We start from the raw sequence: 87,435 nt of genomic DNA on the forward strand, positions 1-87,435 counted from the left end.
TAATGATATGGAACTGCTGATAGCCGGCAAGCCGGATGACCCCGACTATGTGGAATACATAAATTACTCTGCCCTAAAAATGGGAATTGAAGAAAACGTCAGGGTTTTGGGCGCCATTTCAGAACCCGAAAAATCATGGTACTATCAAAACTGTTATGCTTTTACCTTTCCTTCGTTGGCCGAAGGCTTTGGACTACCTGTAGCAGAGGCTATGTCTGTAGGCAAACCTGTATTTCTTTCCAACCGGACGGCCTTACCTGAAATTGGAAGAGACGTTGCTTTTTATTTCCCGGATTTTGATGGCGAAGGCATGCAAAAAATTTTCCATGATGGCATGCAGCAATATACACGCCTGCACATGTCAGAAGTAATTAAAAAGCGTAGTTGTGATTTTTGCTGGAACAAGGCCGCCAGGGAGTACATTAATATTTACCATTCTGTATAAATTCCTTATCCCATGAAGATATACCGCCGCCTGCTAGCCTATGCCAAACCTTACAGGAAGTTCATTCTTCCATTTTTTATATTCACGCTTATAGCGGTATTCTTTAGCATCTTCCAGTTTGCACTGATCATTCCCTTGCTTAATTTTCTTTTTGATAATGAAACTTCAGCTAATGCACAGAAGTATGCTCATGCACCTGCATTTTCTTTGTCCGGTGATTTTTTTAAAACCTTTTTCTATTACCAGGTGTACCGGCTCAAAACAATCAACCCACGCTATGCACTTTATCTTATTGCATCACTGATAGTGGTAGCGGTAATTTTGACCAATGTCTTCCGTTACCTGGCCCAACGATGCCTGGTCAATACAAGGACCTTATTGGTAAAAAGAATTCGAGAGGCCATTTTTAGTAAGGTTAACCACCTGCACATGGGTTATTTCACCAAAGAACATAAAGGAGACCTTTTATCCCGAATGAATTCTGATGTGTTTGAAATTGAAGCAGTAGCATGCAATTCTATTGAAGTAATGTTCAAGGAACCCTATGTGATGATCGGTTATTTTATTGCATTGTTTACGATCTCATTCAAACTCACGCTATTTACATTAGTGATCATTCCCATTTCAGCTATCGCCATTGCTTCTGTAACACGAAAGCTACGAAAGGAGGCAACAGACGCACAGGCATCTATTGGAAGATTACTTACCATCATTGATGAGACTTTAATGGGCATGCGTATTATACGAGCTTTCAATGCCACAAAATTTGTAGTTGACAGGTTTAGCAAGGAGAATGATTTTTATAGAAGAGCCAGCCTGCAGGGATTTAATAAAAGAGAACTGGCACCAGCTTTCTCAGAAGCTTCAGGCGTTTTTGTGGTAGCCTGCATCCTGGTCTTTGGAGGAAGTCTTGTACTCAAGAACCAGGCTACTGGCACGGGCTTACAGGCCAGTGCCTTCATTGCATTCATTGCGATCTTCTCCCAGGTCATCAGGCCGGCCAAATCAATGGTAGTGGCCTTAGCCAATATCCAGCGCGGAGAGGCTGCGGGAAGGCGGATCATTGAAGTGCTGGATACACCGGTCGAAGTTGATGACCTGCCCGGTGCTACACCACTGGAATCATTTAAAGAATCCATTGAATTTGATGACGTATGCTTTTCCTATAATGATCAACCAGTGCTTGAAAATATCAGCTTTACCATTGAAAAAGGAAAGACAGTTGCATTGGTGGGACCATCGGGTGTAGGCAAATCCACTATTGCAGACCTTATACCCAGGTTTTATGATGTAAAGGCAGGACAGGTACTTGTAGATGGAAAAGATGTGCGCCAATACACCATGGAATCCTTGCGCAGCCATATGAGCTTTGTTACCCAGGAGATTATTCTTTTCAATGACACTGTTTTCAATAATATAGCCCTCGGCAAGCCGGATGCGAGCATGGAAGAAGTAATAAGAGCTGCCTCTATTGCCAATGCCCATGATTTTATTATGCATACAGAAGATGGATACCAGACAATTATCGGGGACAGGGGCATCCGCTTATCGGGTGGGCAGCGCCAGCGGTTGAGCATAGCAAGGGCTGTGTTTAAAGATCCGTCTATACTTATACTGGATGAAGCCACATCGGCATTGGATACAGAATCAGAAAAACTGGTGCAGGATGCCTTAAATAAGTTAATGGCCGGAAGAACAACCCTTGTTATTGCGCATAGGCTGAGCACCATTAAAGAAGCTGATGAGATCATAGTGTTGCACGATGGAAAGATTGTAGAAAGAGGAAACCATTACGATCTGATAGCAATAGAAGAAAGCACTTACAGGCGGCTGACCTCATTACAAAAAATCGCCTGACCGGAGTATTTTTTGTAAATTATATGAGCATATAATCTTAGAAAATGGTTGCAGCAGGAACAAGGCATTTCTATCCCCGTAAATGGCCGGCCTTTACGCCGTTGTTGATGGCTGTTATACTATTTTTGTTTTACAGCCCTCAAAATAAAGATGCCACGCTTGCCATTATTTGTATTGTACTGATTATTTCTTCCATTTATATTCTCTTGCTGCGTTCCAGGAAAGAACTGATCATAAACGAGGATGGCATAACCTGCAAAACCTGGTTCAATAAAGATCATATTAACTGGAAAGACCTTTCAAAGACCTATATCCGCTACTGGCATCATGGTAAGGCAGCGAGATCATTTTGGTATTTTGAAGCTTATAACGGGGACAAACTGCGGTTTCCTTTGCATCAATATCCACGCAAAGAATTACAGTCTATAGCCAATACGGTCCTGGGCAAACGCAAGAATGCCATTGCAGATGATTGGGTCATAGCTATAGCAAGGGGTAACTTTCCCTGGTATACATTTTAATATTTAGCAAACAGGGACATTCCAATATTCCTAACACTTACTTCACAATTGCCTCATGTGAATTCACTATTTTCATTGAACTGTGTATAGAATAAAGAACATACTTGTTATTGTAAGTTTTACTTTCCTTTTTTCCTGTAAGAAGGAAACTGAAAACATTGTCAAGGTCCTGCCTGCTCAAACATTGACTGACCAGTCTTATGGTACTGATGCAGCACAAAAAATGGATATCTATCTGCCGGCAGGCAGAAGCAGCGACACCACAAAATTGATCATAATGATACATGGTGGCGCCTGGGTGACAGGTGATAAAAGAGATTTCGCCATCTTTATTCCGATAATACAGCAACGGCTACCTTCCTATGCCATTGCAAACATTAATTACAGGCTGGCAACAAATACATCCAATCATTTCCCTTCACAGGAAAATGATATGAAGGCAGCCATTAATTTTTTGCTTCAACAATCAGGCAATTATGCGATTTCACAAAAAATAGTGTTGCTGGGCGCAAGCTCAGGCGCCCACCTTGCCACCTTGCAGGCATATAAATATGCAGAACCAAAGATCAGTGCTGTAGTTGATTTCTTCGGACCTGTGGATATGGCCGCACTATACAATTCCACCACAATTCCCTTTAATCGTTCTATAATTGAAGGATTAATGAATGGTACTCCAACCAGTAATCCTTTATTATTTCAACAGTCAAGTCCTTTGAATTTTGTTACTAACCAATCATCGCCCACTATTATTTTTCATGGAGATAAAGATGAAGTGGTTCCTGTTGCACAATCGATAGCACTGAAAGATAAGTTGCAAAGCCTTGGGGTCACCAATCAATTGTTCATCTATCCCAACCAGGGACATGATATCTGGCCAGATCCCATAATGACCGATGCTTTTAATAAAACTGAAGCGTTTATTAAGAGTAATGTGAAGTGAAGTTGATAAAGAAAGGTTGAAAAGTTGACAAGTTGACAAGTTGACAAGGAGGATTCCATAACCCTGAATGCGTTTTGTCGAATTTAATGAGAGTAACTAAAAACTCTCTGCAACCATGTCAATTGTTTGACCTAAAGTATGACTACAAATAATAGTTCTGCCCAGACCTAACGAACCAGAAACGAAAAACTAAAAACCAGAAACTGCTCAAGCAGCATGTTTAAGCAAAAACAGTGGTACCTGGTAATCCGGTGGAAAATCTCCCTCAAACCTCACCTTCCAGTCATAATCATTCATGTATAGCTCCATGAACTCCTTGTCATCATCACTTAAGGGTGCCTGAACTTTAATATCCAGCTTGTTCTTCAGCTTCTTTGGCTTTTCTTGCTTTGGTTCTTTGAGCCTTTGATCCAGTTCCTGTTCAAAAGAAGAGAGCAAAAGGATAAACTGCTCCCGGGTAAGAGAGATACGCTGTTGCTCTTCCAGGAAATGGTACAGGGCAGTAAGTACTTCTCCTTTAGCCATTCCCTGCTTCAAACAAACAATGGCTATGGTCCTTACCTGTTTAAACAACTGCCTGTACCTTCTTTTAACCGGTACAAAGCGGTAGATGATGGAAGACATGATATTGCCTGTACCAAACCTCTCTGCGCTTCTGCGGCTTCCTTCAAAGGCAGGATCACTCCAGAAGCGCTTTGAGTCCACTCCAGGAAGCAGTCTTACCAGGTAGCCCCATTCAGGGTCATAATAAAAGTTCACGTTATCATCCACTGTACCTATTGCCTTGATGTAGCCAACTTGCTTAGCCATATGATATTGGTTTTATAACTGCAAGTTTTTGAAAATCCCTCTCAGTTCAAAACCACCCTGTCCGTTTTGGCCGTTTTTGGCCGATTTGACCGATTTTGTCCGCTTTTGGCCGCTAAGGAAGGTTGAAATGTTGACAGGTTAACAAGTTGAAAAGGAACAGCCATCCTGGTAAACAACGTTATAAATAATGGATCTCCAACCTAAATACTTCAACATTCGACATTCCTTGTTCTATTGTTCTGCGGTTCTTCTTGCTCTTTATCATATAGCAAAAGCCTATCATCTCCCTACCTACGCTATACTTAGTGCGTGATGATCACGCAGTATCTATACCTCAGATATAGCGTAAGTAGGGAGTTGATAGGTAGAAGCCTGGAAGGAAATGGTTATAAAATTGAAATCAATCAGAATCAGATGATGGATTGCCATCATACAAGCATTTCTTCGGTAATTTGACGTATGAATGCAACACCTCTGGCTGAGCGTATGCGGCCCAGGCAGCTTGACGATCTTGTGGGCCAGGAACACCTGACAGGAAAGGGCAGTATTTTACGGACGGCCATAGAACATGGTAAGATCCCCTCGATGATCTTATGGGGTCCGCCTGGCACTGGCAAGACCACTATAGCCCATATCATAGCTAATACACTCAATGTACCCTACATTCAACTAAGTGCTATTAGTTCGGGGGTAAAGGATGTGCGGGATGCAATAGCACAGGCTAAACTTAGCACGGGTACCATTTTGTTCATAGACGAGATCCACCGGTTTAATAAGGGGCAGCAGGATGCCTTATTAGGGGCCGTGGAGAAAGGAACGATCACGTTGATAGGCGCTACTACGGAAAATCCTTCATTTGAAGTGAACAGTGCCTTGTTGAGCCGTTGCCAGGTATATGTGTTGAAGCCTTTGGGTGAAGAGGATCTGAATGGTCTTTTGAAAGAAGCTATTCAAAAAGACGAATGGCTGAAGACGAAAAATATTGAACTGAAAGAAACAGAGGCGTTACTTACCATTTCAGGTGGAGATGCACGCAAACTTTTAAACCTTCTGGAACTTGTAGTGGATGCGCTATCAGGTAAAAAACAAATTGTGATCACTGATGAACAGGTGATGAACATTGCCCAACAACGCATTGCCCTGTACGATAAAAGCGGGGAACAGCATTATGATATTATTTCCGCCTTTATCAAATCGATGAGGGGTTCTGATCCCAATGGAGCTATATACTGGCTGGCACGCATGATAGAAGGTGGGGAAGATGTAAAATTCATTGCACGGCGCATGGTGATCTTTGCCAGTGAGGATATTGGCAACGCCAATCCAACGGCCATTGTATTGGCCCACTCCTGCTTTGAGGCTGTAAATAAGATCGGCTATCCTGAATCAAGGATCATACTGGCGCAATGTGCTACCTATCTTGCTGCTTCCCATAAAAGCAATGCATCCTATATGGCCATTGAGGAGGCACTGGATAAGGTTCGCAATGAAGGTGACCTGCCTGTTCCACTTCACATCAGGAATGCACCCACGGGATTAATGAAGAAAATGGGTTATGGCAAGAACTATAAATATGCACACAGCTATGAAGGGAATTTTGCTGACCAGGAATTTCTTCCGGATGCATTAAAGGGGACAGTTTTTTATGATCCGGGTAAGAATCCAAGGGAAGAAGAGCTACGCAAATTCCTGCGCAGTCTCTGGAAAGACAAATACAATTATTGACCCGGGTTGAACATTTATATAATAGTTTAGCAGCTTTCAAATCATTCAGCACCTCATGAAAAAATCATTCTTCATACTCCTTTTTGCAATTGTGGGATCAGCACAGATCTCATTTTCTCAAACCATTATTCGCCGCGACCCCGAAATAGAACAAATGGTGAAAGAAATATCTGCCGATAGCCTGAAGTCTTACATTCTTAAGATGGTAACCTTTGAAACCCGTAGCACACTGAGTGCTACAAAGGATAAAAGGAAAGGAATCGGTGCTGCGCGTGAATGGGTGGTCAAGCGCTTTAATGAATTTGCAATGAATAGTGGCGGAAGAATGAATGCATTCCTTGATACGACCATTATACCCTCGGATGGCAAACGTGTGGATGTGGCCACCCATCTTGGAAATGCCATGGCTATATTAAAAGGAACAGATACAACCGATAACAGGATCTATTTGATCAGCGGGCACCTTGATAGCAGGGTTACTGATGTAATGAACCGCACGGACCAGGCGCCGGGGGCCAATGATGATGGCAGTGGAGTAGCGGCAGTAATGGAATGCGCCCGCATCATGAGCAAGCATAGTTTTCCGGCTACCATCATTTTTTTAGCGGTAAGTGGAGAAGAACAAGGTTTATTGGGGTCTGGCTATTTAGCAGATAAAGCAAAAAAAGAAAACTGGAATATTGATGCAATGCTGAACAATGATATTGTAGGCAGCAACAACAGTAATGAAACAAACATTATTGAAAATACGAAGCTGCGTGTTTTCAGTGAAGCATTTGCCACTACGGATACAGGAAGAATCGCTCAGAACATTAGGAATCTTGGATTGGAAAATGATGGCAGGTCTCGCCAACTGGCTCGGTATGTAAAAGAGACAGGCGAACGATATGTGGACAACCTGCAGGTGGTGATGATCTACCGCAATGACCGCTTTCTGCGGGGAGGAGATCATACTCCGTTTGTACAAAAAGGTTTTGCCGCTGTGCGCCTGACGGAAATGAATGAAAATTATAATCACCAGCACCAGGACCTTCGCACTGAAAAGGGAATCATTTATGGTGATCTTCCGCAGTTCATGGATTTTGAATACCTCAGGAAAAATACAGGAGTAAACTTATCTACCCTGGCTAACCTGGCAAAAGCGCCATCTATGCCACAGGAAGTGAAGGTGGATGTTCGTAACCTCACCAATTCAACTACACTGAGTTGGAAGGCACCAAAAGCCGGGCATGCAAAAGGGTACTATATATTGATGCGTGAAACCACATCACCTGTATGGCAAAAAAAGATCTATACAGAAGACACAACAGCCACAATACCCTATTCCAAAGACAATTATTTTTTTGCAGTGCAATCGGTAAGCGAAAGTGGAAATGAAAGCCTTCCTGTAGTTCCTACTGTTGGTCGTTAAATTTGCTGTATGTCAACAGAATGGTTGCTAAAAAAATTTGAAGCATTAACTCCATTTGAACTTTATTCCATACTGCAACTACGTAATGAAGTATTCGTAGTAGAACAAAATTGCGTGTTCCAGGATGCAGATGATAAAGACCAGGCATCCTGGCATTTTATGGGCATCCAGGATCATAAGTTAGTTGCCTATACACGCCTGGTGCCGCCAGGCATTAGTTATGAAGAGCCTTCCATAGGAAGAGTGGTGACCTCACCTATTGTTCGGGGCACTGGCATAGGCAAAGAACTGATGCAGCATTCTATTGATGAATGTTATCGTCTTTTTGGCAACCAAGCTATTAAGATCGGGGCACAGTATTACCTCAAACAATTTTATGGGTCCCTTGGTTTTGAGCAGGTGAGCGATATCTATCTTGAAGATGGGATTGAACATATCTATATGGTGAAACCATAAAAAAGCTTTCTTAGTCCTAAATAGATAAACTACTACTGTTTAATTAGTAGTTCTACTATCACCCTTTAGGGTTTCCTCTTGATTATTGATATTTCTTTACTATACACTTGCTCATTATAAATCATGTACATACTTTAGCCATGTTATCCAAATCCTTGTTAAAACCAAAAACCCAATTCTATGAGAACAAATGTACCAGGCGTACGTACACTAGTACTCATTCTCGCGTTAACCCTTTCTACTTTACGAAGTTTCTCCCAATCCATATCTACCGGTAACGGTAAGGTCGAAATAGGCTTAGGAATAGGCCCATTGATATTCCTTGGAGATCTTGGCGGTAACTATGGAAAAGGAACCCGGTTTGTGAAAGATCTGAACTTCTCCACTATTAACCTTGCAAAAGGAATTTTTGTAAATGTTTACCCTACCGAGTGGCTGGGTTTTCGTGTAGCCATTAACCAGGGTCGCCTGGAAGGTTATGATAGCATCATCCACAATAAAGGGGGCGATGAATATTTCCGTGAAAAGCGTAACCTGCAGTTCCAGTCACCTCTTTGGGAAGCTTATGGAGCATTAGAAATATATCCAACCGTATTCATGGAGCGTTATGATGGATTGCAGGGAAAGTTGCGGCCTTATGGTGTGATAGGCTTTGGAGCATTTAAATTCAATCCCAAAGGAAAATATTATGATCCATTTGGAAGAGCGACATGGGTAGATCTTAAACCCTTAAGACTAGAAGGCCAGGGAATGGCTGAATATCCTGACAGAAAAGAATACAAACTGATGTCCTGGGAAATTCCTATCGGGGCAGGTTTCAAATATTATGTAAGGGATAATTTTTATGTAGGTATGGAAATCATGCACCGCAAATCATTTACTGATTACGTGGATGACGTAAGCACCACCTACATTGACAATGCTTTGTTTGCCAATTACCTTACACCAGAGCAGGCAGCAATGGCCAACCAGTTATATTTCCGTGAAGGATTTAAACCCGGAGGTTCATCTAACCGCGTTCCACCCGATGGCGAACAACGTGGTAATCCAAAACAAAATGACAGTTTCTTTTCAACGATATTAAAGTTGGGCTGGAGATTGAATGATTACAATTCTCCTAACGGAAGAGCAGCAAGACAAATGCGTTGTCCTTCATTCTATTAATACTGTGAACATGAAAAATAAAATCATACTAACTGCTTTACTTTTTGTTTGTTTTTCGGCAGCCAATGCCCAGGCAAGCAATTACTCTTACAACCTGAGCTCCACCAATGAGAGCAAGGCGAAGGATACTGACAAGAAGAATAATACTGTCAGCATAAGCCCCAATCCAAGTTATACAGGTGATATCAGCGTGACATCAAAGTCAGAACAGGTTTTGCACTTTTACATTTTTGACCTGGAAGGCACTTTGATCTACCAGACAGTATTGAAAAGTAAAGAGAAGAAGGCAATTAGCAGTCTGACAAAAGGCACATACATGTACAATGTGTTTGCCAATGATGAAAGCATTGAAGAAGGTAAATTACTTATCAAATAAAAACATTTCCAATAAGCGGCAGAGAGCTTAATAAAATGCAATATCGGTTGATGAAACCTAATCCGTTCCCTATATTCGTACGCTAAATTTTATTAACTACTTTCTGCCCTCCTTATTGGAACTTTTTCCACTTAGTTCTTTTTCTTGCCATAACTAAAACCCGTACATGCAGGGGGCTTGGTATAATCTTGTATCCGAATGAAAAAGCCACCAGCTCTTTTCAAGAGATTTGCTTAAATACCCTCTGCTGCTTTGGGTTCTTCATTTAAATTCACGAACAGCATTCGCTTCTTCTTGTCAACCAGTCAACTTTTTTCAACCAGTCAACTTCCGGAATGTTTATTTCAGTTCTTCTTTCAGAAACCTGGCCGTGTGGCTTTGCTTAATTTTCACCAGGTCTTCAGGCTTGCCCTCAAATAAAACCAAACCACCACCCTCTCCACCTTCAGGACCAATATCGATAATATGATCAGCTACCTTGATCACATCCATGTTATGCTCAATGACAAGGACAGTATTCCCACGGTCCACCAGTTTATTCAACACTTCAAGAAGATGATGAATATCCTCGAAGTGTAAACCTGTTGTTGGTTCATCCAAAATATAAAAGGTTTTACCCGTATCTCTTTTGGCCAATTCTGTAGCCAGCTTCACCCGCTGAGCCTCCCCCCCGCTGAGGGTAACTGCTGACTGACCCAGTGTGATATATCCCAGGCCGACATCTTCCAGTACTTTAATCTTCCGGTATATGAACGGAACGGCAGCAAAAAATTCAACAGCTTCTTCAACCGTCATATCCAGCACATCCGCTATTGATTTGCCTTTATACCGTATCTCCAGTGTTTCCCTGTTGTATCTTTTGCCATTACACTTTTCACAATGCACATATACATCGGGCAGGAAATTCATTTCAATTGTCCGCAATCCACTGCCTTCGCAAACTTCACATCGGCCGCTTTTTACATTGAAAGAAAAACGACCTGCAGTATATCCACGGATCTTGGCTTCGGGGATCGAAGCAAACAAGGTTCGTATCTCGGTAAAAAACCCACAATACGTAGCGGGGTTACTTCTTGGTGTGCGTCCAATAGGCGACTGATCAATTTCTATCACCTTGTCAATATTTTCCAGCCCTGTGATTTTTTTATATCCCAGCGCATTGAATTTGGAATTGTAACAATATTGCGATAGAAGCGGATAAAGCGTTTCATTGATCAGGCTTGATTTACCACTTCCACTCACACCCGAAACCACGATCATTTTACCCAATGGAAACTTTACGGAAACATTCTTCAGGTTATTTCCAATAGCTCCTTTTATTTCTATATTCTTTCCATTTCCCTTTCTTCTCTCAGTGGGTACAGCGATTTCTCTTTCGCCATTCAGGAAATGCGCTGTAAGCGTATCCTGTTTCAATACCGCCTGTGGAGTGCCCTGGGCCATAATACGGCCTCCATGGAAGCCGGCCTTAGGTCCAACATCAATCAAATGATCGGCAGCCAGCATAATGTCCTTATCGTGTTCTACGACTATCACACTGTTTCCAATATCCCGAAGGTTTTGAAGTGCCGTGATCAATCGGTGATTGTCTCTCTGGTGTAAACCAATAGAGGGTTCATCAAGCACATAGGTAATTCCCTGCAGTTGTGAACCGATCTGTGTTGCCAAACGAATACGTTGGGATTCACCACCACTTAGAGTTCTTGTTGGACGATTAAGGGAAAGATAAGTAAGACCAACATCCAGGAGGAATTGTAAACGCTCCCTGATTTCCTTAATGATCTCCCTGGCAATTATATTTTGCTTATTACTCAACCTTGATTCAATGCCTTCAAACCATTGTTGTAATTGAACCAGGTCCTTATTACTTAGTTCTGCAATATTCTTTTCATCAACCTTGAACCAAAGACTTTCTTTTTTCAGTCTTGTACCCCCGCAGGTGCTGCAGGTGGTCAATTCCATAAAGGCCTCAGCCCATCGTTGTATAGCCTCACTGGTACTGGTAGCAAACCAACGCTTTACCTGGTTGACCACTCCTTCAAAGTCTCCGCTGTACACATTCCCATCAATCTGTTCATCATCAAACTGAAGCTCCTCCCCTGTTATACCATCTTCCTTACCATAAAGAACCAGGTTGAGGGCTTTTTCAGGAAGATCCTTAATAGGTTTATCCAAACTGAATTTACTCTTCCTGGAAAGCGTTTGCACCTGCCTGAAAATATATGCTTCCCTCTCTCCCCCCAATGGCGCTATACCACCTTCATTGATGCTAAGGCTATCATCAGGAATGATCGCTTTCATGTCAACAGTATATACCTGTCCCAAACCTTTGCATGTTGGACATGCTCCGTAAGGAGAATTAAATGAAAATGAATTTGGTGAAGGTTCCTCGTAACTGATTCCTGTATCCTCGCACATCAACTGGCGGCTGTAGGCCGCTTCACCATATTTGGATAATGATGATCTCTGACCTTCTACCTCGTACATCACAAACATCAGGTCCTTGCCCAGGCGAAGAGAATCCTGCACACTCTGGCTAATACGTGTACGCATATCCTTTGTCACCTTCATCCGGTCTACCACCAATTCTATATCATGGATCTTATAACGGTCGACCTGCATCTTTGGAGTAAGGTCTTTCACCTCACCGTCCACCCTAACTTTCAGGAAGCCTTTCTTTCGAACCTCTTCAAACAATTCACGGTAATGACCTTTACGTCCACGTACTAATGGCGCCAGCAGCGTGATCTTATAACCATCAAATCTTTTATAGATATTATTCACTATTTCATCTTCGCTCCATCGCACCATTTTCTTTCCCGTGTTGTAGGAATAGGCATCACTGGCCCTGGCAAAAAGCAACCGGAGAAAATCATACACTTCTGTAACAGTGCCGACTGTAGAACGAGGATTCTTGTTAGTGGTTTTTTGTTCAATGGATATGACCGGAGATAGCCCGGTGATCTTATCAACATCGGGTCGTTCCATTTCACCAATGAACTGTCGTGCATAAGCGCCAAAGGTTTCCATGTACCGCCGCTGACCTTCCGCATATATAGTATCAAAAGCAAGTGATGATTTTCCACTTCCACTGATACCAGTAATTACCACCAGTTTATTTTTGGGAATAGAGATATCTACATTCTTCAGGTTGTGCTCCTTGGCACCAAATACTTCAATAAACTCTTCAGGCGTTTCACCATTTCCAGGCAACAAATTTTTTTTCATAATTAAAGCTCCACAGCTAAAAAGCGAAGATACGCTGCCCTTTTATTTTGCTAAAGAATTTAACAATCGGGCCTGAAATGGCAATTTATTTTCTGAATTTTTAAAATTTGGCACAGTATTACGTAAGTAGGGCGAAAACCTTTCCCAAATAAAAAGTTTTACGTATGAAAAACACCATTTTTCTATTTATTGCAGCACTGTTCATAACAGCTTCTGTTAATGCACAATCAACTGTAGATTCTATCAGAGCAAAGTATACGCTTCAGCCTATGCCTGAGGCATTAACACTTGAAAAAGCATTCCCTGTTCTTGGTACTTATCACCTTACAACCGATTCAACAACTACACTAACAGTTAGTATGGATTCAGCCAGCAAGGGTATGGTGTGGGTTGAAGGATTGCCACAGGGTAAGATCAAAGCTTTCCTGAAACAATCTCCTGCAACTTACAGGATCGTTGCACAAAAAACAGAAAGCGGTACAAGCGTGCCTGAAGGAACTTTAATATTTGATCCTTCTACCAATACATTAAATGTTGCCATTGGTAAGGCTTATAATGAAGCAAATCCAGGTGAGATATTTGGTGTTGCGGCTGATGCAGCAGCAACTGCAAATGCAGACATTGCCAATACCGGAACGCAAGTAAAAGTGAAAACAAAAACAAAGGATTCTAAATCTAAAGCCAAGGTTGTTTTTTATTCTGCAACGAAAGTTGACCAGAACACTACTACTACAGGTACATTGCAGCCTCAAGGCCAGCAATAATAACGAGATTCAAGATAGTCTTCTCGGTAAATAGGACAAGAGGTTGCTTCGGCAGCCTCTTTTCTTTTTATACCCCTTTCATCATTTATATGCGTTTTGAAATTGTTAACACAACTCTTAAAATTTTGCAAACGAACCAATTGGGTATGGAGTTTGGAAACTGCAAAGCAAATAAAACGCTATGAAGACAATTAAACTTTTGACAGTAACTATTGCATTGATGGGGCTTATTGCATCTGGTTGTAAATCCATGAACAAAACACAAAAAGGTGCGGTGATCGGAGCTGCGGGTGGAGGAGCAATTGGTGCAGTGATAGGAAAAGCAGCTGGCAATACAGCCATGGGTGCCATAATTGGGGCAGCAGTTGGTGGTGCAACCGGAGCAGTGATCGGGCATAAGATGGATAAGCAGGCAGAAGAAATGAAGAAGGTATTGGGAGATGCGGAAGTGAGACGTGTAGGGGAAGGTATTGTGATCGATTTTAAGGAGAAGGTATTATTTGGCTTCGACCGGTCAGACCTCGGAACCAATGCTGCCACTAATCTTGATAAACTGATCAATGTACTGAACAAATATCCTGACACTGATATCAAGGTGCTTGGTCATACAGATAATAAGGGTACTGATGCATACAACCTGGCACTTTCAGAACGTCGCGCCAATTCGGTATCCGGCTATTTAAGAAATCATGGTATTAACAGCGGTCGTATAAGTACAAAAGGAATGGGTGAAAATGATCCTATTGCAAGTAATGATACAGAAGATGGCCGGGCACAAAACCGCCGGGTAGAATTTGTGATCACAGCCAATGAAAAAATGAAGGCAGAAGCTAAAAAAGAAGCCGGAGAGTAATTAGTATAATCCTTAAACTATAGAATATGAAGAAACAAATGATCATTGCCGCTATTGCGGGAATCATGACAGGAACTGCCTATGGACAAAGCATGGTTAAAGAAACAGGACGCACCAGTTTTGGAATCCGGGCAGGTGTAAACTTTCAGAATATTAATGGAAAAGATGCAGCAGGCAATAGCCTGAAGAATGATCTTTTAACCGGCTTCAATGCTGGCGTGAATGCTGAAATACCATTGAGTTCAGGCTTCTACCTTCAACCTGGTGCCTTATACAGCACAAAAGGGGCTAAATGGAGCAATGGTAGTAAGGTGAAGCTATCTTACATAGAAGTGCCTGTAAACTTTGTTTATAAGCCTGTATTAGGTTCTGGTAATATGTTATTAGGATTTGGACCTTATGTAGGTTTTGGTGTTGCGGGAAAAGTGGTGCCGGCCAGTGGGAATTCGACAGATGTACAATTTAATAAGGACTACGATGCTACATCTGCTGCCCCTCAATTCAAACGTTTTGATGCTGGCGGAAACTTACTGGCAGGCTATGAGTTTGCCAACAACGTTTCTTTCCAGGTGAATGCCCAATTGGGTTTAGCAGACATTAATCCGAAGACAACTGCAACCAATGACAAGACCAAATTGAATAATACTGGTTTTGGCTTGTCGCTTGGTTACCGGTTTTAACATCCATCCATTCTATATCCACGAAACCGCTTTCCCTGAAAGCGGTTTTTTTATGTGCAATTTTTGAGGCCTATATCTTTGTCCTTCAAAATTGTCCTGTCTTGTTGAGAAGTCAAGCCTATTGGCATTATAGATTCGCTGCCGGTTTCAGCCTGTTCCTGGCTATTTTAATCAGTTTTTTTATTTCGGTTTATGGAAAGAACCACTCTTTCCTGATCATCAACCAATTTCATAATTCATCGTTTGATGTATTCTTTAAATACTATACCTACCTGGGAGATGGAATGATATGGCTACCCTTGCTGGCCTATGTGCTGGTATATAAAAAAGATTTTCTTTTTACTGTTATAGCTGCTTTCGTGATTTGCACACTATTAACCCAATTCTGTAAATGGGTGGTATTCGCCGATGCTATGCGCCCCATAGCCATATTAAAGCAACAGGCTCATACAGTTACCGGAGTGGAAGTACACAGCACCAGCAGCTTTCCATCAGGCCATACCAGTATTGCTTTTACCTATGCCCTGTTGATGGCCTTTCTATTGAAAAGAAAATTCTGGACGATCTTTTTTCCTTTGGTGGCATTTTTTGTAGGGTATTCCAGGGTTTACCTGGCGCAGCATTTTGTGACGGATGTCCTGGCAGGTATTGTAGTGGGGATGACCTCTTCATTCCTTGCCTTGTTATTGTATCAAAGATTTAAAGAACTAAAAAAGCAGAAGGAAGAAAAACAAAAGCAGGTGACAGAAGCCGTTTAATAAAGTATTGGAATGAATAAAAAGTCCAGGTATATCTCTGATTTATTTTCAAGATAAAACATTACAAACACCATAGTCATGATCAATGATATAAAGATCCTGCAGACAGATATATTGTCGGATAATTGGTATACCCTGAAGAAGGTAACTTACCAATATGTTAAGGCAAATGGGGAAAGAATGGTTCAAAGCCGGGAAGCCTATGACAGGGGGAATGGTGCTGTAATCCTACTTTATAATAAGGAAAACCGTACTGTCATACTTACAAGGCAGTTCCGGATACCTACCTATATTAATGGAAATAAAACAGGGATGCTGATAGAGGCCTGTGCAGGGTTGCTGGAAAAGGATGACCCTGAGGCCTGCATACTGCGGGAAACAGAAGAAGAAACAGGATATAAAGTTCATAATGTGCAGAAGGTTTTCGAAGCCTATATGTCACCAGGTTCTGTAACGGAGATCCTTTATTTCTTTGTCGCCCAATATACACCTATGATGAAAATTACAGAGGGAGGTGGCATGGAGCATGAAGAAGAAAATATAGAAGTATTGGAAATGAGTATTGATAGTGCTATTGGCAAGATGAAAAATGGGGAGATTAGGGATGCAAAGACTATCATGTTACTTCAATATGCACTTCTAAATAACTTATTCTAATGTCAAATAAATCTTCATGGATAGTAATGCAAGAAGATGTCGTGTTTTTTCCAGCAGTTATGATTTTTATGTCTTAAACAGGATGCAAGGTTGTCCAGAAAGTACCTTTGTTAATTAAATAAATAGGCATGGAACTGGGTATAGGCATGTTTGGCGATCAGCACATTAACAATAAAAGTGAAGTGCAGTCCACGCAGCAACGATTACAAGAGCTAATAGAAGAGATAAAATTGATGGACGAAGTGGGACTGGACTTTTTTGGTATAGGTGAACATCACCGTGCTGACTATGCCGTGTCAACACCCGAAATTATCCTGGCAGCAGCAGCAACAGTAACTAAACACATCAAGCTGGGTAGCGCTGTTGCCGTATTAAGTTCGTCTGACCCGGTGAGACTATATCAAAGCTATGCTACTATAGACCTGATCTCGGGAGGGCGTGCCGAACTAATGGTGGGAAGAGGCAGTTTCCTTGAGTCTTTTCCGCTGTATGGATATGACCTGAAAGATTATGATGCTTTATTTGAAGAAAAATTGAACCTGTTATTGCAGATTAATAATGAAGAAAGGGTAAACTGGAAAGGACAGTTCAGGCCTGCCCTTGTCAACCAGGAAATCTATCCCCGTCCTGTAGATAATCACCTTGATATTTGGGTAGCTGTGGGAGGAACCACGGAATCTGTTCTACGAGCCGGAAAGCATGGATTGCCTGTGATCTTTGCTATTATTGGTGGTAATCCTGCTCACTTCAAGCCCTTATTTGATTATTACAGGAAAGTGTATGAACATTTTGGCCATGAACCCCAGTCGCTCCGGGTGGGTGTTCATATGCATTCCTTTTTTGGAGAGAACAGCAAACAGGTTTCTGAAGCATATTATCCATTATACGCAGCTCAAATGGACCGTATTGGACGTGAGAGAGGGTGGCCATCCTACCAGTCGCAGCAATTTGAGTATGGACGGGGGCCGAAGGGTCATCTTTTGATCGGTAATGCTAATGAAGCCATTGATAAGATCCTGAAAATGGAGGAACTATTTGGCCTTACCCGCTTTTCTGCGCATATGGATGTAGGTGGGCCATCTCATTTGTCGCTGATGAAATCCATTGAGTTATTTGGAACTAAGATAGCGCCTAAGGTAAGAGAGGCATTAGCAAATAAATGAGCAAGATTAGCGTAATTTCATATAACTACACATCAATGATAAAGATTTGCATTTAAATCGAAAAAAGTAACGCAGCTATATCGCTTATCAATCTCATTAATCAATAGGTCCAGTGCCCATAAATGCTTTGTATCTTAAGCATCCTCTTGTTATACCAGAAGAAAATATGTAGTAAGGTGCAAGAAAGCAGGGAGCAAGTATACATGATGATCTCTATAAATCCTCTATAACACCTCTATAATATCTCTATAAGTATTTGAATAAAGGAATAATTTTTATAGTTTGGAAGTAGTTTTTGATTGATCTGCCAAACTAACATATGCCAGATAAAAAAAGGAAAGCAATACCTCCCTGTCCCGATCCTGATTTATACATTCTTTCGGAGCTGGAAGACCGGTATATCTGGAAAAGGAAAAGGGGGACAATTAAACCAGCGGTACTGAATGCTTCTTTGTCTAAGAATGCATCATTAACATCATCTACCAATAAAGCTGCAGGGCGCTTATTTGCCAGGCTGGCGCCTTATTTTGAAGGACTGGCCAAGGGGTGGGCCCAGGCGAGTATGGCAGGAATGCTGAAGAAGGCAATGAATGCCAGGGGGAAGATGGATTTTCATTTCCTGGAAGGGTTTGATTTTCAAAAAAAGCATCCACTGGAACAGCTGCTCCTTCAGCCTGTAAGTATAGTTATAAAAGATGGGGAGGTTGCGCTTACCCTACCTGTAGGCAGGCATGTTATCAAACGAAACAGCAGGCTTGTGAGTGGTTATTATTTTGAGGCTATATTGTTATCCGGAGATGCAAGCAAGGATCGTAGCATTATGATAGACAGTGAGGAATCGAAGTTGTATAATTTTAATGACACAGACCAATGCGTTTTGCATTTGAAGCTGCCGGCAAGAAAGGTGCCCTGGATGGTGATATTAAAGCTCAGTTGTATGGAAGGCAATGAACTGGCAGTGCATCCCAGGCATTATGGGATGAAGGTGGTTAGGGTTTCTGAGTAAAAGTTAATGAAATGAAGTCAGAGAGTTCTTAACCGGTAATTGTTATTTTCTGTCTGCATTTTATACAGTCTCCTAAAACCTTTGTCGCACCAGAGTGATCAAGTGCCCTTTTTCTTTTCTGTATATGTAAGCAAGCTAGAATAATATTAATAAAAAGTCCATTGTCGCTAAAATGTGGTGTACTTAAACAACAATGTCTCTGCATGTACTTCGAGTTCCGGGCCTTACAATGACAATGTAAGCACGGGTCTATTGTGTGTAAATAATCGGGCTGCGCCCGACCCGGATTTTTAAGATAATCGAAATAAAAAAGCCCACCGTCGCTAAAGCTATGGCGGACAATGACCCGCCTTCACTCTATCGAGCTTCAGAGGGCGTAGTCGGGAAGACAGGATTCGCTGCGCTGATCCTAAAATGGGGCGGCCTAAAACAAACAAAACCTCTGTCTGCACTTCGAGTATCCAGGGTTTTTTTGTTTTTCCGCCATCAACAAGCAAGCTTGCATGGCTCCAAAACAATAAAAGGATTAGCTGCGCTGATCCTAAAATGAGGTGTACTAAAACAAACAAAGCCTTTGCCTGCACTTCGAGCATCCAAGGGTTTTTTGTTTTTCCGTTTTTGCAAGCAAGCTTGCACCACTTCAAAACAAAAAACCCCTGGCTTTCGCCAGAGGCTCTGTTTGTTTTGTCGGGAAGACAGGATTCGAACCTGCGACCCCCTGGTCCCAAACCAGGTGCGCTACCGGCCTGCGCTACTTCCCGTGTCCAGCGGTGAGGGAGGGATTCGAACCCTCGGTAGAGCTTTAAGGCCCTACGACGGTTTAGCAAACCGTTGATTTCAGCCACTCATCCACCTCACCCTTTGCCCACAATTTCCCTCACCTCATTTGCAAGGGTTGCAAAAATAGGGATATCAAGGTAATTACTAAAAAAAATAAACCCCAAATTCTAAAAATATTGCTTCAGAATTTGGGGCCTATCTCAATAATATCAATCTATTACATAGCGGCTAACTGCACTTTTTGCTGTAACTCCATCACACTGTCGCGGAAGGTGCCATCGGTATCCATAAGATCCTTAACAGTCTGGCAGGAATGAATAACCGTTGTATGATCACGGCCTCCAAAATGCTCTCCAATTGTCTTTAATGAATTCTTGGTAAATGCCTTTGCCAGGTACATCGTGATCTGCCTTGCCTGCACGATCTCCCTCTTACGGGTCTTCTGCAATAGCTTATCATAAGGCACATCGAAATAATCACAAACCATTTTCTGAATGGTATCGATGGTAATCTCTTTACTGGATGTTTTTACAAAGTTTCGCAACACTTTTTTCGCAAGGTCTAGGTCAATTTCCCTTCGGTTAAGCGAAGATTGTGCCAATAAGGAGATCAGTGCTCCTTCCAGTTCGCGAATATTCGTGTTGATATTATAAGCTATATACTTTACTACTTCTTTGGGCATTTCCAACCCATCGTTCTTCATCTTCCTTTCCAATATCTCGATACGTGTATCGTAATCAGGCATTTGGATGTCTGCACTCAAACCCCACCTGAAGCGGCTCAATAATCTTTCCTGAACACCTTCCAGGTCTTTAGGAGATTTATCAGAGGTCAGTACCAGTTGCTTTCCTGATTGATGCAGGTGATTGAAAATGGCAAAGAAAGCATCCTGTGATTTTTCCGCCCTGTTGAAGAACTGCACATCATCAATGATCAATACATCTATTAACTGGTAGAAATGGATAAAATCATTAATGGCATTATTGCGGCTATGATCAACAAACTGGTTGATAAATTTTTCAGAGCTTACATACAGAACCACTTTATTGGGCTGCAATCTTTTCACCTCATTACCTATTGCCTGGGCAAGGTGTGTCTTCCCCAATCCCACTCCACCATAAATTACCAAAGGATTGAATGAATTGGCGCCGGGTTTTTCAGCTACAGTTTTACCGGCTCTGCGCGCTACCCTGTTGCTATCACCTTCTATATAAGACTCTAATGTATAATTTGGATTGAGTTGCGGGTCGATGTGCATTTTTTTCAACCCCGGAATAACAAAAGGATTTTTTACAGGCGTATTAATAACCAGCGGAAAGTCCATTTCATTATTGGTAAAAGATTTATAAGAATGACCTGCCATATCAACTGTTACCGGTTTATTCCTTGTGTTTCCACCATCTACCATTATACGGTACTCCAGGCGTGCATCTTTTCCTAACTCTCTTTTTAATGTTTTGGCCAACAGGTTCACATAATGCTCTTCCAGGTATTCATAAAAAAACTGGCTGGGCACCTGGATAATCAAAACATTTTCTTTCAGGATAACGGGTTGGATAGGTTCAAACCAGGTCTTAAAATGCTGCCATTCTACTATATCTTTTATGATAGATAAACAATTGGACCAAACTAGTTCTGCATTTTTCTCCATGTACGCCAAAGCAGTTTTTATATTGAGTTACAAATTTATTCAGATAGGTTTTTCACAGAGTGTGTAAAAAAAAATTTTTTTAGGACAGGAAAGCGAATATCTAAAAAAGCATGCGAAAAAAAAATTTTTATTCCTGAGAATTTTTACTACCTGAAGAAGAAGCCTATTTTTAAATTTTCCCCTGTTAATCTACGAACATTTTGGAGTATTGCAAGTATAAAAAGCGGAACTCTTCTTTTAACCTGACAAGAATCATTTTCCGAAAGGAAATTAGGAACTCATTGTGCTTAATTGCCAATCTCTTCCTCCATTTTTGCAGGGATATTTTTTTCGGGATAAAAACCTGACACATGCAACAAAAAGTTTCCTTAAAGCTCTTACCCTCAGAGGCTGCAGATGATCAACTCATAATGAAAGCCTTATCCTTATCCTCAGGTATACCCCAGGAAAGAATATCAGGGTTCATCATTCATAAGAGATCTATAGATGCACGGGGCAAGCAGCCATGGATCAATCTTTCCTTAACTTCTTTTATTGATGAACCCTACCATATAAGGGATCTTGTTCCATTAGAATTACAGGATGTTAAACAATCAAAAATTAAAGTAATAGTCATAGGTGCCGGACCTGCCGGACTGTTTTCGGCTATGCGATTGATTGAACATGGCATCAAACCTATTGTACTGGAAAGAGGCAAGGACGTTCGTGCCCGCCGCCGGGATCTTGCTGCCATTAATAAGGAAGGCGTTGTAAACCCTGAAAGCAATTATTGTTTTGGAGAAGGCGGCGCAGGTACCTACAGCGATGGCAAACTATATACCCGAAGCAATAAAAGAGGAGATATTAACCGCATCCTCAGTATGTTATTCCATTTTGGAGCATCTGATACCATATTATATGATGCACATCCACATATAGGAACGAACAAGCTTCCGCATATCATTACATCCATCAGGGAAAAAATAATTGCCTGTGGTGGAGAAGTTCTGTTTGAAAAAAAGGTTACTGATCTACATATAAAAGAAGGCAGCATTAAAGGTGTACAATGTAGTGACGGTGATAGCATTACAGGCGATGCGGTGGTTTTGGCAACAGGTCACTCAGCCCGTGATATCTTTGAGTTACTCCATGCCAGGAAAATCCTGATAGAATCAAAACCCTTTGCATTGGGGGTAAGGGTTGAACATCCCCAGGCCCTGATAGACTCTATTCAATACCATTGTCCTACACGCGGCGACTATTTACCTCCAGCGTCTTACAGCCTGGTGCAACAGGTCCAGGGTAAAGGCGTTTTTTCCTTTTGTATGTGTCCTGGTGGCATTATAGCCCCTGCTGCCACTAATGCCAACGAGATCGTTGTCAATGGCTGGTCGCCCTCCAAAAGAAATAATCCCTATGCCAATAGCGGGATCGTGGTAACGGTTGATGAAAGGAACATCGCTCCATTCAAAAATCATGGGCCTTTGGCAGCCATGTATTTTCAACAATCAGTTGAGCAGAAGGCATTTGAGATTGGCGGCGGCAAATTGGTTGCTCCCGCACAACGCATGGCAGACTTCACTAAAAATATCGTGTCATCCAATTTACCCGATTGCAGTTACCTGCCCGGAATTCACTCTGCCAACTTAAAAGAAGTACTGCCTCCATTTATATTTCAGTCTTTACAATCAGCTTTTATTGAATTCGGCAAAAAAATGAAAGGATACCTGACCAATGAAGCAGTAGTTGTGGCTACTGAATCCAGGACCTCATCACCTGTCCGGATTCCTCGTGAAGAGGAAAGCCTGGAGCATCCACAAATAAAAAGGCTCTTTCCCTGTGGGGAAGGTGCCGGGTATGCAGGGGGCATTGTCAGCGCCGCTATGGATGGCGAAAGAATAGCAGATCGCATTGCGGTGATCACCGGCCAATTAAAATAGCCTTGTTTATATATCAATACTTTCCTTTTATATGGACAATGAGCCTTTTGGTATAATTTTAAATCTCCCTGGTCATTGTCATTTTATATTTACTACACAAAACTTTCTGCATGGCTCTTTTAGAACTCCATAATTTAAAAAAGTATTACGCTACACAAAAAGCTGTTGATGATATCAGCTTTTCGGTTGAACCGGGAACCATATTTGGACTATTAGGACCCAATGGAGCTGGTAAAACCACATTGCTAAGAATGATCACGGGTATCCTGTATCCTGATTCCGGCAGCATTCTTTTTAAAGGCGCATCATTTGATGCCATGAAAGATGTAGAACAGATCGGGTATATGCCTGAAGAAAGAGGCTTATACAAAAAGATGAAGATCGGGGAACATGCCTTATACCTGGCCCAGTTAAAAGGCCTTGAAAAAAATGAAGCTTTTCGCCTGATCAAGGAATGGTTTGTAAAGCTGGAAATGCAAAGCTGGTGGAATAAGAAAGTGGAAGACCTCTCAAAGGGTATGTCTCAAAAGCTCCAATTTGTTACAACTGTCCTTCATGATCCCAAACTGATCATCCTGGATGAACCTTTCAGTGGGCTGGATCCTGTAAACAGCAATATCATCAAAGAGGAAATTTATAAACTGGCAAAAAATGGTGCTACCATTATTTTCAGTACCCACCGCATGGAGCAGGTGGAAGAGATCTGCGACCAGATAGTACTTGTGAATAAAGGCAAAAAAATATTGGATGGTAGTGTAAAGGAAGTAAAACAACAGTTCAAGCAGAACCTTTATAAAATTGGTTTGGACTCCTATTCTGGTGCAGGAGATAATCAAGTATTTGACATTATCAGGGAAAATGAAGACCATTCCCTGGTGGTAAAGATTCATGATGGTCGCACACCCAATGATGTCCTACGGCATTATATCAACCAAAACAGTTCCATTCATTCTTTCCAGGAAATTCTTCCTTCATTAAATGAGATTTTTATCCAACTGGTAGAGGGTACACCTGCTGCCAGGGCATTTCAAAACATACCCGCTTAAATTATTACCATGAACAAAACTGCACTCATTATAAAACGCGAATACCTGAGTCGTGTACGCAAGAAGACCTTTATACTATCGACTATCCTGACACCGTTGTTATTTGTAGGTATCATCGGTACAGTGATCTTCGTTACAGTTAAAAATATCAGGAATGAAAAGATAGCCGTAGTAGATCCCAATGGTATTTTAAAATCCAACCTGGAAGGTAGCAAATCAGTCAGTTACGATTTCCGTACAGATATAGATACAAGCAATTTCCATTTAAAAGGTTATTCAGCTTTATTGTATCCTCCTCATACCGGCATCAATCAAAGCAATAATTTTAAGGTCATTACAGAAAAAAGCCTCAGTCGTTTTGCCAATGACCAGATAGAAAAAGATATATCCCGTGCACTTGAAAATAATATTATCGCCGATTCGCTGAAGATTGACCCCAAACGTATTGATGATTTGAAGAAAAGAGCTGAGCTCACTTCTGTTGAATCAGTGAAAAAAGGCGAATTGGGAAACAGTACCCGGTCCGATTTCAATTTGGCAAGCAGCATAGGCTACCTGACAGCCTTTCTTATTTACATTACTTTATTTGTTTATGGCGTAATGGTAATGAGAGGAGTTATGGAAGAAAAGACAAACAGGATAGCTGAGGTGATCATATCTTCTGTAAAGCCCTTTCAATTAATGATGGGTAAAATACTGGGCATCGGAGCTGTTGGTTTAACACAATTCCTTATCTGGATCATATTGATTTTTGGCATCAGCAGTATAATGATGTCTTTCATTCCGGCGGAAGTATTACAACAGGTGCAGTCACAGGGCAACCAAATGTCTGGTTCTTCTGCCCAAACTTCGGAAGCCATTAAGACCATAGCCAATGCCCAACTAACACTTTCATCCGTCAACTGGCCCCTGGTCATTGGTTGTTTCATTTTCTATTTCATCGGGGGTTATTTATTCTACGCCGCCCTGTTTGCTGCTGTTGGAAGTGCAGTGAATGAAGACGCACAGGATGCACAAAGCCTTACTTTCCCCATCACCATGCCTATCGTGATCGCAATAATTATAATGATCAATTCCATTAACGATCCAACCAGTTCCCTGGCGAAATGGAGTAGTATCATTCCGTTCTTCTCTCCCATTGTGATGATGTCAAGAATTCCATTCGGCGTTCCCAGCACAGTAGCGTATTGGGAATTAGGCCTGTCTATGGTTTGCCTTGTCATTGGTTTTCTCTTCACTACCTGGCTTAGTGCCAAAATATACAGGACAGGCATTCTCCTGTACGGTAAAAAACCAAGTTGGAAAGAAATGGCCAAATGGGTCAGACGTTAAAGAAAATGGAAAATACATGGGCAAATCAGGTTTTACGAAATCAATCGTACATTTGGTACGAAATGTTTCGTTAATCAAAAACCTTGTTTATGAATAAGACATTATTATTGAAAAAAATGCCACTGGTAGCAATAGCTGCTTTTATTCTTTGCACTGCGCTTGCCTTTCAGCAACAACCCTCCAAATCCAAACCTTCCCATTCAGATACATTACCAGAACGTGGTAAGAAGATCAGGAATATAGATGAAGCCCTGGAAGAATTGGAAAGAAGCAAGGCGGAAGTTGACCGATCAATGAAAGACATAGATTTTTCCAAAATGGAAAAGGATCTGCAGGAGGCAACCAAAAACCTGCAGTTGGATACAAAAAAAATGCAGGAAGAACTTGCACAGGCAATGAAAGAGGTTGATGCCGCGAAGATCAATGCTGATGTACAAAAGGCCTTACAGGAAGAGAACCTACAGAAAATGAAGGCGGAACTGGATAAAAATGTGAAGGCAATAGATTTCGACAAGATCAAAGCTGAGATTGAGAATTCCGTGGCCAAGGTGGACTGGGATAAGATTCATGCGGAAATGGAAAAAGCCAAAACAGTTAACCTGGAAAAAATCCAATCCAATTTGAAAGAGATAAGGCCGCAAATTGAAAAATCGATGAAACAGGCCCATGAAAGCATCGAAAAAGCAAAGAAAGAATTAACGACTTACAAGAACCTTATTGAAGACTTATCTAAGGATGGATTAATAGATAAAAATAAAGACTATACAATATCGTATAAATCCGGCAAATTATTAATCAATGGTGTTGAGCAACCAGGATCAATAACCAATAAATACCAATCCTATTTAAAAGGGAAAAAAGATTTTACCATTGAAAAATCCAATGATGATTTCAATATAAAAAATGATTAAAGGGGCTTGTCATAACCAAAACAACTCTGCAAAAGAACTTCTTCATGGAGTTCTTTTGTATTAATTAGCTACCCTAACTTTAAATATGCATTCAGCCAGGACCATTATGGAAATGTATTTTATTGCCCATGTTCTTCCTGAAGAATTGAATGAGAAAATACTTGTTTACAAGCAACAAATGCTGGAACGTTATGGGTGCAAGGTTGGCCTGAAATCACCTGCCCACATTACACTAATTCCACCCTTTTGGCTGGAACCTGCACATGAAAAAGACCTTATTAGTGATCTTGATATTATCAGCAGGGCTCATTGTCCATTTATCATTAACACTTCCAATTTTGCAGCCTTTACCCCCAGGACGATTTTTATTGATGTCATAGCAAACAATGACTTACATGCATTAAAGAGTTCAGTTGAAAATCAGTTTACAAATAATAAAGAGTACAATATAAAGGCTGAACTCAGACCTTTCAAGCCACATATTACAATTGCTACGAGAGATCTGACCAAAAAAAGCTTTGGAGAAGCATGGGCATATTTTGAAAATAAAAAATTTGAAAAGCAATGGGTGGCCAATTCTATTTCTTTATTGCACCATAATAAAAAAAACTGGGATGTTCTTCACACATCCCAGTTTTCAATACCTTCAGACCAGGTTATTCAAAATCCGTAAACAATAAGCCAGGTAATATTTGAAAAGCATCATTTTCAGACATTTCAATGTTCAACTGGCAACCTTCTTCGGGCCTTATTGTTACTTTTTCCTTAGTCACTTTTTTAAAACCATCTTTTTCAAACACCAGTTTATAGGTACCGGGTTTCAGGTCTGTAAAAAAATAATTTCCATTACCATCGGTTAGAGCCACCTTTTCTTTTTTGGCGCTTGAATAAGCAACCACATTCACATTACTTATTGGCTTATGAGTTTCAGAGTGTATCACTCCGCCGGCAATATCATTTTTCTTTGTGTTTTCAATTTCAGTTCCAGGTGTGGTATTAGCACGCGAGATCAAAGCAGTCAAGCAAAACACAGAAGTAACAAGCAGTAATTTCAATTTCATGGTTTTCTATTAAAAGGTGATCTGTATCTATATCCCTTTAATCTTCACAGATAAATTTAGGATTATTTAGCGGATTTGCCAGACCCTTTTCAAACTCTTTCCATAGGTTATGGACTATGTCGCCGGCAGGCAATATATTATGTAACAGCGCACTAACCTGCCCAATCTCCAGTTCACCTTCATCCAGGTTTCCTTCATGCATCCCGGCCTTTGCCCTGGCTCTTCCCAATAAAACCTTTAGTTCTTCAGCAGAAGCACCCCGGGCCTCAGCCTCCTGAACCTGCTGGAAAAACTTATTTTTCAAAAGTCGCACCGGCGTCAGCTTCTTCAATGACAATTGTGTATCACCTTCTGCTGCATGCACTACAGCCTCCTTAAAACTTAAATGTGAGGAAGCTTCCTCGCTGGCCACAAACCTGGTACCTACCTGCACACCTTCAGCTCCCAAAACCATAGCTGCCAGCATTTGCCTCCCGGTAGCTATCCCGCCTGCTGCTATAACCGGGATAGACACTGCACTTGTAACAGCGGGCACCAAAACCATGGTGGTTGTTTCTTCCCTTCCATTATGACCGCCTGCTTCAAAACCTTCAGCAACTACGGCATCGCACCCTGCTTCCTGTGCCTTTAAGGCAAACTTGCTGCTGCTTACAACGTGCACCACCTTTATATTATTTTGTTGTAAGTGAGATGTCCAGGTCCGGGGGTTGCCGGCAGAAGTAAAAACGATCTCTACTCCTTCTTCAATAATTACCTTGATATGTTTATCAAGCTCGGGATAAAGCAAAGGAACATTCACACCAAATGGCTTATCTGTTGCGGCTTTGCATTTCCGGATATGATCCCTTAAAACTTCGGGATACATGCTTCCGGCACCTATAAGGCCAAGGGCCCCTGCATTACTTACAGCACTGGCCAACTTCCATCCGGACGCCCATATCATTCCTGCTTGTATAATAGGGTATTGGATCTTGAACAGATCGGTTATTCTATTTGAGAACATAGGTAAAAATAAGGGAGACTTTTGTAAGATGATTTGACAGCAGCAAGGCAGGAAACAATAAACTGTCAGCCCAGGTCAATATCTGTATTGTCCCCAATATTCAAGGATCTTGTTTCTCCCCTGATAGTAGTGTCGCTTCCAATAAGAGAATCATCAAGCACAATATCAAAAAGATTGGAGAAAGATCCTATAATAGAGTTTTTAACGATAGAGAAGTCAATGGTTGTATCGTCTCCAATTGTAGCGTTAGGACCTACAATTGAATTTTTAATGGTACAGCCCTTGCCTATACTCACGGGTTGAATTAAAACGGTGTTCTCATATTCAGGTCTCAATTCTGCTTTTGCTCCAAATTTTTTCAACAGGGTAGCATTAGACTCCAGCAGGCTCTCTCTTTTACCGCAATCGAACCAGCTATCGACCTTGAAAGCATTGACATGCGCGCCTTTTTGAATCATGCAATCAATGGCATCCGTGATATTATATTCACCATGCGTTTTTATACCTTGCTTGATATTCACTTCCAGGCATTGAAAAAGCATTTCTGTTTCCTTAATCTTATAAATACCCACCAGGGCCATATTTGATTTGGGAATATGGGGCTTTTCAACAAGATGGGTTATGTTGGCATCGCAATCTATTTCAGCCACGCCAAAGTTCCTGGGATCATCGACCTTTCTCACGCCAATCATCGAGGTATTGCTTTTGATCACTGCGGGCACGTCATAATCACAAATGGTATCTCCCAATACTATCAGGATTTCATCATTAGCCACAATGTTACTAGTGAGCCTGACAGCATGTCCAATACCCTGCCTGTCATTCTGGTAAACGAAATGGGCGGTAATTGTCGGGTAATTGGCTTTTACATAATCCTGGATCTTTTCGCCCAGGTAACCTACAATAAATATAAATTCATTTATACCAGCTTCCTTTAACTGGTCAACTATTATACTCAGAACCGTCTTGCCAGCAAGAGGTATAAGGGCTTTGGGTTGCGTGTAAGTATGAGGTCTTAATTTAGTTCCTGCACCTGCTAACGGAATAATTGCTTTCATTGATAATTGTTTTGGTGGGCTTAGGCACCGATCCACACACTTCCACCATTTTTCATTGATTATTCAACAAAAAGAAGCGGTCGAAATTACTGATTTTATATTAAACAAGTCAAATGCCTTTACTTGGCAGTACACACTTATTTTTGCAATATGTACCTGGTGATAAAACGGTTAACAGGCCCAATAAATTTTGTTCTTTCACCTACTTGTACATGAGAACCATAATCAACTAGAATGCAAAGAGATCAACTTGTTTTTGACATTATTCAAAAAGAATTAGACCGTCAACGCCATGGTATTGAATTGATAGCCTCCGAAAACTTCACTTCCCTCCAGGTTATGCAGGCTATGGGAAATGTAATGACCAACAAATATGCTGAAGGTTACCCGGGAAGAAGGTATTATGGCGGATGTGAATTTGTAGATGAAACAGAACAACTCGCTATTGACCGCATCAAACAGGTTTTTAAATGTGAATACGCCAATGTTCAACCCCATAGTGGTGCGCAGGCCAATGCAGCTGTGCTGCTTGCCGTCTTAAAACCCGCTGATAAGATACTTGGACTTGATCTTAGCATGGGAGGTCACCTGACGCATGGGTCACCCGTCAACTTTAGTGGTAAACTGTACCAGCCCTTCTTTTATGGTGTGCATAAGGATACAGGCCTGGTGAATTATGAACAATTGGAAGAAGTTGCCCGCAAAGAAAAACCTAAATTGATTATATGTGGTGCTTCGGCCTATAGCCGCGATTGGGATTATGCCCGTATCCGAAGGGTTGCAGATGAAGTAGGTGCTTTTGTAATGGCAGATATTGCACATCCGGCAGGCCTTATTGCCAAAGGACTACTTGCTTCACCATTTGAACATTGTCATTTTGTTACGTCAACTACCCATAAAACTTTAAGAGGTCCCAGAGGTGGTATAATACTAATGGGTAAGGATTTCGAAAACCCATTTGGTGTAAAAGATCCAAAGGGAAATACACGGATGATGAGTCACCTGATGGATATGGCTGTTTTCCCAGGCATACAAGGAGGTCCGTTAGAACATGTAATAGCCTCCAAGGCTATTGCTTTCGGGGAAATATTGAGTGATGAATTTACCAGCTATGCCCGCCAGGTTCAATCCAATGCACAGGCTATGGCAAAGGCTTTGGTGGCCAAAGACTACAATATCATTAGCGCTGGTACAGACAACCACCTGATGCTAATTGACCTGCGGAATAAAAATATTACAGGCAAAAAAGCCCAGGAAACACTGGATAAAGCGCACATCACTTTGAATAAGAACGCTGTTCCATTTGATGATAAAAGCCCGTTTGTGACTTCAGGTATTCGTGTAGGCGTGCCCGCCATTACCACCAGGGGTATGAAAGAATCTCATATGCAGACAGTTGTAGACCTTATAGATAAAGTATTGATGAATATTGATGATGCACAAACAGTGAGTTCTGTTTCAAAAGAAGTACATGAGTTCATGCAACAGTTTCCCCTATACCCGGAATTAAGTTAAACAGATATATATGATCCAAAGAATTCAAAGCATCTGGTTATTACTGGTTGCCGCGTTTTGCGCCATCACCTTTCGCTTTCCTTTTGCCAATGGCGATTATTTAAAAGATGCGGTCCCTACAAGTGTACCGCTTGAGGCTACAACAACTATTTGGTTGAGTATCATCACAGTAGTAACTGGTGCGCTTGGTTTTGTTACCATCTTCCTTTTTGATAACAGGAAGCTCCAGTTAAAACTTTGCTACCTGGGTATATTCCTTTCTATCATTCTCCTGTCAATGTACTTTATAGAGATGACCAATTTTGGCAATAGCGTTATTGCCTTATGGTGCATCTTTCATTTTGCCATATTGGGTAGTTATATTTTGGCAGCACGAGGTATATGGAAGGATGAAAAACTAATCAGGAGTATGGACAGGTTAAGGTAAAATTGAATTATGAACATTCATTGCAGGCTGTTTTCCTTATGCGGAGAGCAGCCTTTTTTATATCCTACTTTTTCCAACACGCTATTTGTTCAAAGGTTATTGAGGAAACTTCAATATTCTCTCCTGTCCTTAGGCTAAGAAACCTCCTGGCAAAGACCAGGCTTCGGATATGTAACCCCGTTGTATCTCCGCTGTAATCCCGTACTAAACCCGTACTAACCCCGTATAGGAATACGGTATGAACGGGTTTTCTACAGGGAGAGTATGGATGTAGTGTGCATTTACTATACTGAAGTATGCTCTTTATTAAAATGCAGGTATATATTACACAGGTACCGTAGAAATAATAAGCTTATCTATCCTGGAAAGTACTCATATGAATGATGAAGAAAACAGACCGGGTATTACAAATAAAAGGCCGGGAACTATTCTTTTAAAATAGTTCCCGGCCTTTTTTATGAATTGATAGTTAGCTTATTGCTTAATGACCTTTAAGGTTTCTGCACCGCCAGTACCATTTTCGAAACGAACGAGGTAAAGACCTGGTTTAGCAGTTGACAGATCAACGATTGATTGTTGGCTGCCAGAATTAGGAACCAATGATTTTACCAACCTGCCATCAGCGGAACTGATGCTTAATAAGCTACCGCTCACAGCTTCATTGTGTTGTACAGTCAATGTGTTTTTGGAAGACATATAGGCTTTCATTGGAACTACAAACTGGCCTCCTTTGAACACTACCACAATGCTATACATGTATTTGCCATCAATATCTACTGATTTGATCCTGTAAAATCCTGTAGTTAAAGGCTTATTGTCCACGAAGCTGTATGATTTTTCCAAACCGGCTGGAACAAATCCAATAGCTGTAAATCCACGGCCATCGCCACTTCTCTGGATCTCGTAGCCTTTTACATTTTCTTCCATATCAACAAACCAGGTTAAGCCAACTCCAGCATTAACAGCTTTAACATCCACACGACCAAAATGAACCGGAAGTGGAGTGGCAGATGCTAATACATTGGTTAGTGCATAATTGTCAAAATTCAAAGTTCCCCTTCCGTCTGTGCCTGCATCAGTAGTGAAGTTGATCACGAAACGGAAAGTTTGATTAAAAAGGCTCCAGTTGTTGATCTGGAGGCATTGATCTCCTGAAACTCCATTAGATCCATGAGCTACAGTTCCTAATAATGTAGTAGATGAAGCTGTTTGGATATAAATGGAATAAGAAGCAACTTTTGAACTTCCTGAAATATTAAATTTCAGGTTCAGGGTATTGGCAAAAGTTGTATAGTTCCTGGTGCTTAAAGAATAAGTTGTCCCTTCCGCAGCTGAGGGAATGCTAATATATTCATTTGAGCCCTGGATCACTTTGGTCCATCCCGTTCCAAAAAAACCTGATAAACTGGTTGAGGAGCCATTATTAAAGTTCTCACTTTCTGCCCCGTTGAAATTGATGAAATTACAAGCTGTGTTGCTTAATTCGTTAAGTGTCTGGCTATAACCCTGTACGGTTATAAAAGAACATGCGAGTGCTAAAGAGTAAGTAAAAATCCTTCTCATGATAATGCGTTTAAGTTTAAGAAAATCGGTTAAACGGCTGTCAGAGGAAAATTGGGTAGGGATTTCGAGAAGGTATTGTAATTCAAAAGGTCTTTAACAATGGATATGAGAGGATTGTAATTAAAATTCAGAAGGTCTTTGGCAATGGATATGAGAGGATTGTACAAACATAAAATGAATTTTTATAGAATGCAATAGGGGCTCAACAATTTTTCCAAATATTTTTATGATAGCTGTCATAAAAACTGGCCTGTCCTGCTTTCCTTTATTTTCTTCAGGTCAGAAGGCTTTCCTTCAAATACAAGATACCCTCCGTCAACGCCTGCTTCGGGGCCCAGATCAATCACCCAGTCAGCACTTTTTATAACATCGGTATTATGTTCAATCACGATGATGGAATGACCCTGTTCTATTAATGCATTAAAGGATGCCAGTAGTTTTTTGATATCATGGAAGTGAAGGCCCGTAGTGGGTTCATCAAATATGAACAGGATCTTGCCGATGCTTTTTCCTTTACCTAAAAATGAAGCCAGTTTCACCCTCTGGGCCTCACCACCAGATAATGTATCTGATGATTGTCCCAATTTGACATAACCCAAACCTACATTACTTAATGGCCTGATGCATCCGCTTATATTTTTTTCATCCTTGAAGAACTCTATGGCTTCATCCACACTTAATTCCAATACATCAAATACATTTTTTCCCTTGTATTGCACTTCCAGGACTTCTTCCTTGAACTTTTTACCATGACAAACCTCGCAGGTGAGGTGCACATCGGCAAGGAACTGCATTTCCACAATCTTCTCCCCTTCTCCCTTGCAGGCATCACACCGACCTCCATCAACGTTAAAGGAAAAATGCTTGGGCTGGAAACCCCGCATTTTACTAAGAGGCTGTGATGAGAACAGGTCCCTGATATTGTCCCAGGCCTTGATATACGTAACAGGATTACTCCTTGAAGATTTCCCGATCGGATTCTGGTCTACCATTTCCACGCTGGCAATGGAGTCCGTATTTCCTTTTATATTTCTATGAAAACCTACTTTATCTGCAGCTTCACCCTGTAATTTCTTCAGTGCCGGGTAAAGTATATGCTTGATTAGGGTGGTTTTACCACTGCCGCTTACCCCGCTAACCACGCAAAGTACATTCAAAGGGAATTCAACGGTTATGTCTTTAAGGTTGTGCTGGCGCGCGCCTTCTACAATGATAGATTCATTCCACTTCCTGATTTTGGAGGGTGCATCTATACTCAATTCGCCTTTTAAATATTTTCCCGTCAGGCTTTCCGGGTTTTTAATAATGGCATTGTAATCTCCGGAGGCAATGACCTCCCCACCTAAATGGGAAGCCAGCGGGCCCATATCAATAATATGGTCTGCTTCTCTCATCATCATTTCATCATGCTCCACTACTACCACAGTATTGCCAAGATCCCTCAACTCTTTCAATACCTTGATCAGGTTATAGGTATCCCTGGGGTGCAGACCAATTGAAGGTTCGTCAAGTATATATAAGGAATTGGTTAGGTTGCTACCCAGGCTTCGTGTTAACTGGATACGCTGGCTTTCACCACCACTAAGGGTATTGGCCAGTCGATTGAGTGACAAATAGCCCAAACCTACGCTAAGCATGGTATCAATACGGTGATTGATCTCTATGAGAATTCTTTTGGCTACCTGCGCTTCGAATGGGCTAAATTCTTTTGATGCATGATCAAACCAAACCCGGAGATCACGAATGGGCAATTCACTAAGTTCTCCTATATGTTTGCCATTTATTTTGATGTAGAGGGCTTCCTTGCGTAAGCGGTAGCCATGGCAATCGGGACACAATGTTCTTCCCCTGTAACGGCTTAAAATGACCCTGTATTGAACCTTATAAAGATTTTGCTCAACTTCTTTAAAAAAATCATTGATTCCATCAACAAATTGGTTTCCCTCCCACAATATCCTGTATTGCTCCGGGGTAAGATCTGCTATGGCTTTATGAACCGGAAAATCAAACTTGCGGGCATTGCGAATAAAATCCTCTTTCCATTTACCCAACTTCTCTCCTTTCCAGGGGGCTACGGCACCCTCATACACACTCAATAGCTTATTCGGAATAACCAGGTCATCATCGATACCCAACACCAAAGAGAAGCCTTCGCAGGTCGGGCAGGCACCATATGGATTGTTGAAGGATAATAAATTGGGTGAAGGTTCTTCAAAGTTAATTCCGTCCAGTTCAAACCTGTTATTAAAAGAAAGGAGCTTTGCTCCATCCACCTCCAGGTAAACATCTCCTTCACCTTCATAAAAAGCGGTTCCAATAGAATCCGAAAGCCTGTGGATATCATCTTCGTCAAATTCTTTTACTACGATGCGGTCAATGAGAACATATACATTTTCAGGATAGGCAAAAGCTGCCATAAAATCATCAGGTGAAGACAATAATTCTTCAATATGGTAGATCCTGCCCTCTTTAACCGGGTTTTCCTTTTGCACATGGGAAAAGGGGGATACATACATACGACTGAACCCCTTTTGCATCAAAATATTCAATTCCTCTCTTTCATCCCTGTTACGGTGTTGTTTAAACGCAGCCAGGATGAATGCTTTACTTCCTGGTTTAAGGTGCACAATTGAATCCAGTACATCCTTTACGTCGTCCTTTTTTACTACTCTCCCAGATACCGGCGAAATTGTTTTCCCGGCACGGGCAAAAAGAAGCCTTAGATAGTCATAAATCTCCGTCATACTGCCCACGGTGCTGCGAGGTGTGCGGGTAATGACCTTTTGTTCTATGGCAATGGCAGGGGCTAACCCTTTTATATAATCTACATCCGGCTTATCCATCCTGTTAAGGAACTGGCGGACGTAGGCACTGAGACTTTCAGCATAACGACGTTGTCCTTCTGCAAACAGGGTATCAATAGTTAGGGAAGATTTTCCTGAGCCGGAAACACCGGTAACCACAATTAATTTATTGCGGGGAAAACTTACATCTATATTTTTAAGATTATGTACCCGGGCTCCCTTTATAAAAATGGAATCCGTAATACCATTATCCTTAACCTGTTTTTTAGCCTTTGCTACCTTTTCTTTCATTGTAATTCCGCAAAAGTAAGAACTTGCTAAATACTTTAGTTTGAACGTTAACAGTTCTTTTACGAAAAGAAGTTAAGGAACAGCAATAAAAATTGTGAAAATTGAAAAAGTATTCTATTTTTAGGATAAGAAATTAATCCATATTCTATAAAACCACTAAAACACTTCTCGCCTATCGCTTAAACTTCTACTCTAGTTTTTTATTTTTTATTTGTTCGTCCATATCCGAAAACCGCCTAAACTGTAGGAGTTTATGAATTTACTATCAAGACTGTCTGACCACGAGCTCATCAACTCGTTTACCACAGGTAATGTAAACGCTTTAGAAACCCTTGTATTGCGTCACAAGGAGAAGCTTTATACTTCTATATTCTTCCTGGTTAAGGACAAGTATCTTGCCGAAGATATATTCCAGGATGTTTTTATCAGAATTATAGATACCATCCGTAGTGGCCGCTACACGGAAGAAGGTAAGTTCTTACCCTGGGCCATGCGTATTGCTCATAACCTTTGTGTGGATCATTTCAGGAAAGTAAAGAGGACGCCTACAATTAAAAACAGCGATGACCAGGATATATTCGAGGTCCTTAATTTTACGGAAGATTGCGCGGAAACCAAGATGATCAAACGCCAGAGTTATAACAGGGTGAGAGACATGTTAGACCTTTTGCCTGAAGACCAGAGAGAAGTGATCATACTGCGCCATTATGGGGATATGAGCTTTAAGGAAATTGCCGCTGTCACTAATTGCAGCATCAATACAGCACTCGGAAGAATGCGTTATGGTTTGATCAACCTGAGAAAGATGATGATGCAAAAACAAATTGCTCTTTAATACTGATGGCTTCATGCCTTCAGCAGAAGATATGTCATTCTTATTCTCCCACTGCATGCTTGCCGTAGTAGGTTGATTAAGAATGACGCCCAACTAAAAATGCTCCGAAACCGGAGCATTTTTTTTATTTGAAAAGGTTTTCTTTATTATTCTGCAGGGAACATTTTTTCAACAATAGCCTGTGATACACCTGTGAAACTGAACCCACCATCATGAAACAGGTTCTGCATGGTAACATACCGGGTAAGGTCACTGAATAAGGTAGTACAATAATTAGCACAATCATCGGCAGTTGCATTACCTAAAGGGCTCATTTTATCTGCATAATCAATAAAGGCATCAAAACCCTTAACACCACTACCGGCTGTTGTACGGGTAGGTGATTGGGAAACAGTATTTACTCTTACTTTCTTGCGCACCCCATAATGATAACCAAAACTCCTGGCCACACTTTCCAGCAATGCCTTTGCATCAGCCATTTCATTGTAATCAGGAAATACTCTTTGAGCAGCTATATAGGTTAAACCAACTACACTACCCCATTCATTCAGGGCATCCATATCCCATACTGTCCGCAATACCCTGTGAAGGCTCATAGCAGAAATATCCATTGTTTTTTGATTCCATTCGTAGTTCATTTCTGTATAATGCTTCCCTTTTCTCACATTCAGGCTCATCCCAATTGAATGGAGTACAAAATCTATCCCGCCATTGAAATGTTTTTGAGATTCTTCAAAAAGATTCTTCAAATCATCCATATTAGTAACATCAGCACCAATAACCGGAGCCTGGACTGCTTCAGAAAGTTTATTGATCTCACCCATGCGTAGAGCAACAGGAGCATTGGTAAGTACGATCTGGGCTCCCTGTTCGTGGCATTTTAAGGCCGTTTTCCAGGCAATTGATTTTTCGTCAAGCGCACCAAATATGATTCCCTTCTTACCTGCTAAAAGATTATTTGCCATAAATAGTTGATTTTATTGATGCTGCCCATACACAAATTTTAGTAACAGCCATACAAATATAAATGTATAGACAAATGCCAAAGCAAGACCTGTGCACATATAGATCAAAAAACGGGTGAATGACCTGCGTGGAGCAATCTTTTGAACTAATACCTGGTTAATATAATAGACAGGAATAATAACAAGGACAATAAAAGCGAAAAGTCCTATAAGGTTTCGGTTCATTGCAGGTATTAATTCATAACCATTTCCCGTGCATTTTCCATAGCTGCCGCTGTTGGTTTTTCCCCACTTAACATCTTGGCTATGGCAACAATCCGTTCATCGGTATTCAATAAGCGCATGCCGGTAGTTACCGTATCATTTTTAAGCGCTTTATAAACAAGGTAATGCGCATCGGCTTTTCCAGCTATCTGGGGCTGGTGAGTAATACAAAGAACTTGCCTTGCTGCAGCCAGTTCTTTCATAATGGCTCCCACCTGTCTTGCTGCCTCACCGGAAATACCTGTATCTATCTCGTCAAAAATGAGTGTGGGCATATTCATGGACCTGGCCACCAGTGATTTAATGCAAAGCATTAACCTGCTCAACTCACCTCCACTGGCCACCTTTCGAATAGGCTGAAACTGGTTGCTCTTATTAGCATCGAATAGAAATACCACTTCATCAATTCCATAATTGTTCAATGGTACTTTTTTGATCTCCACCTTTAAGCGTGCGTTGGGCATACCTACAGGTCCAAGCATTTTATTAACCTGCTGTTCCAGTGGTTTTACCTGGGCTAACCGTGCGGCTGATATTTTGGCTGCTAAAGCCTCCGCTTCCTGTAAAAGATCCTGGTATTTCTTTTCTGCTTTAGCGATGGCCTCATCGATATTCAACACCTCCTGCAATTTTGCATTGAGATCTGCATGAATAATTAGTAATTCATTGGTTGTTTTTACACCATGTTTTTTGAGCAGTTTATAGCCCAGGGATATACGTTCGTTGATCTTTTCAATGGTGGAGGCATCAGAACCTATATGATTATTGATCCTTTCAGTTTCGTCTGCGATATCCTGCAGTTCAAGATAAGATGATTGTAATCGCTGAACGAGTTGGGGAAGTTCAGGATGCAACTCTGCATACTGTTGCAACTGGCTGCTTAATGCTTTTAAACGCCTGATCAAAGGTGCTTCGTCTTCTTCCAATTCAAAATACGTCTTTGCCAGTGCGTTTTTGATACCTTCTGCATTGGTCAACATTTTTAATTCAAGGTCCAGTTCTTCCAGCTCATTCTCCCTGAAGCCTGCTTCATCCAACTCGTTGAATTGAAACTGGTGGTAATCAAATTCCTTTTCAAACTGGCTCTTTTGCGTTGCCAGTTCATCTAATTCCCGGGCCGCAGTTTGCATATCAGCAAATACCTGCCCGTATTTATTTAAGTTTTTAGTATTTCCACCCAATACATCCAATACTTCTCTTTGGAAATCAGTCTGTCCGAGCTCCAGTGTATCAAATTGCTGGTGCAGATCAACCAGTAAACTGCTTAATTGATTCAACTGGCTAAGGTTAACTGGCGTATCATTGATAAAAGCCCTGGATTTTCCATTGGAAGCTATTTCCCTCCGAACTGTTAACTCGTCTAAAACGTCGAGTTCATTCGCCTTGAGAAAGTTGACCACATGGCTGTCGGAAGATTCCCCTTTGAAACAACCTTCCACTACGCATTTGCGTTCCTTATTTTTTAAAACATTGCTTTCAGACCTCTGGCCCAGGATCAATCCCAGGGCTCCCACAATGATTGACTTTCCAGCGCCTGTTTCACCTGTAATGATATTCAGATGCGATGAAAAATCAATTTCCAAATGTTCTATTATAGCATAATTCTGGATAGATAACCGGCTCAGCATATTCAGTAACAAATTAAAGCATTTCCTATTTCACAAATAAAAAAAGCCGCTGTTTTAGAGCGGCTTTTGTGTAAATACTTAACGATCTTATTTAATCTCTATAGAGTCCGTCAGTTCTGAATCAACCAGGATACGTCCACAGTTTTCGCAAACCATAACTTTCTTACGCTGCTTGATCTCGCTTTGCTTTTGAGGAGGGATGTAGTAAAAGCAACCACCACAGGCATCTCTTTCAACAGGTACCACTGCCAGGCCATTCCGGTAATTCTTACGGATCTTCTCATAACTGGCCAGTAAACGTGGATCAACATGAGATTTAGCTTCCTCGGCAAGTTTATTAAAATGCTTTTCTTCTTTTTCTGTAGCCGCAATGATCTTTTCAAGCTCGCCTTTCTTGGTAGCCAATACAGCTTCCTTGGTAGCGAGTGCCTTTTTAGCTTTATCTAAAGCCTGTGCTTTTTCAGCTATTTCCTCATTGGCATCTTTAATATGCTTTTCACAGAGCTTTACTTCCAGCTGCTGCATTTCCATTTCCTTATTGATAGCCTCAAACTCCCGGTTATTCTTTACGTTCTCGCTTTGCTTTTCATATTTTTTGATCAAAGCTTCGGCTTCTTTAATTGCTTCTTTCTTTTGAGCAATAAACTCTGTAATACCGTTGATTTCTTCTTCTATACGAAGCTGACGAGCATGCAAACCGTGAATTTCATCTTCCAGGTCAGCCACCTCAATAGGAAGTTCACCTTTTAAAATGTGAATTTCATCCAGCTTAGAGTCCACTTTTTGTAGTTGCACGAGTGAACTAAGCTTTTCTTCTACTGAATATTCTTTAACGTTTGCCATTTTAAGTTTATAGTTTGAAGTTTGTTTTTGCGGATCATCAAACGTCAAACATGAATACCAACCTGTATTTTTAAGTATAACATGCCTTCCGGCTCCATCTTTTATACTAAATAATTGACCGGATTTGTATTCACGCTTGATTTAAGGACGGCAAAGGTAGGGAATTTTTTGAGCAAAAGGTCACAGAGAAGCTCTACAGTAAACTGTTCACTTTCATAATGACCTATATCCGCCACAACTATTTTCTCTTCTGCATCGAAAAATTCATGGTATTTCACATCGCCTGTTATGTATATATCAGCTTTATTTTTAATAGCTTTTTTTATAAGGAAACTTCCCGCCCCGCCACAAATTGCCACTTTTTGAATAGGTTTTCCTAATAAACCGGTGTACCGGATGCCCTTAGCTCCAAAGCGATCTTTTAATAACTCCAGGAAAGTCATTTCATCCATTGGTGATTCAAGGATGCCAATTACTCCTGAACCGATCCCCAGGTGCATATTTTCCATGGTGAATATATCATAGGCCACTTCTTCATAGGGATGATGCTGAACGAGGGCTTTCACGACTTGTGTTTCAAGGTAAAAAGGATAAACTATCTCAATTTTGGTCTCTCTTTCCTGGTGTTGTTTTCCTATTTCGCCTACATAGGGGTCGGCTCCTTCTTCGGCCTTGAAGGTTCCCGTGCCTTCGCTATTAAACGAACATTCTGAATATTGCCCAATATGCCCGGCTCCCGCATCAAATACAGCCTTCCTGACCTCTTCTGCCTTATCTACGGGGGCAAAAGTGATCAACCTGCGTAGCAGGCGATTCTTGGGCTGCAGCACCTGAATATCCTTTAATCCTAACTTTTTAGCTATCATGCCACTAACGCCCAGCAACACATTGTCAAGATTTGTATGTGCTGCATATAGAGCAATATCATTCTTTATAGCCTCAATGATTATATTTTCAACATAGTTATTGCCATTGATACGCTTTAATCCCCTGAAAATGACAGGATGATGCGACAAGATCAGATTACAATTCCTTGTTTTTGCTTCTTTAATAACCTCAAGTGTCACATCCAGTGAACAAAGAACACCGGAACATTCCCAGTCTCCATTCCCTGTGATGAGACCAGCATTATCATAATCTTCCTGCAATTCAGGCGCTGCAAATACTTCAATAGCTGAAATCAGATCAACAATTTTCATGAGTGAAAGTTAGTGCTTTGTAGTTTTGAATGAATTCAATGGCCATCTTAAATCATATAACTACTATTTTCCAGGGTGACAACAGCCGTACTGTAGAAAATATTCAAAGACGGCAAGCCTCCAAACGCTTAAAGAAAAGGTTATTGAATTACTTCAGGGATTTCCTGATCATAATCCTCGGTGTATTCGCTGCCGGGTTTGGACTGAAAGGTTTCCTGATCCCTAATGGCCTGATAGATGGAGGAGTAACTGGTATATCACTCCTGATCAACAGGGAATCACACATCTCTTTATCCATTTTGATTCTCCTGTTGAATATTCCTTTTTTATTATTGGGATATAAGCAGATCAGCATAGGTTTTAGCTTAAAGAGCATAGGCAGTATCACCGCCCTTGCTATAGTTGTAGCTATCATCCCTTACCCAATTATAACCAATGATAAAATTTTAGTGGCTGTTTTTGGAGGGTTTTTCCTTGGTGCCGGCATAGGCCTGGTCATCAGGGGTGGAGCAGTGATAGATGGTACCGAGGTATTAGCGATCTATCTAAGCCGGAAAGCCAGCCTCACAGTGGGTGATTTTATACTGATCTTCAATATCATTATTTTCTCTGTGGCTGCTTATTTACTTACTATAGAAGTAGCACTATATTCTATATTAATTTACCTGGCAGCATCCAAAACAGTTGATTTCATTTTGGAGGGCATTGAAGAATTTACCGGTGTTACTATCATTTCTACCAGAAGCCACCAGATCAGCCAAATGATCAAGAAAAAACTGGGAAGGGGACTTACCATCTATACAGGCAGAAAAGGGTTTGGTAAAAGCGGGGAGAGTAACCAGGAAGTGGATATTATTTTTACCGTCATCACCCGGCTGGAAATAAACAGGCTAACTACAGAAGTGGAAAGAATAGATCCAAAAGCTTTTATTGTAATGCAAAGTATCAGAGATACAAGAGGTGGAATGGTAAAGAAATTGCCACTCAAAGAAAAATGATCATCACATTGTTGGTTACAATAAGACCAACTTAGCTCCAATAACCTAAAAGTTATATTGCCTTAGTTTTGAGAAATGAATACTCCCCAACTATACGACATCTACAAAACCAAAATGCAAAGGATTGCGGATGTAAGGAATGCCAGTGCACTGATGCAATGGGACCAGGAAACCTACCTTCCTCCTAAAGGAGCTGCATTCAGGGGACAACAGATCAGCACCCTTTCAGAACTAAGCCACAAATTATTTATTGAGGAAGAATTGGGTAGTTTATTAAATGACCTCGCAAATAAGGATGATCTTGACCAGTTTCAAAAAAGGAATGTTGAACGAACGCTGGAGGATTATAAAAAGAATAAAAAATATACTTCTCAATTTGTGAGGGCCTTATCAGACCAGGTGAACAAAGCTTTTCATGCCTGGATAGAAGCACGGAAACAAAATAAGTTTTCAATATTTCAACCTGAACTGGATAAACTCATTGCATTAAAAAAGGAGGAGACACAATTATTAGGGTTTGAAAAACATCCTTATGATGCTTTATTGGATGAATTTGAAAAAGGATGTACCGTGGAACTTCTTGACAGGACATTTACCGGCATCATCCCTGTATTAAAAGAATTGCTCCAAAAAATAGCTGCCAGGCCGCAAGTGGATGATAGCTTTTTACAACAGGCATACCCCAAACAAAAACAATGGGAATGGGGCATGCATCTCGTAAGACAGCTGAATTTTGATTTTGAAGCAGGAAGACAGGACATCAGCGAACACCCTTTTAGTACCAGTTTTAATAGCAGGGATGTTCGGATAACCACCCGTATTGACGAAAACGATTTTGCCAATATGACCTGGAGTTGTATTCATGAAACAGGCCATGCTTTATATGAACAAGGGCTATTAAGTGATTATTATGGACTTCCATTAGGTGAGGCCTGTTCCTATAGCATCCATGAATCCCAGTCCAGGTTGTGGGAAAATAATATTGGCAGAAGCCTTATTTTCTGGCAACACTACTTTCCCGAACTCAGGCAATATTTCCCGGAACAATTTAAAAATATTACACTGGATCAGTTTTATAAAGGCATTAATAAGGTACAACCTTCTTTTATCCGGACAGAAGCTGACGAAATCACTTATCATTTCCATGTATATATCCGTTACGAGTTGGAAAAGAAGCTTATAGAGGGTTCATTATCAGCCAGTGACATTCCTGATTACTGGAATGGACAATACAAGCAACTTATGGACATTACTGTTCCGGATGATAAAAAGGGCTGCCTGCAGGATGTGCATTGGAGCCATGGAAGCTTTGGTTATTTCCCCACTTATAGCCTTGGAAGCTTTTATGCAGCTCAATTTTTTCAGCAGGCTGAAAAGGAAATCCCATCACTGCAATCGGATCTCAAAGAAGGAAATTCTTTAGCTCTTTTACAATGGCTAAGAGAAAAAATACATAGTAAAGGAAGATTTCATACCAGCGAAGAGCTCTGTAAAAGCATAACTGGTACAGGTTTGGAAATAAATTCTTTTACCTCTTACCTGTTGGATAAGTACAGTTCAATTTATACCTTGTAAGCAAATACTCTTATGAGACAGATCTATACCCTTATCCTTCTATCTGTTCTTTGCGGCTGCAGCAAAGAACAAATGGTAAAAAATGCAGTCATTGATGCCATGACCTCCGGCCAATGGAAGGTGGTGAACTTCAAAAATGACAACAATGATGTAACCACTGATTTTGCTACCTATAAATTCCAGTTTAAGGATAACCTAACTGTAGATGCCATCAACAATTCCATTGTTGAAAATACAGGTACATGGACGGCAGATGGAAATGCCAGGACAATAAGTTCCACTTTCAAAAATGCCAATGCTACCATTAGTTTACTGAATGGAACCTGGCAGATCACAGATAATAGCTGGACCTATGTGGTAGCAAACCAAACAGTGAATGGTACAATAAAATCCCTTCGTCTTGAAAAACTCTAAGACCCGTCTTTAGATATAAAACCTTGTATTGTAAGGCCGGGAATACTTTTTGCTCTAATGAATCGTTAATCTTTAACTACCTTAAGAAAATCGCCTAACCGGCTAAAAAGTGAGCAATTTGAGACTGAAAACAACTGTAACGATCCTACTGCTATTTTTGGCTGTCGTTATACATGCTCAGGCGCCTACGCCTAATTTTTCAGCTTCAGTTACTTCAGGATGCTCTCCTTTGGTGGTGGATTTCAAAGATTTGTCAACAGGCAGTCCAACGAGTTATTATTGGGATTTTGGAAATGGAGCCACTTCAACGCTTAAAAATCCATCAACAACCTATTTTACAGAAGGAGTTTATAATGTAAAGCTAACCGTAACTAATAACAGGGGTTCCAATACACTGACAAGATCCAGCCTGATCACAATCTACGGAAAGCCAATACCTCAATTCACTGTAAGTGATAGCACAGGCTGCTTTCCCATAAGGTCACAGTTTACCGACGTATCAGGATCCAGTGCAGGGACTACCAACACAAAATGGTTTTGGGATTTTGGTGATGGAACGCAATCTACAGTTCAAAATCCTTTACACACTTATACTTCCAATGGCAATTTTGGGGTTACCATAAAAGTTACCAATGACAAAGGATGCTCTAATGTATTAACCAAGCCAGCCTATATCAAAACCACTAATGGAGTAAAGTCTAATTTTACCAACTCAATGGCTGGGGTTTGCAAGCCACCATTTTCTATTACATTCAATAGCACTTCAACAGGACCTGGTACACTCTCCTATTTCTGGGATTTTGGAGATGGCAATACATCCACTATACCATCACCTTCGCATAACTATACAACTGCAGGCAATTATTCGGTAAGCCTGGCAACAACCAGTACTGCAGGTTGTTCTGATACAATGATCAAAAAAGATCTTTTTAATATCCTTGATATACATACGGATTTCAGTGCTCCTGATAGCATCTGCTTAAACAGCCAGGCAGGTTTTATCAATACCTCCTCTCCTGTACCCGTAAGTGTATTATGGAAATTTGGTGATGGTTCCACCAGTACTGATACCATGCCTTTAAAAAGCTTCGCAGCAATTAATACCTACAATGTCACTTTATACAATACTTATAGCTTTTGTAAAGATTCATTCAGTAAAAAAATAAAGGTATTATCGAAACCTAAAACAAATTTTACAGCTAGCAGCACATTCAAATGCAGCCCTCCATTTTCTGTAAATTTCACCGATGCTACGCCAGGAGCAGTTAACTGGCAATGGGATTTTGGAGACAGCACATCTGCTTCTGGCCAAAATCCTACGCATGTATATAATGATACAGGTTATTACTCGGTTAAACTGATCACAACCAATGCATCGGGATGTTCAGATACATTACGAAAAGATTCCCTGATCAGTATCATTAAGCCAATTATAACCATACCCAACCTGCCGCAAAATGGATGTATTCCATTTACCATAAATCCACTTCCTAAAATTGTAACCGGAGATAATGTAACTTCTTCTTTATGGGATTTTGGAGATGGAGGAAGTTCCTCGCAAAAAAATCCAACTTATACTTATGTAAGCCAGGGAACATACACAGTTACATTGACAATTACAACGAGTACAGGTTGCACGGAAGTATTTTCCATGCCTGATGCTATAAGAGTGGGAACCAGGCAGCCAGTGGACGTTAGTGTATCACCCAACCCGGTATGCGCCCTTCAGCCTGTTCAATTTACAGGCATATCAGATACCTCTGATGCGTGGTTATGGGAATTTGGAGATGGCACATCCTCAACAGATAAAAACCCAGCCCATTCCTACCAGCAGATAGGTATATTCTCAGTAAATTTCACGGCTTACAATAATGGTTGTCCATCTATTATCGCCAAACCAAATGTTATCAGTGTTAGTCCGCCTATACCCGCTTTTAATTTTACAGTTGATTGCTCCAACAAACTAAAAGTTAATTTCACTGATGCATCGCAGGGAGCCGTTAGCTGGCTGTGGGATTTTGGCGATGGAACTACTTCAACATTACAAAACCCAAGTCATACATACAGCACTTATCAAAATTATACGGTCACATTGACTGTAACTAATAATACCTGCACCAATAGCATTCCAGGGTCAGTTAAGCTGTTTAATGATATGCCTGGCTTTAATGTAACCAATCCTACAGTTTGCCGTAAATCAACTGTTTATTTTGGAGCTGTAGTTAAAGACCCCTCTACTTTTGTACGCTATGTATGGGATTTTGGTGATGGAAGTACCTGGGACAGTGATCTATTTGACCATACCGGCGCAGCATATCATTATTATTCCGTGGCAGGAACTTATGATATTACTCTAACTCTAACGGATATACATGGTTGTAATACTGTAGTCACAAAACCTAAATTTGTTCGGATTAATGGGCCAACTGCCAATTTCTCTGCCATTAATGCAAATGGCTGTGTTTCTGCTGTAAGAAATTTTACTGATCTTTCAAAGGATGATGCTATTCACCCCATAACATCCTGGAGATGGGATTTTGGTGATGGAACCATTACCACACTTACGAAACCGCCTTTTTCCCATGCCTACGCAGATACCGGCATATACTCTGTAAACCTGGTAGTTACAGATGCTGTAGGTTGCAGGGATAGCATTTCCATTGCCAACCTCATTCATGCAACCAACCCTAAAGCGGAGTTTGTAGTTGATACGCTTGCCTGCCCCGGCAGTAATCTAACATTCACCAACACTACTGCATCTACGGGCTTTACCAGTTCATGGAACTTTGGAGATGCTACGGGTTCTACCCTGGTTTCACCAGTCCATTCCTACAAAGATTCAGGGTATTATTCGGTTAGTTTAATAATCAAAGATCAATATGGTTGCACTGATACACTAACAAAGAAAAATCATATCAGGGTTGCACGGCCTGTAGCCAGTTTTTCGATAAGTGATTCCATAAGTTCCTGTGTCCCATTTGAAGTTGATTTTACCAATACTTCTTATTTCGCTAATGCAATTGTTTGGAACCTGGGAAGCGGAACAAGTACCATCCCTAATCCTGTACAGTATTATATCAATCCAGGAACCTACCAGGTACAACTGGCAGTTACCAGTCCCGGAGGGTGTACTGATACGGCCTATAAAAGCATAACACTATATGATACTATCGGATCCAGGGTCACCTATTTCCCTTTAAATGGCTGTAAACCTCTAAATGTATCACTGACTACATATAGCCCTGGCCCCGTCACTTATACCTGGGATTTTGGAGATGGTGTTATTCTTAATAATAAAATTGACAGCCTCGACCATATCTATAATTTCTTTGGAGATTTCGTACCTAAGATCATCATGACCGATCCTTCGGGATGTCAATACCCCATCACTGGTTTTGACACAATCCATATTATAGGAGCTATTGCGAAGTTTGGGCTGGATAAGAAATTATTGTGCGATAGTGGATTGGTAACTTTTATTGACTCCACAACTTTCAATGATCCCCTGACCTCCTATCAATGGAGTTATGGCGATGGAGTTACTTCATCTTCACCCGATCCTGGCAGTCATTATTACGCTACCCCGGGATTTTATACAGTTTCAGTAAACGTGGCAACACAAAATAATTGTGTAGATACATTTACATTGAAGGATGTAATTAAAGTTGTTCAAAGCCCATTAATATCCATTATTGGTGATTCAGTTATTTGTGTTAAGGATTCAATGCTTCAAAAAGGAGTGTTTCAGCGATCAGATACTTCTGCGGTCAATTGGCTATGGACCTTTCCAAATGGGAATATGTCCGTATTGCAAAACCCGGCCTTGCAAACATATGCCACAGCCGGTAACTATACTGTTTCCACTATTGCCACTAATAGCAGTGGCTGTATAGATACAGCCCTTAAAAATATTCTTGTCAATCCATTGCCCGTTATTACAGTTCCCTCCACATTAACCAAACAGGCTGGATTTCCGTTAACCATACCAGCTACTTATAGTTCAAATGTGATCAATTATAACTGGGTGCCAGCAACAACACTGAACTGCGCGAATTGTCCGCAGCCCGTTACAAATACAAAATTCAATAAACTATTTACTGTATCAGTCGTGGATAGCAATGGCTGTCGCAACAGGACCAATATCCAGGTAATCGTTGTATGTCCCAATGCTAATGTGTTTATTCCAAATACATTTTCACCAAATGGTGATGGAAGTAATGACGTACTATATGTAAGAGGAAAAGGATTGGAAAGGGTAAAAATGTTAAGGATCTTTAATCGTTGGGGAGAAGTGGTATTTGAACAAACCAATTTCCCTGTAAATGATGCTTCCTTTGGCTGGAATGGTAAATATAAAGGAGCTCTTCCTCACCCGGATGTGTATGTGTACCAGGTGGAAGTTTTTTGTGAGAACAGTGACATCATACGTTTTGAAGGAAACGTTGCGTTGATACAATAGCAGTGAAAAAGAAATTGTACCATATTATCTTTTTTATTTTGACACTGGGATCTAATGCTGTAGTATCCGGACAGGATATCCATTTCTCCCAATTCTTTGAAGCACCGCTTTTAAGAAATCCTTCACTGGCAGGAATTTTTACGGGAGATATCCGTATACAGACTGTTTACAGGGACCAATGGAATAGCATGACTGATGCGTTCAAAACTTTTTCTCTAAACGGAGAATATAAAATGCCCGTAGGAAAAGGATCTGATTTCTTAACTACCGGTTTACAAATTCTGCATGATCGCGCCGGAACTGTTTCATGGGTATCTACACATGTATTACCTGCATTGAATTTTCATAAATCTTTAAGCAACGACCGCAATAGGTATTTATCACTTGGCTTCATGGGCGGCTTTGTACAAAGAAATTTTGACCGTAGCAAAATGACCACCAATAGCCAGTATGATGGCATGGGCGACGGTGAAATATTATTAAAACCACTTTACACTTACCTGGATGTTTCAGTTGGAATGAGTTATAATTCACAAATCGGTGAGAACCCCAATAATAACTTTTTCCTGGGAGCAGCCTATCATCATCTCAATAAACCCAAAAACAGTTTTTACAGAAATGGATCTGCAGAACTGGAACCTAAATGGGTCGCATCAGCAGGTATACGTCTTGCCGTTACCCCAATCAGTTACCTAACCATCCAGGTAGATCATTCCAGGCAGGGGCAATTTATGGAAACGGTAGGTGGTGCATTATATGGGATCAAGATTGGTGACGATTGGGATAAACCGCTATATACTATTCATGGTGGAGCTTTCCTTCGCTGGAATGATGCTATAATACCTGTGATCAAGCTTGATTATGCTCCTTTCTCTGCGGCCTTTAGCTATGATGTAAATCTTTCCAAATTAAAAACCTCCAGCTATGGAAGAGGAGGATTTGAGTTGAGCATTTCCTATATAGGTTTTATTAAGCGGGAAATTGAATCCTTGAACTGTCCCAGGTTTTAAAAAACGGTGGTTAACCAGATCAATCCTGTCAACCACCGTTAGTAAGAAGTATTTACATACCAGTTCACATACTACGTAACCAGTTATTAATATGGTTTGGCATCCTGTGATACTGTTGCGGCCTCCTCAACAGCTTCAGCTGAATGAGAAGTTCCTATCGGGCCTTTACTTATACCAGGTCCTGCTCCCCTGATCCCTTCTGCAAGCCTCCTTCCGTAATCAGGATCACATTGTGTACACAGATCGATCATCTTATCCTGAATGTGTTTAGCGGCTGGCTTTAGCGCATTAACCAGGTTTTGTATCAACTCATCTCTTTCCCATGGTTCATGCAACCTGTAGCGTTCACCGGCCTGCTTAAAATTATTCTGGCGGTCTATCTTCCGACGAACAAGCCGAACGTCTTTATATTCCGCCTCATGATCCTTGCCCGTTTTTGGAGCCTCTCTAAGGCCTCCCAGTGAGGAAGGTTCATAATTTACATGCGGGTTCACTCCCGGTACCAGGTCTTGTTTATAAGCCATTTGCCCGTCGCGCTGATTGGTTGCTACCTGTTTTTTAGGCGCATTGATTGGTAGTTGCAGATAATTGGTTCCCACCCTGTACCGTTGTGTGTCAGAATAAGAAAATGTTCTGCCCTGCAACATTTTATCATCAGAAAAATCCAAACCATCTACTAGTACACCTGTACCAAACGCAGCCTGTTCAACTTCTTCAAAATAATTTACGGGGTTTTTATCCAGCACCATTTTACCTACAGGTAAAAATGGAAACTTGTCTTCAGGCCATATCTTGGTATCATCCAATGGATCAAAGTCAAGTTCCGGGTGCGCATCGTCACTCATTATTTGCACGCATAATTCCCATTCAGGAAATTCGCCGCGTTCAATGGCATCATACAGGTCTTGTGTGGCATGATTGAAATTCTTTGCCTGGATCTGTTCTGCCTGTGCCTGGGTAAGATTTTTAATACCTTGTTTGGGTTCCCAATGATATTTGACAAGAACTGCCTGCCCATCCTGGTTCACCCATTTATACGTATTGACTCCCGAACCCTGCATCTGCCTGTAGTTGGCAGGAATACCCCATGGTGAAAACAGGAAGGTGATCATATGTATTGCTTCCGGCGTATTGGAAATAAAATCAAATATTCTTTCACCATCCTGACGGTTGGTAACTGGATCAGGCTTAAATGCATGAATAAGATCAGGAAATTTGATGGCATCGCGGATAAAAAAGATCTTCAAATTGTTGCCTACCAGGTCCCAGTTGCCATCTTCAGTATAAAATTTGGTAGCAAACCCTCTTGGATCACGCAAGGTTTCCGGTGAATGACCACCATGGGTGACAGTAGAAAAACGAACAAATACTGGCGTACGCTTTCCCTTTTCCTGGAATAATTTAGCCCGCGTATATTTTGATACTGGCTCGGTACCTACCATCCCATAAGCTTCAAAATAACCATGTGCACCAGTCCCCCTTGCATGCACCACTCTTTCAGGTACCCGTTCCCGGTCAAAATGAGACATTTTTTCAAGAAACTGGTAATTTTCTAAAGTGGCAGGCCCTCTTTCCCCCACTGTTCTCAGGTTTTGGTTATCCGTTACAAGGTGTCCTTGCCGGGTGGTCAGTATAGTAGCATTTTCCTTACCGTTGCCTTGCTGGCCATTTCCCTTGCTGTTTGTTTGTTCTGTACTCATAAAGAAATTTTTATGTTATGAATGGATAAGGTCCTGGCAGAAGTAAAATCAATCCATTTAAATGTTCTTATTAAAGGTCTGCACTATTTTTACATTGACAAAAACAATTGTTTCTATACTTTCATAGAGTACATCTATATTATGAACCTGCAACAATTAGAATACGTGGTAGCTGTAGATCAAAACAGGCATTTTGCCAAAGCTGCTGAGAAATGTTTCGTTACCCAGGCCACGTTGAGCATGATGATCAAAAAATTAGAAGAAGAATTAGGGATTATCTTATTTGACAGGAGTAAACAACCTGTTGTTCCAACGGAAGCTGGTAAATTGGTGATCGAACAGGCGCGGTCTGTATTAAAAGAAACAGAATTAATAAAACATCTTTCCGTCAATTTAAAATCAGGGTTGCAGGGCGAATTGAAAATTGGCATCATACCCACCCTGGCTCCTTACCTGCTGCCATTATTCCTGCAACATTTTCTTAAAAATTATCCATCCATTAAATTAAAAATCCAGGAACAAACCACGGAGCAATTATTGGAAATGCTTTCCTCTGATAAAATTGATGTAGCAATCATGGCCACACCACTCAATAATAAGAATTTTAAAGAGACACATTTATTTTATGAGGAGTTTAAGGTATTTGTTTCTTCCAATGACAAAAGCCTTAAAAAAAAGTACCTGTTGCCGGAAGACATAGATATTAATAAACTTTGGTTGCTGGAAGAAGGACATTGTTTGCGCTCCCAGGCATTGAACCTTTGCGAATTGCAACAACAACAGGCCAAAGCACATAACCTGGATTATGAAACCGGAAGCATAGAGAGTCTTCTTAAAATAACAGAAATGAATGAAGGAATCACCATAGTGCCTGAATTAGCCACCCTGAATTTTAACCCTGTCTTTCGTGATAAATTACGCCATTTCAAACCTCCTGTTCCTGTAAGAGAGATCAGCCTGGTTACTTACCGGTATTTTATCAAGCAAAAATTGCTTGAACTCCTGGAAAAAGAGATTCGCACCGGGGTAAAACCTTTTCTCCATCATAAAAAGGAATCACATGTGATTGCTATCTGAAATTATTTTAATTAATAGAACATGTTGGCGATAGCTTTGTTATGATTGAAATTGAAACTATGGCAATAGAAATAGGTCAGTTAGCACCAGAATTTAGCCTGTACAGCACCGACAAAGAGAAGGTCACGCTATCTCAATACAGGGGAGAAAATGTATTACTACTATTCTTTCCACTCGCATTTACATCAGTATGTACAGCCGAATTATGCGCTGTCAGGGATAATATGAAGATCTATGAAACCCTGCGTGTCAACCCGCTTGGTATCTCTGTTGATTCCTTATATACATTAGCAAAGTTTAAACAGGAACAAAATTTAAACTTTCCTTTATTAAGCGATTTTAATAAAACTGTGTCCAAAACCTATGGATCCTTATATGATACCTTTGGTTTTGAAATGCAGGGAGTCTCTAAGCGGTCAGCTTTTTTGATTGATAGGGATGGAATTGTCCAATATGCCGAAGTTCTCGAAAACGCAGGAAAGCAACCTGATTTTGAAGCTCTGCAGGTAAAACTACGAGAATTATCAAAGTAGTTTTATCATTTATAGATCATTTTTCGGCAAGGCGTTTGTATTTTTTGTAAATTGAAGTATTATTGTATTCAGAAAAATTTAATATTTGATTAGACTTTTACTTATAGTATCCTTTATTGTTTTAACCATTCACTCCGAAGCTCAATCCCGTGAAATCCCGGGAAGTGCATCAGCAAGTGTTGTCAGGTTATATCCCAACCCTGCGACTACGGTTATCAATTTTGATTTGCAACGATCTATCGATAAAGCTTATTCCCTTCAGATCTACAGTTTCATGGGAGCCCGCAAAATGTTTGAACAAACCAATTTAACTGACAGAACTTCTATCAATCTTTCCGATTTTAACAGGGGAGTTTATATCTATCAGCTACGCGATAAAACCGGTAAACTGATAGAATCTGGTAAGTTCCAGGTATCTAAATAATATTTGTTTATCCGGGGTGTTTTCCCCTCATTCCCCCTTTGCTTCATCATTTTCTAAATCATAATACCTGTACAATCAGGAATTTCAGGTAATGGGTATTTTCCATATTCCAAATGATAGGATGGTCGGAAGACTGTGTCTGGAATGTTACCTGCCTGATCTTTCTCCTGGCATCCTTTGCTGCCATATCAATGATCTGCAAAAATAATTCAGGCTGCACCAGGTTGGTACAGGATGAAGTGACGAGGAAACCTCCGGGCTTTATTAGCTTCATACCTCTTAAATTAATTTCCTTATATCCGGTAATAGCTTTTTGAATAGTGGCCCTGCTTTTGGTAAATGCCGGTGGATCCAGCATGACTACATCATAACGTTTATCTTCCTTTGACCATTGTTTCAATACATCAAATGCGTTGGCGGTTTGAAACCTAACTATATTATCTAAACCATTGAGCTGGGCATTCCTGTTTGCCTGCTGCACGGCATTTTCAGAAATATCCAAACCTAATACACTCTTAGCTCCATAGTGGGCGGCATGTATCTCAAAAGTTCCCGTATAGGTAAAGGCTCCTAAAACTTCAGCTCCTTTTACTATATGCTGAATGGCCCTGCGGTTATCCTGCTGGTCAAGAAAATAGCCGGTCTTCTGACCGTTTTCAATATCCACATGAAATTGTAAACCATTTTCGTTAATGATAATACCTGTGTCGAAAGGTTGGCTTAAATACCCCTTTTGCTGCGGTAAACCTTCCAGTTCCCTTACCGGTACATTATTACGTTCATATATCCCTTTTGGCTTAAATACGGCCTCCAGGGCCTTTACAATGGCAGGTTTCCAGACGTCAATACCCAGTGCCAGGGTTTGAATTACAAAGTAATCGTTGAACTTATCAATGATCAACTGGGGCAACCCATCAGCCTCCCCAAATACCAGGCGGCAATTCTCTGTGTATCCAATTTGCTGGCGATATGCCCAACATTCCTGAATACGGGTAAGAAAAAAATCATCATCGATAACGGTTTTCTTTTCCGTGGTTAAAAGCCTGATAATGATCTGCGACTGTGGATTGAAATAACCTTTCCCTGCAAACTTTCCATCAGAAAAGTACACATCCACCACATCACCAGCCTTTGGATCTCCTTCCCATTTCTCTACTTCGTTGGCAAAGATCCAGGGATGTCCATTCAGAATTCGGTTGGCAATTTTTCTTTTTAGTTGAACCCGGGTCATAGGGGCGCAAGATACGGCAGTAACCCAATTGGGTCTTTTATGTATATCCTAAGATCAACTTAAGCTTTTAACAACATCATTATGACAATCACTCTGCCTGAATGCTTGTTAACACTGTATTAAAGGACATTTTGTCCCTTCTTTTGGCGTTGGCAATATTCTTGACAGACCTACCTTTGCACACAATTTTGATTCATCATGAAGAAAAACGAAGTAAAAGACAACGGACAAGACAGCAATATTGACACTTCCTTGAATATCAACACCGATGAAAATATAGATGGCAATCAACATTTGAACGACCCGGTTGCTGAAGAATCAGAAATAGAAAAGCTCAGGCAGCAGGTTGATGAATTGAATGACAGGTATTTGCGCCAGGTAGCTGAATTTGAAAACTTTAAGCGCCGTAATGCACGGGAAAGAATAGAATTGATTCAAACCGCAGGTAAAGAGGTGATAACTGATTTGCTTGATGTACTGGATGATAGCGAAAGAGCCCAAAAGCAATTGGAAACCACCCAGGATGTTCAACAGATAAGAGAAGGGGTTCAACTGGTTTTTACAAAGTTCAGAAATACACTGGCATCCAAGGGATTAAAGCCTATTGATGCCTTAAACAAGGACTTCAATGTTGATTTACATGAGGCTGTGACGGAAATTGATGCCGGGGATGAAATGAAGGGTAAAGTGGTGGCTGAGATCCAGAAAGGCTATTACCTTAATGATAAGATTATTCGCTTTGCTAAAGTAGTGGTTGGTAAATAAACACCTATTCAAGAGCTGTGGCTTATTATTAGGCCCGGCAACAAAGCTTTCATAAATACAAGCTACAAATAGAAATGTCTAAAAGAGATTATTACGAGATATTAGGTGTGAGCAAATCAGCATCTGCGGATGAGATAAAAAAATCTTACCGTAAGGTAGCCATGCAATTCCACCCAGACCGTAACCCGGGAGACAAATCAGCAGAAGAAAAGTTTAAGGAGGCTGCTGAAGCTTACGAAATTTTGAGCGACCAGGATAGACGTGCTCAATATGACCGGTATGGTCATGCAGGGGTAAGTGGAAATGGCCGTGGAGCTCACCCCGGCAATATGAATATGGAAGATATCTTTAGCCAGTTTGGTGACATCTTTGGCGAAGATATTTTCGGAAGCTTTTTTGGTGGCGGTGGCGGCAGATCTGCAGGTGGCCAAAGAAGATCAAGAGGCACCCGTGGCAGTAACCTGCGCATTCGCCTGAAATTGAATTACGAGGAAATTGCTAAAGGTGTAACAAAGAGCATAAAAGTCAAAAAATATGTTGGTTGTAATGCCTGTGGTGGCAGTGGTGCCAAGGACAAAGGGAGTGTTCAAAATTGCTCCACCTGTGGAGGCAGTGGCCAGGTGAGAAAGGTTACTAATACCTTTTTAGGCCAGATGCAAACGGTTACAACCTGCCCTACCTGTAATGGAGAAGGATCAACTATTACAGCTAAATGCGGCAATTGTAAGGGAGAGGGAAGAGTATACGGAGAAGAAACGGTAACAATAGATATTCCTGCCGGTGTCCAGGAAGGAATGCAACTTAATATTAGCGGAAAAGGAAATGCAGGCGAAAGAGGTGGCGCAGCAGGTGACCTGATCATTTTAATTGAAGAAGAAGCACATAAAGAATTGCAAAGAGATGGATTGAATGTCGCCTACGATCTTCATATTTCATTTACTGATGCAGTTTTTGGAACACAGGTGGAAGTTCCCACCATTGATGGCAGGGCAAAGATCAAAATACCTGCTGGTACACAAAGCGGTAAGATCTTCAGGCTGAAAGGAAAAGGATTTCCCGCTGTAAATAGTTACGAAAAAGGAGATCAGCTGGTTCATGTAAATGTGTGGACACCGCAACATGTTTCCAATGAAGAAAAGGCAATGCTTGAAAAGCTTAGTCATTCATCCAATTTCAAACCAGCCCCGGATAAAAACCAGAAAAGCTTTTTTGATAAAATGAGAGAGATGTTTTCCTGATTCAAAGGAAATTAAATAATAAAGAAAGGGGCCTGGAGCCCCTTTCTTTATTATAATGTAGCATGGTTAATCTTCTTTGTCCCGCTTTCTTTTCTTACCATAAATTCCCTTTGCCTGTTGAACTATAGTTAAGAATTCCTTTTGAGAAAAGTTTTTCGGGTCAACAGCGCTGCCAGCTAATTGCAAAATGGAATTCCAGGAAGTTTCTTTGAAATACTTAGAATTTCGCAGCATTCCACCAAACATGACCACCGCACTGGCAAACTGGTAACATTTAGGTGCCTGTAATAAGGGAACCATTGTAACCGGAGAGGCTTCTGTAAGCTTTAAAATTTTGCTGCTATCCGGAAGTTTATATTGCAATTCATAAGATACCAGGTGATCATCAATTTCCTTCCCGATAAGATTGTCAATTGGAGCAACAGGAACCAATTCGAAAGCCACCATAGCAGAATATGCTGATCCTATTTCTCCACCCTCTATCATCGAGCTTACATCTTTTATGGCTCCCATTTTATTATCAAAACCGATAAGCCGGTAATCTTTTACATAATCAGGGTTGAACTTCACATTGAGATAGGCATCATCAGCTACAGTGTATAATGTTTGAGTAAATTCCTTTAGCAACACTTTTTCAGCTTCGTTATAACTATCCAGGTATGCAAAATTGCCATTGCCTCTTTGTGCCAGAGTCTGGATCTTTGAGTCTTTATAATTTCCCATGCCTATCCCCAGGCATGTTAGATAAATACCCTGCTGCCGCTGTAGGGAAATCATTTCTTCAAGATCTTCCTCCTTTTTCAACCCTACATTAAAATCTCCGTCAGTAGCCAGGATAATCCTGTTGTTTCCTCCCTTGATAAAATGGTTTCTCGCAACACTATATGCCAGCTTGATACCAGATTCACCTGGGGTAGATCCCCCGGCCTGTAGACTGTCAATGGTTTTAAATATGATGTCTTTTTCATTGCCACCAGTGGTAGGGAGTGCCACGCCTACAGTACCTCCATACACAACGATCGACACGGAGTCCTTTGCTCTCAGGTTATTTACCAATGCCTTGAAACCCGCCTTTAAAAGCGGCAACCTGTTAGGCATATCCATTGATCCGGAGATATCAATAAGAAATACCAGGTTACTTGGTGCAAGGCTGTCCAATGATAATTTCCTTGACAGTATCTGCGTAAATAAAAGTTGGTTATTCTTATTCCATGGACATTGCGTAAGTGTTGTTTTAATTTCAAAAGGCTTATCAACAGGGGGCTCAGTATAACCAAAATTAAAATAGTTCAGCATTTCCTCTATCCTAACTGCATCAGGGGGAACAGGGGTGTTCATAGTCAAAAACCTGCGAATATTACTATAGGAAGCTCTGTCAACATTGAGTGTTAACCCGGTGGAGGGATAATCAAAGCTGTTTACAAATTGATTTTCCACTATGCTGGCATAGGTCTCATCACCTGCAAACCATTTTTGTTGAGATTCCCTGGTCAAGTTTTGGGTTAGTGAGGCCAGTTTATAACCCTGCCTGCTTTTATTAAGAGGAGCTTTTTTCAGCCGTATCTCGGCATTTACATCTGCATTTACCGCCACCCTTTGCGCCTGGTAGCCATCCATCGAAAAACTGAGTGTATCTGTTTTATTGTTTGTAAGAATGCCAAAGGAGCCTTCCATCCCGGTAAAGTAAACGTAGCCCGTACTATGCAAATAAATGTTTACATTTTGCAGTGCATTGCCGGCTTCATCTTTCACCTGTCCTTTCACATAATAATGCTGTGCAAAGACAAATAGGGGACAAATAATAGAAAAAACAATATATAATAAGCGCTTCAAAGCAATTTCTCCAGCGAAAAAATACAAAACTTCCGCCTGAAGTCAAAGAGTTAGGCCAATTGATAGATCTCCTTAAGGTTTCTTCCCAATCCATCATAATCCAGTCCATACCCTACGACGAACTTATTTGGAATTTTAAATCCAGTGTAATTGATCGTTAAAGGAAATTGTGAGGCTTCTGGTTTGTGCAGCAAGGCTGCAATGGCCAATGACCTGGGTTGCTGGTGATGCAACTGGGGAAGAAATTCATTTAATGTTTTCCCCGTATCAACAATATCCTCTACTATCACCACATCACGTCCAAAAACATCCTGGTCAAGTCCTATAGCTGTAATAATGTTCCCGCTCGACTTCATCCCTTTGTAAGAAGCAAGTTTGATAAAGCAAATCTCCGCATCTATGGTCAGGTGTTTGAACAAATCTGCAGCAAACATGAATGAACCATTCAGGATCGCAATGAACAAGGGCCGTTTATCTTTATAATCCTGATTAATGGAATCAGCTATCTCGCGGATCTTAGCTTGTATCTCTTCTTCCGATAAATAGGTGTCAAAACTTTTGTCGTGAAGCTTAATTGGTCCCATTCCCTGTTTTTTTATTGATACGCAATTGCTGGCCTGTTCTTAAATCATTCGATTGTAATGCATTCCATTTAATGAGATCGTCTACAGATACCTCGTATTTCCTGGAGATGGCATACAAAGTTTCCTTTGGCTGCACTGTATGAAAAACAGTTTTCATCTCAGTACTATAACTTACAGGCGCAGAAGGCCCTTTAGAATAGGCCATCACGGGCGAAGGATCATCTGTAACCAATTTAGGCATAGAAGGTGCATCGTTCTGCAGGAATAGTTTTTCTCCAGCCTTTGGTTGCATGCCATACTTCAGAAAATTATATTCTAAAAGGCTTTCCATTCTAATACCTTCATTCTGCGCAATATCATGTAAAGTTTCACCCTGTAGTACTATATGGTACTCATTAGCTCCTTTTTTTCTTTTACGTTGCAGAAAAAGAAGCTGATCCACCTGGGCAATATCTAATGATGAATGGAGATCATTGAATTCAAAAAGCCGGGATAAAGAAATATCATTTTCCTCTGCCACCTTTAAATAGGAAGTGCCCTTTGGAATAAAGATCACCTTTGTTTCATTGATCTTAAATAATCCCGAGGGATATTGTACAGTTGGTACAGTCTCGATACTTACAGCAGGAATAGATTGGCTATTAGCCTCTTTGCTGGTAACGTTATTATTTACGAGTGAAATATTACTATTATCACCTTTCCGGTTCAATGCGATCAGGGTATAATCTTCCAGGTTATAATCCTTTATCAATTTAATAAGGATTTGTGGATAACGGGGATTCGTTGCGTAACCAGCCTTTTTCAGTCCATAAGCCCAGGCTTCAAAATCTGTAGGATCAAGCCTGAATAAAAAAGCATAGTGCGGACGACTCTTTAAAAAATCGGAATGATCCTTATAGGAATCTATAGGATCATCATACTTTCTAAAACATTCGCCTCTTGCATCATCGTCATGACTTACACTGGGTCCAGACCATTCAGCCTTACATTTTATACCAAAATGATTATTTGATTTTCTCACCAGGTCACTCTGACCCGCACTGGTTTCATGTATGCCCTGGGCCAGGGTAATAGCTGCCGGTACGCCGGTACGGTTCATCTCTTCTATAGCTATATCCTTGTATGTATCAATATACTTTTGAATGACCTCAGTGGACTGGGCAAACAACATGCTGCCAGAAAAAAGAAAGGAAATAATGATGGAGAGCTTTTTCATTGGATGTCTTAGGTTTCCGTGCAATATTTGATATCAGTGCAATTTCCTGATCAGGCAAAGTCCATCCCGAATGGGCAACAGCAATCTTTCCACATCATCCCTACCTGCGACAAAATCATTAAAAGCCTGAATGGCTTTAGCATTTTTGCCTTTGACCGGTTCTTCTAAAACCTGGCCATGAAAAAGCACATTATCCGCTAAAATAAAGCCGTTTGGCTTTAGTTTGGGCAAAACCAGGTTAAAATAACTGATATAATTTTCCTTATCTGCATCGATGAAAACCAAATCCCACAATTCATCTATTTCACCGATAAGTTCTAACGCATCACCGATATGTAAAATTATTTGATCCTTAAAAAAAGATCGGTCAAAAAAGGCTTTTGCTGAATTTGCATCCTCTTCCCGAAGTTCTAGCGTATGTAGAAGACCATCCTTTTGTAGTCCCTTGGCCAGGCAAATGGCGCTGTAACCGGTAAAAGTACCGATCTCCAATATGCGCTTTGGCCTGATCATGTGACTGACCATTTCCAGGAATTTACCCTGGAGATGACCACTTAACATATGCGATTTTGGATGACTATTATATGTATATGCTGCTATCTCCTGTAATAGTGCATCTTCTGCTGAAGTATACTTTTCTGCATACGATTGAACAAGTGGATTAATAAGCTCCATGCTCAAGAATTGTTTTTACTTCTTTGGAAACAGGTTGGGGTTTTGAAATTATGTATAGGCCCAGGTAGGTCAGTATACCGTTATAGATCAATAATTCGGTTCCTATTTTGAAATTACCAAAAATGGCATGGGATAGAGATTTAACGCCATCAACCCATGAACCCTCAATGTTTACCTGCTTTTGCCACCATTCAATATTGTTCACGAAATCAATTCCAAGAATAAGTAAAGGGGCCAATAGGCAGACATATAATGATAACCTGTCGTTAACCTTTCTATTTGTCAGTATACCGAAAGAAAACAGTCCCAATAGTGGGCCGTAAGTGAAACCAGCCACTTTTAAAATAATATCAATGATGGATTTACTGTCCATAAGCTTAAAGCCCATAACGATCAGGAAAAAAATGGCTGCAAACGTGATGTGCACAGTTAGCCTGGTTCGCTTTTTCTGCTTTTCAGAAAGGTCATCTTTTCTTTTCAAACCTAAAATATCCAGGCAAAAAGAAGAGGTCAATGCAGTAAGTGCACCATCTGCGCTTGGAAACAGGGCGGATATTAATCCAATAATAAAAATGATAGAGATCGCCGCCGGCATGTAACCTTTCAAAGCAATGGTAGGAAACAGGTCATCGCCTGGTACAACTACATTGTTGGCTTTGCCATAAAGGAATAACACACCACCGAGTAACAAGAATAAAAAATTTACCACCACCATGATCACGCTGAAGGTTATCATGTTCTTTTGGGAATCTTTCAGCGTTTTCACACTGATATTCTTTTGCATCATCTCCTGGTCAAGCCCTGTCATGCCAATGGTAATAAACATGCCCCCCAGTATGCTTTTTAGAAAGAATCCCGATGAATTGGTATCCGTGTTAAAGATCTTTGTCAGGTTGGTCTTTCCCAGTTCCTGCAAGGTAGAACCAATAGAATGGTTCATGTTGCTCATTATGTAGATCATACAAACCACCAGGCCCAATAGCATAAAAGTTGTCTGTAGTGTATCTGTATAAACGATTGTTTTTACTCCGCCTTCAAAAGTATACAGGAGTATCATTAATAAAATGATGAAAGTGGTGAGACCAAAACTGATCCCCAGGTCTTTCAAAATAAAGATCTGCAACACATTGATCACGAGGTACAACCTTGCCGTAGCACCTAAGGTCCGGGAGATAATAAAGAATAGCGCACCGGTTTTATAGGAAGTTATCCCAAAACGATGCTCCAGGTAATTATATATAGAGGTAAGGTTTAGCCTGTAATAAAGAGGCAATAAAACATATGCAATGACAAAATAACCCAGCAGGTACCCAATGACTACCTGCCCGTAAGAGAAAGCAGCCAGGCCAACAGTGCCCGGAACAGAAACAAAAGTGACGCCGCTTAGTGAAGTACCTATCATTCCAAAAGCCACAAGCATCCAGTTGGAATTTTTATTTCCAATGAAAAACGACTCATTATTCGAATTACGTGAAGTGAAATAAGCAACAACTAAAAGAATGACAAAGTAGGCGACGACAAAGGATAACAATACAGCAGAATTCATGCTTTATCTTTTTATGAACAGTTGCAAGATTACGATTGTAATTTTTGAAGATAGAAAAATTTGTATTCCTTTTGCTTTCAAAGACAATGCAATGAGCAAGATTAACAAAGTGGCCATCTTCTGCGGATCAAAAGTAGGGAACAACAAATTATATGTGGAGCATGCCAAAATAATGGCAGGAATACTGGCAGAGAAAAAATTAGAATTGATCTATGGAGGCGGGAAAAATGGAATAATGGGTGTTGTTGCAGATACCGTAATGGAACAAGGGGGAATCGTTCGCGGGGTGATCCCACAGGTTTTAGTTGGCTGGGAACACCAGCATGATAACATTAGTGAGTTACTGGTGGTTGATGACATGCATATTCGAAAAAGAAAGCTTTATGAATTGTGCGATGCTGCCATCATTCTTCCGGGAGGCTTTGGTACACTGGATGAACTTTTTGAGATCGTTACATGGAACCAGCTTTCCATTCACGATAAACAAATATTTATTCTGAACACTGCCGGATTCTATGATCCATTACTTAATCATATGCACCACCTGGAAAAAGAAGGCTTTTTATATGGAGGTGTAGATACCATGTTAACGGTATTGAAAGAACCTGCAGAATTCCTGCAGTATCTTAATTAATGCAGGCCTATATTATATCCAAAGGTGTAAAATGGCCTGGCCCCGTAAGGCGAGTTCTTGTTTTGCAATACATCATAAAATACAGAGGCTATAAATGCACCTCTGCCTGAAGGAAAAACAGCACCTCCGCCCAATAACAAACTGGGAACGATCAGTGCATCCATTTTATATTCTTCACGTGGCGGTCCATAGAAGATTTGCTTACCAAATACGTAGTTAGCCTCGGGCTGCACCTGTATCATGATTTGCTGTATAGGATACACCCGTCCAAATACATTGAGCCCGGCTACACCCTGGGATGTTTTCCAATATGGATCGCCGTTAGAGTATCTTTCCTTTGTGCTTACATATTGTGCATTGATTCCTACACCGGTAGCCACATAATCTGTGAACCTGTATCCTATTTGAGGAGAAATATTGATCAAAGTATAAGTACCAACTGATAATCCAAAGTTACCACCCACAAAAAGCTTTTCCTTTTGAAAACCCTTTTTCCCCGTATCGGTGTCAGTATCCTGCGAAAGAACTACCTGGGAAAATGAAAGCAGGAATAAAAAGAAACTTAATTTTTTCATCAAGTGGGTTTTATTGACCATTACTGTAGTAACCTAATTTATTGTATTTAAAGACATTACCTGAATATCCTTCGCTGCATAGGGTCAGGCATCAAATATTTTTCCTGCATTGAGAATGTTATTGGGATCAAAAACCTTTTTGATCTGTTTCATGATCTGCATTTGCATTTCATCAAATACGATGGACAAATATTCCTTTTGTACCAGGCCGATACCATGTTCTCCACTGATGGTACCACCTAATTCTTTTACCAATTGAAATATTTCCCTGATCCCTGTTTTTAGTGACCCATTCCATTGCTCATCACTTAACTCACCTTTTATGATATTCACATGCAAATTGCCATCTCCGGCATGGCCGTAACAAACTGAATGGAAGCCATATTTCCTGCCTATTTCCTTTACGCCCTTTAATAATGCAGGAAGTTCTGCCCTTGGTACTACTGTATCTTCTTCCTTATAGATAGAATTAGATTTTACAGCCTCTCCCACCCTACGACGCAGTTTCCATAATTCCTCTTTCTGTTGTGCATCCTCAGCAAATAATATCTCTCCACAATCAAAACCCATCACGATTTCAGAAATACCTTCCATGTCCTTCATCAAAACTTCTATATCATTTCCATCTACTTCTATCAGCAAATGAGCCTGTACAGCTTCATCTATAGGAATTATACTATTGTCAACAAATCGCATTACCCATGTCAGCGCATCCCTTTCCATAAATTCCATTGCACTGGGAGTGTATCCTGCCGTAAATATGGAACTTACTGCCGCACATGCATTTTCAGCATTTTTAAAAGGTACAAGCATCAGCAAGTCATATTTTGGCAAGGGTATCAGTTTTAATACAGCTTTTGTCACAATGCCGAGTGTGCCTTCACTGCCTACTAATAATTGGGTAAGATTATAGCCCGTGGCATTTTTCAAAACATTAGCTCCTGTCCACATGATCTCCCCTGTAGGCAAAACCACTTCCAGGTTCAATACATAATCTTTGACCACACCATATTTCACAGCCTTGGGTCCACCGCTGTTCTCTGCAATATTTCCCCCTATCATGCAGGACCCCCTGCTGCTTGGATCAGGAGGATAAAACAGCCCTCTTTCTTTTACGGCATCCTGCAGCACCTCCGTTATTACCCCGGGCTCAGTGATCACTTGTAGGTTACGCTCATCAATTAAAATGATCTTATTTAATCTTTCTATGGAAAGCAGCACACCACCAAAATTTGGCAGCGCTCCACCACTGAGGCCGGTACCTGCCCCACGGGGCGTAACGGGAATCCTGAATTCATTGCATAGCCTTAAAAGCTGGCTTATCTCTTCCGCATTGGCTGGCTTAATGACTACGTCGGGCAAAAAATGAAGGTCTTCAGTTTCATCGGAAGCGTAATGATGTAATACTTCCTCATCTACAAAAACATAGGGGGCGCCGACGATATTTCTGAACTGCTCAAGGTGAACTATCGCAGCGGGTGTTCTATCAACAGTATACATGAACCTGAAATAATTGCTGTAAAAATCGTTTAAAACATGCAAAACTAAAAGCAAAAATCCCAACTACAGGCACGTAGCATGAAAAGAACCCTCAGAAACTGGTATAAAGGCCGCTGAGGTATTACAAAGCTTCTAAAGATGAAGACGTCAATAAACTGTAGCAGGTAGCTGTTAATAAGTCTTAAATGTCGGGCAAGGTGTTACTTTCTGGCCACCAGGGGTTATTACTCCTTGCTTTATCAATGAGAACTCAAAAGCTCCCCGGGAATTATTGAAGTTCTTCAAAGAAGAAATAGTGGCATCGTAGGTAAAAGTGAAAGTATAATCCTTAAATCCTAATCCCACCAAAGGAATAATAGCTTCCTTATGCCTGTAATATGCACCGGCAATTAAAAGATATTCTCCATCACCTGATAAATTGTAGTGGGCATTCATTCCCCCTACCAGTTCAGATACATTTGATTGGCGGGTGTAATAAATATTTGGATTCAGTATAACCTGGTCGTTCAACTTAAAGCTTCCATTTAAAAATCCTATATACCGCATAGGCACCCGGTTGTCAACCCCTGTTGCCTCAGTTGAAAAGAATGATTCGTGGGGGCGGTTTACGTGATGTACCGAAAAGCCCGTGTTGACATACACGCTTGGCGTGGGGAAATAGGCATAGTTCATTCCAACTTGCATATCCAGGTAACTGATATTGTTATTGTCAAGGGAAACACTGGTGGGCAGTTTGCTATCGAAGAATTTTCCATCAAACTGGTCCGGGAATTTAAGATTGGCAACATTGATTTGTTTATTGGACATACCTACATTAAATCCAAGACTTAACAAACTGGAATACCCCAGCAACTGGTGATACGCTACTGAACCATATAACTTTGTAGAGGTAAGATTGCCGCTACCTGCTACATCTCTTAATATAACGCCACCCAAACCAATCCATCCATTTTCAAACTTGTTCTTCATTAGCTGAACGTCTCCAAAAGCACTCATGGTCTTATAGGGCACTGACATGATCGTTGACCATTGGTCCCGGTAATTGATACCGAGGCGGTAATCTCCATCAGGAATAAATCCCGTATTAGCAGGATTGGTCGTTAAGGGTGAATTAAAGAACTGAGAAAAATGAAGATCCTGGGCAAATGTCTTGGGGGCAAAAAACAATGCGCTGATCAAAAGGCTCCATATGTAAATAATATGTTTCATTTGCACATTTTCGAATTTGAACTTGTACAGTTACCTGATCAATGTTATATCCCCTTTCCTGCTCGTCTTGGTCCCATCAGAAAACTCGGCCTCAATAGTATAAGCATATACATCCATAGGGAGCAGTTTACCATTGAAGCGGCCATCCCAGCCAATGTGTTTATCATTGGTTTCAAAAACCTTTTCACCCCAACGGGCCCATATTGTAAACTTCATCTTTGCAATTCCAAAGCCACGGGCGAAAACCTTGCTGTTCACATCTCCGCTATTAGGCGTAAAGGCATTGGGCACATCCAGTGCGGGCTCTATGAGCGTGCTGACGTCCTTGCAAATAGTATCTGAACAACCTGCCACATTATATGCTATAAGACAAGCATGGTAGGTATTGGTTGCATTGTATTCATGTTGAATGATTGACCTGGTTGTGGTCAATAAGGAATCTCCATCACCAAACAGCCATTTGAAACGAACTGCATCCGCACTTGAAAGGTTTGTGAATGAGATAGGTGTATTTACTACCGGTGGCTGAGGCGTTGCCGTAAAGTCAGCCGTTGGATTCGCATAAATGGTGATGCTTGATGTTTTGGTATCAGTAATGTTACAGGTAGCCGAATCTATAGCTGTAAGGGATATGGTATAGGTGTCAGGATTAGGATATAAATGCGTTGGGCTTACATCGGTAGATGTACCACCGTCACCAAAATCCCAGGTAAATTGAGAGCCTCCGGCTGATATATTATTAAAGCTTGCTTCATACGGAGCACAGCCAGTAGCCGGGGTCTCAAAATCTGCCTTTACCAAAGCTGCGACGCGTATTTGTTTCACCACGCTATCCGGAGAATTACAATAATTATCATCACTCAGGATGAGTTTTACTGTATAGGTACCGGGAGCTGCATAGGTATGAAATACCTGGCCTGTTCCTGCTTTGATCCTTGGCGTATTATCTCCAAAATCCCAGGTAAAGGTATTACCGGTAAAAGGTGCCGAAGGAGGAGCTACTGATAGATTATCAAACTGGTATTTAAATGCCGTACATGGGTCTAGTTTTTTGGAATTAAAATCCAGTAAAGCTTTAAGGTCACCTACTTTAATATTCAAGTAGGAGGTGTCCCTGATGTTACAGGTTGTTGAATCTATGGCCACCAGCATTACCCTGTAAACGCCTACAGCATTGTAAGTGTGACTAAGTCCCGGCGTGGTAGAGGTTACTTGCGGGCTACCATCACCAAAATTCCATTCATAACTCACTGCCAATTGGGCCGTATCAGTAAAGTCAACGGTCAGAGGCACACAACCTGCAGTATCCCTTGGAACTCCATTAATATAAGATTGGATGCCTGAACGGACGCCGGAAAACTCAAATGAGATCTTCACCATAGCAAGGTTGCAATTTGCACTCGAGGGTTTAGTAGCAGACCAGGCACCAGGCGTGGTAGGGAAAGGCAGGTTATTGCCACAGTTGGCACATATAGCCTGGTAGATCACCCCATTCTGGTCAAAACGGCTGGTGCCTCCATCAACGTGGTCACCTATAGAACCCGGTGCATTTTGTCCAAAAAAGCTTCCATATAACTGGGCAGCCGCATCCTTCTTTAAAACAAAAAAGTAAAAATCCTGTCCCAGGTGGTTAGCAGTATTGATGTCAGGAGAACTTTTGATGGCATCCGGTGTCACAGGTAAGCCTTGTGCACCCGAACTCTTATACCTGGTATCTACAAGGCCTCCCCAACCGGAGACGTAAACATTCTCACAACGATCCACAAGGAAAGCCACAGGTGAAATATCAGGAAAAGCATCACCCTTTCCGAAGGTGGTAGAATACACATAACCGGAAAGGTCCTTTTTCAATTTAGCAATGAACTGCTTGCCATTTGCCTGGCTCCATCCTGCATTTAGAACAGGCCATTTGCCAGTGGTTTGCCCCATCACATAAGGAAATCCAAACTTGTCAAATTTTAATCCGTACACCTGGTCATCGCCGCTGGTTCCTAAAAATGTACTCCGGATCAGGGTTGATCCATCATTACTGATCTCTGAAACAAAACCATCAATACCTCCATTATTGGAAGGGCTGATACTACCCGAGGTAGAACCAAATCCATTATTACTTAAGGTTCCCCCGGCTACATAAATATTACTGGTAATAGGATCTATAGATATAACATAGGCGGCATCATCGCCACTTCCTCCCAAATAAGTGCTGAACAATAAATTAGAAAGATCGGGAGTGAACTTGATCACTACGCCGTCCTGGCTGCCTCCTGAAGAAGATTGAAATCCACCCTGCACCTTAAAATTGTCTGAACGTGTGCAGGAAGCGAGGTAAATATTACCAGCGTTGTCAAGGTTAACCTCACTGCGACCTTCATCTCCATAATTTTGTTGAAGGGAACGGGCCCCACCTCCACATGCTGAAATATTAGCTCCGTCTTCCCCACTCCCACCTATCCGGGCCGAACCCACAAGACCATTACCGGCTGCATTCAGCTTGGTTATAATGATGTCCCATGAGCCACCAGGTCCAAATACAGGTACCGTAGTGGGATAGGATGTGCCTCCTGCTCCAGGAAGCGGTGAATCAGTTCTTCCAGCAATGATCAGTTCTCCCCTGCTATCTGTTATCAGGCTTTGGGGCATTTCATTTCCACTACCGCCAAGGTAGGTGGCATACAATCTTGTTGTCCCATCGGGGGAAAGCTTTATTATTCCAATGTCAAAACCATTGTTTCCAAAACAAGATCCTCCATTACCAAAATCTGTATCGTAAGCACCTGGCGAAACAGGAAACCCCTGGGAGAATACGATACCTCCTCCAAACATACTTCCATCAGGACCATAGGTAGCCGTAAAACCCCAATTGTCCGCAGCACTTCCCGTAAATGAACAAAATATCAGTGTAGGATCTATAATAAGTGTAGTGGTTGGATCATAGTCCTTTATATTGAACCGGACCGTATTGTTCTTTAAAGAATATTTAGCGCCTACTTCAGCCTTACCATTCTGTTTGTATTGAAAGCTATAGGGAGACAATTCTTTAAGGTCACCAACGGACGTGCCAATGATCAACTCTTTATTTTTGATCTTTAGTTGATTGACGCCATTATACTTCAAAGCAATGTTGGCCACATTTCCACCTGGATTTACAATGAGATCATACTTCATTGTTCCATTGTCAGAATAGTACCTTACATCAATATTTGGATAAATATCTTTCACTGTAATACCCTGGTAGGTTTTACAGTTAGTAGCCCACTTGGAGGGATCATTGCCCAAAAAATAATTACTGACAGTGATCAATTCCTTATCTGGTAGCACCCTGGCCTGGGGATTGGCACCTTCAAAATTGACGGTATAGGCATGCGAACGTAAAACAAGGTTTCGTGCTGCATCCCTGTTTGTTTCATTAGCACCCCTGTTGTGCGTAAATTCATGAAGCTGTTCCCAGTCTGAAGCATTGTTTTGCAATACAGTAAAACCATCCTTGTGTACAAAAAAAGCACCTGCAGACACCTTGCCCATGAATAAAACTTTCTTATCCCATTGGCCCTTATTTTCAATAAATTCAATATTCTGGCTAAAGCAGGAAATAGCAAGAAGGGTGGATAGCAGAAGAAGTATGTAGCTTTTAGGGTTCAATCTTTTCTAAGTTAACTAATATTCATCAAAATTGTTGTGTAAACACCCTGTTAAGAAATTCTGCTCCAGGGAGTTTTACCATGAAGTGACAGTAAATAGTTCTTCAGAGGTTGATTGGCGGGGTCTTCTAATTCCGGATCATTTTCTATGAGCTGCTCTGCTACCTTCTTGGCAGCTTCCAGTATCAGTTTATCTTTGACAAGGTCTGCCAGCTTAAAGTTTAATACACCACTTTGTTTGGTTCCTTCTATTTCTCCCGGACCACGCAGCTCCAGATCTTTTTCTGCAATTTCAAAACCATTGTTGGTAGTGGTCATGATCCTGATCCTTTCTTTAGCCTCTGTTCCAAGCTGGGACGATGTCAATAAGATACAGTAGCTCTTTTCAGCACCTCGACCCACCCGGCCTCTTAACTGGTGCAATTGCGACAAGCCAAACTTTTCCGCATTTTCAATGACCATCACTGTTGCATTGGGGACATTTACACCCACTTCAATTACCGTTGTACTTACCATGATCTGTGTATCACCCGAAACAAAACGTTTCATATTCGTTTCTTTCTGGTCAGAGGGCTGACGACCATGTACCATACTTATCCAGTAACGCGGCTCGGGAAAAAAAGCTTTTACGTTTTCATACCCACTCATCAGGTTTTCATAATCCAGTTTGGAACTTTCTTCAATAAGCGGGAAGATTATATAAACCTGGCGGCCTGAATCTATTTCTCCCCTTATGAAATCCATCACCTTAGTCCTGTAACTATCATAACGATGAACTGTGGTAATAGGTTGCCGCCCTGGTGGTAATTCATCCATAATACTGTAATCCAGGTCTCCAAAAGCAGTCATGGCCAGCGTACGGGGAATGGGTGTTGCCGTCATCACTAATATATGCGGCGGTATAGGCGCTTTTTTCCATAGGGATGCTCTTTGAGCAACACCAAACCGGTGCTGTTCATCAATTACAGCAAAACCAAGGTTTTTAAATTGGACAACTTCTTCTATCAGGGCATGAGTGCCGACAAGGATACTAAGGGTTCCTTCTGCCAGTTCTTTTAAAATATACTTTCGTTCACGGGCAGGAGTTGAGCCTGTAAGTAGCTGTACCCCCACCGGTAGTTCTTTCAATAAAGAGCTTATTGAGGTAAAATGTTGCTGAGCAAGTATTTCTGTAGGGGCCATTAAACAGGCCTGATAGCTATTGTCTACAGCCAGCAACATAATAAGGAGAGCCACAATGGTTTTTCCACTTCCCACATCTCCCTGCAATAACCTGTTCATCTGGTGACCACTGCCCGTATCGTTACGTATTTCTTTAATCACCCTTTTTTGAGCACCCGTCAGGGAAAAAGGCAAATGCTCTTTATAAAAAGTATTAAAAAGTTCCCCTACTTTTTCAAAGATCACTCCCTTCGACTTCCGGTGCCTGTCAGAACGAACCTTTGCCAGGCGTAGCTGGGTAATAAAAAACTCTTCGAATTTTAACCTTCTTAAAGCCTGTTCGTACAAGGGAATCGAACTCGGAAAATGTATTTGCCTCATCGCCTGGTACCGCGGCATCAACTTCAATTTGCTAGTCAATGCCTGGGGAAGGTTTTCAGGGATGGCAGATTCTGTAAGTAATGAAAATAAAGCAGTTGTCAATTTTCCTATTTGGCGCCCGCTCAATCCCTTGGCCTTTAACTTCTCCGTGGTGGAGTAAACAGGCTCCAGGAAATCCTTAGTGGAAGTACTGAGGTTTTTCACCATTTCCATTTCAGGATGCACGATCTGGGGCTTGCCCATAAAAAAGCTGATCCTGCCAAAGACATTATATAATTCATTTTGCTTCAGGTTCTTTTCTATCCAGCTTACATTTTTGAACCAGGTAAGTTCCAACACCCCGGTTTCATCGGTAAGAAATGCTGTAAGCCTCCTCCCGCTGCGTTCCCCGGCCATTTCAAAATACCAGAGTTTGCCCTGCACCTGCGCAAAGTCCACTGAAGGTGTAAGATCTGATATGCGTGTGATGCGTGTTTTATCAATATGCCGGTAGGGAAAGAAGTTCAAAAGGTCTCCGTAGGTAAAAATGCCCAATTCCTTTTTTAGCATATCTGCTTTCAAAGGGCCAACGCCTTTAAGGTACTCTATGGGTTGTGCTAATATGTTTGTAAGAATGGCTATCCGAAGGGGTTTAGACAAAAATAGCGACTTAGGGATTTTATAAAGTAAACATTATATGATCCCATGTTAAAGCAAAATCAAAAAGAAAACATTACAGCTATAAATGACTGCAAAGAAAGGATGTATAATGTAGTCTGAACCTATCCGTGATGGGGGAATGATAACCTTAAAAAGTTTTAGACTAAATATTTTTTCCGGGCTATACATCAACCTGACACCCGGTCAACCCCATACCAAATTCCAATTTCGATACGTATTGTTTATAGATACTTCGCTTTAAATATAGTTGTACTCGCTAATTGACGTATAGGAAAAACCAAATTTGGTACAGGATAAGCCGAGGATAAGCCAACTCTTATAGAGTCGGGATATCCTCGGCTTATCTATGGCTGATGTATAGAATACGAATGGAAGATGGTGCAATCAGGCACAAATTGGCTATGAACCCGCCGGAACGCGAAGTACAACCAGCAATTGATCTTTATCCAGTTTTATAGTTTTAAGGAAGTTCTACCCTACCAGAATTACCAGAAAACTATCCAGGTATAACCAAAAGATTATTGCTTTAATAAGTATAAATCCCTATTTTTCCGAAACCAATATCTGCTATGCTGCAACTGCTAAACGAAATCAACCTCAACTTTTCTGCATTTAAATTCAGCATCCTGGCGTTTGTCACTGCGTTCATCATTGCTATGCTGGTCATGCCACCACTGATCAGGGTCGTTAATCGTTTCCACCTTTTTGATGTACCCGATGACAGAAAAGAGCATAGTACGCCCATACCAACTATGGGAGGCATAGCGAGTTTTACCAGCCTGGTAATTGCCTGCCTGCTATGGTACCGGTTCACCAACGACATCCTGACCATTTCCTTTTTCTTTTCCATATGCACCCTTTTTGCCGTAGGCATCATGGATGATCTTAGAAACATGCCTGCACGCTATAAACTGGCCATACAGGCTGCAGTGGCTTCTTTGATAGCTTTTAGTGGAATAAGAATCGAAAGTTTTAATGGGCTTTTTGGAATTGAACAATTGCCACTGGCAGCTCAATATTCTATTACTATCATTACCATTACAGGAATCACCAATGCTTTTAACCTGATAGATGGCATAGATGGACTGGCAGGTGGGCTTGGATTCATGAGCCTTATCATTCTTGGCATCATCCTCACTTTGTGCAAAGACGGAAATAACGCTATAATAGCTTTTGCTTTAGGCGGGGGCTTACTGGGCTTTTTGTATTATAATTTTAACCCTGCACGCATTTTCATGGGCGACACCGGCTCATTGGTATTGGGATTTGTTGTGGCAGTGCTTTCTGTACAGATCATCAAGATTAACTCGGGTTTATATACTGAAAGTATTATTGTCAATGCACCTGTATTTGCCCTTGGAATTGTGGCGATACCAGTATTTGACACCTTAAGGGTATTTGCCATAAGGACCTGGCAGGGCAGATCCCCTTTTTCACCGGACAAAAATCATATTCATCACTTACTGACAAATAATGGCTGGAGCCATAGCTTTACATCCAGGACCATTTGTTTATTACACGGGTTCATCCTGGCATCCGGATATTTCCTTAAAAATATTCCCCAGTTGCCGGCGATAGGAATACTGGTAAGCATCCTGTTGCTGGCAACTTTTGTATTTCAGCGATTAAAACCTGGCAATTCCAGACTAGTTTATTCTGCTAAAGAATCAATGTTATCTAAGTTTCTTTAATAATACTATCGCTATTTACATATCTAAACAGGCATTTATAAATCATATTTTTGACTGAAGACAGGGCTGGGAATAGATTTTATATATTGAATACCGGTACGTTACATTGAGTTTGGTATCACCCATTCATTTTGAACGATACATTTGCACTTTACCCATTAAAAACTATTAGAGTACAATTTTGATAATTACCTTTCAACTGATGATAGATCGAATCAGAAGGCTTTCCCGCTTTGAGTCCCCTACGAAACAAGATTGGGGTATTTATTTCATCGCCTTCATCATACTACAGATACCTGCCATTATTAATTTCTACCAGAATAATGGATTGAACAACGGTTATACTCTTTTTGCCGAATCATTGTTACATGGCAAATTGTCTCTTCCTAAAATGGCCTATTATGGTGATATGGTACATTATGGAAATAATTATTACCTGCCTTATCCTCCCTTGCCGTCAATAATATTATTGCCCTTTGTGGCCATTTTTGGTGCAAGCCAGGTAAATACAGTAGCCATTGCCACTTTAATTTCCTGTATAAATCTTTACTTGTTATATAAAATCCTGGTTAGACTCCAGATACCCCAGTCTTTTATTAACTGGTTGTTACTTGCGTTTATTTTTGGTACAGGCTATTGGTTTGCCCTTTTTACCAGCCATCATGTGTATGCATTTGCCCATATCATATCCATACTGTTTCAATTTTTATTGATCAATGAACTTTTAGGAAAAAAAAGATGGTGGCTAGCAGGCATTTTTATTGGCTGCACCTTCCTTACCCGCCAATTCACTATATTTTATGTTGTATTTGCATTGATCTATATGCTTTATATAAACCAGGAAAAGAGGTCAAAACTGCAATGGAGAACAGTTTTAGAACTTCTCAGCCCGATTGGTTTATTCATAGTTATATACATGGCCTATAATTATGAGCGCTTCGGAAATGTTTTTGATACTGGCTATGACCATATCATTTTCATAGGGGTATTAAAAGAAAGGGTAGATCAATTTGGAGTCTTTAATATAAGATATTTTCTTTTCAACCTATATTCCGTATTGATCAAGGGCTTCAATATTGATTTTCAGGGTAAAACTTACCTCAATATTAAGGATATGGATCTTTGGGGTACCTCAGTTTTAGCGGCCAGCCCTTTTTTAGTGGCAAGTTTAAAGGCTCAATGGCCAAAATTCCTCAAGATTGGTGCATGGATAACGGTCGTTATAATATTAACAGGACAATTATTTTATCATAATAACGGCCTTGAACAAGTAAATACCAGCAGGTTTACGCTGGATTTTCTTCCATTATTATTTGTTCTTACTGCATTGGGTGCGGTTTCTATTCCCAAATGGCTTTTTAAAGGAATGGTAGTTTATGCGCTTCTACTGAACGTAATTAGTTTTGCCATTCACTACATGTACCAGGGTTAAAAGTATATATGGTATAAATTATGGTATATTAAAGAAGTCAGGCACAAGAGATTCCACAATTTTTAGAAATCTACTGATGGCTTGGTTTTTGAAATATTAATAATTATTAATTGTGACCCTAAAAAAAATTGTATGTACCATATAAAAATTATACTTTTAGATCATTAAGAGAAATCCTATATTTCTATCCAGCGACCACCCGGTCTCATAATACCTTTGATCAACCGTCTTCAATACTGCTTGAGCAAACCGCGTTCAAGAATCCTTATTGAAATTTCCAGATAGCTTGTTATCCGATCCAAACCCTGTCCTGGCTAAATGCCATAAAAATTCCAATGCCTTGAATTGCCATAGTTCAGTAAGACCTGTACCCCGATAATGTGAGATTCTAATCAACCCTATTGTACTATGAGCAAAAGTATTTTAAGTGTAAATGGCAATAAAGCCATGAACTACCTGTTACAGACGATTTTTGAGAAAGAATATCGCTTTGTACCCGTAACAGACGTTTTCCAGGCTAACCACCAATTGAAAGTAAATAAGCAAATTGGTGCCCTTATCGTAGATGTGGATTTTCAACCCCAACAAAGTTGGGAATTGATACAGCATATAAAAAGCAGCAGGTTATATAAAATACCTGTAATTGTATTAGCTACAGAAAATAATGATTCGGTAAAGCAGAAGTCATATGAATTTGAATTAGACGAGATATTTTTCAAACCCTTTAATCCGGTGGACTTGATTGCAGCTATTAAAAACCTCACAACAGAGACCATGTTGAGTAATGTTTAATCCTGTTATCAATAACCCAAACCCTAAAACCAGAAACAATGCAAGCAGATCTATTAAATAAGGCATCGCAAAATGAAACCAGAAAGTATTTAAGAGTAGCTACCATAACTAACGAAAAAAGCCCTCTTTTTTTCCTATATGTTGGCAAGGATGATACTTCCATTAAGTTTTTATTAAATACAACCATTTCCGGAGTTATTGCTGAGAACCTGGAAAACGCCAAAAAATTGATTAAATCAGAAAATTTTAATGAACAAACAGTTGATGTAATAATACTGGATGTGCCTTATAATGCTGCTGAATTGAAAAATTTTGATTGCTTTATCAGGTCGTTGGGCAAGGGCTATAACTCTATACCTGTATTATATAATGAATGCCAGCTTCCAAAAGAAGAATTGGGCTTTTACACTAATATGGTTGATGATGTAATAGATCTTTCCAACTGGCAGTTTGATCTTTCCAGTAAGATCTCTTTCCTGAAGCAAGCCAAGGAATATAATATGGCTTTAAACCAGAAAGAAGAATGTGTGAAACCAGAATACTCTTTATTTAAAAGAATTCTGGATGTATTGATCTCTTCTATTTTGTTGATTATAGCCCTGCCTATTTTTGCCTTGATCGCCCTGGTAATAAGATTAGAGTCCAAAGGACCTATATTTTATGCAGCAAAAAGAGCTGGAAGGGGCTTTAAAATATTTAAATTTTATAAGTTCAGGACCATGGTCGTAAATGCCGATAAAAAGATCGAGGCATTAGCCCACCTGAATCAATATGGCCAGGCCTCTAATGGTGCTAAGTTCTTTAAAATTGCTAATGACCCTCGTATCACTAAAGTTGGTAAATTCCTTCGCAATTCCAGTCTTGATGAATTGCCTCAGCTTTTTAATGTTTTAAAAGGTGATATGTCGCTGGTTGGTAACAGACCTTTACCACTTTATGAAGCAGCAACACTAACCACTAATGAATTTGTTGAGCGATTCATGGCTCCTGCAGGTATTACCGGATTGTGGCAGATTAAAAAGCGTGGAAAAGCAGAAATGTCTATAGATGAAAGAATAAGTCTTGATATTTCTTATGCACGGCAGGCCAACATTCTGTACGACTTCTGGATTATGGCTAAGACTCCTGCAGCCTTGTTGCAAAAGAGTGATGTTTAATTTTGCTTTGTATTTTTATTGATCTATAGTTTGTTCGGACTGCCGTAAAAAGCAGGCTCAACAATTGCTATAGTCTAAATGCTGCAAGTATTGCAGCTGATTTGAAATACAGGAAATGAATTCATTCTTTCATAATTCGAAATCACCCTATGCAGGCAAAAAATAAAACAATTTTCCTTTTTGGATATGGCAGATTTGATCACTTATATGAATCTGTAAGTTTTATCCTGGCAAAGGAATTTGCAAAAAACAATCATACAGTTTATTATATAGATTATCCCTTTACAACAAGGGATGCTATGAGGCTTAAGAATACAGAAGCATATAAAGTAAGAAAGGACGCTTTTGAAGGAAGAAATGATGGAGTCATCCAAACTTCTATCCCCAACCTTAATATTCTGATAGTTCCACCCCTTTATTCGCTCCATTTTTTACCGGAAGGAAAGATTTACAGAAAACTTTTAAAGCTAAACGATAAAAAAATTGCGGATAGGATCAATACTATCTTGTCCAGGAAAAATATAAAAGACTATATTTTTATAAATTCCTGGGTATTTCATTATCCAAACGTTACTCAATACTTGAATATAAAGCCTTCGCTTAAGATCTACCATTGCATTGACCCGGTTATCATGCCATATGATGCCAAGCATGGTGTAGTTTCAGAAGATATCCTGGTAAAAGATAGTGACCTGGTGGTTTGTACCAGTCAAAAGCTTCGTGATGAAAAGAAAAAAGTTCATCCCAAAACTTTTTTTGTATCAAACGCTGCAGACATTAAGCATAGCATACTGGCTACAGACAAAAACCTTCCTGAATATGAAGGACTTGCCCGTTTTAAGAAGCCAATCATAGGATATTTTGGCAATATTGAAAAGCGCATTGATTATGCAATGCTGAGAGAAATCGCATTGATGAACCAGGACAAAAGCTTTGTATTTGCAGGACCTGTTGAAAAAGAATATGTACCTGAATATATCAATACAATAGATAACATTCATTTCATAGGTCGCATACCTTATTCCAATCTGCCAAATGTTTTAAAAACCTTCGATGTAGCTATCATCCCTTTTCGTAAGTATGAGGATAGTGCTACCGTTTTCCCTATGAAATTGTTTGAATACCTTGGTTCGGGTAAACCTGTTGTTGCAACAGACTTTAATATGGATCTAAAGAATTTTACAGGAGAATTAGTGCCTTACTGTTCAACAGCCGAAGAATTTTCAATGAGTATTCAGCAAGCATTGGATAATGATACTGAATTTCTGAGACAGGCTCGTATTCAACTGGCAGGCCAGCATACCTGGGAAAGCCGGGCTGCTGCATTCGAAGAGATAATGATGAATGCATAGCTTTTTAATAAAACTTAATCCCATTAAGACGCTTATGGGTAAAACATTTGTTTTAACTTAATAGTCAACCATGTTTACAAAATTACTAAATAAAGTTTTTGGACTTTATATACATAACCGGTATAAAAAAATTGACTCTAACCTCCGTTATTTTATCCGGGATACTTATCATTGTGAATTAGCCCAATGGAAATATGTAGTTAAAGATTATATCACAAAGAAAAAGTACAAGACCATCTCTTATTGTGGTGAATTTGGTCCTGAGTTGCAATTTGTATTACCATTTGCTTATTGGCATTATAAAAATGGAACACTTAAATCAACTTTATCTTCCACTTTTACTTCTGAATTTTATTATTTTTCACCAGATCATCAAGAAGTATATGATGTAAGGACTAATGAAGGCAATTTCAATTACGAAGTGCCCCGGGTTTTATACAGCCATGACTATGATATGAAAAAATGGTTACCGGTTCCTTTAAAAGAGGTTTATAAGAATGATATTTATGTTTACAAAAAACCTACCCTTATTGTAGCAAACAGGTTTAACAAAGAGTGGGACGGACCTCCTATTTCTTTTTTAAGCATAGAAATGCTTGATTACATTTTTCAAAACCTGAAGGATTCCTACACCATCATTTACAACAGGCCGGGGCCCAAGCAAATCACAATGGACAACAGTGATATTTACGAGTTGAATGAAATCGAGTGGATAAGGGCCAATCATCCGGAGGTTGTTTTAATGGATGATCTATATAAGGAGAACAGAGGCGGAGCCAGGAACTTTAATCATTTACAATTAATGGTCTATGCCAACTGCGAAAACTTTATTTCAACTCACGGAGGTACTTCGGTTTTGGCCAGCTATTTCAAAGGAACCAATGTGATTCTTTCAAAACAAGGACCTGAACATACCTTCAACTGCTTTAATACATTGTATCCTAAACTTTCCGGAGCCAGGATATTTCATGCAAAAACGGACAATGAGTTGAAACAGTTTATCAATTCGCAATTCAATGTGAAGAAAAGAAAGGCTGACCTGGTGTAACACAATGGCAGGTTTACAGACCATTGTAATTGTGCTTAATAAACATATTATCGACTGCCTTTTGTTGTGAAATTTCTAATTGATTCATAGACCTTCAACAATTTTTCTGCTGAAGCCTTCCATGTAAATGATGCTGCTCTTTTCAACCCCCTTGATCTTAGATCTTCCAACAAATCATTATTTTTTAATGCCTTGTGCATAGCGGCTGTCAATTCACCAGGTTGGAATGGATCTACCAACAAGGCTGCATCCCCAGCTATTTCGGGCATGGAAGAAGTAGTTGAAGTAATAACAGGGGTGCCACAAGCCATAGCTTCTAAAATAGGTAAGCCAAAACTTTCACGTAAAGAAGGATATAAAAAAAGAGTTGCGGCATTATACATCAACGGTATCTTTTGGTGAGGTACATAACCAGGAAATATAAAGCTATTAATGAGTTCGGGCTGCCTTAATTCCTGCAGAACCTTGATCACCATTTCCTTTTTATAATCAAGTAAAACCAGTGGAATTTTATTTCCATGTGTTATACATAGATCAACATAAGCCTTTATGACATTCAGGGTGTTCTTCTTGGGTGCAGTGTTGCCAAGAAACATAATAAACTGAGGAGGCAGGTTAAATTCTTTTCTAAAATCTTCCACCAGTTTTTGACTGTAATCTGCATTGAACTGTGGACTAACCCCATTGTATAATACCTCTACTTTCCCCTCAGTTGAAGGCATCCGTTTTAGAATATTTTCTTTTTCAAATTCAGAAACAGTTAGAATGAGTGAAGCCTTATTTACAATTTTAGGTACCAGCCATCTTCGATAAAGATTGCCAAGGTTTTGATAAGCAGTTCCTTTAAAATCCACATTTTCCAGGTAGATTATGTCATGAAGTGTAAGTAATAAGGTAACTGAAGATCCTAAAGGAGCTGTATTGGCAGTGCAATGTAAAATATCGATCTTTTGGTTTTTGATTTTTCGTGGTAATTGAATTTGCTCCCAATCAGCATAGGTGAAAGCCGAAAATTTATCAAGTCTGAAGTTGCTTGTTTCAAGTATTGTATTATCCTCAATGCCTTTTCTACTAAATACTACATATTCATTCTTGTAGTCCAGTTGCTGGAGATTTTTGATCAATTCGATAGCCACCACATCCATGCCGTGTTTTTTGGGCCTGAAAATGCGCTGCGCTTCTATTCCTATCCGCATATACAATGATTAATTACCTGCCGAATAGTATGACAGGCATGAAATATTAAGAGACTCTTATCCATTCTTTCTTATCAAAATCGTATTGCTTAATTACCCTGGCCGGATTACCTACAGCAACAGAGAAAGGAGGGATATCTTTTGTTACAACAGCACCTGCCGCCACTACACTATGCTTGCCTATTGTGACACCGGCCGTTATTACAGCATTAGCCCCGATCCAGCATTCATCTTCTACAATAATGGGAGCGGTAGTAACCTTTTGTTTATCTATAGGCAGAGTTACATCTTCATAACTGTGATTCAAGCCACTCATTACAATGTTCTGTGCAAAAATTACTGAGTTACCAATAGTAACTGGTCCAATAATAACATTACCCATACCAATCCTTGTTTCGTTACCAATGATCACATCACCCACACCATTGTTTATAGTACAGAAATCTTCAATGGTAGAAAGGCTTCCCAGTTCAAACCTGTTAAATGGCAAAACGTCCATACGGGTACTTCTTCTTACCACTGAATGCTGCCCCCTCTTATGATAAAAAGGATTAACAAACCAGCTGACCCACTTCCGTGGCCTGGCCTGGTAGGGAGGGACGATAAGCCAGTGAACAAATCCCTTTAATCTTTTATTGGCTTTTATTTTTTCTTTGATCGAGGACATTATCTGAATCTAACTATTATGGGTTTTAATGACCTGTGAAATATACGGTTTATAGGGAGCAAAGTAAAATGATCCGGAATTTACAACTGAACCTGTTTTGCTTTAAACAATATTGCCAATTTTTCCATGATGGTTTTAATGGTATCAAGTATATATTTCCAGATATTATTAAAATTTACACCAATACTTTTCTTCAGAATGTTATACCAGACTATAGTACCTAATACACAACCTATAACATTTCCTATGGCAGCACCATAAGGTCCGAATTGTATAAAGCATATATAATTCAACCCTGCATTGATACCAACAAATAATATGTTTAAAAGAAAGCATAACCTTGCCTTTCCGATATACAATAAAATATTGGCCGCCTGGTTTTGAATAGGCTTTACTAACCCGGAAAGCATATACATCTGCAGAATAAAAGAAGAATCAGCATATTGGGCTCCTGCAATCAGCGTAACGACAAAGTGCGGAAAAATGATAATAAAAAGGGCTGCGGGAGTGGTCAGACATAAGAGAATGCCAACCATACGTTCGTACATATATTTTACCTGTTGAGGGCCTTCTCTAAGATCTACCTGGGAAACCTTTGGAAGTAATATTTCTGCAGCAGAATAAGAAGGTATTTCTACAAGGCCACTAATGCGTGTGGCGGCATTATAGCTGGCTACCATACTTTTGCTGGATGTAAATCTAGCTATCATTAATTGGTCTAGGTTGGAAAATATACTGGAAGTGATTCCTATTCCGAAAATATACCCCCCAAAACCAAGAAGTTTTTTAATCCATTCCATGGTAGGATTAAAACTGTATAAAAGATGTTTTCTACCAAACAGGAAAAGTACAATAGCGCCCAAAACAATACTTACCGACTGGTAAATGGCAAGATGTACCAGGGAAAAAGGAATCTTTAATAACTGGTGCCCCACCACCAAAGCAAAGAATAATACCTGCCTTGCAAAATAGCCTGCAAAAACGGACTTGAAATCAAGATGGGATTGAGAAACCGCTTCAAAATGTGAAAAGTAAATAAGGGCTAACATTCCAGGAGTAAACCATCGTAACATATCCTCGAGTTCTTTTCCTGTATGCAACCAGTTACTTAGAGTACCAGAGAATAAGAATAGAAAAATTATAAATAATATACTGATGGAGGCATTCACTAATAGTGAAGAAGAGGCTATTGCTGTCTTCTCCCTGTTATTATTACCTACAAATTTAATATGGGCATTCTTTAATAGGTTTGATTTAGTGGATTCAAATAAGGTAGTAACAACCAGGAAAAAAGCCCAAACTCCCATTTGTGGTTTAGATAAACTCCTGATCAAAATCAGGAAATTAACAAAGCCAAAAAGGGTCAATGAAAACCGCTGTAAGAAAGTATAAAAGGCTGACCGGATCCAGTATGATGAAAAGTACTTTTTCAAGGGTATTTTACAAGGTTTTTAAGGGTGCGTTCAAACATACAGAAAAATGCAGGACTCTTTTTAATTTATTACCCATTAGTATATTCAGGAATCAAAGACCATAAATTACTACAAAATAAAAAGAATCCTTCCTATTGTCCAATTACCGGGCCTGTTATATAGAAGACTCAAAGAAAATAAATGATAATATGTTCTCCGAATCTAACTAGTACAATCCCCGGTAAATACTAAGAGGAATTACTAATTTCTATTTTCAAAATGTCGAATTTCTACTATAGTTTTCAATTGCGATTATCTTTACTTTAGTCCACGAAAAGAGGTCAACATTTACCATGTTGGTAGCTTTTCAAGGACAATCCAAAATCCTAAAATCCAGTCACTATGAAAAGCCAGAGAGTTCTACTCTTGTTAGTGCTGTGTGCTACTATTGTAAGTAATGCATATGCACAGGTACAAACACCTAAGTATATAACCACCACAGCTAACTCCGGCGGTTATTACGAATATCTTCCTTCCACCTATAATTCTGATGCCAAAACCTATCCCCTGATCATTTTCCTTCATGGACTTGGGGAATTGGGGAATGGCACCTCAACAGATTTACCCAAATTGTTGAACTGCTGGTATGCCTTACCCAGGTTGATCAATGATGGTGGCTTTCCCAAATCATTCAATGTTGATGGTCAGCAACAAGGATTTATTATTATTTCCCCCCAATTTAAAGGCTGGCCTTCAGGATCTGATGTAAATGATGTTATCAATTATGTTATTAATAATTACAGGGTAAACCAAAACCGTATTTATGTAACAGGATTGAGCATGGGTGGAGGGGCAACATGGGATTTTGCATCGGCTTATCCAACTAAAGCAGCTGCGATAGTACCTGTTTGCGGAGCTTCGTGGCCCGACCAAAGTAAAGCCCAGGCTATAGCTTCAGCCAAACTTCCTGTCTGGGCTACACATAATGATTTTGATGGAACTGTTCCTTCTTCTTATACCAAAGACTGGGTGGCCAATATTACCAATGATGGAGGAATAGCCAAAAAAACCATATGGCCCGTAAACAGTCATGACGCATGGACAAAAACTTTTGACCCTACTTTCAGGGAAAATAACCTGAATATATATGAGTGGATGCTGCAGTTTTCTAAAAATACGGCATTAGCAACCAACATACCCCCTTCTGCTAATGCTGGAGCTGATCAAAGTATTACGCTTCCTTCCAATTCTACCACATTGAACGGTATTGGTTCGGATGCTGATGGTACTGTGGCTTCATATAGCTGGACCAAAATATCTGGAGATGCAGCAACTATAACTTCACCTTCATCAGCTTCAACAACAATTTCCGGACTTGCCCAGGGAAACTATGTTTTCCGTTTGACGGTAACTGATAACCAGGGAGCTACGGCTATTGATGATGTAAATATTATTGTAAACCCAGAACCTTATTCCGGTCCTAGCTATAAAATAGAGGCTGAGAACTGGAGCTCAATGAGTGGAGTAAAAACCGAACCGTGTTCAGATGCAGGTGGAACTTTGGATGTTGGTTGGATCGATCAGAATGACTGGATGGATTATACTTTTTCTGTTCCTACCCCTGGTATTTATACAATCAATTTAAGGCTGGCTACGCCGTATACCGGATCTCAGTTTCAAATAAAAGATAGTAGTGGTGCTATTCTGGCTACTGTAAATGTTCCAGTTACCGGAGGATTCCAGGCATGGCAAACCGTACCAGTTTCAATTAGTCTAACTGCTGGCAATCAATCGATTCGATTGCAATCAGTGTCTACCAACGGCTGGAACATTAACTGGCTTGAAATCCTTGGAGGAAATGCTCCCAATCAATCACCAAAAGCTAATGCGGGAGTTGATAAAGCACTTACACTTCCCCTGAATTCAGTTATGCTGAATGGAAATGGTTCGGACCCTGATGGCTCTATTGCATCCTATAGCTGGACCAAACTAACCGGGGGAAATGCAATTATTGAAACTCCTTCAACCGCTTCAACAAATGTAACCGGGCTTGAAGCAGGAATTTATGTATTCCGCCTCACCGTGAAAGATAATAATGGAGCCTCCGCGTGGGATGATGTTAGCATCACAGTTAGTAGTATTCAAACCGGTTCAGTAGTACCTACTGCCAATGATTTTGAATCTTTCAATTCATATAATGGAAAATACGGGTACGGGCTAAACCCTGGATGGTATGGATCAAACTGGAGCACTCAACAAATTATGGATTTGGGCACAGGAAATAATGTGAAAGGAATCGGAGCTAAAGCATTCAGAACACAGATCTATGATAATTACCTTGGATTATACGGTGATAGTTCTTTGCTTGGTGACTATGAACATTTGACTATGTTGGGATCGACAGAAACGACAGTTATGATTGGCGGTCCAAGAGATGCCAATAAATGGGATACTGCTTTCTATACGGGAACCGATAGTAAGGCTAAAGTGTTTAAAGGATTATATGAGCCAACATTTATTAATGGTGAAGTAAACCCTAAAAATACTTTTGCAGCCTATTTATATAAAGTGGTTAAAATCTATGGAAAGTATATAAAGTTTTACGAAGTCTGGAATGAACCGGATTTTACTTATGGTGATGGTGGTTGGTTAGGTGATGCCAATCCTCCTAATCCTAATAGTTGGTTTTTCCATGATCCAACACCTGAAGATCTTGTAAATCTGAGAACTCCTGTTCAATATTACATCCGCATGCTTCGCATTAGCTGGGAAGTAATCAAAAAATACCAGCCAAGCGCATATGTCTGTACAGGTGGAATTGGAAATCGATCATTCCTTGATGCTTTATTACGTAACAGTGATAATCCGGATGGGGGTAAAGTAACCAGTGAATTTCCTTTAAAAGGAGGGGCTTATTTTGATATCCTTTCCTTTCATACTTACCCTGAGTTTCTTTTACGTAATTGGGCTGAACCTGGTGAACCAGCAAGTGCCGATGGATTTTACTATTACCGCCATTCAGATTCTGCCATTGCCAAGCATCTCATGGTAAAGAACAGGATGGATGCATTATTACATAGTTACGGATATGATGCCAGTAACTATCCTGCCAAACAATTTATTTGTACAGAAACCGGGATGAGCCGTCAAACTGATGCCAGCCAATTTGGAGGGAACGAAGTGCAAAGAAATTATATGATCAAAGCACATGTTAAAACACAAATGGATGGCCAGATTAAACAAACATATTGGTTCAGTACTGCAGATGGAGTCAATGCAGCAACTGACCATTGGGATGCTTTTGGTTGTTATTATTATTTTGGTGACAAACAGCCATATAATGCTACACCAACAGACCAGGGCATAGCAATGAAAACCACTTCTGACCTTTTATACGGTAAAACATATGATGCAATAAAGACTGCAGCGTTAAGCCTTCCAGCCTCAGTGGATGGAGGCGCCTTCAAAGGTGCTGATGGTTCTTATGTATTTGTATTGTGGGCCAAAACATCAACTGACCTCTCAGAATTGGCGACTGGAAAGATCAGTTTTCCTTCTTCTATTATTCCATCCGGGTATGTGCAGAAAAAAGACTGGAATTTTTCCAAAACTGATAGTACTACGGTTTTAAGTATTGATAATGTAGTTTTAACAGGTGCTCCTGCATTCTTCCAGGAATCTGTAGCACCACAAACAAACCAACTTCCTGTTGTTAATGCAGGTGCAGATCAAACCATTACCCT

At 40.4% G+C, this 87,435-nt stretch carries 70 protein-coding genes and 2 tRNA genes (1 of these 72 running past the window's edge); 42 read left to right on the forward strand and 30 right to left on the reverse strand.

Translation table 11 applies throughout. From position 1 onward, the window contains the following. The 4 genes from BP74_RS07605 to BP74_RS07620 all read left to right on the forward strand — a co-directional run. Positions 1 to 445 carry the final stretch of a glycosyltransferase family 4 protein gene (locus BP74_RS07605; protein WP_496372697.1) on the forward strand. The gene continues 614 nt to the left of window position 1, outside the view, so only the last 445 of its 1,059 coding nucleotides appear in the window; the start codon falls outside the window, past its left edge; its stop codon occupies positions 443 to 445. A 12-nt stretch (positions 446 to 457) separates the two neighbouring features. After that, positions 458 to 2,302, forward strand: a complete 1,845-nt coding sequence (locus BP74_RS07610; RefSeq protein WP_496372699.1) for an ABC transporter ATP-binding protein — start codon at positions 458 to 460, stop codon at positions 2,300 to 2,302. A 44-nt stretch (positions 2,303 to 2,346) separates the two neighbouring features. Then, positions 2,347 to 2,823, forward strand: coding sequence for a DUF6585 family protein (locus tag BP74_RS07615; protein ID WP_496372701.1), 477 nt, complete (start codon positions 2,347 to 2,349; stop codon positions 2,821 to 2,823). A gap of 82 nt (positions 2,824 to 2,905) precedes the next feature. Further along, positions 2,906 to 3,763: a prolyl oligopeptidase family serine peptidase gene (locus tag BP74_RS07620; protein WP_496372703.1), complete on the forward strand. Its 858-nt coding sequence runs from the start codon at positions 2,906 to 2,908 to the stop codon at positions 3,761 to 3,763. A 207-nt stretch (positions 3,764 to 3,970) separates the two neighbouring features. On the opposite strand, the gene BP74_RS07625 is transcribed toward BP74_RS07620, so the two are convergent. Continuing rightward, positions 3,971 to 4,573 carry a hypothetical protein gene (locus BP74_RS07625; RefSeq protein ID WP_496372705.1) on the reverse strand — a complete coding sequence of 201 codons (603 nt, stop codon included), beginning with the start codon at positions 4,571 to 4,573 and terminating at the stop codon, positions 3,971 to 3,973. A 459-nt stretch (positions 4,574 to 5,032) separates the two neighbouring features. Here BP74_RS07625 and BP74_RS07630 point away from each other — a divergent pair, with 459 nt between their 5' ends. The 5 genes from BP74_RS07630 to BP74_RS07650 all read left to right on the forward strand — a co-directional run bounded on the left by BP74_RS07630 (position 5,033) and on the right by BP74_RS07650 (position 9,705). Continuing rightward, complete coding sequence (locus BP74_RS07630; RefSeq protein WP_496372707.1) at positions 5,033 to 6,298, forward strand: replication-associated recombination protein A; 1,266 nt, start codon at positions 5,033 to 5,035, stop codon at positions 6,296 to 6,298. Positions 6,299 to 6,353: 55 nt separating this feature from the next. Continuing rightward, positions 6,354 to 7,709, forward strand: coding sequence for a M28 family metallopeptidase (locus BP74_RS07635; protein WP_496372709.1), 1,356 nt, complete (start codon positions 6,354 to 6,356; stop codon positions 7,707 to 7,709). Between the two features lie 9 nt (positions 7,710 to 7,718). Next, positions 7,719 to 8,165: a GNAT family N-acetyltransferase gene (locus BP74_RS07640; RefSeq protein WP_496372711.1), complete on the forward strand. Its 447-nt coding sequence runs from the start codon at positions 7,719 to 7,721 to the stop codon at positions 8,163 to 8,165. Positions 8,166 to 8,345: 180 nt separating this feature from the next. Continuing rightward, positions 8,346 to 9,329, forward strand: a complete 984-nt coding sequence (locus BP74_RS07645; protein WP_496372713.1) for a hypothetical protein — start codon at positions 8,346 to 8,348, stop codon at positions 9,327 to 9,329. A gap of 10 nt (positions 9,330 to 9,339) precedes the next feature. Continuing rightward, on the forward strand, positions 9,340 to 9,705 hold the full coding sequence (locus BP74_RS07650; RefSeq protein WP_496372715.1) for a T9SS type A sorting domain-containing protein: 366 nt from the start codon (positions 9,340 to 9,342) through the stop codon (positions 9,703 to 9,705). 339 nt (positions 9,706 to 10,044) lie between these two features. Here BP74_RS07650 and uvrA (BP74_RS07655) read toward each other — a convergent pair whose 3' ends face one another. Then, on the reverse strand, positions 10,045 to 12,933 hold the full coding sequence (gene uvrA, locus BP74_RS07655) for an excinuclease ABC subunit UvrA (protein WP_496372717.1): 2,889 nt from the start codon (positions 12,931 to 12,933) through the stop codon (positions 10,045 to 10,047). Positions 12,934 to 13,097: 164 nt separating this feature from the next. Here uvrA (BP74_RS07655) and BP74_RS07660 point away from each other — a divergent pair, with 164 nt between their 5' ends. From BP74_RS07660 to BP74_RS07690, 7 genes are all read left to right on the forward strand, one after another. Beyond that, on the forward strand, positions 13,098 to 13,697 hold the full coding sequence (locus BP74_RS07660; protein WP_496372719.1) for a hypothetical protein: 600 nt from the start codon (positions 13,098 to 13,100) through the stop codon (positions 13,695 to 13,697). A gap of 181 nt (positions 13,698 to 13,878) precedes the next feature. Next, positions 13,879 to 14,550, forward strand: coding sequence for a YiaD family glycine zipper/OmpA-like lipoprotein (locus BP74_RS07665; protein WP_496372721.1), 672 nt, complete (start codon positions 13,879 to 13,881; stop codon positions 14,548 to 14,550). A gap of 26 nt (positions 14,551 to 14,576) precedes the next feature. After that, positions 14,577 to 15,230 (forward strand): porin family protein, encoded by a 654-nt coding sequence (locus BP74_RS07670; RefSeq protein ID WP_496372723.1) that lies wholly within the window; start codon positions 14,577 to 14,579, stop codon positions 15,228 to 15,230. 101 nt (positions 15,231 to 15,331) lie between these two features. Further along, positions 15,332 to 15,988 carry a phosphatase PAP2 family protein gene (locus BP74_RS07675; RefSeq protein ID WP_496372725.1) on the forward strand — a complete coding sequence of 219 codons (657 nt, stop codon included), beginning with the start codon at positions 15,332 to 15,334 and terminating at the stop codon, positions 15,986 to 15,988. Positions 15,989 to 16,066: 78 nt separating this feature from the next. Continuing rightward, a complete protein-coding gene (nudK, locus tag BP74_RS07680) occupies positions 16,067 to 16,645 on the forward strand; it encodes a GDP-mannose pyrophosphatase NudK (protein WP_496372727.1) in 579 nt (192 codons plus the stop codon). 128 nt (positions 16,646 to 16,773) lie between these two features. Next, positions 16,774 to 17,808, forward strand: coding sequence for an LLM class flavin-dependent oxidoreductase (locus tag BP74_RS07685; protein ID WP_496372729.1), 1,035 nt, complete (start codon positions 16,774 to 16,776; stop codon positions 17,806 to 17,808). Between the two features lie 319 nt (positions 17,809 to 18,127). Next, positions 18,128 to 18,814, forward strand: a complete 687-nt coding sequence (locus BP74_RS07690; RefSeq protein ID WP_496372731.1) for a hypothetical protein — start codon at positions 18,128 to 18,130, stop codon at positions 18,812 to 18,814. 687 nt (positions 18,815 to 19,501) lie between these two features. Here BP74_RS07690 and BP74_RS07695 read toward each other — a convergent pair. The 3 genes from BP74_RS07695 to dnaA all read right to left on the reverse strand — a co-directional run bounded on the left by BP74_RS07695 (position 19,502) and on the right by dnaA (position 21,245). Further along, positions 19,502 to 19,575 (reverse strand) — tRNA-Pro (locus BP74_RS07695). 7 nt (positions 19,576 to 19,582) lie between these two features. Then, a tRNA-Ser gene (locus tag BP74_RS07700) sits at positions 19,583 to 19,673 on the reverse strand. Between the two features lie 138 nt (positions 19,674 to 19,811). Further along, positions 19,812 to 21,245, reverse strand: a complete 1,434-nt coding sequence (gene dnaA, locus BP74_RS07705; protein WP_496372733.1) for a chromosomal replication initiator protein DnaA — start codon at positions 21,243 to 21,245, stop codon at positions 19,812 to 19,814. Between the two features lie 350 nt (positions 21,246 to 21,595). On the opposite strand from dnaA, the gene BP74_RS07710 reads away from it, so the two are divergent. The 5 genes from BP74_RS07710 (at position 21,596) to BP74_RS07730 (ending at position 27,126) form a co-directional block, all read left to right on the forward strand. Beyond that, a complete protein-coding gene (locus tag BP74_RS07710) occupies positions 21,596 to 23,164 on the forward strand; it encodes an NAD(P)/FAD-dependent oxidoreductase (protein WP_496372735.1) in 1,569 nt (522 codons plus the stop codon). Between the two features lie 110 nt (positions 23,165 to 23,274). Beyond that, positions 23,275 to 24,210 carry an ABC transporter ATP-binding protein gene (locus tag BP74_RS07715; RefSeq protein WP_496372737.1) on the forward strand — a complete coding sequence of 312 codons (936 nt, stop codon included), beginning with the start codon at positions 23,275 to 23,277 and terminating at the stop codon, positions 24,208 to 24,210. A gap of 9 nt (positions 24,211 to 24,219) precedes the next feature. Beyond that, positions 24,220 to 25,542 carry an ABC transporter permease gene (locus BP74_RS07720; RefSeq protein WP_496372739.1) on the forward strand — a complete coding sequence of 441 codons (1,323 nt, stop codon included), beginning with the start codon at positions 24,220 to 24,222 and terminating at the stop codon, positions 25,540 to 25,542. 89 nt (positions 25,543 to 25,631) lie between these two features. After that, on the forward strand, positions 25,632 to 26,453 hold the full coding sequence (locus BP74_RS07725) for an HlyD family secretion protein (protein WP_496372741.1): 822 nt from the start codon (positions 25,632 to 25,634) through the stop codon (positions 26,451 to 26,453). Between the two features lie 85 nt (positions 26,454 to 26,538). Further along, positions 26,539 to 27,126: a 2'-5' RNA ligase family protein gene (locus BP74_RS07730; RefSeq protein ID WP_496372743.1), complete on the forward strand. Its 588-nt coding sequence runs from the start codon at positions 26,539 to 26,541 to the stop codon at positions 27,124 to 27,126. Here the strand turns inward: BP74_RS07730 and BP74_RS07735 are convergent. The 3 genes from BP74_RS07735 to BP74_RS07745 form a co-directional block, all read right to left on the reverse strand. After that, a complete protein-coding gene (locus BP74_RS07735) occupies positions 27,110 to 27,514 on the reverse strand; it encodes a carboxypeptidase-like regulatory domain-containing protein (protein ID WP_496372745.1) in 405 nt (134 codons plus the stop codon). The two genes, BP74_RS07730 and BP74_RS07735, sit on opposite strands and share 17 nt — an antisense overlap. 37 nt (positions 27,515 to 27,551) lie before the next feature. Beyond that, complete coding sequence (locus BP74_RS07740; RefSeq protein WP_496372747.1) at positions 27,552 to 28,517, reverse strand: NAD(P)H-dependent flavin oxidoreductase; 966 nt, start codon at positions 28,515 to 28,517, stop codon at positions 27,552 to 27,554. 65 nt (positions 28,518 to 28,582) lie between these two features. Beyond that, positions 28,583 to 29,575, reverse strand: a complete 993-nt coding sequence (locus tag BP74_RS07745; protein ID WP_496372749.1) for a sugar phosphate nucleotidyltransferase — start codon at positions 29,573 to 29,575, stop codon at positions 28,583 to 28,585. Positions 29,576 to 29,809: 234 nt separating this feature from the next. Here BP74_RS07745 and glyA point away from each other — a divergent pair, with 234 nt between their 5' ends. Both glyA and BP74_RS07755 read left to right on the forward strand, forming a co-directional pair. After that, positions 29,810 to 31,090 (forward strand): serine hydroxymethyltransferase, encoded by a 1,281-nt coding sequence (gene glyA, locus BP74_RS07750; protein ID WP_496372751.1) that lies wholly within the window; start codon positions 29,810 to 29,812, stop codon positions 31,088 to 31,090. Between the two features lie 10 nt (positions 31,091 to 31,100). Continuing rightward, a complete protein-coding gene (locus BP74_RS07755) occupies positions 31,101 to 31,517 on the forward strand; it encodes a DUF4293 domain-containing protein (RefSeq protein WP_496372753.1) in 417 nt (138 codons plus the stop codon). A 474-nt stretch (positions 31,518 to 31,991) separates the two neighbouring features. Here BP74_RS07755 and BP74_RS07760 read toward each other — a convergent pair whose 3' ends face one another. Then, positions 31,992 to 33,080 carry a T9SS type A sorting domain-containing protein gene (locus BP74_RS07760; protein ID WP_496372755.1) on the reverse strand — a complete coding sequence of 363 codons (1,089 nt, stop codon included), beginning with the start codon at positions 33,078 to 33,080 and terminating at the stop codon, positions 31,992 to 31,994. A 236-nt stretch (positions 33,081 to 33,316) separates the two neighbouring features. Next, complete coding sequence (uvrA, locus tag BP74_RS07765; RefSeq protein ID WP_496372756.1) at positions 33,317 to 36,175, reverse strand: excinuclease ABC subunit UvrA; 2,859 nt, start codon at positions 36,173 to 36,175, stop codon at positions 33,317 to 33,319. A 253-nt stretch (positions 36,176 to 36,428) separates the two neighbouring features. On the opposite strand from uvrA (BP74_RS07765), the gene BP74_RS07770 reads away from it, so the two are divergent. Beyond that, entirely contained in the window at positions 36,429 to 37,010 is a 582-nt protein-coding gene (locus tag BP74_RS07770; protein ID WP_496372757.1) for an RNA polymerase sigma factor, read from the forward strand. Positions 37,011 to 37,156: 146 nt separating this feature from the next. On the opposite strand, the gene BP74_RS07775 is transcribed toward BP74_RS07770, so the two are convergent. The 5 genes from BP74_RS07775 to BP74_RS07795 form a co-directional block, all read right to left on the reverse strand. Further along, a complete protein-coding gene (locus BP74_RS07775; protein ID WP_496372758.1) occupies positions 37,157 to 37,975 on the reverse strand; it encodes an enoyl-ACP reductase FabI in 819 nt (272 codons plus the stop codon). 12 nt (positions 37,976 to 37,987) lie between these two features. Continuing rightward, positions 37,988 to 38,200, reverse strand: a complete 213-nt coding sequence (locus BP74_RS07780; protein ID WP_496372760.1) for a hypothetical protein — start codon at positions 38,198 to 38,200, stop codon at positions 37,988 to 37,990. An 8-nt stretch (positions 38,201 to 38,208) separates the two neighbouring features. Next, entirely contained in the window at positions 38,209 to 39,867 is a 1,659-nt protein-coding gene (gene recN / locus BP74_RS07785; RefSeq protein WP_496372762.1) for a DNA repair protein RecN, read from the reverse strand. Positions 39,868 to 39,954: 87 nt separating this feature from the next. Beyond that, entirely contained in the window at positions 39,955 to 40,710 is a 756-nt protein-coding gene (locus BP74_RS07790; protein ID WP_496372764.1) for a zinc ribbon domain-containing protein, read from the reverse strand. 101 nt (positions 40,711 to 40,811) lie between these two features. After that, entirely contained in the window at positions 40,812 to 41,909 is a 1,098-nt protein-coding gene (locus BP74_RS07795; protein ID WP_496372766.1) for a Nif3-like dinuclear metal center hexameric protein, read from the reverse strand. A gap of 38 nt (positions 41,910 to 41,947) precedes the next feature. On the opposite strand from BP74_RS07795, the gene BP74_RS07800 reads away from it, so the two are divergent. From BP74_RS07800 to BP74_RS07820, 5 genes are all read left to right on the forward strand, one after another. Continuing rightward, positions 41,948 to 42,907, forward strand: a complete 960-nt coding sequence (locus BP74_RS07800; RefSeq protein WP_496372768.1) for a YitT family protein — start codon at positions 41,948 to 41,950, stop codon at positions 42,905 to 42,907. A gap of 114 nt (positions 42,908 to 43,021) precedes the next feature. Beyond that, positions 43,022 to 44,482: a carboxypeptidase M32 gene (locus tag BP74_RS07805; RefSeq protein WP_496372770.1), complete on the forward strand. Its 1,461-nt coding sequence runs from the start codon at positions 43,022 to 43,024 to the stop codon at positions 44,480 to 44,482. 12 nt (positions 44,483 to 44,494) lie between these two features. Further along, positions 44,495 to 44,896: a hypothetical protein gene (locus BP74_RS07810; RefSeq protein WP_496372772.1), complete on the forward strand. Its 402-nt coding sequence runs from the start codon at positions 44,495 to 44,497 to the stop codon at positions 44,894 to 44,896. Positions 44,897 to 45,014: 118 nt separating this feature from the next. Then, on the forward strand, positions 45,015 to 49,355 hold the full coding sequence (locus tag BP74_RS07815; protein ID WP_496372774.1) for a PKD domain-containing protein: 4,341 nt from the start codon (positions 45,015 to 45,017) through the stop codon (positions 49,353 to 49,355). A gap of 2 nt (positions 49,356 to 49,357) precedes the next feature. After that, positions 49,358 to 50,365 (forward strand): PorP/SprF family type IX secretion system membrane protein, encoded by a 1,008-nt coding sequence (locus BP74_RS07820; RefSeq protein WP_496372776.1) that lies wholly within the window; start codon positions 49,358 to 49,360, stop codon positions 50,363 to 50,365. 86 nt (positions 50,366 to 50,451) lie between these two features. Here BP74_RS07820 and BP74_RS07825 read toward each other — a convergent pair whose 3' ends face one another. After that, on the reverse strand, positions 50,452 to 52,065 hold the full coding sequence (locus tag BP74_RS07825; RefSeq protein WP_496372778.1) for a catalase: 1,614 nt from the start codon (positions 52,063 to 52,065) through the stop codon (positions 50,452 to 50,454). A gap of 21 nt (positions 52,066 to 52,086) precedes the next feature. Between BP74_RS07825 and BP74_RS07830 the strand changes: the two genes are divergently transcribed. The 3 genes from BP74_RS07830 to BP74_RS07840 all read left to right on the forward strand — a co-directional run bounded on the left by BP74_RS07830 (position 52,087) and on the right by BP74_RS07840 (position 54,099). Then, complete coding sequence (locus BP74_RS07830) at positions 52,087 to 53,142, forward strand: hydrogen peroxide-inducible genes activator (RefSeq protein WP_496372780.1); 1,056 nt, start codon at positions 52,087 to 52,089, stop codon at positions 53,140 to 53,142. A 59-nt stretch (positions 53,143 to 53,201) separates the two neighbouring features. Then, the gene (locus BP74_RS07835; RefSeq protein ID WP_496372782.1) at positions 53,202 to 53,675 is read left to right on the forward strand and encodes a redoxin domain-containing protein; all 474 of its coding nucleotides are present in this window, start codon (positions 53,202 to 53,204) and stop codon (positions 53,673 to 53,675) included. Positions 53,676 to 53,760: 85 nt separating this feature from the next. Continuing rightward, positions 53,761 to 54,099, forward strand: coding sequence for a T9SS type A sorting domain-containing protein (locus tag BP74_RS07840; RefSeq protein ID WP_496372784.1), 339 nt, complete (start codon positions 53,761 to 53,763; stop codon positions 54,097 to 54,099). Between the two features lie 58 nt (positions 54,100 to 54,157). Here BP74_RS07840 and BP74_RS07845 read toward each other — a convergent pair whose 3' ends face one another. Then, positions 54,158 to 55,330, reverse strand: a complete 1,173-nt coding sequence (locus BP74_RS07845; protein ID WP_496372786.1) for a class I SAM-dependent rRNA methyltransferase — start codon at positions 55,328 to 55,330, stop codon at positions 54,158 to 54,160. A 198-nt stretch (positions 55,331 to 55,528) separates the two neighbouring features. On the opposite strand from BP74_RS07845, the gene BP74_RS07850 reads away from it, so the two are divergent. After that, complete coding sequence (locus tag BP74_RS07850; RefSeq protein WP_496372788.1) at positions 55,529 to 56,095, forward strand: nucleotide exchange factor GrpE; 567 nt, start codon at positions 55,529 to 55,531, stop codon at positions 56,093 to 56,095. A gap of 74 nt (positions 56,096 to 56,169) precedes the next feature. Further along, on the forward strand, positions 56,170 to 57,333 hold the full coding sequence (gene dnaJ / locus BP74_RS07855) for a molecular chaperone DnaJ (protein WP_496372790.1): 1,164 nt from the start codon (positions 56,170 to 56,172) through the stop codon (positions 57,331 to 57,333). A 66-nt stretch (positions 57,334 to 57,399) separates the two neighbouring features. Here dnaJ and BP74_RS07860 read toward each other — a convergent pair whose 3' ends face one another. From BP74_RS07860 to BP74_RS07880, 5 genes are read right to left on the reverse strand one after another with little or no spacing between them, the layout of a single operon-like run. After that, a complete protein-coding gene (locus BP74_RS07860) occupies positions 57,400 to 59,166 on the reverse strand; it encodes a YfbK domain-containing protein (RefSeq protein ID WP_496372792.1) in 1,767 nt (588 codons plus the stop codon). Positions 59,167 to 59,216: 50 nt separating this feature from the next. Further along, entirely contained in the window at positions 59,217 to 59,750 is a 534-nt protein-coding gene (gene hpt / locus BP74_RS07865) for a hypoxanthine phosphoribosyltransferase (protein WP_496372794.1), read from the reverse strand. Next, a complete protein-coding gene (locus BP74_RS07870; RefSeq protein WP_496372796.1) occupies positions 59,737 to 60,966 on the reverse strand; it encodes a glucosaminidase domain-containing protein in 1,230 nt (409 codons plus the stop codon). Before BP74_RS07870 ends, hpt begins: the two co-directional genes overlap by 14 nt. A gap of 33 nt (positions 60,967 to 60,999) precedes the next feature. Then, positions 61,000 to 61,641, reverse strand: coding sequence for an O-methyltransferase (locus BP74_RS07875; protein WP_496372798.1), 642 nt, complete (start codon positions 61,639 to 61,641; stop codon positions 61,000 to 61,002). Then, positions 61,628 to 63,187: a sodium:solute symporter gene (locus BP74_RS07880; protein ID WP_496372800.1), complete on the reverse strand. Its 1,560-nt coding sequence runs from the start codon at positions 63,185 to 63,187 to the stop codon at positions 61,628 to 61,630. The genes BP74_RS07875 and BP74_RS07880 overlap by 14 nt, the downstream gene beginning before the upstream one ends. A 91-nt stretch (positions 63,188 to 63,278) precedes the next feature. Between BP74_RS07880 and BP74_RS07885 the strand changes: the two genes are divergently transcribed. Beyond that, positions 63,279 to 63,821, forward strand: coding sequence for an LOG family protein (locus BP74_RS07885; protein ID WP_496372802.1), 543 nt, complete (start codon positions 63,279 to 63,281; stop codon positions 63,819 to 63,821). Here BP74_RS07885 and BP74_RS07890 read toward each other — a convergent pair. The 5 genes from BP74_RS07890 to recG form a co-directional block, all read right to left on the reverse strand. Further along, positions 63,818 to 64,396: a hypothetical protein gene (locus tag BP74_RS07890; protein ID WP_496372804.1), complete on the reverse strand. Its 579-nt coding sequence runs from the start codon at positions 64,394 to 64,396 to the stop codon at positions 63,818 to 63,820. The two genes, BP74_RS07885 and BP74_RS07890, sit on opposite strands and share 4 nt — an antisense overlap. A gap of 84 nt (positions 64,397 to 64,480) precedes the next feature. Further along, a complete protein-coding gene (locus tag BP74_RS07895; protein ID WP_496372806.1) occupies positions 64,481 to 65,896 on the reverse strand; it encodes an FAD-binding oxidoreductase in 1,416 nt (471 codons plus the stop codon). Between the two features lie 171 nt (positions 65,897 to 66,067). Next, entirely contained in the window at positions 66,068 to 67,105 is a 1,038-nt protein-coding gene (locus tag BP74_RS07900; protein WP_496372808.1) for a PorP/SprF family type IX secretion system membrane protein, read from the reverse strand. A 30-nt stretch (positions 67,106 to 67,135) separates the two neighbouring features. Beyond that, complete coding sequence (locus BP74_RS07905) at positions 67,136 to 70,744, reverse strand: DUF7948 domain-containing protein (protein ID WP_496372810.1); 3,609 nt, start codon at positions 70,742 to 70,744, stop codon at positions 67,136 to 67,138. A gap of 50 nt (positions 70,745 to 70,794) precedes the next feature. After that, positions 70,795 to 72,924 carry an ATP-dependent DNA helicase RecG gene (recG, locus tag BP74_RS07910; protein ID WP_496372812.1) on the reverse strand — a complete coding sequence of 710 codons (2,130 nt, stop codon included), beginning with the start codon at positions 72,922 to 72,924 and terminating at the stop codon, positions 70,795 to 70,797. 590 nt (positions 72,925 to 73,514) lie between these two features. Between recG and BP74_RS07915 the strand changes: the two genes are divergently transcribed. From BP74_RS07915 to BP74_RS07940, 6 genes are all read left to right on the forward strand, one after another. Further along, positions 73,515 to 74,636 carry a glycosyltransferase family 4 protein gene (locus tag BP74_RS07915; RefSeq protein ID WP_496372814.1) on the forward strand — a complete coding sequence of 374 codons (1,122 nt, stop codon included), beginning with the start codon at positions 73,515 to 73,517 and terminating at the stop codon, positions 74,634 to 74,636. Positions 74,637 to 74,838: 202 nt separating this feature from the next. Beyond that, positions 74,839 to 76,068, forward strand: coding sequence for a glycosyltransferase family 39 protein (locus BP74_RS07920; protein ID WP_496372816.1), 1,230 nt, complete (start codon positions 74,839 to 74,841; stop codon positions 76,066 to 76,068). A 408-nt stretch (positions 76,069 to 76,476) separates the two neighbouring features. After that, on the forward strand, positions 76,477 to 76,860 hold the full coding sequence (locus BP74_RS07925; RefSeq protein WP_496372818.1) for a response regulator: 384 nt from the start codon (positions 76,477 to 76,479) through the stop codon (positions 76,858 to 76,860). Positions 76,861 to 76,898: 38 nt separating this feature from the next. Beyond that, positions 76,899 to 78,017: a sugar transferase gene (locus BP74_RS07930; RefSeq protein WP_496372820.1), complete on the forward strand. Its 1,119-nt coding sequence runs from the start codon at positions 76,899 to 76,901 to the stop codon at positions 78,015 to 78,017. A 149-nt stretch (positions 78,018 to 78,166) separates the two neighbouring features. Then, on the forward strand, positions 78,167 to 79,369 hold the full coding sequence (locus BP74_RS07935) for a glycosyltransferase (RefSeq protein WP_496372822.1): 1,203 nt from the start codon (positions 78,167 to 78,169) through the stop codon (positions 79,367 to 79,369). A gap of 70 nt (positions 79,370 to 79,439) precedes the next feature. Further along, positions 79,440 to 80,417, forward strand: coding sequence for a hypothetical protein (locus BP74_RS07940; RefSeq protein ID WP_496372824.1), 978 nt, complete (start codon positions 79,440 to 79,442; stop codon positions 80,415 to 80,417). A 47-nt stretch (positions 80,418 to 80,464) separates the two neighbouring features. Here BP74_RS07940 and BP74_RS07945 read toward each other — a convergent pair whose 3' ends face one another. From BP74_RS07945 to BP74_RS07955, 3 genes are all read right to left on the reverse strand, one after another. Next, the gene (locus BP74_RS07945) at positions 80,465 to 81,613 is read right to left on the reverse strand and encodes a glycosyltransferase family 4 protein (protein WP_496372826.1); all 1,149 of its coding nucleotides are present in this window, start codon (positions 81,611 to 81,613) and stop codon (positions 80,465 to 80,467) included. 46 nt (positions 81,614 to 81,659) lie between these two features. Beyond that, entirely contained in the window at positions 81,660 to 82,280 is a 621-nt protein-coding gene (locus BP74_RS07950; RefSeq protein ID WP_496372828.1) for an acyltransferase, read from the reverse strand. 80 nt (positions 82,281 to 82,360) lie between these two features. Next, positions 82,361 to 83,713, reverse strand: a complete 1,353-nt coding sequence (locus BP74_RS07955; RefSeq protein ID WP_496372830.1) for an oligosaccharide flippase family protein — start codon at positions 83,711 to 83,713, stop codon at positions 82,361 to 82,363. 381 nt (positions 83,714 to 84,094) lie between these two features. Between BP74_RS07955 and BP74_RS07960 the strand changes: the two genes are divergently transcribed. Continuing rightward, the coding region (locus BP74_RS07960; RefSeq protein ID WP_496372832.1) for a PKD domain-containing protein at positions 84,095 to 87,435 on the forward strand (3,341 nt) is incomplete at its 3' end.

This window comes from Flavisolibacter ginsengiterrae DSM 18136 (genome assembly GCF_059568575.1).

Excerpts from the sequence above, each read along its gene's own strand:
- BP74_RS07610 (WP_496372699.1), top strand. The coding sequence starts at position 458 with ATGAAGATATACCGCCGCCTGCTAGCCTATGCCAAACCTTACAGGAAG.
- BP74_RS07615 (WP_496372701.1), top strand. The coding sequence starts at position 2,347 with ATGGTTGCAGCAGGAACAAGGCATTTCTATCCCCGTAAATGGCCGGCC.
- BP74_RS07625 (WP_496372705.1), bottom strand. The coding sequence starts at position 4,573 with ATGGCTAAGCAAGTTGGCTACATCAAGGCAATAGGTACAGTGGATGAT.
- BP74_RS07630 (WP_496372707.1), top strand. The coding sequence starts at position 5,033 with ATGAATGCAACACCTCTGGCTGAGCGTATGCGGCCCAGGCAGCTTGAC.
- BP74_RS07635 (WP_496372709.1), top strand. The coding sequence starts at position 6,354 with ATGAAAAAATCATTCTTCATACTCCTTTTTGCAATTGTGGGATCAGCA.
- BP74_RS07640 (WP_496372711.1), top strand. The coding sequence starts at position 7,719 with ATGTCAACAGAATGGTTGCTAAAAAAATTTGAAGCATTAACTCCATTT.
- BP74_RS07645 (WP_496372713.1), top strand. The coding sequence starts at position 8,346 with ATGAGAACAAATGTACCAGGCGTACGTACACTAGTACTCATTCTCGCG.
- BP74_RS07650 (WP_496372715.1), top strand. The coding sequence starts at position 9,340 with ATGAAAAATAAAATCATACTAACTGCTTTACTTTTTGTTTGTTTTTCG.
- uvrA (WP_496372717.1), bottom strand. The coding sequence starts at position 12,933 with ATGAAAAAAAATTTGTTGCCTGGAAATGGTGAAACGCCTGAAGAGTTT.
- BP74_RS07660 (WP_496372719.1), top strand. The coding sequence starts at position 13,098 with ATGAAAAACACCATTTTTCTATTTATTGCAGCACTGTTCATAACAGCT.
- BP74_RS07665 (WP_496372721.1), top strand. The coding sequence starts at position 13,879 with ATGAAGACAATTAAACTTTTGACAGTAACTATTGCATTGATGGGGCTT.
- BP74_RS07670 (WP_496372723.1), top strand. The coding sequence starts at position 14,577 with ATGAAGAAACAAATGATCATTGCCGCTATTGCGGGAATCATGACAGGA.
- nudK (WP_496372727.1), top strand. The coding sequence starts at position 16,067 with ATGATCAATGATATAAAGATCCTGCAGACAGATATATTGTCGGATAAT.
- BP74_RS07685 (WP_496372729.1), top strand. The coding sequence starts at position 16,774 with ATGGAACTGGGTATAGGCATGTTTGGCGATCAGCACATTAACAATAAA.
- BP74_RS07690 (WP_496372731.1), top strand. The coding sequence starts at position 18,128 with ATGCCAGATAAAAAAAGGAAAGCAATACCTCCCTGTCCCGATCCTGAT.
- dnaA (WP_496372733.1), bottom strand. The coding sequence starts at position 21,245 with ATGGAGAAAAATGCAGAACTAGTTTGGTCCAATTGTTTATCTATCATA.
- BP74_RS07710 (WP_496372735.1), top strand. The coding sequence starts at position 21,596 with ATGCAACAAAAAGTTTCCTTAAAGCTCTTACCCTCAGAGGCTGCAGAT.
- BP74_RS07715 (WP_496372737.1), top strand. The coding sequence starts at position 23,275 with ATGGCTCTTTTAGAACTCCATAATTTAAAAAAGTATTACGCTACACAA.
- BP74_RS07720 (WP_496372739.1), top strand. The coding sequence starts at position 24,220 with ATGAACAAAACTGCACTCATTATAAAACGCGAATACCTGAGTCGTGTA.
- BP74_RS07725 (WP_496372741.1), top strand. The coding sequence starts at position 25,632 with ATGAATAAGACATTATTATTGAAAAAAATGCCACTGGTAGCAATAGCT.
- BP74_RS07730 (WP_496372743.1), top strand. The coding sequence starts at position 26,539 with ATGCATTCAGCCAGGACCATTATGGAAATGTATTTTATTGCCCATGTT.
- BP74_RS07735 (WP_496372745.1), bottom strand. The coding sequence starts at position 27,514 with ATGAAATTGAAATTACTGCTTGTTACTTCTGTGTTTTGCTTGACTGCT.
- BP74_RS07740 (WP_496372747.1), bottom strand. The coding sequence starts at position 28,517 with ATGTTCTCAAATAGAATAACCGATCTGTTCAAGATCCAATACCCTATT.
- BP74_RS07745 (WP_496372749.1), bottom strand. The coding sequence starts at position 29,575 with ATGAAAGCAATTATTCCGTTAGCAGGTGCAGGAACTAAATTAAGACCT.
- glyA (WP_496372751.1), top strand. The coding sequence starts at position 29,810 with ATGCAAAGAGATCAACTTGTTTTTGACATTATTCAAAAAGAATTAGAC.
- BP74_RS07755 (WP_496372753.1), top strand. The coding sequence starts at position 31,101 with ATGATCCAAAGAATTCAAAGCATCTGGTTATTACTGGTTGCCGCGTTT.
- BP74_RS07760 (WP_496372755.1), bottom strand. The coding sequence starts at position 33,080 with ATGAGAAGGATTTTTACTTACTCTTTAGCACTCGCATGTTCTTTTATA.
- uvrA (WP_496372756.1), bottom strand. The coding sequence starts at position 36,175 with ATGAAAGAAAAGGTAGCAAAGGCTAAAAAACAGGTTAAGGATAATGGT.
- BP74_RS07770 (WP_496372757.1), top strand. The coding sequence starts at position 36,429 with ATGAATTTACTATCAAGACTGTCTGACCACGAGCTCATCAACTCGTTT.
- BP74_RS07775 (WP_496372758.1), bottom strand. The coding sequence starts at position 37,975 with ATGGCAAATAATCTTTTAGCAGGTAAGAAGGGAATCATATTTGGTGCG.
- BP74_RS07780 (WP_496372760.1), bottom strand. The coding sequence starts at position 38,200 with ATGAACCGAAACCTTATAGGACTTTTCGCTTTTATTGTCCTTGTTATT.
- recN (WP_496372762.1), bottom strand. The coding sequence starts at position 39,867 with ATGCTGAGCCGGTTATCTATCCAGAATTATGCTATAATAGAACATTTG.
- BP74_RS07790 (WP_496372764.1), bottom strand. The coding sequence starts at position 40,710 with ATGGCAAACGTTAAAGAATATTCAGTAGAAGAAAAGCTTAGTTCACTC.
- BP74_RS07795 (WP_496372766.1), bottom strand. The coding sequence starts at position 41,909 with ATGAAAATTGTTGATCTGATTTCAGCTATTGAAGTATTTGCAGCGCCT.
- BP74_RS07800 (WP_496372768.1), top strand. The coding sequence starts at position 41,948 with ATGGCCATCTTAAATCATATAACTACTATTTTCCAGGGTGACAACAGC.
- BP74_RS07805 (WP_496372770.1), top strand. The coding sequence starts at position 43,022 with ATGCAAAGGATTGCGGATGTAAGGAATGCCAGTGCACTGATGCAATGG.
- BP74_RS07810 (WP_496372772.1), top strand. The coding sequence starts at position 44,495 with ATGAGACAGATCTATACCCTTATCCTTCTATCTGTTCTTTGCGGCTGC.
- BP74_RS07825 (WP_496372778.1), bottom strand. The coding sequence starts at position 52,065 with ATGAGTACAGAACAAACAAACAGCAAGGGAAATGGCCAGCAAGGCAAC.
- BP74_RS07830 (WP_496372780.1), top strand. The coding sequence starts at position 52,087 with ATGGATAAGGTCCTGGCAGAAGTAAAATCAATCCATTTAAATGTTCTT.
- BP74_RS07835 (WP_496372782.1), top strand. The coding sequence starts at position 53,202 with ATGGCAATAGAAATAGGTCAGTTAGCACCAGAATTTAGCCTGTACAGC.
- BP74_RS07845 (WP_496372786.1), bottom strand. The coding sequence starts at position 55,330 with ATGACCCGGGTTCAACTAAAAAGAAAAATTGCCAACCGAATTCTGAAT.
- BP74_RS07850 (WP_496372788.1), top strand. The coding sequence starts at position 55,529 with ATGAAGAAAAACGAAGTAAAAGACAACGGACAAGACAGCAATATTGAC.
- dnaJ (WP_496372790.1), top strand. The coding sequence starts at position 56,170 with ATGTCTAAAAGAGATTATTACGAGATATTAGGTGTGAGCAAATCAGCA.
- hpt (WP_496372794.1), bottom strand. The coding sequence starts at position 59,750 with ATGGGACCAATTAAGCTTCACGACAAAAGTTTTGACACCTATTTATCG.
- BP74_RS07870 (WP_496372796.1), bottom strand. The coding sequence starts at position 60,966 with ATGAAAAAGCTCTCCATCATTATTTCCTTTCTTTTTTCTGGCAGCATG.
- BP74_RS07875 (WP_496372798.1), bottom strand. The coding sequence starts at position 61,641 with ATGGAGCTTATTAATCCACTTGTTCAATCGTATGCAGAAAAGTATACT.
- BP74_RS07880 (WP_496372800.1), bottom strand. The coding sequence starts at position 63,187 with ATGAATTCTGCTGTATTGTTATCCTTTGTCGTCGCCTACTTTGTCATT.
- BP74_RS07885 (WP_496372802.1), top strand. The coding sequence starts at position 63,279 with ATGAGCAAGATTAACAAAGTGGCCATCTTCTGCGGATCAAAAGTAGGG.
- BP74_RS07890 (WP_496372804.1), bottom strand. The coding sequence starts at position 64,396 with ATGAAAAAATTAAGTTTCTTTTTATTCCTGCTTTCATTTTCCCAGGTA.
- BP74_RS07895 (WP_496372806.1), bottom strand. The coding sequence starts at position 65,896 with ATGTATACTGTTGATAGAACACCCGCTGCGATAGTTCACCTTGAGCAG.
- BP74_RS07900 (WP_496372808.1), bottom strand. The coding sequence starts at position 67,105 with ATGAAACATATTATTTACATATGGAGCCTTTTGATCAGCGCATTGTTT.
- BP74_RS07915 (WP_496372814.1), top strand. The coding sequence starts at position 73,515 with ATGCTGCAACTGCTAAACGAAATCAACCTCAACTTTTCTGCATTTAAA.
- BP74_RS07920 (WP_496372816.1), top strand. The coding sequence starts at position 74,839 with ATGATAGATCGAATCAGAAGGCTTTCCCGCTTTGAGTCCCCTACGAAA.
- BP74_RS07925 (WP_496372818.1), top strand. The coding sequence starts at position 76,477 with ATGAGCAAAAGTATTTTAAGTGTAAATGGCAATAAAGCCATGAACTAC.
- BP74_RS07930 (WP_496372820.1), top strand. The coding sequence starts at position 76,899 with ATGCAAGCAGATCTATTAAATAAGGCATCGCAAAATGAAACCAGAAAG.
- BP74_RS07935 (WP_496372822.1), top strand. The coding sequence starts at position 78,167 with ATGCAGGCAAAAAATAAAACAATTTTCCTTTTTGGATATGGCAGATTT.
- BP74_RS07940 (WP_496372824.1), top strand. The coding sequence starts at position 79,440 with ATGTTTACAAAATTACTAAATAAAGTTTTTGGACTTTATATACATAAC.
- BP74_RS07945 (WP_496372826.1), bottom strand. The coding sequence starts at position 81,613 with ATGCGGATAGGAATAGAAGCGCAGCGCATTTTCAGGCCCAAAAAACAC.
- BP74_RS07950 (WP_496372828.1), bottom strand. The coding sequence starts at position 82,280 with ATGTCCTCGATCAAAGAAAAAATAAAAGCCAATAAAAGATTAAAGGGA.